The organism is Nocardia sp. NBC_01499 (assembly GCF_045040275.1).
In the GTDB taxonomy this organism is placed as follows: Bacteria; Actinomycetota; Actinomycetes; order Mycobacteriales; family Mycobacteriaceae; genus Nocardia.
Genome location: NZ_CP109426.1, coordinates 572,567 through 686,860, shown reverse-complemented (window position 1 = coordinate 686,860; position 114,294 = coordinate 572,567). Strand labels below are relative to the sequence as shown.

105 protein-coding genes, 1 pseudogene and 1 riboswitch (2 of these 107 only partly in view) are annotated in these 114,294 nt (G+C 66.5%); of the genes and pseudogenes, 52 read left to right on the top strand and 54 right to left on the bottom strand.

Features of this window, described 5'->3' with window-relative positions; all coding sequences use genetic code 11:
* The 8 genes from OG203_RS03160 to OG203_RS03125 form a co-directional block, all read left to right on the top strand.
* Positions 1-808, top strand: the 3' portion of a protein-coding gene (locus OG203_RS03160; RefSeq protein ID WP_405164134.1) for an aromatic ring-hydroxylating dioxygenase subunit alpha. 368 nt of this gene lie to the left of the window's left edge; 808 of the gene's 1,176 nt are visible here — the last part of the coding sequence; the start codon falls outside the window, past its left edge; it ends in the stop codon at positions 806-808.
* Positions 809-814: 6 nt separating this feature from the next.
* Positions 815-2,296 (top strand): aldehyde dehydrogenase family protein, encoded by a 1,482-nt coding sequence (locus OG203_RS03155; protein ID WP_405164133.1) that lies wholly within the window; start codon positions 815-817, stop codon positions 2,294-2,296.
* A 62-nt stretch (positions 2,297-2,358) separates the two neighbouring features.
* Positions 2,359-3,888 carry an APC family permease gene (locus OG203_RS03150; protein ID WP_405164132.1) on the top strand — a complete coding sequence of 510 codons (1,530 nt, stop codon included), beginning with the start codon at positions 2,359-2,361 and terminating at the stop codon, positions 3,886-3,888.
* Positions 3,881-5,437, top strand: a complete 1,557-nt coding sequence (locus tag OG203_RS03145; protein ID WP_405164131.1) for a GMC family oxidoreductase — start codon at positions 3,881-3,883, stop codon at positions 5,435-5,437. The genes OG203_RS03150 and OG203_RS03145 overlap by 8 nt, the downstream gene beginning before the upstream one ends.
* 7 nt (positions 5,438-5,444) lie before the next feature.
* Positions 5,445-7,304 (top strand): putative nucleotidyltransferase substrate binding domain-containing protein, encoded by a 1,860-nt coding sequence (locus OG203_RS03140; RefSeq protein WP_405164130.1) that lies wholly within the window; start codon positions 5,445-5,447, stop codon positions 7,302-7,304.
* Positions 7,305-7,316: 12 nt separating this feature from the next.
* Positions 7,317-8,102, top strand: coding sequence for an IclR family transcriptional regulator (locus OG203_RS03135; RefSeq protein ID WP_405164129.1), 786 nt, complete (start codon positions 7,317-7,319; stop codon positions 8,100-8,102).
* 202 nt (positions 8,103-8,304) lie between these two features.
* A riboswitch (glycine riboswitch) is annotated at positions 8,305-8,399 on the top strand.
* A gap of 39 nt (positions 8,400-8,438) precedes the next feature.
* The gene (gene glyA, locus OG203_RS03130) at positions 8,439-9,734 is read left to right on the top strand and encodes a serine hydroxymethyltransferase (RefSeq protein WP_405164128.1); all 1,296 of its coding nucleotides are present in this window, start codon (positions 8,439-8,441) and stop codon (positions 9,732-9,734) included.
* Positions 9,731-11,098 carry an L-serine ammonia-lyase gene (locus OG203_RS03125; RefSeq protein ID WP_405164127.1) on the top strand — a complete coding sequence of 456 codons (1,368 nt, stop codon included), beginning with the start codon at positions 9,731-9,733 and terminating at the stop codon, positions 11,096-11,098. Before glyA ends, OG203_RS03125 begins: the two co-directional genes overlap by 4 nt.
* Positions 11,099-11,205: 107 nt before the next feature.
* On the opposite strand, the gene OG203_RS03120 is transcribed toward OG203_RS03125, so the two are convergent.
* The 3 genes from OG203_RS03120 to OG203_RS03110 form a co-directional block, all read right to left on the bottom strand.
* Positions 11,206-12,255 (bottom strand): medium chain dehydrogenase/reductase family protein, encoded by a 1,050-nt coding sequence (locus OG203_RS03120; RefSeq protein ID WP_405164126.1) that lies wholly within the window; start codon positions 12,253-12,255, stop codon positions 11,206-11,208.
* Between the two features lie 79 nt (positions 12,256-12,334).
* On the bottom strand, positions 12,335-12,904 hold the full coding sequence (locus OG203_RS03115) for a TetR/AcrR family transcriptional regulator (protein ID WP_405164125.1): 570 nt from the start codon (positions 12,902-12,904) through the stop codon (positions 12,335-12,337).
* Positions 12,905-13,011: 107 nt separating this feature from the next.
* Positions 13,012-13,206, bottom strand: coding sequence for a hypothetical protein (locus OG203_RS03110; protein WP_405164124.1), 195 nt, complete (start codon positions 13,204-13,206; stop codon positions 13,012-13,014).
* 97 nt (positions 13,207-13,303) lie between these two features.
* Here OG203_RS03110 and OG203_RS03105 point away from each other — a divergent pair, with 97 nt between their 5' ends.
* From OG203_RS03105 to OG203_RS03095, 3 genes are all read left to right on the top strand, one after another.
* On the top strand, positions 13,304-14,038 hold the full coding sequence (locus OG203_RS03105) for a molybdopterin-dependent oxidoreductase (RefSeq protein WP_405164123.1): 735 nt from the start codon (positions 13,304-13,306) through the stop codon (positions 14,036-14,038).
* The gene (locus OG203_RS03100; protein ID WP_405164122.1) at positions 14,022-14,648 is read left to right on the top strand and encodes a cytochrome b/b6 domain-containing protein; all 627 of its coding nucleotides are present in this window, start codon (positions 14,022-14,024) and stop codon (positions 14,646-14,648) included. The genes OG203_RS03105 and OG203_RS03100 overlap by 17 nt, the downstream gene beginning before the upstream one ends.
* 335 nt (positions 14,649-14,983) lie before the next feature.
* On the top strand, positions 14,984-15,364 hold the full coding sequence (locus tag OG203_RS03095; RefSeq protein ID WP_405164121.1) for a DUF6636 domain-containing protein: 381 nt from the start codon (positions 14,984-14,986) through the stop codon (positions 15,362-15,364).
* Positions 15,365-15,375: 11 nt separating this feature from the next.
* Here the strand turns inward: OG203_RS03095 and OG203_RS03090 are convergent, their stop codons facing one another.
* Positions 15,376-16,362 carry a monodechloroaminopyrrolnitrin synthase PrnB family protein gene (locus OG203_RS03090; RefSeq protein ID WP_405164120.1) on the bottom strand — a complete coding sequence of 329 codons (987 nt, stop codon included), beginning with the start codon at positions 16,360-16,362 and terminating at the stop codon, positions 15,376-15,378.
* A gap of 611 nt (positions 16,363-16,973) precedes the next feature.
* Between OG203_RS03090 and OG203_RS03085 the strand changes: the two genes are divergently transcribed.
* Complete coding sequence (locus OG203_RS03085) at positions 16,974-18,431, top strand: cellulase family glycosylhydrolase (RefSeq protein WP_405167759.1); 1,458 nt, start codon at positions 16,974-16,976, stop codon at positions 18,429-18,431.
* Positions 18,432-18,441: 10 nt separating this feature from the next.
* On the opposite strand, the gene OG203_RS03080 is transcribed toward OG203_RS03085, so the two are convergent.
* The 9 genes from OG203_RS03080 to OG203_RS03040 are packed head-to-tail and all read right to left on the bottom strand — an operon-like array spanning position 18,442 to position 29,133.
* Positions 18,442-19,674, bottom strand: coding sequence for an MFS transporter (locus OG203_RS03080; RefSeq protein ID WP_405164119.1), 1,233 nt, complete (start codon positions 19,672-19,674; stop codon positions 18,442-18,444).
* Positions 19,675-19,682: 8 nt separating this feature from the next.
* Entirely contained in the window at positions 19,683-20,894 is a 1,212-nt protein-coding gene (locus OG203_RS03075; protein ID WP_405164118.1) for an ATP-grasp domain-containing protein, read from the bottom strand.
* Between the two features lie 26 nt (positions 20,895-20,920).
* Positions 20,921-21,874 carry a cupin-like domain-containing protein gene (locus OG203_RS03070; protein WP_405164117.1) on the bottom strand — a complete coding sequence of 318 codons (954 nt, stop codon included), beginning with the start codon at positions 21,872-21,874 and terminating at the stop codon, positions 20,921-20,923.
* Positions 21,868-22,587, bottom strand: a complete 720-nt coding sequence (locus OG203_RS03065) for an alpha/beta hydrolase (protein WP_405164116.1) — start codon at positions 22,585-22,587, stop codon at positions 21,868-21,870. Before OG203_RS03065 ends, OG203_RS03070 begins: the two co-directional genes overlap by 7 nt.
* A 10-nt stretch (positions 22,588-22,597) precedes the next feature.
* Positions 22,598-23,191 carry a GNAT family N-acetyltransferase gene (locus OG203_RS03060; RefSeq protein ID WP_405164115.1) on the bottom strand — a complete coding sequence of 198 codons (594 nt, stop codon included), beginning with the start codon at positions 23,189-23,191 and terminating at the stop codon, positions 22,598-22,600.
* A gap of 10 nt (positions 23,192-23,201) precedes the next feature.
* A complete protein-coding gene (locus OG203_RS03055; RefSeq protein ID WP_405164114.1) occupies positions 23,202-24,788 on the bottom strand; it encodes an AMP-binding protein in 1,587 nt (528 codons plus the stop codon).
* Positions 24,781-26,772, bottom strand: a complete 1,992-nt coding sequence (locus OG203_RS03050; RefSeq protein WP_405164113.1) for a class I tRNA ligase family protein — start codon at positions 26,770-26,772, stop codon at positions 24,781-24,783. Before OG203_RS03050 ends, OG203_RS03055 begins: the two co-directional genes overlap by 8 nt.
* Positions 26,762-27,817: an FAD-dependent oxidoreductase gene (locus tag OG203_RS03045; RefSeq protein WP_405164112.1), complete on the bottom strand. Its 1,056-nt coding sequence runs from the start codon at positions 27,815-27,817 to the stop codon at positions 26,762-26,764. Before OG203_RS03045 ends, OG203_RS03050 begins: the two co-directional genes overlap by 11 nt.
* Positions 27,814-29,133: a lysine N(6)-hydroxylase/L-ornithine N(5)-oxygenase family protein gene (locus OG203_RS03040; RefSeq protein WP_405164111.1), complete on the bottom strand. Its 1,320-nt coding sequence runs from the start codon at positions 29,131-29,133 to the stop codon at positions 27,814-27,816. Before OG203_RS03040 ends, OG203_RS03045 begins: the two co-directional genes overlap by 4 nt.
* A gap of 405 nt (positions 29,134-29,538) precedes the next feature.
* On the opposite strand from OG203_RS03040, the gene OG203_RS03035 reads away from it, so the two are divergent.
* Positions 29,539-30,765 (top strand): cytochrome P450, encoded by a 1,227-nt coding sequence (locus OG203_RS03035; RefSeq protein ID WP_405164110.1) that lies wholly within the window; start codon positions 29,539-29,541, stop codon positions 30,763-30,765.
* Positions 30,766-30,768: 3 nt separating this feature from the next.
* Here the strand turns inward: OG203_RS03035 and OG203_RS03030 are convergent, their stop codons facing one another.
* From OG203_RS03030 to OG203_RS03020, 3 genes are all read right to left on the bottom strand, one after another.
* Complete coding sequence (locus OG203_RS03030; protein WP_405164109.1) at positions 30,769-32,817, bottom strand: hypothetical protein; 2,049 nt, start codon at positions 32,815-32,817, stop codon at positions 30,769-30,771.
* Between the two features lie 253 nt (positions 32,818-33,070).
* Complete coding sequence (locus OG203_RS03025) at positions 33,071-33,382, bottom strand: hypothetical protein (RefSeq protein WP_405164108.1); 312 nt, start codon at positions 33,380-33,382, stop codon at positions 33,071-33,073.
* A gap of 253 nt (positions 33,383-33,635) precedes the next feature.
* A complete protein-coding gene (locus OG203_RS03020) occupies positions 33,636-34,055 on the bottom strand; it encodes a MerR family transcriptional regulator (RefSeq protein WP_405164107.1) in 420 nt (139 codons plus the stop codon).
* A 70-nt stretch (positions 34,056-34,125) separates the two neighbouring features.
* On the opposite strand from OG203_RS03020, the gene OG203_RS03015 reads away from it, so the two are divergent.
* Together OG203_RS03015 and OG203_RS03010 are read left to right on the top strand one after the other, a co-directional pair.
* The gene (locus tag OG203_RS03015; RefSeq protein WP_405164106.1) at positions 34,126-34,926 is read left to right on the top strand and encodes an amidase family protein; all 801 of its coding nucleotides are present in this window, start codon (positions 34,126-34,128) and stop codon (positions 34,924-34,926) included.
* On the top strand, positions 34,923-36,311 hold the full coding sequence (locus OG203_RS03010; RefSeq protein ID WP_405164105.1) for an MFS transporter: 1,389 nt from the start codon (positions 34,923-34,925) through the stop codon (positions 36,309-36,311). The genes OG203_RS03015 and OG203_RS03010 overlap by 4 nt, the downstream gene beginning before the upstream one ends.
* Positions 36,312-36,340: 29 nt before the next feature.
* Here OG203_RS03010 and OG203_RS03005 read toward each other — a convergent pair whose 3' ends face one another.
* Positions 36,341-36,790, bottom strand: a complete 450-nt coding sequence (locus OG203_RS03005; protein WP_405164104.1) for an ASCH domain-containing protein — start codon at positions 36,788-36,790, stop codon at positions 36,341-36,343.
* A 126-nt stretch (positions 36,791-36,916) separates the two neighbouring features.
* Here OG203_RS03005 and OG203_RS03000 point away from each other — a divergent pair, with 126 nt between their 5' ends.
* Positions 36,917-37,816 carry a LysR family transcriptional regulator gene (locus OG203_RS03000; RefSeq protein WP_405164103.1) on the top strand — a complete coding sequence of 300 codons (900 nt, stop codon included), beginning with the start codon at positions 36,917-36,919 and terminating at the stop codon, positions 37,814-37,816.
* On the opposite strand, the gene OG203_RS02995 is transcribed toward OG203_RS03000, so the two are convergent.
* The 4 genes from OG203_RS02995 to mgrA all read right to left on the bottom strand — a co-directional run bounded on the left by OG203_RS02995 (position 37,813) and on the right by mgrA (position 42,332).
* Complete coding sequence (locus tag OG203_RS02995; RefSeq protein ID WP_405164102.1) at positions 37,813-38,544, bottom strand: SDR family NAD(P)-dependent oxidoreductase; 732 nt, start codon at positions 38,542-38,544, stop codon at positions 37,813-37,815. The two genes, OG203_RS03000 and OG203_RS02995, sit on opposite strands and share 4 nt — an antisense overlap.
* 51 nt (positions 38,545-38,595) lie before the next feature.
* On the bottom strand, positions 38,596-39,381 hold the full coding sequence (locus OG203_RS02990) for an SDR family oxidoreductase (protein WP_405164101.1): 786 nt from the start codon (positions 39,379-39,381) through the stop codon (positions 38,596-38,598).
* Between the two features lie 185 nt (positions 39,382-39,566).
* Positions 39,567-41,114 carry a sugar porter family MFS transporter gene (locus tag OG203_RS02985; protein WP_405164100.1) on the bottom strand — a complete coding sequence of 516 codons (1,548 nt, stop codon included), beginning with the start codon at positions 41,112-41,114 and terminating at the stop codon, positions 39,567-39,569.
* A 174-nt stretch (positions 41,115-41,288) separates the two neighbouring features.
* Positions 41,289-42,332, bottom strand: coding sequence for an L-glyceraldehyde 3-phosphate reductase (gene mgrA / locus OG203_RS02980; RefSeq protein WP_405164099.1), 1,044 nt, complete (start codon positions 42,330-42,332; stop codon positions 41,289-41,291).
* Positions 42,333-42,660: 328 nt separating this feature from the next.
* Here mgrA and OG203_RS02975 point away from each other — a divergent pair, with 328 nt between their 5' ends.
* Entirely contained in the window at positions 42,661-43,620 is a 960-nt protein-coding gene (locus OG203_RS02975; RefSeq protein WP_405164098.1) for a M64 family metallopeptidase, read from the top strand.
* A 212-nt stretch (positions 43,621-43,832) separates the two neighbouring features.
* Positions 43,833-45,674, top strand: a complete 1,842-nt coding sequence (locus tag OG203_RS02970; RefSeq protein ID WP_405164097.1) for a Xaa-Pro dipeptidyl-peptidase — start codon at positions 43,833-43,835, stop codon at positions 45,672-45,674.
* 61 nt (positions 45,675-45,735) lie between these two features.
* Here the strand turns inward: OG203_RS02970 and OG203_RS02965 are convergent, their stop codons facing one another.
* The gene (locus OG203_RS02965; RefSeq protein ID WP_405164096.1) at positions 45,736-46,701 is read right to left on the bottom strand and encodes an alpha/beta hydrolase; all 966 of its coding nucleotides are present in this window, start codon (positions 46,699-46,701) and stop codon (positions 45,736-45,738) included.
* A 166-nt stretch (positions 46,702-46,867) separates the two neighbouring features.
* Positions 46,868-47,881, bottom strand: coding sequence for a GlxA family transcriptional regulator (locus OG203_RS02960; RefSeq protein WP_405164095.1), 1,014 nt, complete (start codon positions 47,879-47,881; stop codon positions 46,868-46,870).
* A gap of 78 nt (positions 47,882-47,959) precedes the next feature.
* On the opposite strand from OG203_RS02960, the gene OG203_RS02955 reads away from it, so the two are divergent.
* Entirely contained in the window at positions 47,960-48,574 is a 615-nt protein-coding gene (locus OG203_RS02955; RefSeq protein ID WP_405164094.1) for a TetR/AcrR family transcriptional regulator, read from the top strand.
* Between the two features lie 26 nt (positions 48,575-48,600).
* Here the strand turns inward: OG203_RS02955 and OG203_RS02950 are convergent, their stop codons facing one another.
* Positions 48,601-49,488 (bottom strand): helix-turn-helix domain-containing protein, encoded by an 888-nt coding sequence (locus OG203_RS02950; protein ID WP_405164093.1) that lies wholly within the window; start codon positions 49,486-49,488, stop codon positions 48,601-48,603.
* 552 nt (positions 49,489-50,040) lie between these two features.
* Between OG203_RS02950 and OG203_RS02945 the strand changes: the two genes are divergently transcribed.
* Positions 50,041-50,865, top strand: a complete 825-nt coding sequence (locus OG203_RS02945; protein WP_405164092.1) for a S1/P1 nuclease — start codon at positions 50,041-50,043, stop codon at positions 50,863-50,865.
* A gap of 49 nt (positions 50,866-50,914) precedes the next feature.
* On the opposite strand, the gene OG203_RS02940 is transcribed toward OG203_RS02945, so the two are convergent.
* Positions 50,915-51,652, bottom strand: a complete 738-nt coding sequence (locus OG203_RS02940; protein WP_405164091.1) for an SDR family oxidoreductase — start codon at positions 51,650-51,652, stop codon at positions 50,915-50,917.
* Between the two features lie 93 nt (positions 51,653-51,745).
* On the opposite strand from OG203_RS02940, the gene OG203_RS02935 reads away from it, so the two are divergent.
* Positions 51,746-52,291: a TetR/AcrR family transcriptional regulator gene (locus OG203_RS02935; protein ID WP_405164090.1), complete on the top strand. Its 546-nt coding sequence runs from the start codon at positions 51,746-51,748 to the stop codon at positions 52,289-52,291.
* 9 nt (positions 52,292-52,300) lie between these two features.
* Here the strand turns inward: OG203_RS02935 and OG203_RS02930 are convergent, their stop codons facing one another.
* From OG203_RS02930 to OG203_RS02920, 3 genes are all read right to left on the bottom strand, one after another.
* A complete protein-coding gene (locus tag OG203_RS02930; RefSeq protein WP_405164089.1) occupies positions 52,301-53,158 on the bottom strand; it encodes a hypothetical protein in 858 nt (285 codons plus the stop codon).
* A gap of 198 nt (positions 53,159-53,356) precedes the next feature.
* Complete coding sequence (locus tag OG203_RS02925) at positions 53,357-54,817, bottom strand: M1 family metallopeptidase (RefSeq protein ID WP_405164088.1); 1,461 nt, start codon at positions 54,815-54,817, stop codon at positions 53,357-53,359.
* Positions 54,818-55,099: 282 nt separating this feature from the next.
* A complete protein-coding gene (locus tag OG203_RS02920; RefSeq protein ID WP_405164087.1) occupies positions 55,100-55,636 on the bottom strand; it encodes a hypothetical protein in 537 nt (178 codons plus the stop codon).
* Between the two features lie 253 nt (positions 55,637-55,889).
* Here OG203_RS02920 and OG203_RS02915 point away from each other — a divergent pair, with 253 nt between their 5' ends.
* Positions 55,890-57,080, top strand: coding sequence for an aminotransferase class V-fold PLP-dependent enzyme (locus OG203_RS02915; RefSeq protein WP_405164086.1), 1,191 nt, complete (start codon positions 55,890-55,892; stop codon positions 57,078-57,080).
* Positions 57,081-57,114: 34 nt separating this feature from the next.
* Here OG203_RS02915 and OG203_RS02910 read toward each other — a convergent pair whose 3' ends face one another.
* On the bottom strand, positions 57,115-57,864 hold the full coding sequence (locus tag OG203_RS02910; protein WP_405167758.1) for a DUF1206 domain-containing protein: 750 nt from the start codon (positions 57,862-57,864) through the stop codon (positions 57,115-57,117).
* A gap of 557 nt (positions 57,865-58,421) precedes the next feature.
* On the opposite strand from OG203_RS02910, the gene OG203_RS02905 reads away from it, so the two are divergent.
* Positions 58,422-59,765 (top strand): dicarboxylate/amino acid:cation symporter, encoded by a 1,344-nt coding sequence (locus OG203_RS02905; protein ID WP_405164085.1) that lies wholly within the window; start codon positions 58,422-58,424, stop codon positions 59,763-59,765.
* A 78-nt stretch (positions 59,766-59,843) separates the two neighbouring features.
* Here the strand turns inward: OG203_RS02905 and OG203_RS02900 are convergent, their stop codons facing one another.
* Positions 59,844-61,070 carry a PucR family transcriptional regulator gene (locus OG203_RS02900; protein WP_405164084.1) on the bottom strand — a complete coding sequence of 409 codons (1,227 nt, stop codon included), beginning with the start codon at positions 61,068-61,070 and terminating at the stop codon, positions 59,844-59,846.
* Between the two features lie 183 nt (positions 61,071-61,253).
* On the opposite strand from OG203_RS02900, the gene OG203_RS02895 reads away from it, so the two are divergent.
* Together OG203_RS02895 and OG203_RS02890 are read left to right on the top strand one after the other, a co-directional pair.
* Positions 61,254-61,910, top strand: a complete 657-nt coding sequence (locus OG203_RS02895) for an SRPBCC family protein (protein WP_405164083.1) — start codon at positions 61,254-61,256, stop codon at positions 61,908-61,910.
* Positions 61,910-62,317 (top strand): ArsR/SmtB family transcription factor, encoded by a 408-nt coding sequence (locus OG203_RS02890; protein WP_405164082.1) that lies wholly within the window; start codon positions 61,910-61,912, stop codon positions 62,315-62,317. Before OG203_RS02895 ends, OG203_RS02890 begins: the two co-directional genes overlap by 1 nt.
* 70 nt (positions 62,318-62,387) lie before the next feature.
* Here OG203_RS02890 and OG203_RS02885 read toward each other — a convergent pair whose 3' ends face one another.
* A complete protein-coding gene (locus OG203_RS02885; protein WP_405164081.1) occupies positions 62,388-63,719 on the bottom strand; it encodes an FAD-binding oxidoreductase in 1,332 nt (443 codons plus the stop codon).
* 46 nt (positions 63,720-63,765) lie between these two features.
* Positions 63,766-64,218, bottom strand: a complete 453-nt coding sequence (locus OG203_RS02880) for a hypothetical protein (protein ID WP_405164080.1) — start codon at positions 64,216-64,218, stop codon at positions 63,766-63,768.
* 131 nt (positions 64,219-64,349) lie between these two features.
* Here OG203_RS02880 and OG203_RS02875 point away from each other — a divergent pair, with 131 nt between their 5' ends.
* Positions 64,350-65,288, top strand: a complete 939-nt coding sequence (locus OG203_RS02875; protein WP_405164079.1) for an endonuclease/exonuclease/phosphatase family protein — start codon at positions 64,350-64,352, stop codon at positions 65,286-65,288.
* Here OG203_RS02875 and OG203_RS02870 read toward each other — a convergent pair.
* Positions 65,285-66,253, bottom strand: a complete 969-nt coding sequence (locus OG203_RS02870; RefSeq protein WP_405164078.1) for an EamA family transporter — start codon at positions 66,251-66,253, stop codon at positions 65,285-65,287. The genes OG203_RS02875 and OG203_RS02870 overlap by 4 nt on opposite strands.
* 38 nt (positions 66,254-66,291) lie before the next feature.
* Here OG203_RS02870 and OG203_RS02865 point away from each other — a divergent pair, with 38 nt between their 5' ends.
* The 6 genes from OG203_RS02865 (at position 66,292) to OG203_RS02840 (ending at position 70,394) form a co-directional block, all read left to right on the top strand.
* Complete coding sequence (locus OG203_RS02865) at positions 66,292-66,852, top strand: CGNR zinc finger domain-containing protein (protein WP_405164077.1); 561 nt, start codon at positions 66,292-66,294, stop codon at positions 66,850-66,852.
* Positions 66,853-67,023: 171 nt separating this feature from the next.
* Positions 67,024-68,238: a diguanylate cyclase domain-containing protein gene (locus OG203_RS02860; protein WP_405164076.1), complete on the top strand. Its 1,215-nt coding sequence runs from the start codon at positions 67,024-67,026 to the stop codon at positions 68,236-68,238.
* Between the two features lie 17 nt (positions 68,239-68,255).
* Positions 68,256-68,402, top strand: a complete 147-nt coding sequence (locus OG203_RS02855; RefSeq protein WP_405164075.1) for a DUF1059 domain-containing protein — start codon at positions 68,256-68,258, stop codon at positions 68,400-68,402.
* 14 nt (positions 68,403-68,416) lie between these two features.
* Positions 68,417-68,980, top strand: a complete 564-nt coding sequence (locus OG203_RS02850) for a DUF664 domain-containing protein (protein ID WP_405164074.1) — start codon at positions 68,417-68,419, stop codon at positions 68,978-68,980.
* An 89-nt stretch (positions 68,981-69,069) separates the two neighbouring features.
* The gene (locus OG203_RS02845) at positions 69,070-69,360 is read left to right on the top strand and encodes an ArsR/SmtB family transcription factor (RefSeq protein WP_405164073.1); all 291 of its coding nucleotides are present in this window, start codon (positions 69,070-69,072) and stop codon (positions 69,358-69,360) included.
* A gap of 20 nt (positions 69,361-69,380) precedes the next feature.
* Positions 69,381-70,394, top strand: a complete 1,014-nt coding sequence (locus OG203_RS02840; protein ID WP_405164072.1) for an LLM class flavin-dependent oxidoreductase — start codon at positions 69,381-69,383, stop codon at positions 70,392-70,394.
* On the opposite strand, the gene OG203_RS02835 is transcribed toward OG203_RS02840, so the two are convergent.
* The 4 genes from OG203_RS02835 to OG203_RS02820 form a co-directional block, all read right to left on the bottom strand.
* Positions 70,391-71,152 (bottom strand): hypothetical protein, encoded by a 762-nt coding sequence (locus tag OG203_RS02835; protein WP_405164071.1) that lies wholly within the window; start codon positions 71,150-71,152, stop codon positions 70,391-70,393. The two genes, OG203_RS02840 and OG203_RS02835, sit on opposite strands and share 4 nt — an antisense overlap.
* A 590-nt stretch (positions 71,153-71,742) precedes the next feature.
* A complete protein-coding gene (locus tag OG203_RS02830; protein ID WP_405164070.1) occupies positions 71,743-72,552 on the bottom strand; it encodes a hypothetical protein in 810 nt (269 codons plus the stop codon).
* A gap of 284 nt (positions 72,553-72,836) precedes the next feature.
* Positions 72,837-73,586 (bottom strand): PP2C family protein-serine/threonine phosphatase, encoded by a 750-nt coding sequence (locus OG203_RS02825; RefSeq protein ID WP_405164069.1) that lies wholly within the window; start codon positions 73,584-73,586, stop codon positions 72,837-72,839.
* Between the two features lie 112 nt (positions 73,587-73,698).
* Complete coding sequence (locus OG203_RS02820; RefSeq protein ID WP_405164068.1) at positions 73,699-74,193, bottom strand: Lrp/AsnC family transcriptional regulator; 495 nt, start codon at positions 74,191-74,193, stop codon at positions 73,699-73,701.
* A 70-nt stretch (positions 74,194-74,263) separates the two neighbouring features.
* Here OG203_RS02820 and OG203_RS02815 point away from each other — a divergent pair, with 70 nt between their 5' ends.
* On the top strand, positions 74,264-75,427 hold the full coding sequence (locus OG203_RS02815) for a MalY/PatB family protein (protein ID WP_405164067.1): 1,164 nt from the start codon (positions 74,264-74,266) through the stop codon (positions 75,425-75,427).
* 1 nt (position 75,428) lies between these two features.
* Here OG203_RS02815 and OG203_RS02810 read toward each other — a convergent pair whose 3' ends face one another.
* Positions 75,429-76,895 carry an FAD-dependent monooxygenase gene (locus OG203_RS02810; RefSeq protein ID WP_405164066.1) on the bottom strand — a complete coding sequence of 489 codons (1,467 nt, stop codon included), beginning with the start codon at positions 76,893-76,895 and terminating at the stop codon, positions 75,429-75,431.
* 102 nt (positions 76,896-76,997) lie between these two features.
* On the opposite strand from OG203_RS02810, the gene OG203_RS02805 reads away from it, so the two are divergent.
* The 3 genes from OG203_RS02805 to OG203_RS02795 all read left to right on the top strand — a co-directional run bounded on the left by OG203_RS02805 (position 76,998) and on the right by OG203_RS02795 (position 79,715).
* Entirely contained in the window at positions 76,998-77,636 is a 639-nt protein-coding gene (locus OG203_RS02805; protein ID WP_405164065.1) for a LysE family translocator, read from the top strand.
* Positions 77,637-77,757: 121 nt separating this feature from the next.
* Entirely contained in the window at positions 77,758-79,158 is a 1,401-nt protein-coding gene (locus OG203_RS02800) for a M20/M25/M40 family metallo-hydrolase (RefSeq protein WP_405164064.1), read from the top strand.
* Between the two features lie 14 nt (positions 79,159-79,172).
* Entirely contained in the window at positions 79,173-79,715 is a 543-nt protein-coding gene (locus OG203_RS02795; RefSeq protein WP_405164063.1) for a YbhB/YbcL family Raf kinase inhibitor-like protein, read from the top strand.
* A gap of 61 nt (positions 79,716-79,776) precedes the next feature.
* Here OG203_RS02795 and OG203_RS02790 read toward each other — a convergent pair whose 3' ends face one another.
* The 3 genes from OG203_RS02790 to OG203_RS02780 all read right to left on the bottom strand — a co-directional run bounded on the left by OG203_RS02790 (position 79,777) and on the right by OG203_RS02780 (position 84,679).
* The gene (locus OG203_RS02790; RefSeq protein WP_405164062.1) at positions 79,777-81,609 is read right to left on the bottom strand and encodes an AMP-dependent synthetase/ligase; all 1,833 of its coding nucleotides are present in this window, start codon (positions 81,607-81,609) and stop codon (positions 79,777-79,779) included.
* Between the two features lie 247 nt (positions 81,610-81,856).
* Positions 81,857-82,822: a GTP cyclohydrolase II gene (locus OG203_RS02785; protein ID WP_405164061.1), complete on the bottom strand. Its 966-nt coding sequence runs from the start codon at positions 82,820-82,822 to the stop codon at positions 81,857-81,859.
* A 381-nt stretch (positions 82,823-83,203) separates the two neighbouring features.
* Entirely contained in the window at positions 83,204-84,679 is a 1,476-nt protein-coding gene (locus tag OG203_RS02780) for a carbohydrate kinase family protein (RefSeq protein WP_405164060.1), read from the bottom strand.
* Positions 84,680-85,347: 668 nt separating this feature from the next.
* Here OG203_RS02780 and OG203_RS02775 point away from each other — a divergent pair.
* Together OG203_RS02775 and OG203_RS02770 are read left to right on the top strand one after the other, a co-directional pair.
* Entirely contained in the window at positions 85,348-85,632 is a 285-nt protein-coding gene (locus OG203_RS02775; RefSeq protein WP_405164059.1) for a hypothetical protein, read from the top strand.
* Positions 85,629-85,967 (top strand): hypothetical protein, encoded by a 339-nt coding sequence (locus tag OG203_RS02770; protein WP_405164058.1) that lies wholly within the window; start codon positions 85,629-85,631, stop codon positions 85,965-85,967. The genes OG203_RS02775 and OG203_RS02770 overlap by 4 nt, the downstream gene beginning before the upstream one ends.
* Before the next feature lie 23 nt (positions 85,968-85,990).
* Here OG203_RS02770 and OG203_RS02765 read toward each other — a convergent pair whose 3' ends face one another.
* Positions 85,991-86,998: a PfkB family carbohydrate kinase gene (locus OG203_RS02765; RefSeq protein WP_405164057.1), complete on the bottom strand. Its 1,008-nt coding sequence runs from the start codon at positions 86,996-86,998 to the stop codon at positions 85,991-85,993.
* Between the two features lie 464 nt (positions 86,999-87,462).
* On the opposite strand from OG203_RS02765, the gene OG203_RS02760 reads away from it, so the two are divergent.
* Positions 87,463-87,915: a hypothetical protein gene (locus tag OG203_RS02760; RefSeq protein WP_405164056.1), complete on the top strand. Its 453-nt coding sequence runs from the start codon at positions 87,463-87,465 to the stop codon at positions 87,913-87,915.
* A gap of 69 nt (positions 87,916-87,984) precedes the next feature.
* Here the strand turns inward: OG203_RS02760 and OG203_RS02755 are convergent, their stop codons facing one another.
* From OG203_RS02755 to OG203_RS02745, 3 genes are read right to left on the bottom strand one after another with little or no spacing between them, the layout of a single operon-like run.
* Positions 87,985-89,061, bottom strand: a complete 1,077-nt coding sequence (locus OG203_RS02755) for a quinone-dependent dihydroorotate dehydrogenase (RefSeq protein WP_405164055.1) — start codon at positions 89,059-89,061, stop codon at positions 87,985-87,987.
* A gap of 4 nt (positions 89,062-89,065) precedes the next feature.
* The gene (locus tag OG203_RS02750) at positions 89,066-89,353 is read right to left on the bottom strand and encodes a DUF5703 family protein (protein WP_379281793.1); all 288 of its coding nucleotides are present in this window, start codon (positions 89,351-89,353) and stop codon (positions 89,066-89,068) included.
* On the bottom strand, positions 89,353-90,369 hold the full coding sequence (locus tag OG203_RS02745; protein ID WP_405164054.1) for a hypothetical protein: 1,017 nt from the start codon (positions 90,367-90,369) through the stop codon (positions 89,353-89,355). Before OG203_RS02745 ends, OG203_RS02750 begins: the two co-directional genes overlap by 1 nt.
* Positions 90,370-90,658: 289 nt before the next feature.
* Between OG203_RS02745 and OG203_RS02740 the strand changes: the two genes are divergently transcribed.
* The 5 genes from OG203_RS02740 to OG203_RS02720 all read left to right on the top strand — a co-directional run bounded on the left by OG203_RS02740 (position 90,659) and on the right by OG203_RS02720 (position 94,655).
* On the top strand, positions 90,659-91,015 hold the full coding sequence (locus OG203_RS02740; RefSeq protein ID WP_405164053.1) for a hypothetical protein: 357 nt from the start codon (positions 90,659-90,661) through the stop codon (positions 91,013-91,015).
* Entirely contained in the window at positions 91,016-91,555 is a 540-nt protein-coding gene (locus OG203_RS02735) for a hypothetical protein (protein WP_405164052.1), read from the top strand.
* Between the two features lie 50 nt (positions 91,556-91,605).
* Positions 91,606-93,699 carry an MMPL family transporter gene (locus OG203_RS02730; protein ID WP_405164051.1) on the top strand — a complete coding sequence of 698 codons (2,094 nt, stop codon included), beginning with the start codon at positions 91,606-91,608 and terminating at the stop codon, positions 93,697-93,699.
* Positions 93,700-93,710: 11 nt separating this feature from the next.
* The gene (locus tag OG203_RS02725; protein WP_405164050.1) at positions 93,711-94,097 is read left to right on the top strand and encodes a YrdB family protein; all 387 of its coding nucleotides are present in this window, start codon (positions 93,711-93,713) and stop codon (positions 94,095-94,097) included.
* A 330-nt stretch (positions 94,098-94,427) separates the two neighbouring features.
* Complete coding sequence (locus OG203_RS02720) at positions 94,428-94,655, top strand: hypothetical protein (RefSeq protein ID WP_405164049.1); 228 nt, start codon at positions 94,428-94,430, stop codon at positions 94,653-94,655.
* Positions 94,656-94,668: 13 nt separating this feature from the next.
* Here OG203_RS02720 and OG203_RS02715 read toward each other — a convergent pair whose 3' ends face one another.
* The 5 genes from OG203_RS02715 to OG203_RS02695 all read right to left on the bottom strand — a co-directional run bounded on the left by OG203_RS02715 (position 94,669) and on the right by OG203_RS02695 (position 99,543).
* On the bottom strand, positions 94,669-95,517 hold the full coding sequence (locus tag OG203_RS02715) for a heme ABC transporter ATP-binding protein (RefSeq protein ID WP_405164048.1): 849 nt from the start codon (positions 95,515-95,517) through the stop codon (positions 94,669-94,671).
* Entirely contained in the window at positions 95,514-95,768 is a 255-nt protein-coding gene (locus OG203_RS02710; protein WP_405164047.1) for a hypothetical protein, read from the bottom strand. The genes OG203_RS02715 and OG203_RS02710 overlap by 4 nt, the downstream gene beginning before the upstream one ends.
* A 473-nt stretch (positions 95,769-96,241) precedes the next feature.
* The gene (locus tag OG203_RS02705) at positions 96,242-97,348 is read right to left on the bottom strand and encodes a FecCD family ABC transporter permease (RefSeq protein ID WP_405164046.1); all 1,107 of its coding nucleotides are present in this window, start codon (positions 97,346-97,348) and stop codon (positions 96,242-96,244) included.
* Positions 97,345-98,415 (bottom strand): hemin ABC transporter substrate-binding protein, encoded by a 1,071-nt coding sequence (locus OG203_RS02700; RefSeq protein ID WP_405164045.1) that lies wholly within the window; start codon positions 98,413-98,415, stop codon positions 97,345-97,347. The genes OG203_RS02705 and OG203_RS02700 overlap by 4 nt, the downstream gene beginning before the upstream one ends.
* Positions 98,416-98,571: 156 nt before the next feature.
* Positions 98,572-99,543, bottom strand: coding sequence for an aldo/keto reductase (locus tag OG203_RS02695; RefSeq protein WP_405164044.1), 972 nt, complete (start codon positions 99,541-99,543; stop codon positions 98,572-98,574).
* A 298-nt stretch (positions 99,544-99,841) separates the two neighbouring features.
* Here OG203_RS02695 and OG203_RS02690 point away from each other — a divergent pair, with 298 nt between their 5' ends.
* The 4 genes from OG203_RS02690 to OG203_RS02675 all read left to right on the top strand — a co-directional run bounded on the left by OG203_RS02690 (position 99,842) and on the right by OG203_RS02675 (position 103,005).
* Positions 99,842-100,768: an undecaprenyl-diphosphate phosphatase gene (locus OG203_RS02690; protein WP_405167757.1), complete on the top strand. Its 927-nt coding sequence runs from the start codon at positions 99,842-99,844 to the stop codon at positions 100,766-100,768.
* Positions 100,769-100,781: 13 nt separating this feature from the next.
* On the top strand, positions 100,782-101,534 hold the full coding sequence (locus OG203_RS02685) for a histidine phosphatase family protein (RefSeq protein WP_405164043.1): 753 nt from the start codon (positions 100,782-100,784) through the stop codon (positions 101,532-101,534).
* Between the two features lie 79 nt (positions 101,535-101,613).
* The gene (locus tag OG203_RS02680; RefSeq protein ID WP_040735411.1) at positions 101,614-102,198 is read left to right on the top strand and encodes a DUF3090 domain-containing protein; all 585 of its coding nucleotides are present in this window, start codon (positions 101,614-101,616) and stop codon (positions 102,196-102,198) included.
* A 3-nt stretch (positions 102,199-102,201) separates the two neighbouring features.
* Positions 102,202-103,005 carry an SCO1664 family protein gene (locus OG203_RS02675; protein WP_405164042.1) on the top strand — a complete coding sequence of 268 codons (804 nt, stop codon included), beginning with the start codon at positions 102,202-102,204 and terminating at the stop codon, positions 103,003-103,005.
* Positions 103,006-103,090: 85 nt separating this feature from the next.
* Here the strand turns inward: OG203_RS02675 and OG203_RS02670 are convergent, their stop codons facing one another.
* Positions 103,091-103,471, bottom strand: a complete 381-nt coding sequence (locus OG203_RS02670) for a DoxX family protein (RefSeq protein ID WP_405164041.1) — start codon at positions 103,469-103,471, stop codon at positions 103,091-103,093.
* A gap of 1,224 nt (positions 103,472-104,695) precedes the next feature.
* Here OG203_RS02670 and mshC point away from each other — a divergent pair.
* Positions 104,696-105,934 carry a cysteine--1-D-myo-inosityl 2-amino-2-deoxy-alpha-D-glucopyranoside ligase gene (gene mshC, locus OG203_RS02665; RefSeq protein ID WP_405164040.1) on the top strand — a complete coding sequence of 413 codons (1,239 nt, stop codon included), beginning with the start codon at positions 104,696-104,698 and terminating at the stop codon, positions 105,932-105,934.
* A gap of 732 nt (positions 105,935-106,666) precedes the next feature.
* Here mshC and fadD11 read toward each other — a convergent pair.
* Positions 106,667-108,481 carry a fatty acid--CoA ligase FadD11 gene (gene fadD11, locus OG203_RS02660; protein ID WP_405164039.1) on the bottom strand — a complete coding sequence of 605 codons (1,815 nt, stop codon included), beginning with the start codon at positions 108,479-108,481 and terminating at the stop codon, positions 106,667-106,669.
* A 793-nt stretch (positions 108,482-109,274) separates the two neighbouring features.
* Entirely contained in the window at positions 109,275-110,060 is a 786-nt protein-coding gene (locus tag OG203_RS02655) for a GNAT family N-acetyltransferase (protein ID WP_405164038.1), read from the bottom strand.
* 20 nt (positions 110,061-110,080) lie between these two features.
* On the opposite strand from OG203_RS02655, the pseudogene OG203_RS02650 reads away from it, so the two are divergent.
* A pseudogene (locus tag OG203_RS02650) lies at positions 110,081-110,389 on the top strand (heavy-metal-associated domain-containing protein); the annotation flags it as partial.
* Between the two features lie 132 nt (positions 110,390-110,521).
* On the opposite strand, the gene OG203_RS02645 reads toward OG203_RS02650, so the two are convergent.
* Positions 110,522-111,496, bottom strand: a complete 975-nt coding sequence (locus OG203_RS02645) for a hypothetical protein (protein WP_405168215.1) — start codon at positions 111,494-111,496, stop codon at positions 110,522-110,524.
* A 39-nt stretch (positions 111,497-111,535) separates the two neighbouring features.
* Between OG203_RS02645 and OG203_RS02640 the strand changes: the two genes are divergently transcribed.
* Both OG203_RS02640 and OG203_RS02635 read left to right on the top strand, forming a co-directional pair.
* Positions 111,536-114,040, top strand: coding sequence for a copper-translocating P-type ATPase (locus OG203_RS02640; RefSeq protein ID WP_405167756.1), 2,505 nt, complete (start codon positions 111,536-111,538; stop codon positions 114,038-114,040).
* 10 nt (positions 114,041-114,050) lie between these two features.
* Positions 114,051-114,294, top strand: partial view of a TetR/AcrR family transcriptional regulator gene (locus tag OG203_RS02635; protein WP_405164037.1) — the start only. It continues 380 nt past the right edge of the window; the window shows 244 of its 624 coding nt (coding positions 1-244); it begins with the start codon at positions 114,051-114,053; its stop codon lies beyond the right edge, outside the window.

The following is a 114,294-nucleotide window of genomic DNA, read 5'->3' as shown; positions in this document are numbered from 1 at the left end:
ACTGATCGCCGCGCCGAATATGGCCGCGCTGAAGGACGCCACCGGCACCGCCATCGATCGAGTGGCCTACGGACTGGTCCCGGTCGCCCTGCGCGAATGGCTCGGCTACGCCTGGGTCTGCCTCGCCGACGAACCCCCGGTCTTCGAGCACGACGTGCTTGGCGCGGTCACCGAACGCCTCGGCGACCCGGCCGCGATCGACGCCTACGAGATCGACACCCTCGAAGTGGGCCGCCGAGTCGTTTACGACGTCGCCGCCAACTGGAAGCTCATTGTCGAGAACTTCATGGAGTGCTACCACTGCGCCACCATCCACCCCGAGCTCACCGAGGTGCTTCCCGAATTCGCGCAGGGACTAGCCGCTCAGGTGTTCGTTGGCCACGGCGCGGAATTCGGCGCCGATATCGCCGGATTCACCGTCGACGGTTCGCCGGGTTTCGATCGGCTGCCAGGGGTTACTCCGGAACAGGACCGTCGCTACTTCGCCATCACCATCCGGCCGACGGTTTTCGTCAATCTGGTCCCGGATCACATTATTTTCCACCGGATGTTCCCGATGTCCGCAGGCCGCACTATCGTCGAGTGTGATTGGTTGTACACCAAGGAAGTGGTCGCCGCGGGACGAGATGTGTCCCGTTCTGTCGAATTGTTCCACCGGGTGAACGAGCAGGATTTCGCGGCATGTGAGCGAACGCAACCGGCAATGTCGTCGCGCGCCTACCGTAAGGGCGGGGTGTTGGTGCCCGCCGAGCATCACATCGCGGAGTTCCACGAGTGGTTGTCCTGTCGTATCGGTGACGTGAGGTGACATGAGATGAATGGTGATCCGGATCTACTCATCGGCGGTCGATGGACGCATGCCGCGGATGGTGGGCTGCGGCAGATCATCGATCCGGCCAACGGCGCCGTCGCGGCGACGGTGGACGAGGCAACCCCGGACGACGCGCGCGACGCCGTCGCCGCGGCCCGCGCGAGCTTCGACGAGGGAAGCTGGGCCGCCACACCGGTCGCCGAACGGGCGGCGCTGCTGCTGCGGATCGCCGACCTGCTCGCCCGCGACAAGGATCGGCTGGCGCGGCTGGAGACCGCCGATACCGGAAAGACGTTGGTGGAGAGCGAGATCGACATCGACGACGTGATCTCGGTGTTCCGCTACTACGCGAGCGCGGTCGCGGTGCAGGCGGACCGGCTGATCGACGTGGGCGACCCGGCGGTGATCAGCCGGGTGGTCCATGAACCCATCGGGGTGTGCGTGCTCATCGCGCCGTGGAACTATCCGCTGCTGCAGATGTCGTGGAAGGTCGCGCCCGCGCTGGCCGCCGGCTGCACCATGGTGCTCAAGCCGAGCGAGGTCACCCCGCTGAGCACCATCGAATTCGCGCGACTCGCCGAGGAGGCGGGCGTACCCGCCGGGGTGTTGAACCTGGTCCAGGGCAGCGGTGCGGTGCTCGGCACGGCGCTGACCGACAACCCCGACGTCGACTTCATCTCGTTCACCGGCGGCCTTGCCACCGGCCGGACCATCAGCAAAGTCGCCGCCGAGCACGTCACCAAGGTCGCGGTGGAACTCGGCGGCAAGAACCCGCACATCGTATTCGCCGACGCCGACTGGGAAAGCGCCGTCGACCACGTGCTGACCGGCGTGTTCCTGCATTCCGGCCAGGTCTGCTCGGCGGGCACCCGGTTGATCGTCGAGGAGTCCATCGCCGAGGACTTCGTCGCGGAACTGGCCAGCCGCGCCGAGAAGATCCGGGTCGGCCCCGGCCTCGACCCGGCCACCGAGACCGGCCCGCTGGTCTCCGAGGAACATCGCGCAAAGGTGGAAGCCTATGTCGCGCTGGGCATTTCGGAGGGTGCGAAGCTGGTCACCGGCGGCGCCCGGCCGAACGACCCCGCGTTGCGGGACGGCAGCTATTACCTGCCAACGATTTTCGATCGGTGCGACCGCTCGATGCGCCTCGTGCAGGAGGAGACCTTCGGCCCGATCCTGACGGTGGAGCGATTCAGCACCGAGGCCGAGGCGATCCGGCTCGGCAACGACACCGAATACGGCCTCGCCGCGGGTGTGCGCACCTCGGACGCGGCGCGCGGCGAGCGGGTGGTGCGCGCGCTGCGACACGGCACGGTATGGCTCAACGACTTCGGCTATTACACCGCCGGTGCGGAATGGGGCGGGTTCAAGAAGTCCGGCAACGGACGCGAACTCGGCCCGACCGGGCTGGCCGAATATCAAGAAATCAAACACATTTGGCACAACACGGCACCTAAGCCGGCGGAGTGGTTCAAGGGCGTCTGATCGTAAGTAACACATATCGGCCGGACAGCCCGTACGGCCGCCCGCGGAAGGCACGGTAAGCAATGGTGGTCAAGGAACACGGTGTGTCCGATGACAGCGGAATGGAGGATTTCGGATATAAGGAATCCCTTGACCGCAGCATCGGCAAATTCGCCAGCTTCGCGGCCGGGGTCAGCTATATCTCGATCCTGACCGGCACGTTCCAGCTGTTCTATTTCGGTTTCGGCAGCGCGGGTCCCGCGTATCTGTGGTCGTGGCCGATCGTCTTCGTCGGACAGCTTGCCGTCGCACTGTGTTTCATGGAGCTCGCGGCGCGTTATCCCGTCGCCGGGTCGGTATACAACTGGTCCAAATCACTCGGCAGCAGAATCGTCGGATGGTCGTCGGGCTGGCTGATGCTGACCGCCTCGATCGTCACGCTGTCCGCCGTCGTGCTCGCGCTCCAGCTGAATCTGCCACGGCTGTGGAGTGGCTTCCAGATCATCGGCGACGGCAGCGGCGAATACGACTACGCCACCAACGCGGTGCTGCTCGGCACGATCATGATCATCTTCACTACCACGGTCAACGCGCTCGGCGTCCGGCTGATGGCGATGATCAATAGCGCCGGTGTCTTCATCGAGCTGATCGCGGCGGTGTTGATCGCGATCATCTTGGCGGCGAACGCGACTCGCGGTCCGCAGGTGTTCTTCTCCACCCACGGTTACGGTGCGGGCGAGTCCGGCGGCTATCTCGGGGCGTTCCTGGTGGCCTCGCTCGCCTCCGGCTATGTGATGTACGGGTTCGACACCGCGAGTTCGCTCGGTGAGGAGACGGTGGAGCCACGGCGCACCGCGCCCAAGGCCATCCTGCGCGCGGTGCTCGCCTCCTTCGTCATCGGCGGCGCGATTCTGGTCTTCGCGGTGATGGCGGCCCCCGATCTCGACGATCCGCAGATCGGTAGCTCGAGTGGCGGCCTGCAACACATTGTCGAAGAGGTGATGTGGGGTCCGCTCGGCACGATCTTCCTGTGCTGCATCGTGATTGCGGTGACGGTGTGCTCGCTCGCTGTGCACACGGCCGCCATCCGGCTGACCTTCGCGATGGCCCGCGACAACGCGCTGCCGTTCGGCGAGAAGCTCGCCCGGGTGCATCCCAAGACCCAGACGCCGGTTGTGCCTGCCATCCTGATCGGCGTCCTCGCCGCGCTCATCCTGGTGGTCAATATCGGCCAGCCGAAGATCTTCACGGTGCTGACCTCGATCGCGATCATCATGATCTACCTGGCCTACCTGATGGTGACCGGGCCGATGCTGAAGAAGCGGCTGCGGGGTCAGTGGCCGCCGAAAGAGCTTGCGGAAGGCGGCTATTTCACGATGGGCCGCTGGGGCATCGTCGTCAATATCATCGCCGTGGTGTGGGGCGTCGGTATGGCGCTGAACCTGGCCTGGCCGCGCCAATCCGTTTATGGCACACCCTGGTACAACACCTGGGGCGCGTTCGTCTACATCGGCCTCATCCTCGGTGCCGGGCTCGCCTGGTACGGGATCAAGGGCCGCAAACGAATCGGCACTCTTGCTTCTCACGCAGTGGAGGTGCGCAGCGATGTCTGACACGGTGTTCGACTATGTGATCGCGGGCGGCGGGACCGCGGGCTGTGTGCTCGCCGCGCGGCTCAGCGAGGATCCGGCGGTATCGGTGTGCCTGCTCGAGGCCGGCCCCTCCGATGTCGGCGACCGCGCCATCCTCGAACTCGCGCAGTGGATGCATCTGCTCGATTCCGGCTACGACTGGGACTATCCGGTGGAGCCGCAGGAACGCGGGAACAGCTTTCTGCGCCATGCCCGCGCGAAGGTCCTCGGCGGATGTTCCTCGCATAACTCCTGTATCGCGTTCTGGCCGCCCGCGGAGAACCTGGACGAGTGGGCCGCCCTAGGCGCGAAGGGCTGGGGCGCGGCCGACGTGCTGCCGTATGTGACCAGGCTGGAGAACAACGACGCACCCGGCGATCAGCACAGCCGCACCGGCCCGGTCCGGCTGCGCGACGTGCCGCCCGACGACCCGTGCGGCGTCGCGGTGCTCGCGGCGGCAGCGGCGGCCGGACTGCCGACGGTCCAGTTCAATCGGGGCGCCACCGTGCGCAACGGGGCTGGCTGGTTCCAGATCAACGCGGCCGAGGACGGCACGCGCATGTCGACATCGCACGCGTATCTGCACCCCGTGCTGGATTCGCGCCCGAATCTCGAGGTGCGCACCGACTGCTGGGTCAGCGAGATCCTCTTCGACGACGCGCGCGCCGCGACCGGTGTGCGGTATCTACGCCCCGACGGAATCGGCTACGACAGCGTCTCGGCGCGGCGCGGGGTCGTCGTCACCGCAGGTGCCATCGATACGCCGAAGTTGTTGATGCTCTCCGGTATCGGGCCCGCCGATCATCTGCGCGAGATCGGCATCCCGGTGCTGGTCGACTCGCCCGGCGTGGGCGCCAACCTGGACGATCACGTGGAAGGCCTGGTGTTCTGGGATGCCGCCCGGCCGATGGTCGAGACCTCGACACAGTGGTGGGAGATCGGTGTGTTCGCCACCACCGATGAGACGCTGCGCGTGCCGGACCTGATGATGCACTACGGCAGCGTGCCGTTCGACATGAACACCCTGCGCCGCGGCTACCCGACGACCGACAACGGCTTCTGCCTCACCCCCAATGTCACGCAGGGCCGCTCGCGCGGCACGATCCGGTTGCGCAGCCGCGACTTCCGGGACCGGCCGAAGGTCGACCCCCGGTACTTCACCGACCCGGACGGTCACGACGAACGCGTCATGCTCGCCGGAGTTCGGCTGGCCCGCACGATCGCGGCACAGGAGCCGCTGCGCGAGTGGGTCGCCGCCGAACTCGCCCCCGGACCGGACGCGACGACCGACGACGAGCTGCTGAGCTATATCCACGCCACCCACAACACGGTGTACCACCCGGCCGCCACCGCACGGATGGGCGCGGTCGACGATCCGATGGCGGTGCTCGACCCCGAGCTGCGGGTGAAGGGGGTGACGCGGCTGCGGGTGGTCGACGCGTCCGCGATGCCGAAATTGCCCGCGGTGAACCCGAACATTACTGTCATGGCCATGGCGGAGAAGTGCGCGGATCTCCTCAGGACCACGTGAGCCGGAGATGCCTGCGGAGGGCGAACTAACGGCGTTCCTCGGCGCGCACGCACCGTTCCAGTCGATGCCGGCCACCGATCTCGACCGGCTCGCCGCGGCCGCCTCGCTGCACGAATTCGCGGCTGGCGCGGTGATCCGCGACTACTCGGTACAGGTGCCCGACGATATCTGGATGCTGTGGACCGGTCGAGTCATCCTGCGGCGCAGCGGTTCCGACGCTGCTTCGGCGCTGGCGGACGACAGCCGCACGATCGATACCGTCGAGTCCGGCGGGATCTTCGGCTATGTGCCGCTGCTGACCGGCGGCAGCGCCGAATTCGTCGCGCTGGCAACCGAAACCAGCCTGCTGATCCAATTGCCTGGCGAGCTGGTCCGCGCGCAGTTCGCGCAACCGGACGGACTCGCGTTTCTGGCATCGTCGGCGTGGAAGACGGTGTCCGGCAACCGAACCCCGATGTCGGAGGTGCTCGGCAGTCGCCAGGCCGGTGAACTCGTCTCGGCGGCCGCGGTTTTCGTGACACCCGACACCAGCGTCCGAGACGCGGTCATCCTGATGACCGAGCGTCGCGTCTCCTCGGTGCTGATCCGGTTGCCCGACGGCGACTTCGGCATCTTCACCGATCAGGACCTGCGCACCAAGGTGGTGGCGGCCGGGCTGCCCGTCGACGTGCCGATCGCGCAGGCGATGAGCGCACCGGCCCGCCGGGTCAGCGCCGACCTGCCCGCCGAGACCGTGCTGATGGAGATGCTCGAGGCCGGGCTCCGGCACATGCCGGTGGTGTCACCGCGCGGCGAGGTGCTCGGCGTCCTCGAAGACGCGGAGCTGCTCGCGGCCTCGGCGCGGCAGAGTTTCATCCTGCGGCGCGCGATCGGCGCGGCCACGGATGCGACCCAGCTACAGCGGGCCGCCCGCGAAATCCCCAGTACCACAGTCGATCTGTTCCGCAACGGAACCAAGGCGACCGCGACGAGCGGCATTCTGTCCGTCGTCATCGACTCGGTGATCCGCAAGGCACTCGAACTCGCGCTCGCCGAATCCGACGACGCACCGAGCGTCGGGTTCGCCTGGCTGACGCTCGGCAGCATCGCTCGTCGCGAGGCGATGCCGTCCTCGGATGTGGACAGCGCGTTGTCCTGGGCCGACGAGTTGTCCACCGCCAGTGCGCGATTGCGTGCGATCGCCGAGCGCACGCACGCCATCCTCGACGCCTGCGGATTGCCCGCGGACAGCAATGGGGCGATCGCCGCGAAGCCGAAATTCGCTCGATCCCGGTCTGATTGGACGAAGGCGGCGATGCGATGGCTCGATGATCCGCTGCAGGATCGCGGGTTGGTGATGTCCTCGCTGCTCATCGACGGGCGGGTGGTGTGGGGTGACCCCGCGCTGCACGCGGTGCCCGCCGCGTTCGGCAGGATGCGCGCCGACTATCCGAATGCCTTGCGCCTGCAGTTGCTCGACGCGTTGTCGGGGCGGGTGCGGGCGCGGTCGCTGCGGGACGTGCTTTCCCGGCGCGGCGGCACCTTCGACCTGAAGAACCACGCGCTGGTGCCGATCGTCAACCTCGCGCGGTGGGGTGGGCTTGCGGCCGGGGTCACCGCCGCCTCGACACCGGTGCGGTTGGCGGCCGCCGCGTCGGCCGGTGTGATCGCCGACCGTGATGCCGCGGTGCTCACGGAGGTGTTCGTCATGCTGCAGCGGATGCGGATGGTGCATCAGGTCGAGCAGTTGTCCGCGGGCCATCGGCCCGGCGATATCGTGCTGATGTCGGAGTTGTCGCCATTGAATCGGAGTTTGCTGAACGACGCGTTGCGGGAGATCGCTGCGGTGCGGCGACGTGTCCGCGGTCTCGCGGTGCCGTCGGCCTAGAATGGCGGCGTCATGGCGAAACAGGATGGTGAGGACACGGGCCGGGCCGCTGCGGTGCAGTCGGTCGACCGCGCACTGCTCGTGCTGGAGATCATCGCCAAGCTCGGCCAGGCCGGTGTCACGGAGATCGCCGCCGAACTCGGTGTGCACAAATCTACCGTCTCCCGGCTGGTCGCCGTGCTGGAATCGCGCGGTTACGTCGAGCAGCTTTCCGAGCGCGGCAAATACCGGCTCGGCTTCTCCATTGTCCGGTTGGCCGGATCCACCAGTGCGCAGGTCGATCTCGTCGGGCAGAGCCAGGGCGCGTGCAACGCGTTGGCCGCCGAAACGGGGGAGACCACGAATATCGCTGTGCTGGACGGTAATCGGATCATCAATATCGTGGAGGCAGCGGGGACCGGTTCGATCGCGCTGCGGTCCTGGGTCGGGCAGAGCTGTCCGGCGCATGCCACGTCGAGTGGCAAGGTGCTGCTGTCCGGTCTGGAACCCGCCGCGATGCGCAAGCAGGTAGGCCCGAAGTTGGAGGCGTACACCGCGAATACCCTGACAAAGCTCGCCGACTTGGCTGCCCAGTTGGTGGCGGTCCGCGAGAACGGATGGGCAAGTGTGCGTGAGGAACTGGAGATCGGACTGAACGCCGTCGCCGCTCCCGTCCTCGACGGTAACGGGGCAATTGTTGCGGCACTGAGCGTTTCGGGGCCGTCCTATCGCCTCGGTCCCGATCGCTTCGCCCCGACGGCCGAACTGGCGATCGCGAGCGCCGCGGACATCAGTCGTCGGTTAGGCTACTTCGGCTGACGACTCCGGGTGCGGTTCGCCATTGACAACGCGCGCGGCCGCCGACAATACTGAGTCGCGTGTCGCGCAGGTGTTGCGCTATACGCAACAACTAATCAACTGAATACTGGCCGCACACGCAGCGGGAGATCTCCATCCAGGTGATGGAGAGCCGAAGGAGCAACACCTCCCGGGAATCTCTCAGGCCCAGTACCGCTGCGCATAAGGCAACTCTGAAAAGTAGTGCACCACGCACTCGCCGACGGGGCAAACGCGGCAACGCGTGAATCTCTCAGGCCATAGGACAGAGCGGGAGGAGCCACCCCCACGCGCGTACGCGTCGACGAAAGGCTCCCCATGGCTGACCCTGCCTCCGCTGTCCGCACCGAACTCGACGTCCCGCTGCGCGAATTCGACCCGGTCGTCGCCGCACTGGTCGACCAGGAGACCGACCGGCAACAGCGCGGACTGGAAATGATCGCCTCGGAGAACTACGCGCCGCTCGCGGTGATGCAGGCGCAGGGCACCGTGCTGACCAACAAGTACGCCGAGGGTTACCCCGGACGCCGCTACTACGGCGGCTGCGAGCACGTCGACGAGATCGAATCGCTGGCCATCGAGCGGCTGCGCGCGCTGTTCGGCGCCGAATACGTCAACGTGCAGCCGCACTCCGGCGCGCAGGCGAACGCGGCCGTGATGCACGCGCTACTGCGTCCCGGCGACGGCATCCTCGGACTGGCGCTCGACCACGGCGGCCACCTCACCCACGGCATGAAGGCCAACTTCTCTGGACGGCTGTATAACGTTGCGGCATACCATGTTCGGGCCGAGGATCAGCTCGTCGACATGGCGGAGGTTGAGCGGCTCGCGCACGAGCACCGGCCGAAGCTGATCGTCGCGGGCTGGTCGGCCTATCCGCGCCACCTCGACTTCGCCGAATTCCGGCGCATCGCCGACGAGGTCGGCGCGTACCTGATGGTCGATATGGCGCACTTCGCCGGTCTCGTCGCCGCCGGGCTGCATCCGTCGCCCGTACCGCACGCGCACGTCGTCACCTCGACCACGCACAAGACGCTTGGCGGGCCGCGTGGTGGATTCATCCTCGCCACAGCGGATTTGGGCAAGAAGCTGGATTCCGCGGTCTTCCCCGGGCAGCAGGGCGGACCGCTCGAGCATGTGATCGCCGCCAAGGCGGTCGCGTTCAAGATGGCGGCCGAACCGGCGTTCCGCGATCGGCAGGAGCGGACCCTCGCCGGTGCGCGCTTGCTCGCCGACCGGCTGCTGGCCGAGGACTGCCGGGCCGCTGGCATCGGCGTGGTCAGCGGCGGCACCGATGTACACCTGGTGCTCGTCGACCTGCGCGATGCGGAGCTGGACGGCAAACAAGCCGAGGATCTGTTGCAGACAGTGGGAATTACGGTGAACCGCAACGCCATTCCGTTCGACCCGCGCCCGCCGATGATCAGCTCCGGGCTGCGGATCGGCACGCCCGCGCTGGCCGCGCGCGGCTTCGACGACGCGGCATTCACCGAGGTCGCCGACATCATCGCGACGGCATTGTGCGGCGGCGCGCCCGTCGCGGCACTGACCGCGCGAGTGGACGCCTTGGCACAGCGATTCCCGCTGTACCTCGGGATGCGGAACCCCGCGTGACGATCAGCGTTTTCGACCTGTTCCGGGTCGGTATCGGGCCGTCGAGTTCGCACACCGTCGGTCCGATGCGTGCCGCGGCCGCGTTCGTCGAGCGGCTGAAGGACGCCGATGTGCTGCACGAGACGAGCGCGGTCCGGGTCCAGCTGTACGGATCGCTCGGTGCGACCGGGCGCGGCCACGGCAGCGTCGAGGCGATCGTCGCCGGGTTGTCCGGTGCGCAGCCGGAGAGTATCGATCCGGACACGATGAGCGCGACGGTGGCCACGGCACGCGCCACCGGTCGGCTGTACCTCGGCGGTGTGCAGTCGATCGTGTTCGCTGTCGACAGCGACGTGGAGCTGCTCGGGTTGACACGGTTGGCGTTCCACACCAACGGGATGCTGTTCAGCGCGTACGGCGATGGCGGGCGAGTGCTCCTCGAACGCCAATACTTCTCGGTGGGTGGCGGTTTCATTCTCGACGAGGACGAGATCGACGGGCGGGCTGTCGATGCGCCGGTTGCCGTCGCGCACCCGTTCCGCTCGGCGGATGAACTGCTTACGATCACCGCCGCCACCGGGAAGTCCATCAGTGCCGTGGTGCTCGCCAACGAATTGTCTTGGCGCAGTGCGGATCAGGTGCGGGCGGACCTGCTCGATATCTGGGCTGTCATGCGGGGCTGCGTCGAACGCGGGATGTCGACGGGTGGGGTGCTGCCGGGGTCCCTTCGGGTACGGCGGCGAGCGGCGAGCCTGGTCGAGCGACTGAACGCCGAGGCGGAGGAAAACGATCCGCTGCGTGCGATGGAGTGGGTCACGCTCTACGCGATGGCGGTCAACGAGGAGAACGCCGCGGGTGGCCGCGTCGTCACCGCACCGACCAATGGCGCCGCGGGCATCATTCCCGCTGTGCTGCACTACATTCAGCGATTCATCACCGCCGACGAGGACAGCGTCGTCGAATTCCTGCTGACCGCGGCGGCCATCGGCCAACTGATGAAAGAGAACGCCTCCATCTCCGGCGCCGAGGTCGGCTGCCAGGGCGAGGTCGGCTCCGCCTGCGCCATGGCCGCCGCCGGACTGGCCGCCGTACTCGGCGGCACGCCAGCGCAGATCGAGAACGCCGCGGAAATCGGCATGGAACACAACCTCGGCCTCACCTGCGACCCCATCGGCGGCCTCGTCCAGATCCCGTGCATCGAACGCAACGGCATCGCCGCCGTCAAGGCAATCACCGCCGCCCGCATGGCAATTCGCGGCGACGGCATCCACCACGTCTCGCTGGACCAGGTCATCCAAACCATGCGCGCCACCGGCGCCGACATGCTCGACAAGTACAAGGAAACCTCCCGAGGCGGCCTAGCCGTAGCAGTCGTCGAATGCTGACAGTCGCACCCTGACTCGGGATCCGCACTCGCTCTAGGGCCCCTAGAGCGAGTGCGGATCCCGAGTCTCGGTGCGGATCTTGGGCTAGTCGGCGATGGTGGGGGGATTCAGGGCTGGGTATCGGGCACGATGACGACTTTGCCGGTGACGGTGCCGGATTCGGCGAGTTCGAGGGCCTGTGCGGCTTGGCTCAGCGGGATTCGGGCGGCTACCTGGGCGCGCAGGGTGCCGTCGGCGAGCAAATCGAGGACCTTGCCGAGGTCTTCATTGAGGTGGTTGCGGAATCGGGTGAGGTTGCGCTTGCCCGCCCAGATGTTGTAGAAGTGCGCATTTCGCTTGTTGGGCAGCGTGTTCCACAGCATCAGCTGGGCGAACAGCTTCAACACTGGCAGTCGCGAGTTGCCCTCATCGTTCTTGGTCGAGGCGGTCCCGTAGGCAACCAGCGTGCCGTGCGGCGCGAGCAGCTCGAACGAATCGACGATGCCGGGCCCGCCGACGTGATCGAACACCGCGTCGACGCCCTCCGGTGCCAGCGCCCGAACCTGTTGGGCCACATCGCCGCGATAGTCCACCGGGGTGGCGCCGAGCGCCTCGACGACCGCCGCGTTGCGTGCCGAGGCGCTGCCGATCACCCGGATACCGGCGGCCCGCGCAAGCTGGACCAGGGTCGAGCCGACGCCACCGTTGGCGCCGTGCACGAGAATGGTCTGGCCCCGCTTGACCTTTGCCATCCGGTGCAGCATCTGCCACGCCGTGATCCCGTTCACCACAAAGGTTTCCGCCTCGGCGGGGTCGAGCGCCGACGGCACCGGGATAAGGTCCGCGGCGTCGAGAATGATGTGGCTGCTCCAGCCGCCGGTCTTGGTCAGCGCGGCGACGCGGCGGCCGATCAGCGCCTCGTCGACGCCCGAGCCGGTCGCGGTGACCGTCCCGACCAGGTCGTAGCCGGGCACGAAGGGGAACGGCGGCTGGTCGTAGTACTTCCCGCGCCGCATCTGCTGCTCGGCGAACGAGACGCCGGATGCTTCGACACGGACCATGGCCTGGCCCGGACCCGGGGCGGGCAGCGGCCGCCGGGTCACCTGCAGGCCCTGCGGCTCGACCAGTCCGGGCAGGATGATCTGGACTGCGGTGGTCGAATTCGTGGTGGTGTTCATCGTGTCTCCTGGTGTGTGACTGGTCAATCACTCTTTGGGTAAAAAAACATGCCCCGCGATCGGGGTGGTCTGGATGGATCTAGTGAGCCTTCGGGTGGCGCATGCCGCCGGTAAGTATTGCGGCCCAAGCACTGTCGTGCCCGTCGAGTTCGAGGGTGGTGATCAGGTGGCAGAGCTGGCCGTAGGCCATGAAGCGTTGGACGGCGCTGTCCTCGGCGCCGGATCGTGCCTTGGCGAAGTCCGTCACCCTGGCCAGGCCGCGGCGCACCGCGTCGGCGATCTCCGGAATGTCCGCGGCCGATTGTGCGTGCACCTGCAGCATCAGCAGGCTCTTGTCCGCGATCAGTTCCGCGTACGCACCGCCCATCGCGTACAGGATCTCGTCGGGGCCTGCGCCGTCGACGCGGGCCGCACCGGCCGAGAGGGCCCGTTCGACCAGCTCGTAGCAACGGTCGAGTGCCGCGACGAACAGGGCGATCTTGCCGGGGAAGAGTTTGAAGACGTAGGCCGGTGAGATCGCCGCCTTCGTGGCGACGTTGTTGATCGGCGTGCCGTGGTAGCCGGACCGCGCGAACTCGGCGATCGCGGCATCGACGACGGCATCGCGTCGAACCTCCGAGGTGGAGAGGGTAGCTCCGCGCTTTGTCATGTGAGTGACTGTACACTCACTCTCGATCGACCGTCAAGCACAAGTATGGAATTCCTGCCTGGCAGAACCGAATACGCTGGTAGCGCAAGGATGTTCGGGTTCGCTGACTAACGAGACGCGCGTCCTCGCCAGCCCCAGACGGCCAGGAGTACCCCGGCGATCAGGACGATCGGTCCGATGATCGACCAGGTGGCGGTGTTGCTCATCGGGCTGCCCGAGACCACGCCGAAGCCCTGCAGTGACCAGAGGAGTCCGGCGAGTCCGATGATGACGCCGAGCGCGACGAGAATGGGGCTGCGCATGAGGCTGCCTTTCGTTTTCACCGCGTGATGGCGGCTTCCGGTTCAACAGTAGCCGCCGGGTGCGCCTTGTTCGGGGGAGTCGGTGGATAGTAGAGGTGTGCCCGTCGACCAGAGTTCCGACCCGGACCGCCTCGGCGCGCCGGTTGGGCGGCGCGTGGTGATGGGGCTGCTCGTCGCCGGTGTCGCGGGCGTGCTCGGCGGCACCACGATCCAGAAGGGGCTGTCGGCGGTCCTCGGGCCGATCGGCAACCGCGATCCGACCGGGCTCGTCGGACTCATCCCGCTGGGCAACACCTTTCGCTTCTACTCCGTCACCACCAGCGTCCCGAAGCGCGACGCGAGCAACTATCGCCTTGACATCACCGGCCTGGTCGACGCGCCCCGCAGCCACTCACTCGGCGATTTACAGGCGATGCCACAGCAGGAGTTGGTGCGTGACTTCCAATGTGTGACCGGTTGGCGGGTGCCTCAGGTGCGCTGGCGTGGTGTCCGGCTGGCCGATCTGCTCGACGACGCCGGAGTGACCAGTGCCGCGAAGGCGGTGCGGTTCACCTCCTTCGACGGTGCCTATTCCGAGAGCCTCACTCTCGAACAGGCGCGGCGTGCCGATGTGCTCGTCGCGCTGGAGATGCTCGACGGCCCGGTCACCCACGATCATGGCGGCCCGGTTCGGATGTATGTGGCACCGATGTACGGCTACAAGAGTTGCAAGTGGCTCTCCGGAATCGAACTGACCAGCGAGGTCGTTTCCGGTTACTGGGAGCATCGGGGTTACTCGATCGACGGATGGGTCGGCAAGTCGAACGGGCGCAGTGATGACCCGACCAGCTGACCCGATCGAGCGCGACCTGCACCGGTTCAGCCGCACCGAGCGCTGGGTGCATTGGCTGACCGGTGTGCTCGTCGTCCTCTGCATTCTCACCGCCGCGATCCTCTACAACGGCTCGCTCGCGGTGCTGGTCGGCAACCGACACACCGTCGAAATCATCCACGTCTATTGCGGTTTCGCGCTTCCGGTGCCGATTGTGGTGGGACTGGTCTCGCGGGCCTACCGCGCGGATCTGTCGCGGCTCAACCGGTTCACCCGATCAGACTGGTTGTGGCTGCGATTCAAAGGCCGTCGACTGTCCGGCGAGGATGTCGGGAAGTTCAATGCCGGGCAGAAACTCAACGCGGCATTGAGCGCCGGATCGATCTTCGTGCTGCTCGGCACCGGCGTGATCATGTTCTTCCCGGACTTGACCCGTCTCGCGTGGCGCACCGGTGCGACATTGATGCACGACTGGTTCGCCCTGGCCTTCGGCATTCTGGTCGTCGGCCACCTCATGTACGCGCTGCGTGACCGAGAAGCCATGCGGGGCATGCTCACTGGGAAAGTGTCGAAGTCCTGGGCGGAGCAGGAGCATGTCCGATGGGCGGTGGAGCAGGACGCTGCCGAATAGCCGCCTCGGCAGCCCACCATAGGCCCGGTTATTGCTAGGCTCTCCCGGTGATATCGAGGGGAATTCTTCTGGGCACGCGTCGATCCGCGGCTGTCGTTGTCGGTTCGCTCGCGCTCGTGGTTGGTGTCGCGGCGGGATGTTCCAGTTCGGATGGGAAATCCGAGACCGCTTCCGCGAGTGCCGTACAACCGTCCGGGGCGGCGACCGGACCCGCCGAGCAGCCGGCGCAGCCGAGGCCCGCGCAACCGGGGTCCGCCCAACCGGAATCGGGGCAGTCACCACCAGCCGCCGCTCGACCGGCGACGCCGAGTTCGGCTGACCCTGCGGCGTATCGGATGACCGGACCCTCCGGCGATGGGTACTACTTCGCTTCGCCGAGTGGCTCTTTCGGGTGCGCGATCATCAAGGGCACCCCGGCCGGTGACATGGTGGCGGGCTGTCAAGGAGCACACGCGGCCGTCGCGCCTGGTGGCAAAGATTGCGGTACCAACCCCGGCGCGCTGCAGGTCGCCGATACGGTCGGCCCGGACGGCGCCGCTCAGAACTGCGCCAACCAGCCCTTCTTTGTCGCGCCAGGTGCCAAGGCACTGGCGTACGGAGCGAGCATCAGCGCCAAGGGTTACACCTGCCAGTCCGATGAGTCCGGCATGAGCTGTCGCAGCGACTCCTCGGGTCATGGCTTCAAGATCGCTCGAGAGGCCAACAGCGTCTTCTGACGCGGTCGGACTCAGGACCTCGTGCCGGTGCGGCGAGAGCGGGCGTGCTGTGCGCAGTCGCTGGTGAGCGTGAGGATGTGGTTGAGCAGGCCGGGGCTGACTCCCGCTGTCCCCGTGGCGTATCGGGAATGGTCGGTGTAGGCCCCGCCTGCCATCAGGTTGTGTTTGCTGCGAAAAGTGACCAGGGCGTTCATGATTCGGATGACGCCGTCCATGGCGTCGGCGACCCTGGTCGCGGGTGGGCCGGTGGGACGGTCGAATTCGCGCACCAGCCGGGTGACGAGAGATGGTGAGCCCTCGGTTCGTTCGAACAATCGCCGCCACTGCGGGAGTCCGTACCGGATCAGATCGTTGTGGAAATACGCCAGGTCGGCGTCGCCGTGGTCAGAAGTCCACACGAGGCGGTCGATCAAATAGAGCGGTACGTGCACGGGTGCGGGGCCGTAATACGGCCGGTCGGCTACGACCACGTCCGCCATGAACGGTCCTAGCCGCGCCGCATAGAACTCGACCGGGTCGACTTTGCGGTAGATATCGTTCATCACCTCCGGCAAGGTCTCCAACTGGTCGGCTACCGCGTGGCAGATTTCGCCGAATACCGTTTGACTCGGGTGGATTTCGGCTACCCCCGCGAGGGTTGGCGCAATGTCATCGATCAGCACGGTGCCGACTCGGACGGCGTCGATCACCACACTCTCCTGACGTTCGCCGAGGAACATCCGCTGACGTTTGCCCGGCGGATTCCAGACGCCGTAGTGCAGCACGGTATCCCTCGGGACCATACCCACCGAGAGACCCCACGCGAGCAATGCGTCCGTGGCCTCCGGCACGGCCTCTAGTGGTTCGACGCCGTGGCGCTGCAACGACGAGACGAACATCCCGACATCCCGCATCGCCGCCAGCCGATCGGGCGCGTGCAGCAGTTCCCTTTGACGAGAACGCCACACCAATTCCCGAAGGGACGTGGCGAGTTGCCGCACATCGGCGGCGGCATTCATCGCGGGCAAGCTCGCCAATAGCGCGTCAGCGGATAACGGGTCCCGATCCGCAACCTGGTCACATGACCATTCATCGAGGCGGATCGTATTCGCTCCGCTACTAACCGGATCAAGGTGCACCGGCAGGCGCGACCGCTTTTTCAAGGCTGGCATCTGGTCCTATCTTCATACTGCGAGTCAGCGAAACCCGCAGGTGTTACGCGTGCATGCCGTCACCCGAGTGCGGTCCGAAGCGATTGTGTAGCAAGGCAAACAAACATCCCATGAGTTGTCAATCATAAGTGGGGCAAACATCTGGTAAATCACATCGCGGATTCTGGAGATCGAACACTTCACTACCGCTATTCACGCTGTGTTCGTTCCGATTTAGGCCTGCGGACCACGCCGGTTTCACGGCGACTGGCCGCAGTATTCAACCGGGTCGAATTGGACCATTGACCAATTCGACTCGTCCTCGGGAATTCGCGCATTCGGCTGCACTTCCGCGACGCGTCCACAACTGGGGAATCCCCGGATCGGCGTAACTATGGCTGGTTGAACTGGACATGTGACCATTAAGGTTGTCGGCTACGCGAGCGGAGATGCCAATGCCACGAGTGACGAGAACGGTGATGGCGCTGGGGCGGCGGTGGGTGGTTGGGGCTGCCGTGGTTGCGGTGGGGTGGTCGGTGGTGGTTTCGCCGGCGGTGGTGGCGGCGCCGGGTGGGGTTGCGATCAGTCGGGTTCAGGCTGACGGTACTTATCTGGTTGATGCGCAGGGGCGGAAGGTGTTGTTGCATGGGGTCAATAACGTCGACAAGCAGGCGCCTTACGTCGAGCCCGGTGACGGGTTCACCGTTACCGATGCGGACGCGGATCTTCTTGCGCGGCATGGGTTCAACACTGTGCGCCTCGGGGTGAGTTTTGCTGGGTTGATGCCTACTCGTGGTGTTGTCGATACTGCCTATCTCGATCGTGTCGGCACGGTGATCGATACGCTTGCGGCGCGCGGGATCTACACGCTGCTCGACAATCACCAGGATGGGTTGTCGAAGATCTGGGGCGGCAACGGGTTTCCGGAGTGGTCGTTGCGGTCGCGGCCGGGTGTGTTGGAGCCCAATCCTGGGTTTCCGCTGTACTACCTGATGCCGAGCATGAACCGGGGCTGGGATGAGGTGTGGGACAACAGCAATGGGGTGCTCGACTATCTCGGACAGGCGTTGGCGGCGCTGGCCGCGAAGGTGAACGGGCGTGCCGGTGTGCTCGGTATCGAGCTGATGAACGAGCCGTGGCCCGGATCGGCGTTCACCACCTGCTTCCCGAACGGCTGTCCCGGCTTCGACACCAAATACCAAGCGGCCATGCAGAAATTGACCGACGCGGTGCGTGCGCGCGACTCCGGACTTCCGGTGTTCTGGGAGCCGAATGTGACGTGGAACGAGACCATGCCGTCGAACCTGGGCAGGAACCCGCCGATCACCTCGCCCGATATCGTCTTCGCGCCGCACGACTACTGCATCCCCAGTCAGCTGGCGATCTACCTCGGTCTACCCGAACAGTTGCGCGGGCTGTGCCCGGTCCAGCAGGACAAGACCTGGGGCAACGTCGACGCGTTCACCAAGCGAACCGGAATCCCCACGCTGGTAACAGAATTCGGCGACGGTGACGCCACGGTGCTGCGCAACACGCTCGTTCGCGCCGACGACCGATTCATCGGCTGGCAGTACTGGCATTACGCCTCCAGCTTCGGCCCCGGCGGCCCCAAACCAGACCCGTTCCTCGGCGACATCGGCCGCGACCTGGTGCGCACCTACCCACGTGCCACCGCGGGCACCCCGGGCCGCCTCGTCTTCGACTCCGCCACTGGCGATTTCGCCTACACCTACACGCCACATGCCCTGTCCGCCCCCACCGAGATCTACGTCTCCGACGTGCACTACCCCAACGGCTACGAGGTCCACGTCGATGGCGGCACCGTCACCTCGGCCCCCGGGGCGCGGGTGGTCACGGTGGAAGCGACTGGCGCCGCCTCGGTCACGGTGCATATCAACCGACCCGGATCGGCGGGCGCGCCCCGCGGTGGTCACTGATCAGGACCGCTCACTCGATATGCTGGCCCGCGGCGGTCCGCCGCAACCACTGGGTGATCGCGTAGAACGCGACGGCCAGAATTGCCGCGGCGAGCCAAAACTGTTGGCCGTGACCGTGATCGGCCAACCATCGATAGGCGGCAACGCCAGCACCGCCGCCGAGCGCCTCGCCCAACGCGGTGCTGATCGCGAAGATGCTGTAGCCGACGGCTCGGTTCTGCTGGCGGATCAGCCCGACGATCAGCACGTCCCCGCTCGGCATATAGATCATCTCCGCCGTGGTGAACAGGACGACGAACACGATCGCGCTGCTGATGCCGGGCAGCAGAAACGCGGACAGGAAAGCGAACACGAACACAACGTTGGCCAGCATGACGGCGTTGAGTTGCCTGCCCTTGGTCCACCGGCCGGTCAGGCGGGTGACGCCGAGCTGAAGCACGACCACCATCAGCGCGTTCACGGTGTACAGCGGGCCGAGGACGCCGGGGGCATTGAGCGTGTCGGTCACATAGAGCGCCAGCACATTGAACAACTGGCCGTACATGAACCAGTAGAAGGTGTTGATGGCGAAGAAGGCGCGCAGGCCCGGCTCGCGCAGGACAGCGAGGTACACGCCGATCGACCAGGCGCGGGTGGCCCGCTCGCCCATCGGTACCGCCGCACGATTCGCGAATGTCACCAGTCCCGCAAGACAATAGAGGGCGGCGACGGCAAGCAGCACGTCACCGTGATGTCCACGGTCGACAAAGAACAACGCCAGCGGCGCCGCGACGGCAGCGGCGATATTGATGCTGATGCTGACGAGGGCGAACAGCCTGGAGCGATTCTCGATCCGGTCCGAGGCCGCGGCCGCCAGCTGCTTGAGGGCCAAGGCGTTGATGGAGATACCGACACCCGCGAAACCCAGCGACAGCACGGTCATCGGCATGCCGGTGGCGAAGCGCAGGCTGACGAAGCCGGCACCGGCCATGACACAGCCGACCAGCACCGCCAAGGCGGTCGGCATCCGGTCAAGCCACGGAGCCAAGGGAATGTTGGCGATCTTGTTGGTCAGCGCGAAAACCATGACCAGCGTGGCGATTTGACCCGCGTTGAACGATGCCGCGCTGAGCGCGACGGCCAAGGTGGACAGCAGACCGTAGTAGCCGAGGTAGCTCAGCAGGTAATGCGTGACGATGAAGCGGGTTGCCCGGCCCGCATAGCGGGGATCGGCGGGTTCGGAGGTGGTGCTTGTGATGTGCACAGCGGCCCCTACTCCGAGGTGTTCGCGAGGGATTCCCAGTCGACCCGGACCAGATCGCGTGCCGCCTCCGCATTGCCGACCGCGTCTTCGACACTGTCCCCGGTGCTCAGCACGTATCCCTGTCGCGCGTACGACGAGGACAGCGGGCCGATCTCCTGGCCGGCCGCCAGATCGCAGTGCACCCTGACGACGCCGCGGGCGTGCTCGGCGTCGTGCAGATCCGAAACCTTCAGCACCCGAATGTTCTCGTAGCCGAAGAAACGAATCGCCGCGGCCGATGCGACCGGAATACGTTGCGGCGGCGGCACATCCGCCAAGGCCGCGATCGCCTCGGCCATCATATCGATGCCGCTGACCATCTCGCACAGCTCCCACACCTGGTCGCCGCCGACCCTGGTCTGCGACTCGATCAGCTTCGGCCCACTCGGGGTCAGCCGGATCTCGGTATGCGCGGGCCCGGTCCGCTGGCCGATGAGATCGAGGAATGTGGTGACCAGTTCAACGATTCGGGTGCGGTCGGCGTCGCTGAGCCGGGCAGGCGCCTGATGACCCAATTCCACGAAGCGCGGCAGCGGCGTCGTCACCTTCTCGGTGATCATCGCGATTTCGTGCACGCCGTCCAATGAAAGGGATTCGACGCTGAATTCGTGGCCGCGCAGAAACTCCTCCGCCAGCACCGGACCTGGCCGCGCGGCGCTGGACCAGGCCCACCGTTGCGCGAGCTCGGCCTCGGTCTCGACGATGAACACGCCCTCGCTGAGGCCGCCGTCGCACGGCTTCAGCACGATCGGCTCGCCGCCCAATTCGGCGAAGAAAGCACGGGCATCCTCGACCGTCGAACAGACCCGATGCCGCACCGGACTGAGCCCGTGTTCATTGAGCAATGCCCGCGTCTTCGTCTTATCCCTGGTCACCAGAACAGCTGCCAGGTTGTCGCCCGCGATGCCGAGGTCGATGGCACAGCGCGACGTGTTCTCCAGGCCGTACTCGGTGAAGGTGAAGATCGCGTCGAACGGGTCGATGCGGTGCCAGGCGCGGCTCAGTGCCAGCAGTTCCTCGAGGTTCTCGTAGTCGAGCACCGCATAGCGTTCGGCGCTGTTGTACTGACGCGCGTCGACCATCTCGGGAATCTGCACCATGGAGAAGCGCAGACCGAGCTTCTCCAGTTTGTCTACCGTGGAATTGCGGCCACCGATGGCCAGTACATGCTTCTGCCGCATGACGATCACCCCTCCCGGGCTCTACGCTACGGGCGCAAACGAGACAGGTCTAGATCCATCCGATTCGCCCAAGCCCGGCTGCGGGTGAGGAGCACCGGCACGAGTTCGGGGTGCGTCCTCGCGACTTCGTCGTAGTTCAATATCAGTGCCAACATCTCGTTCATGCGCTGACGGATGTGCATCGCGAGATTCTTCTCGTCCAGGCATTTGCGGCCGAGTCCGATCGAGTTGCTGAGCAATTCGATCCGGTGATACCAATTCGCGGGCAGATACAGCACATCGCCGGGCTTCAGATCGAAGTGATGCAGCCGAGTGTCCTCGGCAGCCACCAGCGCCGCGAAATCCGGTTCGCCGTCGGCATCGGCACCGAGCTTCGCCTCGGGGCCCATGACGTACCAGCGTTTGGTGCCGAAGATCTGCACGTGCATCACGTCGACCATGTACGAATCCTGGTGCAGCCGGGTGATGCCGCCGCGCTGGCCGACCCACAGCTGATGGTTCGTTGATGCCTTCTCGCCGTACAGGTTTCGGCGAAAGTCGTACTGTGCGATATCCAGTTCCGGCAGCTCGGCCGCCAGCTGCGGCGCATTGGTCTGGTAGTACCACTCCTGTAGGTGCAGCGGCTCGGCATCGCCTTCGTTCGCCTTCATCAGCTCGACGAATTCCGCGAAGGCGACTCGGCGCGACGGCGTGCCGCGCACGCTGTCCATGGTCACCTCGGCGTCACCGCACCGCGCCGCGAGATGCTCCGGCGACCAGGTCTGCACCGATGTCCAGTCCTGCGCGAATCCCGCGAGCACCACCGGACGCAATTGCTCGCGGTACTGCTGCTCGAACTCCGATTTCGACAGTCCACGACGGGTTTCCAGGGTCGGCGCGGACCGAACGGCCTCGGCGAGCGGACCGACTCGGAAGCCGTTTTCGACGCGATCGATACTTTCTTGATCGTGCCGTCTGAGCAGGTTGTTCTCGATCACCATGATGAATTCCCTTCGGCCTGATCGACGGAGATGACGCGCAGCATCGCGGTGAGCACATCGGTTTTCGCGGTTTCCTCGAAGGGCAGCCAGCGGTGCACGAAGTGGTCGCAGTCGAGCCAGATCACCTCGGCGGAACGAGCATTCGTCGCGTTGTCCAGGTATCCGTCCACGACATCGGCTGGCACCACCTGATCGGTCTTCCCGGCGACGATCAGCAGATCGCCGTCGAATTCCCGGAGGCCGGTGAAGGCGGGGTTGTCGGCATAGTTGCCCGGTCGCGCGCGGCCTTCGTCGAACAGCAGATCCTCGGCGCCGCGCGGGTAGGCGGCGGGGACGAACAGCACCAGACCGCGCGGCGATACTTTCGGGACGATGCTGCAGGCGAGGTGGGCGCCCATGCTGCTGCCGATGAGCAACGGCCGTTCGTCGGTGCTCAATTGGGCAACGGCGGCAAGGGATTCCGCAGTCCTGCGGCGCAGGCACGATTGCTCCATCACGCCGGTGCTGTCGCCGTTGCCGGAGTACTCGAAGGTCAACGAGCCGTGGCCGCGGTCAGCGAACTCGTCGAGAAAGTAGCGCACGGTGTGCCTGCTCGCGGTGGCGCCCAGGCCGTGCAGGTGCGCGATGCTCGGCGTGCGGCGGTTTTCGGCGAAGATCATCGTCGCGGCCAGGCGCTGGTCGTCGACGTCGAAGAACAGGTCTTCGGTGAACACGGTGCCCCCTTCAGTCGGCGATGGCGGCCAGGCGCTCTTGGCGCACGGCGGGCCACTCGTTGCGCAGGATGCTGTAGTAGATGACGTCGCGTCGCCGCCCGCCCGGCATGTAGTTGAAGCTGCGCAGCACCCCTTCTTCGTGCGCACCCAGCCGGATGAGCGCGGTTCTGGCGCCCGTATTCAGCACGTCGGTCTTGAATTCCACTCGCTCGCAACCGAGTTCGTCGAAGGCGTGGTCGAGCAGTGCCAGCTTGGCCGCCCGGTTGATGCCGGTCCGTCGCGCGGCGGCGCACAGCCACGACCAGCCGATCTCGAGTCGGCGCTCGGACTCGGCCAGGTTTCCGTAGGCCGAGCTGCCGACGATCGCACCGCTCGCGCGGTCGATGATGGCGAACACGGTGCGGGTGCCGTTCAGCGTGTCCGCGACGGCGGATTCGAGGAAGGCGTCCAGGTCGTCGGCCGTGCTGATCCGCGACACGAAGTACTGCCAGATCTCGGGTTCGAAGACGATCTTCTCGAAGGCCGCCCGATCGGTGAACCGCACTCGCCGCAATTCGACCCTGCTGTTCGCCAGTGTGAGGTCCTTCAGTTTTGCCCAGCTCATAATGCCTTCCCTACTCGTGTGTTCGGCTGGCGGTGATCAACGACGGTTCGGCCGAGCCCGCGTCGGCCTGCCGGTAGACCGCGGCAAGGTCGTCGGCGAAGCGCGCGTGAATCTCCTTGCGGCGCAACTTCAATTGCGTCGTCAGCAGGCCGTTGTCGATCGAGAAGCGTTCCGGTGCGAGGACCAGCGCGTGCACCTGTTCCTCGGTGGGGACTCCGGTGTTGCACTTCGCGACGAACTGGCGCAGGGCTTCGTGGTCCGGGTCGGGCGAGGCGGGCGAGACGATGACCGTCAGATAGCTCCGGTCTTTGCCGTACAGGGCGCATTCGTGGATTTCCGGATGTGCGCGCAACCGTTCCTCGACCGTCGACACGAAGACGCTGCGGCCGGTGGTCAGCGAGAAGACGTCGTCGATTCGGCCGCGCAGGTAGAGGAACCCGTCTTCGTCGAGATAGCCGACATCGCTTGTCTTCACCTCGCCGGTCGGCAGGAAGGTGTATTCGTTGACCCCCGGCGCCGCCCACGTGTAGCGGATATTGACCGGGTAGCGGCTGCCGATGATCAGCGCGCCGTTCTTGTCGAAGCGAACGGTCTTGCCCGGCAAGAGTTTTCCGACGCTGCCGAGGCGGACCGCGCCGGGATGGTTCTTCGAGACGATGCAGACCTCGGTCAAACCATAGCCCTCGTACAACGGCACGCCGCAGTCGTTGAAGAAGTCCAACACCGCTCGTCGCGCCGGAGCGGAACCCGTCCACAGGTAGCGGATTCGGCCGCCGAGCCGCTGCTGGATCAGGTCACGGCGCTTCTCGAGGTCCGAAGTCGGACCCGCGGCGTCGAGTCGCGCCTTGAGCTCCTCGTAGAACCCTGGCACGCCCATGACCACCGTCGGTGCCGCGAGCGCCGCGACGTCCAATGCCTCGTCGTAGCCCGCGAGGGTGATGTCGTGCCCGTGCACCAGCGCCGAATACACCCAATACCGTTGCTGGAGAAACCAAAGGCCCATGAATGTCAGCAGATTGTCGCCGTCGGTGTGTTCGAACATCTCTTGGACCGCGGCCATATCGCTGTTGATGCTCGCCACCGACGCCTCGAGCCCCTTGGGCGCGCCGGTGCTGCCGGAGGTGAACTTGATGGTGCAGATATCGGCCGGGTCGTATCCGTCGAACGGCGGCAGCGGCGCGACGGCCGAGTCGTCGGACCAGTCGGCTACCGCGGCCATGCTGTACACGCCACTGTCCGCTGCCGGCTTCTCGGCGAAGACCACCGCAAGGTTGAAGGTGCCGCCGACTACCGCGGGATCGAACCGGTCCGCTTCGAATCCGGCGGTGACCGCGCCGAGCTTGAGCACCGCCAAGTCGAGCAGCACCCACTCGATCCGATTACGCGACACGATCCCGACTCGGCTGCCCGGCCCGATCCCGAGTTCACGCAGCCGGTGGGCGACCCTGGTCGCCTTGACATCGAGGTCGGCCAGCGCGAGCGAACGCAGCTCACCGTCTACGGCGAAATGAATGTAATGCTCAGTGTCGCCGCATGATTGGCGGGCAATGGTGTTGATGACGTCGATGTGCTCGGGCAGCTGGTGGTGATCAGGCATCTGGCGCCTCCAATACTCCGTTGGCCGGGAAGAAGTCCACGGCGAGGTCGATCGGCGTGCCCGGCGTAACCAGTTCGACAGTCTGTGGCCAGGACGCCACGGGCGAGCCGAGCGCCGCCGCGAGCCGGGCCACGAATCGCGGCATGATCGGTGTCGCGCAGTGCGCGATGAGCTTGGCGGCGGCCAGTTCCAGGGCGACGGCGGTGCGCGCCTCGTCTTTCCAGAGATCGAGCTGCGCGACCGCGTGTTCGTGTGCGGCGAAGCGCACGACGTCGCGCACCATCGCGTCGAGTTCGGCGCTCGCCTGGTTCAACGAAAAGCCGTCCTGCCCAAGGTGTCCCGTGATCGACGCGCGATGAACCTCCAGCCTGCCGAGGAAGGCCGCATGCTCCGGTGTCCATATTCCGGCGTCCGGCGCGGCGCCGCTGTATCGATGCCGCACCCGTTCGCCGAGCTCGTGCAGCCAGTGCTGCCACGAGTCGATGAGGGTGTCGCGCAATGTCGAGTTGTATTCGGCGGGTTCGAAATTGGTGCGCCTGCCCTCGGGTCGCGTGCGGGCGAGATGGAACCGCATCGCGTCGACATTGTTGTCGCGCACCGCGTCCTTGCCCCAGATGGCGTGGTTGCGGCTGGTGGAGAACTTCTCGTTGCGCAGCAGATAGAACTCGTTGACGTGGTAGTCGATATCGGGCTCCCAGTCCGGGAAGGCCAGCTTGTACAGCACCGGGTAGAGCACGGAATGATAGAAGCTGTTGTCGTACCCGAAGAAGTGCACGATCTTCCAATCCCGCTCCGGTGCCTCGGCCCGCCAGGGTCGGCCGAGTCGCCCGCCCAAAGCTTCGATGCCGTGCAAGAAGCCGTAGGCCATCTCCGGCCAGACCCAGATGACTTGTCCGTCGGCGTCGGCTTCGGTCGGCGGCACGCCCCAGCTCGACGGGTGGGTGATCGGGAGGTCGAGTCGATCGTGGGAAAACACCCGGTGGGCGAGCTCGCGCAGCCTGGCGGGCACCCGGCCCAGATTGTGATGGGCCGCGACCTCCTTGCGGAACTCGTGCAGCGGCAACATGAATCGAGCGATCTCGGCGCGGCGCGGCGGCTGGCCGGTGTCACTGGTGCGTGAATCGACAAGGTCGACACAGAGATTGGGCTCGCCACACTGCTCACAGATATTGCCGGTGGTTGCGGCGCCGCAGCCGGGGCAGCCGCCGGTGACCCCGCCCTCGTACAGATACTCGGCGGTGGTCGGGTCGAAGAGTGCCTGTGCCGTTTGGATATTCGCGGCTTCGGACTCGATCACGGCGGAGAAGAAGCGCTGCAGCTTGGCCCGGTAGGTCGGATCGGCGTCGGTGGCGACGAACTGGTCGGGCACTACGTCGAGCAGTGCGAGCGTCGCGCTGATCTCGGCCGAGAAGTGGGCCGCGACCTCGGCGGGTTCGCGACCGTCGCGGGCCGCCCGATCGAGCACGTAGCTCTGATAGTCGTCACTGCCGGTGAGATGCCACGCGTCGGCACCGTTGAGGCGTTGGAATCGCACGAACACGTCGGCGCCGAGATACGGCCCGGACAGGTGACCCAGGTGCAGGTCGCCGTTGGGTGTTGGGGGAGTGGAGAAGACGAAGACGGGGCGTTCGTCGAACCTTCGCCGGTGCGCGAGGCTCGTCGCGACGGCCTCGGCGGGGTCGCGCCAGTACAGGTCGAAGAAGATCAGGTCGTCGTCGCCGGTGTTGGTGATGACATGGGTCTCGAACGGCGCGAATCTGGCGACCATGCCCGGTGTCGCCGGGATCGTCTTGCCGTCGACCGCGACTTCGCCACTGCCGCTGATGATGACGAACATCTCGATCTCATCGTGCTGATGTGGTTCGCTGCTCTGCCCGGGAGCCACCCTGCCCCAGCCCGCTCCGGGGCCGAAACCGGACACCGAACTCATGTCGATGCCGAAGGCGGTGGACAACTCGGCAGGATCGAAATGGCTAATGATCATCGACAGGTCCCTTGTCGCGGTCCGATAGGAGGAGGTTTACGGTTTCCGCCGCGATGGCTGGGGCCAGTCGATAGCCGGAACCGTTTGCCGCGCCTGCGAATACCAGTCGGGCGTTGTCGTCGAGCGACTGGATCAGTGGTTCGCGATGGTGGCTGTAGGCGTCGCAGAACACCCGGCCACCGGCGGCCGCTGCGGCCAGGTGCGGGGCGACGGCATCGAGGGCCGCGCGTCCCTCCTTCATGCAGGTGTCGGTCATGCCGCCGAGGAGGTGGTCCGGTTGCACGTTCCACTGTTGGCTGGTGAAGCTGAACAACCAGTGACCGCGGTGTGCCAGCGGCAGGAGGAAAGCGTCGATGTCCTGGAAGACGATCGCGCGATCACGGTGCGTTGGCGCCTTGTCGATATGCAAGGCCGCCACCAGCTTTACCCGTACATCCAGCTGTGCCGTCAACGCCTGCCAGGCGGGGGCATGCACCCAGGGGCCCGGTGCGAGGATAACGGTTGCAGCACAGAGCGATTCGCCGTTGCCCAGTCGTAGGAGGACGTCGTTGTCGCTCGGGTCGATCGCGGAAACCGCTGTCGCCTCGCGGAAGTGAACCTGTGCGCGCAGGTCGGCGGCGAGGGCAACTGCCAGCGCGCCGACGTCGGCGTACTGCCCGCCCTCGACATTCCATACGCCGGTCCCCTCCGGGACCGGTGCCAGGTCACCGGGCAGTGCCGATACACGAATTGCGTTGGCACAGCTCAGATAATTGCCCACTCCGGTGGTCGTCAGCACCGACATCTCGACCGGATAGATCGGTAACGCGGGATTGTCGTGCGCGAGCCGCTCATAGTAGTTCTGGCTGAGGGCGGTCATCTCGCGCACCCGGGCGGTCGCCCCGCGCGGGAAATGCAGTCCCGCGGAACGACGGCTGGCGCCGGACCCGACCAGGTCGCGGTCGAGCACGGTGATCGATATGCCCGGCGCGCGGGTGATCAGTTCGCGGGCGATGAGACACCCGATGATTCCCCCGCCGATGATGGCCACATCGGTTCGGGTCATCGTTGCACGACCTCGGCGACGTCCTCGGGTGCCAGCTTCGCCGACCATTCCAGGAATGAGGCGAGCTGCTCATCGCTGCGCACGCCACGCAGTCGGTCGACCACGCGTTGGCTGCGCCAGGCGATAAGGCTCAAATTGCGGTCCGGCAGGCCGCGTTGTTGTACGGCCGCATTGTGCAGGAAGATATTTCGATCGGCCGGACCGTCCCATTGCGCCGCGAATTGGTTGTCGATCTTCAATTCGTCGCCCTCGCGGTCGAGCCGGTGGGCGATCGGGTCGAGAAAGTCCATGGCGGCCGGGCGGAAACCGGTCGCCCAAATGATCACGTCGGCGTCTATCTGGCCGATGATGCCTGGATGGTTGCTATTCGACACGCGCAGGCTCCAATCGCCGCAGCTGCCGGGGACGACGTCGGTGACCTCGCGATGCGGATAGAGTGCGGTGAGGTCGGGTGCGCCATCGACGAATCGGTTGACATAGATGCGTTGATATATCTCGCGCAGCGTGGCACCGGATATTCCGTCACTGGTGAGAATGTGCCGCTCGTTGAATTGTTCGCGGGTGGCACGTTCCAGCGTGGAGAAATAGTCCGAGTGGCTCGGCATGTAGAAATCATTGGTGAATGGGGAGTCGTCGAGCGGGAAGTAGTTGCGGCGCCGCGTCACCCAGGACACGCGGCGTGGACGCTCGGTTTCGTGGCGGGAGATCAGGTCGAGCACCGCCTCGGCGCCGGATTGCCCGCCGCCGACGACGCAGACCCGCTTGCCGCCGAGGCGGTGTGCTCGTCGCACGATCTCGCTGACGTGGAATTGGCTCTCGCCAAGCATGTCCTCGGCGATCGTCGGCACCCACGGCCGGCTGCCGATGCCGATCGAGAGGTTGCCGGCGCGTATCGAGCGCTGATCGGTCCGTACGACGAAGGTGTCGTCGAAGTCGATGGAGAGCACCCGCTCGCCGTAGACGATGTTCTCGTTGCGGTCGCTCGCCCATTTCAGGTAGTTGCGGAACTCGCGGCGTGGCATCGTGTCGAACTGTGCGTTGATGTAATGGTAGATGCGGCCGTTCGAATGCAGATACGACAGGAACGAGAATTTGTTCGTCGGATCCGCGAGACTTACCAGATCCTTGAGCATGGAGACCTGGAGATTTGCATTAGGCAGCTGCTGTCCGTCATGCCAATCGAAGGAATCTCGCTTGTCCAAGAACAAATTAGAGATATCCGAGTTGCCGTACAGGAGTGACGCCAGGCTCAAATTAGCAGGACCTACGCCGATGCCGACGCAGTCGAAATAAGCGCGCGCGTCACTATTGCGCATGCTTGACCCCCGATGTGAATCGATATGCCAAATAATCCAACGGCCCCTTGCTTTTTGGGGCACTACCCTCACCGGCAGTCGAAACCCTACCATTGGGGGCATCGCGGCGGCAATGGAATTGATCGAGGGGAGTGCCCATAGTTCTCGGGGCTATATATGGAAGCGAGCGGTTGGTTTCGCGCCAGGTGCGGTTTTGTCCACCGTAATAATTCCAGACGGTCGTTTTGTCATGGGATATAGGCGCTGAATTCATGGCGCAGCTACTGGTCCTGCGCCGAGAGTTAATCCGCAGCGACGCAAGGGGTCTGAGCGGCCGATTCGGTACGGTGGTTGACGTGAGGCCTGCTACTGGCGGCTCACGGGAGGGCGCGATCGATCCCGGTCGCGAGAAGCACGGAGGGCAGCATGGCCGACATCGAGGCGCAGGATCGGATCGAGACGGTGGGCGAGGACTTCTTCGTCGATCCGCAGGCGTATTACCACCGATGGCGCGAGCGTGGTCCGGCGCTGCAGGTCAGATTCTCGAACGGCCTGCCGGTGTGGGTGGTCATCGGCTACGCGGAGGGACGGGCGGTGCTCGCCGATCCGCGTCTGCACAAGGGCATAGCCGGGATGCTCGAGATAATCCGTCGAAAGGATCCGTCAGCACAACAGGATTCGACCGGGCTCGCACTCGGCGGCCACATGCTCAACACCGACCCGCCGGACCACACCCGGCTGCGCAAGATGGTCAACAAGGCCTTCACCACCCGACGGGTGGCGGCGATGCGGTCGCGCATCGAAGAGATCGCCGCCGCATTGCTCGATCGGATGGCCGAGCAGGACGAGGTCGATCTGCTCGAGGCGTTCGCGGTACCGCTGCCGGTCACCGTGATCTGCGAACTGCTCGGCGTGCCCTTCGGCGATCGCGAGGAGTTCCAGCATTGGACGAAGGTGCTGGTCGGGGTGTCGAGCGACATGGAAGAACGCGCCCGCTGCTCGGACGAAATGGCCCAGTACCTGGCCGCATTGGTGCAGACCAAGCGGAACGATCCGGGCGACGATCTACTCTCCGGCCTGACGCAGACGCGCGAGGACGGCGACCAGCTCAGCGAGCAGGAACTGATCGCCATGGCGTTTCTGCTGCTGATCGCGGGCCACGAGACCACGGTGAACCTCATCGCGAACGGCACGTATGCGTTGTTGCGCAACGAATCCCAGTTCCAGGCGCTGCGCGAGGACCCGTCGGGGGTGCCCGCCGCGGTGGAGGAGTTCCTCCGATTCGAGGGCCCGGTCGACTGGGCCACCATGCGCTACACCGCGGAGCCCGTGCGGGTCGGCGACGCCGAAATCCCCGCGGGGGAGTTCGTTTACGTCTCCCTCGCCGCCGCGAACCGTGACCCTGCCCGCTATCACGATCCAGACAACCTCGACCTCACCGGCGATGCCGCCGGACACCTCGGCTTCGGCCACGGCATCCACTTCTGCGTCGGCGCGCCGCTGGCCCGGCTGGAAGCCGAGATCGCGTTTTCCGCACTCCTGCAACGATTCCCGAACATGACGCTGGCGCCGCAGGCAGCTCCATTGCAGTGGCAGCCCAGTCTGCTCATTCGCGGCCTCGCTACGTTACCGGTGCTGCTGCACCGGAAATGACGGTCACGACGGGGGAGTGATGGCCAGGTACACGCTGCTCCACAGTTGTGCCGCATTGGATTCGGTGACGTCGGCCTCGTTGGCGCCGAAGGGTGCGGTCTGATAGCGGCCGTCCGCGAATCGCCAACTCCAGAGCTCGGAGCTCGCCATCGGCGCGGCGGCGTTGATCGCCTGCCACAGGGTGTGCTGCGCGGTGGAGAGGTGGTCTCTGACGGGTTGCGGCAGATCGGTGCGTTCTAGTTGGCGGGCAAGGCCGCTGGCGAGCGCGGCCTGCACCCAGGACCAGACCACGGTGCCGTGATAGTCGTGGTTGGTGAACTGCGCCTGCAGGCCGGGGTCGGCGAAGACCGGATCGGCGACCACCAGTCCCGCTCCGGTCATCAGCCCCAGCGGGAACGGGCGGAACAGCGTGCTCACCTGTTGGTCGAGGACCTCGGGCGAGGGTGAGCCGTACAGGAGGTCGAAAGTGTCGTCGGAGTGCATGATCGGTATCGGTGAGCCGTTGATGTCCAGTGCGACAGCGGGAAACGTGACCGGACGCTGATCGAGGGCGGTCAGCGCGTCCTGTGCTGGAACACCGATCTTGGTGGCGTAGGAATCGATGGCGGCCCTTGCCTGTTCGGCGTCGCGGGTCACCGTGAACATGCGCGGTGCTTCGGCGCGCCATGTCTTCGCCGCGGCGGCGGCAACGGACAACTCGATCCGGTCGTCGGGGTTCAGGAACGGATCGAGTACCCCGTTGTCGAGCAGTCGGGCCGTCGCTTCGAGGGCGGCCGGAGCCAGGATGGCGTTGACGTCATAGGGATAGCGGCCGCCGCCGAGCCCGATTCCGCTGTCCCGCCATTGTCCGGCGGAGTGTCCCTCTTGCAAGGCGATCAGGTTGCCGTAGCGAGGATCGTGCGCGAAGGGCGCCGTGGTCGACGCGACGAGCCGCAGGTTGCGGACCAATGCCTGGCCGATGGTCGAGTTGTCCAGTGGCGCATGCAGATAGGCGGACGCGCGTTCGGCGCCGGCGGGATCGTCGAGTAGGTGGGCGGCGACAACGGGCGCTAGGAGGTAGTTCTCATCGACCATGCTGTAGTCGAATATCGGTGCGTCGCTGAGTGTTCCGTTCTGTCGCTGGTGTGTGAGGATCGCGTATTCCGAGACAGCCTCCTCATGGGCGACCTGCCCTTGCGGGCCGAGTCGGGCCAGCACGGAGCGAATGCCCGCTTCGATCGCGTCGGGGGCAAGGACCGGTTTCAGCAGCATCATCGAGATCAGGGTGTCGCGGCCGAAATAGGTGTTGAAACGCCATGATCCGGCAAGGAACTTCTCCCGGTAGCTGAGGAAGGTGAGTGTGTTCTTCGCGCTGTCGAGCTTCTGCTCGTGGCCGTTCAGTAGCGCGGTCCCGGACAGTGGCGTCAGCGGGGTGTCGCCGGTGGCCGCGGTGACGCGAACCTTGATCCGGCCGTCTGACCCGGCGGTAATCGTTCCCCCCGATGACACCGCGCCGTCGAGGACGTCGATGCCGAGGTGGTAGCCGGGCGCGCCATCCAGGCGGTCCCGCGCCCACGTTACCGTGCTTCCCGAAGTCGTAGGGGAGACCACCAGCTCGGCGGGCACGATCGCGTACTGGTCGTAGTCGCGCAGGACACGGACGTTGGACAGCACGGCCTGCTTCGGCACCAGCGACGGTGCGGTGATGGAGGCTTCGAACTCGATCCCGTTCAAGGATCGCCCCTGAGAATCCTTGGCCGACTGTACTTTCGGTGGTGAGTCGAGCGACCAATCCGCAGGGGCGGCCAGCGGTCCGAACCACACCCCGGTGCCGCTGTTCCCGGCAGGGAACGCCACAACGACGCGCGGATTTCGCCCCGAGCGCAGCAGCAGATGCGCGGCGGTCTTGTCGTCTCGAATGAGGTAGTTGTGATTCAGGCCCTCTGTCACCTCGAACCGGAAGGACGTGTCACTCGGATGAGTCGCGCATCCGGTGACGAGGAGCAGCACCAGCGCGACGCTCAGCGCGGCGAGTTCGAGCAAAGGCCGAGCCCGGCGTTTCACGGTCCGCATTGCCTCGCCATGCCGCATGACTGAGCCTTCCGCCCGTGCTCCGGGGGATCCGGAAACACTCTTCCGAACGCGCCGAGCCCGCACAACACTCGGCAGGGACCGGTCCAATGTATCGCCGATCGCCCCTGCTCATGGTGGAGTAGCGGGTATGACGTCGGATCCGTGCCTGGCTCGACGGGCCGTCGTCATGAGTGATTGCCAAGTGTCCGTGCGTATTACGGGCTGATCACGCGGGGCCGCCGCGGCTGTCGGATCAGCGTGTGCTGACGGCCACCGGAAGTCGCGCCGCCATTCGCTTGGCCAACAGGATCACCACGTGCGCGCGCAGCATGCCGATCGTGCCGGCGCAGTTATCCGCTCGCGCCATGGCCGCGTAGTTGTCCACGTTTTCCGGATCGCTGAGCAACTCGTCGAGTTCCATTCCGGCCCTGGCCTGTTCGAGGGTGAGCGCTCGGTCGGGCAGCCAGCTCAGTCGCCACGCCGTGCGTCCTCGGTCGGCGATGCGGGACGCGCATTCCGGGCTGGTATCACTGGTGATCGACCACTCGGTGAAGTAGAGCGCCATTGGAAACTCCTCTAGGCGACATCGTCGAATTCGCAGTGCTGAATCAGGTTTCGGCACGCGCTGTCGACAGCAGGGAAGCGCGAGGCGAGGCAGCCTTATTCGGTCTATCTCGTCGGCATCGACGGGTTGTCGATACGATACCCAACGTAGAACTTGGCGACGGAATTCACGACCCGTGCGCCGCATTCTAAAAACGAGTTCAGATGGAATTAACTGGCATATCACAGCGGATCACGGTCCGATTACGTCCCGATTACTCGTCGGACGGGCTGGTCAGCTGCGCGGGGTCAGGGAGGGTGACTGACGATCGGTAGTTGGGGCAGCGCTCGAGGTCGCCGTCGTGTGTGCAGGTGAGGAGCCAGTCGAGGTAGCGGCGGGCCGTTTCGAGTTCGCGCATGCGGTCGTCGATGGCCGCCACGTGTGCGGTGACGGACGCGCGCCAGTCTGTGGTGGTCGATCGGGCGGTGAGCAGGGTGACGATGTCGTCGAGGCTCATCAGGCCGGTGCGCTGCCACTGTTTGATCAGCGCGATTCGATAGAGCTGTTCCTGGTCGTAGCAGCGGCGGCCGCCGCGGCGGTGGGCGGTGAGCAAGCCGCGGCGCTCCCAGTAGTGCAGCGTGGACAGGGGGATGTCGAAGTGGTCGACGACGGTGGCGATCGGTGTCAGCCGCATTCCTCTAGTTGACCTCAACCCGGGTTGAACAGGCAAGGTAAGCCTTAGCTTCAATTCAGGAGGTCGAGACGTGTCAGCCGAGCCGTATTCCATCGCCGCAGCCGCCCGCGCTTTACGCGCGGGGGAGACGGCCAGCGTCGCGCTGATCGAGTCCGCGATCGCGCGGGCCGATCGGTACGACGGCGAGTTGGGTGTCTATCTCGCCCGGTTCGACGAAGCCGCCAGGCGGCAGGCTCGGCGCGCCGACGAGGAGCGCGCGAGTGGAATCGATCATGGTGTGTTGCACGGTATTCCGGTCGCGGTGAAGGACACCATCGCGGTCGTCGACGGGGACACCACCGCGCAGTGTGCCGCGCTGTTGACGGTTATCGCGGGTCCGTATCCCAGCGATCCGGATAGTGTCGCCGCCCCTTCGATCGGCGAGTTCCAGGCCGACCTGACCGGACTGCGCATCGGAGTGGTGCGCGAAGCGCACTTCCCGGCAGGCTCCGATCCCGCACTAGGCGATGTATTCGACTGTGCGATAGGTGTTCTCGTGGCCTGCGGTGCTGATGTCGACGAGGTCGTCCTACCGTACTGGCAAACGATTACGGCGACGATGGTGAGCGCGACCAGCGAGGGGCTCGCCTACCACAACTGCCCGGGCCTACCGGGCGGTGGTAGCGGCATGAGTGAACCGTTGGGCACCATCCGTACCCTGCTCGGTGCTGCCGGATTGCCCGCGAGCGCGGCCGAAATGGCCGGTCTGGCAACAACTTACCCGGCGTTTCGCGCCTCGATCGACGCACTCTATGCCGTGCCCGCCGCGCGCTACGTCGATCGCGCGACGCGGTTCCACGCGGCGGCGCGACTCGCGGGGTGGGACCGATGAGCGTGTACACGACGGCGGTGACCAGGGCGCGTGGCCGCATCGGGCGGTGGGAGCCGCGGCGACTGGTGCTGGTCTTGGCCTGCGTCGGATCGTTCTCGGTCGTCCTGGACGCCACCATCGTTTCGGTCACCCTGCCCGACCTGCGCGCCGACCTCGGGTTCTCGCCCGCCGCGCTGCCGTGGGCGGTCAACGCCTACACCCTCGCCTTCGCGGGGTGCCTGCTTTTCGGCGGACGCTGCGCGGACGTGTTCGGTCGACGCCGGATCATGCTCATCGGAATGGGGTTGTTCACCGTGGCCAGGGTGGCCGTCGGACTCGCCGAGTCACCGGCGTTCCTGTTGATCGCGCGGGCGGCGCAGGGTGTCGGCGGCGCACTGCTGATGCCGGTGACATTGTCCATGCTGACAACCACTTTCGTGGAACCATCGACCCGCGCCCGCGCGCTGGCGATGTGGAGCGCGGTGGGTGCCGCGGGGGCCGCGAGTGGACCGGTGATCGGTGGGCTGCTCACCCAGCTGGTCGGGTGGCGCTTGGTGTTCTTCGTACTCGCACCGCTGGGCGTTGCAGGCATGGTCGGCGCGTTTCTCGTACTGCCACCGCGACTTTCGGGAACGTCTCGCGCGCGCCTGGACATAGTAGGCGCGTTGCTGGTCACCACGGGCATAACCGGTGTGGTGCTGGCGATCATGCGCTCGGCGGCCGTTGGCTGGGCCGACGGCATGGTCCTCGGTGCGCTACTCGGCGGGTTCGCGCTGATCGGAATCTTCGGTGTCCACCAAACCTATTGGGCGGCGGATCCGATACTTCCACTCGATATCTTCCGGATACGCTCGGTGAGTAGCGCGAACGCGGTGATGTTTCTGGTCGGCGCGGGTTTCCTCGCCAGCCCGGTACTGCTGTCGCTGTATTTGCAAGACGTGCACGGTTATTCGCCGATGCTGGCCGGTGTCGGGTACCTGCCGGTCGGCGTGGCGATGATCGCCGGATCACGATCAGCAGGGTGGCTGACCGTCCGACTTGGCGTCCGCACCGCCACCATGCTGTGCTGCGCGATCAGCACAACCGGCCTGACCTGGACCGCCGCCTGCATCGCCCTCGACGCGTCATACTTCTGGACAGTCCTGATATCCGGTGCGATCCTCGGATACGGCACGGCCGCCGCTTTCACGCCGATCACCGTAGCCGCCACCGACGGAGTATCCGCCGAACGCAGCGGCCTGGCCGCCGGTGTCCTCAACACCGTCCGCCAAACCAGCGGTGCGGTAGGCCTAGCGGCACTGAGCGCGGTCTCTCTGGCCGCTGGCTACGCGGCAAGCTTCACCGCGTGCGCCGTCTGTCTCGCCGCCGCCAGCCTCGTCGCGATGGTCACCATGCCTCGGCGATGAGGGCCAAAGCAGCACGGCGGCACTGGAATTCAAGCAATGCTTGGCGCAAGTAGGCGGAAACGTTGGAGTACAACGATGGTCTCGTCGTCCACGGTAAACGTGTCGTCGTCCAGCGCCCGCCGCATTTCCGCACTGTGCCAGTACTTCTCGTGGACCGCTCGCCACTCGGCGAGGGTGGTGAGCCCCTCGCCCTCGTCGATGGCGTGCGCGAGGTCGACCTGCGCGAGTCGGACCACTCGAACGTCCGTCACCTCGATCACCGCGACCCGACGATCCGCCGAGTCCACCACCGCCGCACGCGAACCGACCTCGGGCAGTGGGTCGCCGCAGTGCTCGTAGTCGGCGAGTACTCCGGTCGTGGCGGTTTTCGAACCGTCGAGTATCGCGGCGACGAGCTGATCGCGCAGCGGGCCAGGGAATGCGAATTCGGCCTTCGGTAGCGCGTCGGGATCGATGGCCGCGGTGGGGTCGGTCGTCATGCGGCAACCCTATGGCGGGACGTCGGTGATAGCTATGGAGTAAATGCGCCGTCCTCGGTGTTGTAGCGCTTGTTGTTACGGCCATCGCTGCGGGTGCAGCGCGGTCTACCGCAGGAAAGGGATCTGATGAGCCTTCGGCAGTATGAGTACGCGTTGGCCGTTGCGGAGCATGGCTCGGTGACGGCGGCGGCGGAGTTGCTGCGCGTTGCTCAGCCGTCGATGTCGCAGCAGATCCGGGGCCTGGAGCGGGAACTCGGGGTGAAACTGTTCGACCGCACGCCGACCGGACTGGTGCCCACCGCGGTCGGCCACGCGTTCCTGCGCGAGGCGGAGGTCGCGGTGAGCGCGTCGCGGCGGGCGCGGGCGACGGCGCGGGCCGGTGCCGACGAGCTGGTCGGCGAGTTGGTGGTCGCGGCACAGATGGGCTTCGGCACGCGGCAGCTGCCCGGCGCGCTCGGCGCACTGCGTCGCCGCTTCCCTCGGCTGGAGGTCACCGTCTTCGAGGAGCCGAGTTCCGCCGAGCTGGACCGGCTGTGCCGTCGGGGCGTGCTCGACCTCGCGCTGATGGCGGAGTGCGAGGGGACCCCCGACGACGCCCACCACCTCGGCTACGAGGAGTTCGTGGTGGTGCTCGGCGCCGGACATCGGCTGCTCGCCGCGGACCGGGTCGAGCTGCGCGAACTGGCCGGCGAGCCGTGGGTGCGGTTCGATCGCGACAGCGCGCTCGATCGTGTGCTGCGAAATGTGCTGCGGGACAACGAGTTGACCCCGGTCACGGCCGCCCGCGTATCCCAGACGGCGACGGCGGCGCGCTGGGCCGCTCAGGGGCTCGGGGTGACGCTGGTCCCGGCCTCCGCGGTGCCGCACGGTTACGAGCACCTCGTTCGCCCGGTGTCCCCGGCCGTGCCCCAGCCCGTCATCGCCGTGCTCCGGCAGGGCGCGGGCCCGGCGGAGACGGCCCTGCTCGAACTCCTGCGTCAGGAGATCTGGTCCGGGTCCGTCCCCTCGAGCCTGCTCGCCCACTAGACGACGGCACCGCCCGCGTCGACGTGGATCGTGGTGCCGGTGATGTAGCTGGCGCGCGGAGAAGCGAGGAAGTAGATCGCCTCGGCGATCTCGGATCCCTTGGCCGTCCGCTTGATCGCCAAACCCTCGGTCATGCCTTCGTTGCCGTCCGGACCCCATTCGGCAAGCACACCTTCGGTGCGGGTCGGACCGGGCGCGACGCCGTTGACCCGCACGCCACCCTCGGCGAACTCCACCGCCCACGTGCGGGTCAATGCGTCGAGCGCGGCTTTGGACGCGCTGTAGACCGAGGTGCTGGGGAAGCCCTTGAACGCCGCGAGCGAGCTGACATTGACGATGGCGCCCTCGCCCCGCTCGAGCATGTGCGGCACGAGCGCGGCGACCAGGAAGTAGGCACCGCGCACGTTGGTGTCGAAGATCCGTTCGTAGTCCCGCAGGCCCTGATCGACGGTGAGCGCGGTGGGGAAGGTGCCAGCGTTGTTGACGAGGATGTCCACCGGACCGCTCTGGCGGCTCAGTTCGGTGACCGAGTCCAAGTCGGCCAGATCGGCCGGGATGAATCGGACCGTGCCGTCCTCCTGTGCGGCGTCCTCAGCGCTCTTGCCGCGCTGGACGTCGCGGCCGGTGATGATGACTTCGGCACCCGCGCGGGCCAGCAATCGAGCGGCTGCCAGCCCGATGCCGGAGGTGCCGCCGGTGACCAGTGCGGTCTTGCCCTGTAGTTCCATGACGTGTGGCCTTTCGTAATGCCGTGTGGGAGTTCAGGAATGCCGTTGGCGTCAGTTCATGGGGTATTCGCCGCCGTCGAGGATGAGATTGCGCCCGGTCAGCCAGCTCGCTCGGTCGGACAGGAGGAACAGCACCGCGTTGGCGATGTCGTCGGGCTCGCCGTCGCGGCCGAGCGGCGCGGTGGAGTCGGGCTCGCTCGACGCGTCCTGGCTTGGCGTTGCGACCGTGCGCGCCCACAGCTCCCGTGTTTCCTCGCCGCCCGGGGTCGCGGTCTTGCCGGGGGACACGCTGTTGACCCGGATGCCGAAGGGGGCCAGCTCAACGGCCATTCCCCGGCTGTAGTTCTCCAGCGCCGCCTTCGCCGCCTGGTAGTGCAGGAACGGTCCGATCGGGGTGAGGACCGCGGCCGAGGAGATGTGCACGATCTGCCCCGAACGCCGTTCCCGCATCCCGGGTACCAGCAGCGCGTCCAGCCGAACGGACGCAAGGAAATTCAGGTCGAGCGCGTCCTGCCACTCCTCGTCCGGAATGGCCGAGGCGTCCTTGTGCGGTCGCGCCCCACCCACGTTGTGCACCAGGAGGTCCACTCCGCCGAGCACGTCCTGCGCGGCCGCGGCGAGCGACTCCGCGCCGGCGCGTGTCCGTACGTCGGCCGTCACGAACGCGGCGCCCTCCGGCACCGTGCTCGTCGCCGACCTCGCGGTCGTGAGCACCTCGGCGCCCGCGTCGAGGAGCTGGCGAACGATGGCCGCGCCGATGCCGCGCGAACCACCCGTGACCAGAGCCCGCTTTCCCGCGAATTCTCCCTTATTCGAGCCGTTTTCGAGCGTGGTCATCCCACCGGTCCTTTCGGTTGCGTATTCGTCCCTCGACGGCAGAAACAGTGATCTCGTCGAGCTGTTTCACCGTATGTCCGGAAAGGGGACAGCGGCAAAGACGAAAAAGCAGCAGGCGCTATAGGGGATTCCTATGCCACCCCGGTCTTTTCACCGGCGCGGGGCGGTGACCTGGGAGAACCGGCCTAAGGGGCGGTGTTCGCGGAGACGTCTACGCGGCTGCTGATGTTGCCGCGCAAGGGCATGAATGTGCCGTCGCGTAGGGATTGTTCGATGTCTTCGAGTGAATGTCCCTTTGTTTCAGGGACAAAGAAGTATACGAAGGCAAGCGACAGCAGGTTGAACATGGCGTACATGACGAACGCGGGGCCGAGGCCGAGGGTGTCGATGGTGGTGAGGGCGGTCAGGGTGAGGACGAGGTTCGAACCCCACAGGGCGACCGCGTGCAGGCTTGTCGCGCGGTCGCGGATGCTCAGGGGGTAGAGCTCGGAGCCGAGTAGCCAACCGACCGCCTGTAGTCCGGCGGCGTTGCATGCCATGTAAGCCAGCATCAGGGCCAGGGTGAGGAAACGGTTGGGGTGGTCGGTGAGGACGAAGAGGAGGCCGAAGCCGAACAGGAACAGGGTCGCGCCGGGGATCAGCAGGAGCATCAATCGTCGGCGGCCGACCTTGTCGACCAGGCGCTCGCCCACCGCGGTGAAGATCAGGTAGACAGCGGCGATGCCGAGTCCCGACCAGACGACCAGTCCGGTGCTGAAACCCGCCGCGCTGCCGAGGATGGTGTGCGAGTAGTAGATCATCATCTCCAGCCCGGACAGCTGGGTGAACGCCGCGATACCGAGTCCGGCGACCAGTGCGGGACGGGCCCACCGCTGGGTCAGGTTCGTCCAGCCGCCGCGCGAGGCTTTCTGTTCCTGCTGCGAGATCGCCCAGATCTTCAGTGTTTCCTCGACGGCGGCGGTCCGGTTCGGCCGCATCCAGCGCAGCACCACGCGGGCTTTGCCGACGGTCCCGTTGTCGATGAGCCACCGTGGCGTCTCCGGCAGCTGCAGCATCGCCGCCGCAAGCACGAGCGCGGGCACCACCGCGATGCCGATCATCCACCGCCAGTCGTCGCTCGCCTCGACGGTGCTGTTACTGGCCGCGAACACACTGACCAGGTTGGCGAGGAAGATGCCGATGCCGATCGCGATATTGAAGAACGTCACCATCGCGCCCCGGCGGTGCGGCGGCGCGAGTTCCGCGATATAGGTTGGCACGATCTGCGAACATGCGCCGACCGCAAGACCGAGGAAGAGCCGGCAGGCGGTCATCATCCAGGCGTCCACCGCCAGCGCGCAGGCCACGACACCCACCGCGAAAACGCAGGCGATGATAAGAATCGTCTTGCGCCGCCCCAGCGACTTCGACAGCGAACCGCCGACCAGCGCGCCGATCACCGCACCGGCGAGGATCGCCGCGGTCAGGATCTCCTGCCGGGTGTGGTCGATACCCCACTGCGCCGACATCTTGGGTAGCGCGCCGGAGATGATCCCGGTGTCATAGCCGTAGAGCATGCCGCCGAGCGCGGCGAACAACGCCACGATCACGACATTGCGATCGGCGCTCTGGTTCTCGTCCGCCGTCGGCTTCTCCGGCGCGGAAACGACCATCTCGTAGCCGTCGAGGTTGCGACGGCGCAGCCGAGGAATGAAACTCCTCCGTCTGCTTATCGTCGAATTCTCGCTGGGCATCCGACCAGTGGATAGCGCCGGAACTGATAGCGCAAACTCATCGGTCTTGTTTGTGAACAGAATTACTTTCTGGTTTAGCCGGTTGCGTAGTTTTTCGGGTTTACGAGGTTTTCCGAATCCCCGGTCCGCTGAGTGGAACAGACGTGGTAACCCGACGATCTGCGTCGCGACCGGTCAGAGCGTGCCTTGCCGCGCCGACCGCCACAGATCGACTTCGCCGTCGTCGTCGAGCAGGGCGTCGATGTCGGCGAGCTCGCCCGCGCTGAGCTCGAGATTTCCCAGCGCCGCGACGTTCTGCTCCAGCTGGTCGGTGGTGGACGCGCCGACCACCAGCGAGGTGACGCGGTCGTCGCGCAACGCCCAGGCCAGGGCCAGCTGCGCCAGGGTCTGTCCGCGCTTGTCGGCGATCGCGTTGAGCTTGCGCAGTCGATCGATCATGCCGGGGGTGAGCAGTTCGTTCTGGAACGACTTGTCTTGGGCGGCACGCGATTCCGGCGGAACACCGTCGAGGTACTTCGAGGTGAGCAGGCCCTGCGCGAGCGCGGTGAACCCGATGACACCGAATCCTTCCTCGGCGGCGGCGTCGAGCAACCCCTCGGTCTCGATCCAGCGGTTGAGCATCGAGTAGGACGGTTGGTGGATGAGCAGCGGCGTACCGAGATCGCGCAGCAGCCTCGCCATCGTGAGGGAATCCTCAGCGGTATACGAGGAAATCCCGATGTACAACGCTTTCCCTTGGCGGACAGCGGTATTCAGCGCCGCCGCGGTCTCCTCCAGCGGAGTCGTCGGGTCGAATCGGTGCGAGTAGAAGATGTCGACATAGTCCAGCCCGAGCCGGGTCAGCGACTGATCGAGGGAGGCGAGTACGTACTTGCGCGACCCGCCACCCTGCCCGTATGGCCCGGGCCACATGTCCCAACCCGCTTTGGTGGAGACGACGAGTTCGTCGCGATACGACGCGAGCTCCTCGCGCAGAATGCGCCCGGCATTGATCTCGGCCGATCCGTACGGCGGCCCGTAGTTGTTGGCCAGGTCGAAATGGCTGATGCCGAGATCGAAAGCGCGCAGGGCGATTTCGCGCTGCACCTGGTAGGGGCGATCGTCGCCGAAGTTATGCCAGAAGCCGAGCGAGAGCAGCGGAAGATCGAGACCGGATCGACCGGAGCGGCGATAGCGCATCGCACCGTCGTACCTGGTTGGTTCGGGAACATACGTCATGCAAACCTCCTCGTCACCTGTGCCGACTGTTCATAATGCCTCAGCGGTGTTCGGCCTCGATCCTCGCCCACCGTCACCGCGCACCAGCATGCCTGACCCGCCGAGCTGGTTGCTGACAGCACCCCCAAGTGGTTCGGCAATGAATTCGGCGAACCGATCGATGGCCTGATGCCGTTCGTTACGGCGGCGACCCGGTAATCCGTTCCCCAGTTTGGTCCTCAGTCGAGATGGTCGACCAAATGTGGTTCCTTGGTTAGGAATTCGATAGGCCGACGTGCGGCACGCGCCGTCCGTTGTCGAATTCGCGGACCCCTCTAGGAGCCTCGCCATGCCCTTGTTACGACGCATGTTCGCAATCATGCTCGGCGCGTTCATCATTGCCGGAATGTCGGTTGCTGTTGGATCGGCGAGCCCGACCGAGGAGCGGGAGGTGTTCTCGCCGGACGGCACCATCAGCCGCGTTATCACACCCGTTCCCGACGCGTCCCCGGCACCGCGATCGGCCGTGCAGGCCGATGTCGTGCCGATCCAGCAAACCGGACCGTCGAGCCAGCGGTTCGATCTCGTGTTCGTCGGTGACGGATACACCGCCGGTGAGCTCGGCACGTACAAGCAGCACGCGATCAACCGGTGGAACGAGATCACCCAGGTCGAACCGTTCAAGACGTACAAGAACTCCTTCAACGTCTGGGCGGTCAACGTGGTCTCGCAGGAGTCCGGAGTGGACAACGATCCGCGCGGCACCTACCGAAACACCGCCCTGGACATGACCTTCTGGTGCGGCGGCACCGAACGCCTGCTGTGCGTCAACGAGACGAAGGCGTTGCAGTACGCCCGGCTGGCGCCCGAGGCCGATCAGGTGATCGCGCTGGCCAACACCACGAAATACGGTGGCGCGGGCGGCGGAGTCGCGACGTCGTCGGGCGGCAACGCGCAGGCCGGGCAGATCGTGGTGCACGAGCTCGGGCACTCGGTGGGCGGCCTGGCCGACGAGTACGACTACCCGAACGATCGCTACACCGGACGTGAGCCGCGCGAAGCCAACGCGTCGACCTACACCAGCGCGCAGATGCAGCAGAACCGGTCCAAGTGGTACCAGTACCTGGGCAAACAGTCTCCGGACGGCGGCGTGGTCGGCACCTATGAGGGCGCCGTCTACTACAAGCGCGGCGTATACCGGCCGACGGAGAACTCCTTGATGCGGGTGCTCGGGCGGCCGTTCAACCTGATCGGGTTGGACGCGATGAAGACCGCGATCGAGCGTAAGGCCCCGCCGAGTCAGCCCTGATCCCGCTCCGGCTGCCCGGCTCGCTGCTGGGCAGCCGAGGCAATTCCCCTGAGCCAGCAGGTATTTCGAGTCTCGCACGGGAGTGCCTCGTGATGAGCGGTGACAAGGAGAAGGCTATGGCATCAAGACGTCATATGGCATCCAGACGGCAACAGCACAGACGTGATCGGCGAGGGCCGCGAACCCGCGTGGTCCGGGCCGCGGTCAGCTGGATGGCGTTGGCCCTCAGGCGGTTACCGCAACTGGCCATGCTGGTCGTGGCCGCCGCGCTGCTGCTGTCCGGCGCGCCCGCGCTGGCGGCATCGCAGTCCGGGCCGAGCTTCTCCGGCGGCGAGGCACAGCCGGTGTTCAACACGGCCGCTCCTGTCCGCCAAGACCTTTGGGTGCGTGCCCCGGTGGACAGCGACGCGGACGGCAAAGACGACGAGGTGCACGTCCAGGTCGTCCGCCCGGCCGGGGCCACCGGCAAGCTGCCGGTCGTGTACCAGGCGAGCCCGTACTTCTCCGGCGGCAACGACGTCACCAACCACAACGTCGACGTCGAGCTGTACGTGCCGGACGGCGCCGACGCGCGGCTGGCACCGGCCCCGGGTGAACTGCGCGCGCGGGTGGCCGAGGATCTCCGGGTCGCCGGTATCACCCTCGACAAGGGCCAAATCACGTGGCAGTACGAGGATTACTTCCTCGCCCGCGGCTTCGCGGTGATGTACGGCGAGTCGCTCGGCACCGGCACCTCCACCGGCTGCCCGACCTCGGGCGGGCGCAACGAGACCATCGGCGCGCGGGCCCCGATCGACTGGCTCAACGGCCGCGCGAAAGCCCGTGACGCGCAAGGCAAGAACGTCGTGGCCACCTGGGCCAGCGGCAAGGTCGGCATGATGGGCGTGTCCTACAACGGCACGCTGCCCAATGCCGTCGCGTCCACCGGCGTGCCCGGACTCGAGGCCATCGTGCCCATCGCGGCCATCAGCAATTGGTACGACTACTACCGGGCGGGCGGCGCGGTGGTCGCGCCGGGCACCTACCAGGGTGAGGATCTCGACGTGCTGGCCAAGTACGTCTACACCAGGGCCGACAAGAAGATCTGCGCGCCGGTGATCGACAAGGTCGAGCAGGACCAGGATCGCGTGGACGGCAACTACACCGCCTTCTGGAACGAGCGGAACTACGTCAACGACGTGAGCAAGGTGCACGCCGCGGTGCTGGCCGTGCACGGTCTCAACGACTTCAACGTCAAGACCAAGAATGTCGCCCAGTGGTATGCGGCGCTGAAGAAAGCCGGTGTGCCGCACAAGATCTGGCTGCACCAGTTCGGCCACACCGATCCGATCGGCCTGCGCAAGGACGAGTGGCTGCGCACGGTGAACCGGTGGTTCAGCAAGTACCTGCTCGGCCAGAACAACGGTATCGACAAGGAGCCGAAGGCCACTATTCAGCGCGAGGACAAGTCCTGGGTGGACGAGGCGGACTGGCCCGCCCCCGGCACCTCTGGCGCGACCGCGGTGTTCCAGCCGGGCGGCCGTGATGTCGGTGGGCTCGCGCCGACCGGGCCTGGCCGGGTCACCGAGTCCCTCGATGACGACGCGACCAAGCTGGCCGCCGACCTCGTCGCCGCGCCCAGCTCACCGAACCGGCTCGCCTACTTCTCCAAGCCGACCGCGACCTCGTTGCGGATCAGTGGCGCGGTGGACGTCGCGTTCAAGGTGGCTTTCCAGCGTCCGGCCGCGAATGTGACTGCGCTGCTGGTTGATCGGTCTCCCGACGGCAGCTCCAGGATCGTCACCAGGGGCTGGGTCGACCCGCAGAACCGCGACTCGCTCAGCAAGACCAGCCCGATCATTCCGGGTAAGGAGTACGCGGTGAACCTGTGCATGATGCCGCATGATTACGTGCTGGCGCGCGGACACAAACTGGGCGTGGTGGTGTTGTCCAGCGACAACGAATTCACCTTGCGTCCCAAGCCAGGACCCGGCTTCGGCGTGAACCTCGCCGAAACCAAGGTCTCGTTCCCCGTCGTCGGCGGCCAAGCCGCCCTCAACGCGGCGATCGGCTGACCCACCAGAATCCGGTCACGCCCGAAACCCTTGGGCGTGACCGGATTTCGTGGCGTTCGGGTCACTCGGGGTGCAAGGCGGACCGCAACACCGCAACGGCCTGGGCGACAGCGGCTTTCGCGGGTGGGGTGTCGTGCATCGAATTGACCATGACGAAGTCGTGGATGATGCCACCGTAGCGCGTCTGGATCACGGGAACGCCCGCGGCACGCAGCTTGGCCGCGAATGCCTCACCCTCGTCACGCAATACGTCGTTCTCGGCGGTGATGACCAGCGCGGGCGGCAGGCCCGACAGCTGCTCGGTGCTCGCGCGCAGCGGCGACGCGGTGATCTGCGCGCGGTCTTCCTCGCTGGTGGTGTACTGATCCCAGAACCACCGCATCCCGTCGCGAGCCAGGAAGTACCCCTCGGCGAACCGCGCGTAGGACTCGGTGTCGAAGTTGGCGTCGGTCACCGGATAGAACAGCACCTGCTGCGCGAACGAGACGTCGCCGCGCTCCTTGGCCATCAGCGTGAGCGCGATCGCCATGTTGCCGCCGACCGAATCGCCCGCGACCGCGAGACGCGACGGATCGAGGGCCTTCTCGGCGCCCTGGGCGGTGACCCACTGGGCGACGCGGTAGGACTGCTCGTTGGCCACCGGGTAGTGCACGTCGGGCGAGCGGTCGTACTCGGGGAACACCACCGCCGCGTGCGCGCCGACGGCGAGGTCACGGACCAGGCGGTCATGGGTGTGCGCATCGCCGAAAACCCAACCGGCACCGTGGGTGTAGACGATCACGGGCAGCGTCTCGGTGACGCCCTGCGGCCGGACGATCCTGGCGCGCACCGAGCCGGTCGGCCCACCCTCGACGGTGATCCACTCCTCATCGATCGCCGGCTTGTAGATCGGCGAGTCCTGCACCGAATCCACCGCCTTGCGACCCTCCTCCGGGGCCAACTGATAGAGGAACGGAGGCGCCGAGGTCGCGTCGACGAACTCTTGCGCCGCGGGCTCCAGCGAGATTCCGTGCGGGTTTCCGGTCATCGTCGTTCCTTTCGATAGGGGCGTAGAGATGGTGCGGTACAGCTATTTTCGCGAGATCAGGCCAGCTCGGCGAGCGCTTCGGTGATAACGGCGGCGTTGTGCCGCACCCAGTTTCCGATGCGCGACCCACCCGGCGCCCCTCCACACGGGCCGCGAAAGCCCCCGATCAGGACACGGCGGCCGCGATCGGTTCGAACGCGGCGATCGACCCGGTTGAGCGAAAACGCTGCTGATACTTGCGCGGTGAGATGCCGAGCCTGGCCACGAACGCGCGGCGCAACGCCTCGCTGCTGCCGTATCCGGCCGCCATCGCGGCCTCGGTGACGCTGTGCCCCGCGTGCAGCAGATCCCTGGCGACGCCGAAGCGGATGAACGCGACGTACTCGGCGGGGGAGCGTTCCAGCTCGGCGCGGAACAGCCGCGTCAGGTGCCGGACGCTGACCATCGCATGCGCGGCCAATGTCTGGACCGTGTGCGGGAACGACGGGTCCGCGCAGATCAGGTCGACCACCTTGCGCACGAGCGGGCTGCGCGGCGCCGGCCCGCTCAGCGACGCCGAGAACTGTGATTGTCCGCCCGCGCGCTGCATGTACACCACGAGTAGCTGTGCGACCCGGCGCGCCGCGTCGGCGCCGTAATCCTCCTCGACGAGTGCCAGCGCCAGATCGACACCGGCCGCGACACCCGCCGAGCTGTACAGGTTTCCGTCGCGCACAAAGATCGCGTCCGGGTCGACAACGACCGCAGGGTACCGCCGCGCGAGATCCGCCGCGAACTTCCAGTGCGTGGTCGCGCGCCTGCCGTCGAAGAGGCCGAGCTCGGCGAGCACGAAGGCGCCGCTGCAGATCGAGGCCAGCCTGCGCGTGTTCCAGGACAGGTGCCGGACCGCGGCGATCAGCTCGGGGGTCACGAATTTCGCGGGCGGCAGCTCGCTGCCCGGGATCACCACGGTGTCGAAGCGGCCCGCGTCGGCGGCCGCGGCGCCCACCTCGATGCGCGCGCCGATCGAGGTCTGCACGTCGTGGCCGTCGGCCGAGACCAGAACCACCTCGTAGCCGGGCACGGTCTGGTTCGCCTCCACGAAAACCTCTGCCGGGCCGACGAAGTCGAGCATCTTGACGCCGTCGAAGACCAGAATGCCGACCCGTCGGCGGGGCGGCTCTGTGGAGTTAGGGGCCATGTCAACCATTGTTGTGGAGGCATGGCTCCATAACAAGCGGTGTGGGCGATCTCGCATGTCGATTGGTACGGTGAGCCCATGGGACGGCCACGACAGTTCGACGAGTCGGGCCTGCTCGACGCCGCCACCGAGTTGTTCTGGTCGCACGGTTTCGACGACACCTCCGTCGAGGACATCTCGCGCGCGACCGGCGTCGGCAACGGCAGCGTCTACGCCGCGTACGGAAACAAGCAGGGGTTGTTCCTCGCGGCGTTCGAACGGTACTGCGAGCGTCGCGCGCGGTTCGTGCGCGAGGTCGTCGTCGCCGCGCCTGGCTCGGCGCGTGTCGCGGTGCGTGCGCTCCTGCAGGTGATCATCGATGACTGTGCCGCGCAACCGGATCGGCGCGGCTGCCTGATGCTCAACAGCATCGCGCAACTGAGTGGGCGGATCCCCGAGGTCGTCACCGTCAGTACCAGGACGACCGAGGCCATGGAACAGGGTGTTGCCGAACGGCTTTACCCCGCTGCGCGTCTCGGCCTCGGCACGATCGATGACGCTGCGGTGTCGGCGCACAGCGCGAACATTGTGGTGGTGGCCCAGGGTCTGATCCAGTTGAGCCGCTTAGGGATTGCGCGAACGCGGTTGGGTGAAATCGCCGACATCTCCAGCCAGGCGCTGCCGTCGGCGTGGGCCGATCACGTCGTCTGCTGACCGCGTCCAGTCCTTCCCGTCGCCGGTTACAGCTCCTTGGCGACGTCCGCCAGCAGTTGACGCGACCGTTCCGGCGTCAGGGCTTGCACGGCGACCTTGTCCATCACTTCGCGGTAGAGCTGCAGATCCTCTTTGCGATCCAGATAAAGGGCACTGGTGAGCTGTTCGATATAGACGATGTCGGGCAGCTCGGGCTCGGCGAAACGGAGCATGGTGAACGAGCTGCCCGCCGCGGCGTGACCGCCGGCTTCGTAGGGCAGCACCTGGATCGTGACTCCTTGCTTCATCGACATGTCCACCAGATGCTCGATCTGTTCACGCAGGACTTGCTTGCCGCCGATCGGCCGATGCAGCACCGCCTCGTCCAGCACCGCCCATAACCTGGGCCCGTCCTGTATGTCGAGGATCTCCTGGCGCTTGCCACGCAGCTCTACCCGCCGCGCCGCCTCGGCGTTCTGATGGCCGACTTCGATGACCGCGTGGGTGTAGTCCTCGGTTTGCAGCAACCCGGGAACCAGCTGCCCTTCGAACGTTCTGATCGTCTGCGCGGCGCCCTCGAGCCCGAGATAGGTCTCGAACCAGGACGGCAACAGATCGTTGTAGCGGTGCCACCAGCCGGGTTGGTTGGCCTTGCGGGCCAACTCGAGGAACATCTCGCGCTGATCGGGTTCGGTGACGCCGTAGAGGGTCAGCAAATCAAGGATGTCGCGGTCCTTGTAGCCGGTGCGGCCGAGTTCGAGCCGACTGATCTTGGCGTGCGAACCTCGGATGTACTCGCCCGCCTCGATGGGCGTGATGCCTTTCATTTCGCGCAGCTTGCGCAACTGACCACCGACCGCGATGCGCAACGCCGTCGGGCCGCGCTCCGCGACCCGCGAGTCGATACCCCTGATCCGGACCGGTTCCGCGACCATGACCTCTACTCCGCTTCTCGAAGACCTCCGGCGGTATCGCGCCCGTCCCTGTGACGGACCGCACCGCGCCTACCATGATGGTATCGCTGGAATCTTCCAGAACAACCTAACTTGCACCTGAACGTGCAGATGAAACTGCCCGCTGGGTGCGCAGGGTGGTCGGCGGCCGCCGCGGTGTCCTCGAATCCGATAGTACGGCCCGGCTGAAACACGCGGCGTACGAACGGGATTCGGCCGATGGGTCGGCAAACTGGCCCGTTGGGGCCGGATCGGACTGGACGAACGCTTTTCCCCCGAATATCCCAAGGGGTCGACGCGTGTCATCCGTGGGGGAGTGGTAGCGGTGTCCGGCTCGGCCGCAAGGGATTCGTCCCATGAACCGCACGAAGATTTAGCCCGGTGTTTGTTTGGCATAAGCCACTTGTCGCTGATACTTGAATCAGCAAGCGGGGAAACATAACTCGGTCCATGGCGCGCACCGCGCGGATTCCGAACACCATCTGGGCGGCGTGCCGTGGGCTGCACGAAGCTACTCGGAAGGGATTGTTCTTCATGCGAGGTAGAGCTGCGTTAGTCGGCGTGTGCGCATTCGCCGCAATGATGCTGTCGGTGCCACCGGCCGCCAACGCCTGGGGTGTGCAGGGGCACGACACCACCGGCGCCATCGCCGATATGCGGCTGAGCGGACCGGCCCGCGGTGAGGTCGCCCGGCTGCTGGCGGGTGAGCCGGACCCGACCCTCGCCGGTGTGGCCAATTGGGCTGACCAGATCCGCAACAGCGATCCCGATCTCGGGAAGATCTCGGCGCCGTGGCACTACGTCAATATCGCCGACAACGGTTGCGTCTACGACCCGGCGGTGAACGGCAACGACGGCCAGAACGTCATCGAGGCCCTGCGCAGGCAGACCGCGATACTCGCCGACAAGTCGGGGTCGGTGGCCGACCGGCGCCAGGCGTTGAAGTTCATCGTCCATTTCGTCGGCGACATCAACCAGCCGATGCACGCCGGATACGCCCGCGATCGGGGCGGGAACGAGGTCAAGGTCCAGTACCTCGGCCGCAACACCAACCTGCACTCGGTGTGGGACAGCAAAATGCTCGACACCCGCCACGCGAGCGACGCCGACGAGGTGCAGCGGCTGCTCGCCCTGCCCGCGCCCAATTTGCCGCCGGCACAACCGGATACCGACCCCGTTCGATGGGCGGAAGACAGCTGCCGGATCGTCCTGAGCCCTGGCGTCTACCCGGCCTCGTCCACCATCGGCGACGATTACACCCGCCAATTCCTGCCGGTTGCCGAAAGCCAGCTCCGCCTCGCCGGTGAGCAGCTCGGACAGCTGCTCAACGCGGTGCTCGACGTGCCGACCGGGTCCTGAGCGGCCGCTGACGGCGGAGGCGCTGAGCCGCACCGACATTCGGTGCGGCTCAGTTCTGCACGGTGGGGCGAATCGTGATGTCGCCGATCTCGACATCGTCGGGCTGTTCGATCGCGAAGGCGATGGCGCGCGCTACGGCCGCCGGTGCGATGCCGAACTCGTCCATGGTCCGGCGGGTTTGCTCGCGAACTCGCGCGTCCTCGATGGAGTCGGTGAGTTCGGTGCGGACAAAACCGGGGGAGACCGAGGTTGTCCGCAGCACGCCGTCGGTCGATTCCTGGCGCAGTCCTTCCAGCAGGGTCCGCACGGCGTTCTTGGTTCCGGCGTAAACGGCCTGGGTGGGCACGATTTTCAGACCCGCGGTCGAGATCGTGGTCACCAGGTGGCCCCGGCCCTGTCGGCGGAAGATCGGCAGCGCCGCGGCGACGCCGTAGAGCACGCCGCGCAGGTTGACGTCGATCATCGCCGACCAGCCGTCGACATCGAGATCGGACATCGGCCCGGTCTTGGCGATGCCGGCGTTGCTGACCAGCACATCCAGTTGCCCGAACTCATCGACGGCCGTGCCGACGAGGCGTTCGAGGTCCGCCCTGCGGGTGACGTCGGTCGCGCAGGTAATCGCGCGTCCACCTGCTTCGCGGATGCTGGCGGCGAGCAGGTCGAGACGTTCGGTGCGGCGCGCACCGAGCACCACCGCCGCGCCGCGCTCGGCGAGCAGACGCGCGGTGGCTTCGCCGATCCCGCTGCTCGCGCCGGTGATGGCCACGACCTTGTTGAGGGTTGACATAGAGATCCTTCGGCTAATGTGGACATGTGTCCGCTTGCCGTTTCAGCGTAACGGACATGTGTCCGTTTATCCACCCCGCACGCAGAGGATCAGATGAGCCAACCCCGCCAACGGGCCGACGCGACCGAGAATCGCGCCAGGATCGTCGACGCCGCCCGCGCGTTGCTCACGAACTCCGACGAGTTGCGGCTCAACGCGGTCGCCGCACGTGCCGGGGTCGGGCAGGGCACGCTCTACCGCCACTTTCCGACCAGGGAAGACCTGCTCGCCGAGGTGTATCGCCAAGACGTCGATGTGCTCGTCGCGGCGGCGCCGGCCCTGCTTGCCGAGCATCCGCCCGTCACCGCGCTTGCCCGCTGGTTCGACAAGCTGGCCGACTACGCGCAGGTGAAGCGCGATGTCTTCGCCGCGGTCGAAGTGGCGGTGTGGCAAGAGCTTTCGGCGCACAGCCTGGGCCCGATCGGTGACGCGCTGACGTTGCTGCTCGATGCGGGCAAGGCCGACAAGACAATTCGGCCCGATGTCGACGCCCGCGACGTCATCATCCTCGTCGGCTATCTGGCTCGCCTCGACCAGGCCGAATGGGATGCCCGCGCACGGCATCTGCTCGACATCGTGCTCGACGGATTGCGCGGTTGACGGCGCGGCTCAGAATGTGTCGGTGAGCACCGGACCGGAGTACAGGAGTGTGTCGTTGCCGTCGTAGACCCGGGCGGTGAAGTGATCCAACGTCTCGTAATTCTTGCCGCGGAGATCGCTGTCGAACACCATCGGCCACTCGTCGTCGGGTGCCTCGTAGGCGCGGCGCAGCTGGTTGAGCCTGCGTTCGCTCGGCAGGTCGATGGTGACCGCGAAGGTGTGCGCCACGACGTCGGCCGGGAAGACCGTGCCGTTCTCGCTGATCACCTCCAGCCGCGCGGCGCCGGGGGCGAGCACGCCGCACAGCCCTGTCTCGATCACGGTATTGACCGCGAAGGGGTGCGCGGTGAAGTCGCTGCTGAGGCCGCCGCCGACGAAGGAGTCGAGGTGTCCTTCTTGGAAGATGAGCATGGCGCCGCTGCCGGAATCGTGATAGGCGAGCAGGACCGAGTGCTCGACCGCCGTGTGCGCCCCGATCCGCGCGCCGGGATGCCATCCGGCATGGGAAATCGACTGCACCGGTAGGCCGTTCACCTCCGCGGCCTGGTATGCCTCGGCGAACGCTCTGACCTGTACCGTCCAGTCGTCCCGGTGTTCCTCGGTCCACCGCTGGTCGCGGGCGGCCCGAAATGCCTCGGTGAAGGTGTGCAGTTCCGCCACCATCCGCACGTCCTGGCTGGCCTCGGCGACCAGATCGGCCTCGCCGAGGCCAGCCTCGAGCTCCTTCATCACCTGCACCAGTTCCGCCTGCGCGGCACTGCGTTTGGCCTCGGTGGACTGGTATGCCTCGGCCAGGGCGTGCAGCCGCGACATGATCTCGCTGAACTGTTCTTTCGCTTCGACCTGTACTTCGTCTGATGTGGTCACAACGCTTCGGTCTTCCTTCACCACTCGACAACCGACCTAGCCAGCCTGGCACGCGATTCGCCGGACACCGTCCCGGCGACGTAATCGCGCCGTCAGTGAATCGTCACCGCGACCATGGCGGGCAGCGGAATTGGTGGCAATGCCGCTGCGCCGGACCCGTGTGATGCACGGGCCCGGCGCGGAATTGCGGTCTTGCTATTACTGCTTGTGTGTCACGACCGCGTAGAGGTCGTCCCACGCCTTCGGCTTGGCCGGGGGCGGGGTGGCCATGCGGGGAGATGCCTTGCCCGCGCCGTCGAACTTCGCGTCGGTCGGCTTGTAGGCTGGCTTGCCCTTATCGGTCAGCCAGGTCTTGAACAACGCGTTGGTGCTGCGGCCGGTCGCGGCGTTCGCCATGTCGATGAAGTCCGATACCTTGGCATTGCCGTACTGGTGTTTGGTCAGCCAATCCCGGAGCAGTCCGAAGAAAGCGTCGTCATTGTTGAGTGCGCTGCGGAATGCCTGGATCGCCAAGGCGCCACGGGTGTACAGCTCGGCGGGCAGGACGTCGGCCGGTCCAGGATCGGTCAGCACGACATCCCAATTGATCTTGGTCGAGGTCGCGTAGGCGTAGTCGGCGATGTCCGCCGCGCTGCCGGTGTCGTTCTTCTCCGACCACAGGTATTCCAGGTAGCTGGCAAAGCCTTCGTTCAGCCAGCCGTCCTTCCAGGTGGCGACGGAGGTCGAGTCACCGAACCACTGGTGCGCGTTCTCGTGCACCACGACCGAATCGTTCTTGCCGCGCTTGAAGAATCCATCGGTGTAGGTGGGCTTGGTCTGTGTCTCCAATGCGAAACCACCCATGCGCGCGTCCACGATGCCGCCGGTGGATTCGTACGGGTAGGGCGTGAGCGTGCTGGCGAGCCAGTCCACGATCTCCGGTGTCCGCTCGATGCTGGATTTGGCGTTGGCGCGCACGGTCGGGTCGAGATCCGAGGCGTAGGCGGTCAGGTTCGGCCTGGCCGGGGTTCCCGCGTTCTGGCCGCCGCGCTCGTATTTGCCGATCGCGAGGAAGGTGGCGTACGTCATCTGGGGCGACTTGCTGAGCCAGTTGTGCCGCTTCCAGCCCGGAACCGTTTGGGTGACACTGGTTTCGATGCCGTTGGACAGGACGTCTCTGTCCTCCGGTGCGAGCACGGACACCGCGTAGGTCGCTTTGTCCGTCGGGTGGTCGTTGCTCGGGTACCACCACTCGGCCGAGAAGGGTTCGTTGGAAATGATCGCGCCGCCGGCGTTCTCGATCCAGTTGCGCGCGCCCGCCGCGTTCTGCACTCGTGACGGGATGTCGTTGTAGGCGACAACGGTGGTGAATTCGGCCCCGGTCTGCAGGTTCACCGGCACCGTTACCGCCAGTTTGTCCTTACCGAGCGTGTATTTGGCGGGCTTGTTCTCGACGAGCACCGACTGCGTTTGCAGAAGGAAGTCGAAGCCGATAGCGGTTCCGGCCTTGAGATTCTGCTTTGCTTTCGCGGTGATTGTTGTTGTGCCGGAAAGCCGTCCGGAAGAGGGGTCGAACTTGAGATCTATGCTGTAATTCGAGACATCGTATGCTGCGCTGCCGATATTCGGAAAGTTGGGATCGCCGATCCCGGTCAACGTCGCGGCGGAAGCCGTGCCCATATTCGCGGCCAATGCCGCGACAACCAGCAGTGGAACAGCTCGAGCCGAGGCAGAGTGCACTAGGTGAAAACGTCTCATAATAAACGAACTCCAATGTGTAGGTCCGCGTCCTCGGCCGGGACATTGCGATACTCAGAGAATCACATCGGAGTTGTCATCTCCACTGGAGATCAACTGGGGATTTTCGATCATGATGAGCCGAAGTTCTGTACACCGGAAATAGGTTGACGAATGCGAAAAAGAAGGCCAGGTCTGCTGTTTCAGACCTGGCCTTCCGCGAAATCAGGCGAACGTTACCTGCGCGGTGACCGCGAGGGTCGACAGGCCGGAGGTGCGGCAGCCCGCGTTGGGCTGTGCGCTCTTCGGCGACACCGTGATCGCGTCACCGTTCAACTGGCCGTCGGTCACGTTGGCGCTGAACGCCAATCCGGTGATCGGGTCGGGGCTGATCCGCCAGGCGAACGAGCTGTTGCCGCCGGACACCCAGGCGAGCGTGCCGTTCCCCTTCGCGGTAACGAGCAAACCACACGGGTTGAAGCCGCCGGCGGTGGCAGTCGCCGCGCCGGTAGCCTTCAATTTGCCCGCGGCCAGCGCCGCGTGCTGGCCGTTGCTCGAGGTGCAGTCGCTGAGGTCGCCGCTGATCGAGACGTTCGCGCCGCCACCGGCCCGCAACGGCGGATCGAGGGTGAGGTTGAAGGTTGCCGAGCAACTCAGGTCGCCATCGGCGGCCTGCGCCGGGGCCGCCGGAAGAACGGCAAGTGCCGCGGCGAGCGGTGCCGCCGCAGCCATCATGGTCAGGATTCGGATACGTCGTGCCATCTTCGTACCTCCTACTACTGTGCTGTTCACACGCTGCTTCAGGGGACGAGCAAGCCCGGCGGTGGAATGTTTCTCCCCGAGGGCGACATCACGATACGATCTCGCTCGCCGCCACCGTGAAAACCACTGCCCCCCAACGCGTGACGTGCGACAACGCCCAACTGGGGAGCGGTCCACTTCGTCGGCGCTGGCTCTACCTCTCGCACCGCGCATCCGGCCATGCTCGAAGGTCGGACCCGACTGATTGGTGCAGATGAACCGAACGCCTGCCGACCCCGCCCCGCCGCCACGCGTGAGCATGCGCGAGACCGTCCCCTACATCGATGATTTCGTGCATGTGAACTCCGCCGCGGGGTCGCTGGCCGACCAGTCGGTCTACCGGGCGATCGCCGCGCACCTGGAGCTCGAAGCGCGCTGCGGCAATACCGAAGCGCGCCTTGCGATCACGCCGCAATTGCACACCCTCTACGCGGGCTTGGCGCAACTGACCACCGTGCCAGCGGACCGGATCTCCCTTGCCGACAGCCATACTTCCGCCTGGCAGAAGGCATTTCAGGCCGTGCCGCTCGGCGAGGGCGACCGCATCCTGGTCGGCGAGACCGAATGGGGCGGTAACCTCTCGGCGATCTGGTGGCGCTGCCGAGCCGTCGGCGCGGTCGTCGACATCATCGCCGCCGACTCGACCGGGGCGATCGATCCCGCCGCACTGTCGGCCATGCTCGATGAGCGGGTGCGGATGGTCTGTGTCACGTTGGCGCCGGCGGTCAATGGGCTCGTGAATCCGATCGGCGCCATCGTCGACGCGCTCTGCGCGCATCCGGCCTGGTTGTTCGTCGACGCGTCGCAGGCATTCGCGAATGTGGTGACCGATCTATCGGAGCCGCGTATCGATGTGGCCACCGTCAGCGCGCGGAAGTATCTCAGGGCGCCGCGGGGAACCGGTTTCGCGACATACAGTCGGCGCTTCCTCGACCAGATCGTCCCGATCGGCATCGATCAAATGTCCGGGCCTTGGCACGGCGACCACCCCGTCCCGCTCTCCGACGCCCGCAAGTTCGAGTTCATGGAGACCTCATTCGCGATGCGGATGGGCATGAAAGCGGCGGTCGAAGTGGCCCTCAGCCGAGATCTCGCACAGGACATGGCGCGCATCGCCGAGCTGGCCGACCACGCCCGATCCGCGTTGTCCGAACTGCCCGAGGTGACCGTGCACGACACATACGACGACCTGTCCGGCATCGTCACCTTCACCCATTCGCGCATCGCGCCCACCCGGATCCAGTCGGAACTTCAGCGCAAGAAGATCAACGTCGCCGCACCTCAGGAACCCTACGGGCCGTTATGGATTCGTGCGGGGCATCCGCCTACGACCCGGATCTCGCCACACGCGTTCAACACTCACGCGGAGATCGACATGGCCGTTGCGGCGATTGCCGCGAGCTGAGGTGGCCCGCCACCGGGCGGGCCACCTCGCTTGATCAGACCGGGACGCCGCCGTAGGTCCTGCGGTGCTTGGCCTCGAGGAAGGACAGCACCCCGAAGGCCATCAAGCCGATGGATATCAGGATGAGAAGCCAAGGGCCGAAAGGCTTTCCGACGAAGTCACGCAGCACCGCATCGATACCCTTGGCCTCGGCGGGGTCGTAGTTCAGGCCCGCGAACACAGCCGCGAGCCCGATACTGATGACGATCGCGCCGCGGGCGACGTAGCCGATCCGGCCGAGCCAGATCACGGCCTCGCGCGCGCCGTGGGTCATCCAGCCCATCCGAAGATGATCGACGAACTCGAGGCTGAGACCGAGAAACGTCTGCCAGATCCCGAAGGCGATGATGGCAACACCGATCACCAGCACGACCACCTGCCCGCCGTCCCAGCTCAAGATGCGCGCGGTCAGGTCGCGCGCGATGGCATCGCTCGGCTTCGGCGTCCGGCCGTGTACGACGTAGCGGAAGGTGCCCAAAAACGCCAGGGCATAGACGATTCCGGAGATCACGGCGTAGAGCCGGTGCCCGCCCGAGACCGTCCGCCGCGCGCTGACCACCTGCGTCACGCGCCAGACGACCAAGGCGGCGAAGCCGAACACCAGGACCCACAGCAGCAGATATCCCAGTGGTTTGGTGGCGATGGCCGCCAGCGCGCCGCCGCCGTCCGGTTCGTGCTCGGCCGTGCCGATCGCCAGCATGAACCCGATGATGCCGATGGTGATGTAGGCGATACCGCGTGCGATGAACCCGAATCGCGCGGCCGTTTCCAGCCCGCTCGAACTCGCCGACCTGCGTCGGCCATAGTTGCTCGCGCGTCGGCCCCAACCGGACCGTCCACGGCCGCCACGCGCCGTGCCGACCCGATCGCGTCGTCGATATCTGCTCGGACTTCGGAAAATGCTCATAGTTCCTCATCTCTTCACGCCCGTAATGCCCACTTCGCCGCGATTGACACGCGCGCGAAGTTTCCGTTGCGCGACGAGATGCGCTGCGCGGTGCGCGGAGTCGAGATCGGGCTGTGCGTTGCAGTGGAAGCAACTGGCGGCGCTCCGCACCCGACTGGGGAACGCATCACCGCGCGAACAGGGCTGATCGGAACGGGTTGTGACACACGACATACCGCGATCGGCCGATCGGAGGGGAAATTGATCGGACGAATCGCTTACCGTTTAGGGCGTTATGAACCTTTTCGCGACAGTCGTGCACCTGGTCGGCAGGCTGCATGTGGATCTCGGCCGGTTGGCCGCGCAGTTGTGTTGCTGACGCGCGCTCAGCTCACCAGATCCTCTGATTGTCTTGGATGGTTCCCTTGTCTTCACCTAGTTCGCGCAGCCGTACCCTGAACCCGGCGCGCTGGCCGTTCGGTGTCCAGATCCTGCTCGGTTTGGTGGTCGGTATCGCCGCTGGCTTCATCGCCCGCGCCGCCGACGCCGCCTGGCTCACCAGCACATTGACCCAGGTCGGCAGCATCTTCGTGCAGCTGCTGAAGCTCGCGGTGCCGCCGCTGGTGTTCACCGCGGTGCTGGTGAGTGTTGCCGGACTGCGGCACGTCACCAATGCCGCGAGGCTGGCCGGGCGCACGCTGCTGTGGTTCCTCGGTACCGCGTTGATCGCCGTCGCGGTCGGCATCGTGCTCGGCCTCGTCACCAATCCCGGTCGCGGCGTTGACCTTACGTTGGTCGGTGCGAAGGCGCCTGACTCGAAGGGCGGCTGGACCGACTTCCTCACCGGCATCATCCCGACGAACGTGGTCGGCGCCTTCACCAACGGCAATGTGTTGCAGCTGGTGTTCCTCGGCGCGGTGCTCGGCGTCGCCGCGCTCAAACTCGGTGAGCGCGCCAAACCCTTTGTCACCCTGGCCGAGTCGGTGCTCGAACTGGTGCAGAAGGCACTCTGGTGGGTGATCCGGCTCGCGCCGATCGGCACCGCCGGGCTCATCGGTAAGGCGATCGCCAGCTACGGCTGGGATCTGGTGCGGCCGTTGGCGACCTTCACGGTTGCGGTCTACGCGGGCTGCCTCATTGTGCTCGTCGTCGTTTACCCGATCCTGCTGCGCACCGTCGGCGGCGTGAACCCGATCCGCTTCTACGCGAAGGCTTGGCCCGCGGTCGAATTGGCGTTCGTGTCGCGTTCGTCGATCGGCACGATGCCGTTGACGCAGCGGATGGTCACCGAACGGCTCGGTGTGCCAAGCGAATACGCGTCGTTCGCCGTTCCGTTCGGTGCGACAACGAAGATGGACGGTTGCGCGGCGGTGTATCCGGCGCTGGCGGCCATCTTCGTCGCGCAGATCACCGGAACGCACCTCGGCATCCGCGACTACCTGTTGATCGCGTTCGTCTCCGTGGTCGGCTCCGCGGCGACCGCCGGCCTCACCGGCGCGATCGTCATGCTGACGCTGACCCTGTCCACGCTCGGCCTGCCGCTGGCCGGGGCCGGGTTGCTGCTTGCCATCGATCCGATCCTGGACATGATCCGCACCGCGACCAATGTCGCTGGGCAGATGGTGGTTCCGGTGCTGGTGGCGAAACGGGAAGGCATTCTCGACCAGGAGATCTTCGATCAACCGTCCGCGCCGCTGACCGCGGCCGAGCCGGAACCGGAGCTGGAACCGGAATCGGAGCCGGTACCCGCGGCCGCATGACCTCGCCGTAGTGCGGCGCGTATTCGGCGCCGCACTACCCGGCGGGGTATCGCTGAGAAGTGCTGCCGCTCAACCTGTTCAGCGATCGGTGGGGTGGTAGGAGCGGGCGATCAGTGCTGAGCGGAGATACCACAGGCCGGAGGGTTGGGTTGGGTCGAAGCCGGTGAGCTGGCCGATGCGCTTGAGGCGGTAGTCGACGGTGTTGGTGTGCACGTGCAAGGCGCGGGCGGTGCGTTGGCGGTTGAGGTTGTTGCCGATGTGCAGTTGCAGGGTTTCCAGTAGTTCGGCGTGCTCATCGAGGGGAGTGAGTACGGCGCCGAGGTATTCGCGGCCGGGCCCAGGCCGGGTGAGCTGGTATTCGAGGGCGAGTTCGTCGAAGCGGTAGACGCCGGTGACGCAGTGCAGACGGTGCACCATGTCGAGCAGTTCGTGGGCTTGATCGACGGCGCCGGGGATCTGTTCCGGGGTGGCTGCCACGAGGGTGGCGGTGATGCCGACCTGCGCGGCGTTCGAGAGTCCCTCGATGAGTGCGTCGAGTTTCTCGTCGGTGTGCTGTTCCGCGGGAAGCAGGATGGTTCCGCCGTCGATGCTGAGTAGTGACAGGGCGTTGCCGCCGCATCGCGCGGCCAGCTCGGCCTGGGTGCGGCGCAGCTTGCGGCGCGCGACGACCTGGGTGTCGAGGGCCGGATTGTGTTCGTCGCGGTGGCGCGGAATCGACACTGCCAGAACAGCATAGGACTCGGCGATGGCTATCCCGCACTCGCGCGCCATGGTCGATGTCGGACGCCCGCCGAGCAGGGCCGAGGTGAGCGTGTGGACCGCGGTGTGGTGCTCGCTGACCGCGGCGCGCAATTCGCGGAAGTAGGCGCGGGAGATGGCCGAGGTCAGCGTGTGCAGTATTTCGATGTTCATCTTGGAGGCGTCGACGAAGCTGTCGAAGTCCTTGACGGTCAGGTTCGAGACGACGAGGTCCATGCCCATCTTGAAGCCCGCGTGAATGGCATTGTGGATCGCGTCGATGGGCACGCCCTCGCGGGCCCAGCCGGCGGCGGCCTCCTCGAGCTGTTCGACCTTCGCCGGAATGTTCTGCCCGTCCAGCATGCTGGCGGCGAGCTCGAGGCAGACGCGGGTGATGGTGGTGACGTCGCCGTAGATCGCTTCGCCTGGCAAGGTTGCGCACGGCACCACGTTCTCGACGAAGTGGCCGACCATTTGCCGGGACAGGGCCCTTACGTCGCGCAACGGCGTTGACATCGGTTGCCCGGAGATCGTCAGATTCGGCCGGATCGGACTGTCGACAGCCATGACAACTCCTTTGTCAGCATTAGCTATGTAGCAGGTTCACACTAACTGCGGCGTTCCGGTTCGCGGCCTTTACCAGCCAACTTGTGAAAAGAGGATGGTGCGGCCCGCCGGTAGCTGTGACCGATCACAGCGGAGTAGGCCGATCTCAGCTAGTATAAGTACACACTTATAGAAGGAGAGGTTATGCCACTGCTCACCGACCCCGCCGCTATCGCCGGGCTCGTGGCCCGCGAGGTCCGCACCGGATCCAGGGACGGCGCGCCGACTCGGATCGTCATCGCCCGCCGCACCTATGCCACCGATCAAGCCGACCTCTGGGACGCGCTGACCAATGCCGAGCGGATACCGCGGTGGTTCCTGCCGGTCAGCGGCGATCTGAAAGTCGGCGGACGTTATCAGACCGAGGGCAACGCCGGTGGTGTCGTGCAGGAGTGCGCGGCGCCGCGGCGGTTCGCCGTCACGTGGGAGATGGGTCCGCAGGTCTCGTGGCTGGCGATCAACCTCACCGCGAGTGATGACGGCACCCAGCTGGAATTGGTGCACGAGGCGCCCGTCGTTCCGGAATTCTGGGACCAATACGGTCCTGGCGCGGTCGGTGTCGGCTGGGATCTCGGCCTGATGGCACTGGGACTGCACCTGTCCAGCGGCGCGGCGGTGGATCCGGCCGAGGGGCTGGCTTTCCCGACCACTCCCGAGGGGACGGTGTTCGTCGAGACGGCGGCGCAAGGCTGGGCGGACGCGGCCATCGGTGACGGCGACGACCCGGCCGCCGCGAACGCCGCCGCGCAGCGAACGGTCACCTTCTACACGGTCGAACCCGAGGACAGCTCGCAGTCCTGATGACAGCTTCCCCGGAAAAGATCTTCGAAGCGCTCGGCGATCCGGTCCGCCGCTACATCCTCGAGTTGGTGGCGTCCGGCGAGCAGCCCGCGGGCACGGTGGTCGCCACCGTGCAACAGCACACGCGGATCTCGCAACCCGGTGTCTCGCAACACCTCAAGGTGCTTCGCGACGCCGGGCTGGTGAGCGCACGCGCGGTCGGCACCCGTCGCCTCTACGCCCTCGACCCCGAGGGTGTCGCGGCGGCCCAGGTCTGGCTGACCGGCCTGGCCGACCCCCTCGCGCAGTTCGCCCAGCCGCTCGATGCCCTCGCCACCGAGGTCGCCCGCGGTCGGCGTACTCGCCGAGCGGATGCGCCGAGCCCCTCCGCCGAGGAGTCTTCGGGAAGGGACGCTCGCCACGCTTGAGCGGCGGCATCAGCTCGAATCCGGCTCGCGCACAAGGTATCCGGCGAGCCGGTCACGGTGCGAACCGGGCTCAGCGGCCGGGCATGGGGAGCGGAGTGGCGGTGAAGACGCCATCGGGGTCGATCCGAGCCTTGATCGCAAGCAGCCTCCCGGCCCCCGCCCCGTACGCGTCGCGGACCTGGTCGAAGTCGTTGGGGCCGAGCAGGTTCGGGTACCCCCCTGGCATGGCGTCGTCGGCGAGCGCGGCGTGCACCCGGTCCGCCCACGCGGCGTCGGAGGGGCCACCGGCCTCCCACATACCGGAAATCTCGACCAGCCGGTGCGGTCGTCGCTCGCCGAACGCCGCCTCGGTGCCGGGGACCCGCGTCGCCGCGCCGTGGAAGTGGTGAATCGCCAGCGCCGACAAGGGAGACGTCCGGGAGGCGCCGGCTTCGACCAAGCGGCGGACCACCCGCGGGGTGAAGGACGCGACGTTGCGCGTGCGGAAGTGCGCGTTCCGTCCCGGCGGGAACGACTCCGCCGCCGCGGCGATCATCGCGTGCCAGGAGGTCGGCCCGAGCTGCGAGGAGATCGGGTCACCCAGGGTGGTTACCGCGGCGGTGGCCTCGGGGCCCCGCTCGGCGGCTCCGCTCCAGGTCGGCATGAGCGTCACGGACGGCGCTCCGTCGGGTCCATTCATGATGAACGTCTGCACGGTGAGTTCGTCGGGGGCCGAGGTGAGCAGCGGGTCGAGGCGGGTCAGTACCGATTCCGCCTGCGACCACGGATAGACCACCAACCCGCTGTACACCGGATCGATGCGGTGCAGCCGCACGACCGCGGCGGTGACGACCCCGAAGTTGCCGCCTCCGCCGCGCAGGGCCCAGAGCAGGTCGGGCTCGTGCTCCGCGTCGACGGTGCGCACGGACCCGTCGGCGGTGACGAGTTCGGCGGCGAGGAGATTGTCGCAGGCCAGCCCGAACCGCCCCGCCAGCGGGCCGTAGCCACCGCCAAGGCTCAGTCCGAGCACGTGCACGAGACCGACCGTGCCGGTCACCGGCGTCAGGCCGTGCGACTCGGTCTCCTTTGCCAGCGCGTCCGCACGGACACCGCCGCCGATCCGGGCGGTCCGCGCCTCGACGTCGACCTCGATCGTTGTCATCTCCGAGATATCGATGACCAGGCCTCGGTCGCGGACGGCCCGGCCGAGCCAGTCGTTGCCCCCGCTGAACACCGACAGCGGCAGCCCGAGCGCGGTAGCGGTCCGTACGGCTGCCTGGACGTCGGCGGTGGTCCGGCACCGGGCCACGTAAGCCGCCCGGTGCGACACGGCCGCGTTCCACATCGGAACGACCGCCTCCACGTCCAGCCGTGCGGGATCCAGACCGTTGGCGCGGGCCACATCCTCGTATGTGACGGTCATAGGTTCCGCCTTCCTCGGCGCCGTTGTCGTAGTTTCTGTCGGATAGTCACTCGAGCGTCAGTGCGTTGCTGTCTGGTTGCTCTCTGTGCGCAGCGCGGCGTGGCGAGCACGGCCGCCCCATCTGTCCGGCGGGCGCGGCATGGACAACTACCGTGGCCAGAGCCGAGGTGGCGGTCCTGAGGCCGAATCTGACAATGGCGATGTTGATCATGATATCGAGGGGTAGCTCTGTGCGACGTTCGCCTCGGCCAGCCAAGTGCTGGCTGCTTCGAGAATGGCCGCTTGCTGTTCTCTGAAGCGAGTCGGGTAGGTGCCGCCGGTCACCGGGACCATTGGCGCGGGCCACGGCCTGGTCGTGGGTGGTCGGCGGCGAGAAGTGATTGCCGAGAACGGTTTTCGCCCCTCGAGTGAGCCGTCCGGCGTAGCCGCCGTCGGCCCAGATCAGGCAGATGGTGGAGAACTCTCGCTCGCGTCGCTGCCAGGAGGCGGTGCGCGCCATCGCGGTCCTGGATGGCCGGGCCGACAGGGTGGCCGTATCGGCGGCCGGTTTCGGACCGTCCGGTACGTGCATCGGCTGGTTTGTGTTTGGCTGTTGGTGTGTGGTCGAAGGTGGTTCGGAACGGTGTCAACGTGTTCGCGTGGGTTGCCACGGTGGTGGGGGCCGTTGGGGTTGGGTTGCACTTCAGTCGGGTGTCGTGGCGGATGGTGGTCTTGGCGGCGTCGGGTGCGCAGTATCTGATGGTTGGTGCGGTTGTCGGGGCGGTGGCGTTTGTTGTGCTGCGGCGGTGGCTTGGTGTGGCGGTGGCGGTCGTTGTTGTCGCTGCGGCGATGTGGACGCAGGCTCCGCTGTATGTCGGTCACTCGGGTGACGATGGTGGGCCCGCGGTGATCGTGATGCAGGCGAATCTTCTGTTCGACGGCACTGATCCAGCGGCATTGGTCGAGCAGGTGCGGGCGCGGAACATCGCGGTGCTCACCGTCAATGAACTGACGCGCGGGGCGGTCGTTGAGCTGGGCAGGGCGGGGCTCGACACGCTATTGCCGTATCGGTATCTGTCTCCCGGGCAGACTGCGAGCGGGACCGGAATCTGGAGCAGCTACCCGCTGTCGGAAACCGTCGAGTACGACGGTTTCGTGCTGAACCAGCTCTCGGCGACGGCGAGTATTCCGGGTGCCGGATCGGTCTCGATCTATGCCTTTCATCCGGTGCCGCCGGTGTATGGCACCCAGGTCTGGGCTGACGAATTGTCGCGGCTGCGTGCGATTCTCGAGCGGTCGCCCGCGAATCGGCCCGTGATCGTCGGCGGCGACTTCAACGCGACCTACGACCATGCGCAGTATCGCGCGATGCTGTCCGGGCGGTTCGGCGATGCCGCCGAACAGGCGGGCGCCGGATACCTGGTCACGTACCCGACCGACAAGCCCTATCCGCCCCTGGTCGGTATCGACCACGTCCTTGTCGCCGGGGGTCGCGCGGTCGACGTCGAGACGGTACGGATGCCGGGCTCGGACCACCGCGCGCTGGTAGCGCGGCTTCGTCTGGACCGTGAGCGACAGTCGAACCCCTAACGCTCAGTGGCGAATTCGTCCGCGGGAGCTTCGGTGGCGTCGACCTCACCGCGACGGACGACTATCACGCCGCCGAGAATCAGTGCGCCGCCGAGCAATTGGATCAGGCGGGGTGCCTCGCCGAGCAATGCCCAGGCGAAGATCAGGGCGGCCAGGACTTCGAAGAGGGCGACGAAGGAGGCCAGGCGGGAGCCGAGAAGGCGGGTGGCGGCGATGCCGGAGACGTAGGCGAGGGCGGCGGTAACCGTGCCGAGGGCCAGGACCGGGGTCAACCACGCGGTGGTGAAGTGCTGAAAGTCGACCGGGTTCGTCGTCGCGTGCAGGGGGACGATGCCGATCGCACCCGCCGCCAGCAGGGCGAGTCCGCCGATGAGGAGTCCGCCCGCGGCCAGGACGGTACCCGGTAGTGTGCCGTCGCCGTGCGCGGAAAGGACGAAATAGCCTGCTGCGCCGACCATCGCGGCGAGGGCCCACGCGATGCCGACCCCACTGGTGGTGAGGCCGGAGCGTAGGTCGATGACCAGGAACAGTCCGGTGATGCCGAGCGCGGCACCGGCGACCGTCGCGGTACCTGGGCGCTGGCTATGCCGCAGCCATAGCCAGCCGACCACGGCGATCGGAGCGGTGTATTCGATGAGCAGCGCCGCCCCGACCTCCATGTGCGCGACGGCGTTGAAATACGCGAGCTGGGTGCCCGCGACGGCGACCAGCCCATACGCGGTGATGAGGAATCCGTTGCGGCGCAACAGCTGCCAATCCCCGCGCAGCTGCCGCGCCGCGATCGGCACGAGCACGGCGGCGGCCACCAGCACCCGGATCGCGACGACCGAGGCGGCGCTCCAGCCCGCGTTCATCAGGCCGCGAGCCAGTGCACCGGACAGTCCGAACGACGATGCGGACACCACCGCGAGGATCAGTCCGGACCTGAGCCGTTGAACGGCGGTGTCATGAGTCATCGTGGCCATGGGCAATGACGCTATGGGCGGGGATGTAATATGTCAACATGAATTTTGCTCATGACACCGAGGAGTCGTTGGTGGCCGCGGTGGAGCTGGTGAATTCGGCGGAGGAGCCGGATACGCTGATCGAAATCGACCAGCTGGCAGCGTTTTTCGACAAGAACGACTACACGGGCGTGTTCAGCGGCGACGCCGCCGAGCTCGCGGCGGTTCGTGCCCTGCGCGCGCCGCTACGCCGGATGCTCACCAGCGATCGCGATACGGCAACGCGGCTGGTGAACGAGACACTGGCGACCCATCGGGCGGTGCCGCAACTCGTCCGGCACGGCGATGTCGACTATCACATCCACGCGGTGCCGCCGGAGGCGCCGTTTCCGGTCCGGATCGCCGTCGAGACGGCGATGGCGCTGATCGATCTGATCCGCGCCGATGAGCTGAGCCGACTGTCCATCTGCGCGGACATCGGGTGCGAGGGGATCGTGCTCGACCTGTCGCGCAATCGATCTCGCCGCTATTGCAGTACCGCGTGCGGAAACCGAAATGCCGTCGCGGCCTACCGCGCGCGGAAGATAATGATCACGCGAGCAGAGGGAATGGACCGTTAGGATAGCTTTATCCTATAGAAATGGGTAGTGTGCTGATCTCACATTGCACGATCCGTATGCCCGCCTTAATGTCGATTAGCACGCCAAGCTGGATGACCAGGGGCGACCACGGGCGAAAACCCGGGTCCGTTGTCGACCGAAGGCGGTAATGGATTGACCGACGACCGATCGATGTTTCGAACATGGTGGCGCGATCCCGTCGATTACCGTGCCCTGGTCGAGACGTTCGAATCGCACGGTGCGCTCGGTCGATTCAAGTTCATGCTCGGCGCCGGTGGGCTGGTCATGCTGCTGATCGCGGTCCTCGCCTCGGTGGCGCAGGGTGACGTGGCTGGCTGGGTCGGTGACGTGCAAGGCGGCGTCGAGGCCACTGTCGCCGGACTGTGGACGCTGCGCTGGTGGTTTTTGCCGTGGCCCCGCGAAATCGAATCCCTTGTCTGGATAGTGCTTTTCGATATCGACACCACCGCCAACGATTTGCTGGTGCACGATCGCGTCGTCGGAGTTTTAGGCGTTGTGCTGCTGACCGCGATGGGTGCGTACGTGACCGTATTCCATAGTCCGCGGATTCTGGCATTGCATGTCGGATGGACGTTGTTGACGAGCGTGGTGCTGGCGTTCCTGATGTTTCGCGGCGAACTGGCCGACGCCACGCGAGCGGGCGGGGGACACCAGCGCGAAGATCTTGCCCTCGGTCTCGCCGTTGTCCTTGTCATGCTCGTCGTGGTCGGCGTCATGCTGCCCTTCGTGCAGTTCTGCCACTGGCTGCTGCGCGCGGACGCCCTGTCGGACCCGCTCACCGGGTTGTTGAACCGGCGCGGCCTCGACTCCTACCTGTCCTCGCACATCGTGCACTGCCGTCGCGAGTCGGCCTACGTCGCGACGCTGGACATGGATCGATTCAAAGCCGTCAACGACACGTTCGGTCACCCGTTCGGCGATGAGGTGCTGATGCGCACGGCACAGCGATTGCGCGAGGCGGCCGATTCCGATGCCCTCATCGCGCGCACCGGCGGCGAGGAGTTCGTGATCGTCGGCTGCTTGTACGAAGACGCGGCCACCGTCGGCGAACGGCTGCGCAAGGCGATCGAGACCATGCCCGGGCTGCCCCTGGCGATCACCGCGAGCGTCGGCATCGCGGTCCTCGATGGGTCGAGCACCGCTGACCCCAACAATGTGGCCACCTACCGCCGCCTGCTGCGGCGCTCCGATTCGGCGATGTACCGGGCGAAGCGGCGGGGTGGCAACGCCGTCGCGGTCGCCGGACAGGACGAGCCGCTCCCCGGCCGACCGCGGCGCAAACCCTCGGGCGTCCCCGAGATCCACCCCGCGGTGGCCACTGACGAGATCGGCCTGCCCAGTGGTTCGCTGCGCCCGCCGACCTGAGTTCGAAGGAACAGCTGATGAAGCGAAACCTGAACTGCCCCTGCGGCGAACGCATCGTCGGAGCCGACGAGGACGACCTGGTCCGCAAGACGCAGGCCCACCTCGCCGAGAACCACCCGGGCCACGAGTACTCGCGCGACGAAATCTTGTTCATCGCCTACTGATCTACGGTTGTTCCATGGGCTCCAGCGACACGCCATGGGAACCGCCTATCGCCGGTACCGAGGTCGAGCATCTTGTCGGCGCGCTCGAGCGGCTGCGCACGACCTTTCGGTGGAAGGCCGACGACCTAGACTCGGCGGGCTTGCGGGTCCGCGTCGGCGCCTCCTCGCTGACGCTCGGCGGACTGCTCAAACATCTTGCGCGGGCCGAAGAACAGATGTTCAGCACCAAACTCATCGGTGCGCCGGTCGGCCCGCCTTGGGACACGGTCGACTGGGGCGCCGACCCCGACTGGGATTTCACCTCGGCCGCCGATGACCCTCCCGAAGTGCTCTACGCACTCTGGGACGACACCATCGCACGGTCGAGGGCGAAGCTCGCCGCGGCATTGGCAGACGGCGGGCTCGACCAACTCGTCCATCTCTCGTGGCCGGATGGCCGTCGGCTCAGCCTGCGCCGACTGGTGTGCGACCTGATCGAGGAGTACGGCCGACACACCGGCCACGCCGATCTCCTGCGTGAAGCCGTGGACGGGCGCGTCGGTGAGGACCCGCCGGCCGGATGGCGCGCCCGAAGCTAGGCCCGGGGTCGAGTGAGCAGGGTCATGGTGCCGGTCGGTCCGGGGCGGCGTAAGTTCGTTAATTAGCGAAATGCCGAAGGGTGGTGGATGTGCTCGACGAGTGCAAGGCGCTGGCCAACGAGACTCGGTTGCGGGTGCTGGAGTGGCTCAAAGACCCCGATGCGCACTTCCCTGGGCGAGGTGACACGGCCGACGTGGGCGTGTGCGCCGGTCTCATCCAGCAGAAGGCGGGAACGTCGGCCTCGACCATGTCGGCGCACCTGGCGGTCCTGCAGCGCGCCGGATTCCTCAGCGCCACCCGGCGCGGGCAGTGGATCTACTACCGCCGCGACGACGCCCGCATCCGTGCCTTCACCGAACAACTGCACCGCGTTCTTTGACCTACGAAAGGCAACGTCCTATGTCGACTGCCCTGTCCATCCTCGACCTGGCGACGATCGCGCCCGGCCAGTCCGCGCGCGACAGTTTCGCCAACAGCGTCGCACTGGCGCAGGCCGCTGAACGCACCGGCTACCGGCGCGTCTGGTACGCCGAGCATCACAACATGGGCTCGATCGCGTCGAGCGCGACGAGCGTTCTCATCGGACACATCGCCGAACACACCGACACAATTCGGCTCGGCTCCGGCGGCATCATGCTGCCCAACCACTCGCCGCTGGTGATCGCGGAACAGTTCGGCACCCTGGAGACGCTGTTTCCCGGCCGGATCGACCTCGGGCTCGGCCGGGCGCCGGGCAGTGACCAGAAGACCATGTTCGCGCTGCGCCGCAACCCGGCGTCGGCGGACTCCTTCCCGCAGGACGTGCTGGAACTGCAGGGCTATCTGAGCGGCCGGTCACGGGTGTCCGGCGTGCAAGCGGTGCCGAGGGCGGAAGGGGTTGTGCCGCTGTACATTCTGGGTTCGTCGCTGTTCGGCGCGCAGCTCGCCGCGCAGCTCGGCCTGCCGTACGCCTTCGCGTCGCACTTCGCGCCGGACGCGTTGCACCAGGCGGTTAACGTCTACCGCGAGAGTTTCCGGCCGTCGGAGCAGTTGGCCGAGCCGTACGTGATGGCCGGGGTGAACGTGTTCGCCGCCGAGAACACCGAGGAAGCGGTGGAGCAGAAGACGATTGCCTACCGCACTCGGACGCGAATGTTCATCAAGCGCGGTGCCGCCGACGCCAGCTACACCGACGCGGAGATCGATGCGTTCCTCGCCTCGCCGAACGGCCGTCAGCTCGCCTCGATGACCACGTACACCGCCGTCGGCACGCCCGCCGAAGTCGTTGCGTACCTGGACGATTTCGCCGCGTCCATCGGTGCCGACGAGCTGATCCTTGCCCACTCGGCCACCCAGATCGATGATCGGGTGCGCTCGGTCGAGCTTACCGGCAGCGCCATGGCCGCGGCGGCGCACGAACCGGCAGTGGGCTAGTCTTTCCGGTCCACGGGCAACGGTCGCTTCCGATACGCTTCGGGTGAGCCTTGGTAAGCGATGATCACGAGCATCACCAGCAGTGTGACGACCTCGAGGGTGTCCCAACCGACAACATCGGCGCCCGCCGCGGCCTCGTCGGTATCGGTAGGCGTCGCCGCGACGGGGAATCGGCCTGGCGCAGTAGATGATTCGGAACCAGCCTGGGATTCGGGGTCGGATCCGGCGACCGGCGCGGCCACCAGCAGGACGGGTGGTGGCGGAGTCGGTACCGCCGGCGGGATCAACAGGGGAAAAGTGGGCACCGGCGGGGTCGGGGCGGTGGAGAGCGCGAGCAGGCACGTCAGCACCGCACTACCGGTGACCGCACTGCCGACGGCGGCACTGCCCAGCGCCGACCCGCTCGAGCCGAAACCGGGTGGGATAACGGCAGATCCAGCCGAGCCGACCACTGCCCACCAGGGTGGTGCCAGCATGCCCGGCCCGATCAAGCCGGAGCCCGCGGCCGAGCCGAGGAACAACAGCGCGCCTCCGGTCACCGCGCTGCCCGCGCACGCGGTCATGACGCTGCCGCTGTCGAGCCCGAGCGCGGCCGGTCCGACGGCGGCTTCCTTTGCCGACGTTGGGTTCTCGTCTATCTCGGCATCGGGATCGATGGCGCGGGTGGTATCGAGAGTTCCGCTCGCGGCGGGCGGCGTCGGCGGCTCTAGTGAGAGCAGGCCGCCTTCGGACGCGCTGCCGGTCGCGATGTCCGACACGGCCGCGCTGCCGGAGGCGACATCTGCCGAGTCTGCGCTTCCTGTTGAGACATCTTGGGGCGCTGCGCTTCCGGTCGAGACGCCCGATGGTGGCGTGTTTTCGGTTGGTACGTCCGGCGGGGGCGAGTCTGCGGCCGGTGCGTCCGGCTTGGTGGCCTTTCCGAATGGGATGCCTGCCGTGGCGGCGTCTCCCGTCGGGGCCTGGGGTGCGGCGGTGCCATCGGTCGGAACCGGTGGCGGGGCCGCGCCTTCGGTCGAAACCTGTGGCTTCGCTGCGCCTTCGGCCGGAACTTGTGGCGGGGCCGTACCGTCGCCCGGAACTTGTGGCGGCGCTGACTTTTCGGCCGGTGCGTCTGGCGTAGCCGCTTTCCCGAATGGAATGCCTACCGCATCACCGGACGGGACCTCTTGCGGCGCTGCGTTTTCCGTCGCGACATCGGCGGTGGGCGATGGGTTCGGGATCGCCTCGTCGGCGGCAGCCGGACCCCCGAACAGCACAGCCGCCGGAACGCAGGCGCTCAGCACGACCAAGCTCCTTGCGCCCCTGGTCATTCGCGGCGCGGCACCGCCGGACTTCCGCTGCGGCAGCCTCATTCGTCGCTAGTGAGCCGGCCGCCGGTGCTGTGCTGGTTGCTTTGCCGGTCGCTCTGATCGTACTGCGATTTGGCGTAGCCGAACGCGTCGGTCGGAATGCCGAGCACCCCGGAGAACGGCCGCTCCAGGTCGTGGATGGCCAGCAGCGAGGAGCCGATCACGATGCCGAGCAGCGCGGTCATCGCGACGCTGCGCCGGGTGACCTGCATACCGGTCAGTACCGGGTTGAGCAACACCAGTACCGCACCGAAACATAATGCGATGTACAGGAATTGGGGGACCGATCGGGCCGCGTCGATGGCGCGATCATGGCGCGCCTGGGTCACCCGGTCGATACCGGCCAGCGCGCGGGCTCGGGCCTCGACGACCGCGGGATCCATGGACCGCACCGCTATCACGGCGTCGCGCAGTGCGTCCAGGGACTGCCCGGTGGATTCGTTGAGTCGGCTCTCGCGCTCCATCACCGGCCACTCGTCTTTGAGCACCGCGTCGGTGTAGGTGCGCACCTTGTTCTGGATGCGCTGCCGGTCCGGTCCCGGCATCTCGTGGATGGCCAGGTAGGTATCCACCAGGCCCTTCGACTCGGTGATCGTGTGGTTGTACGCGTTCTGGTTCTGGTTCCAGCAGGCAACGAAGAGGAAGGCGAGTACCGCGGTGAACATGGTCTTGGCCAGGTCGAGCGCGAGGTGACTTGACGATTCGTCACTGTTCTGCCGCCACGATCTCGGGCGAACCCGGTCCCCGATGACCAATACCCCCACCGCGATCACCGCGGCACAGATCCCGACGAGCAATTCCTGAGGCATCGCGCTCCACTTTCCCGGGCAAAGTCGGTACAACTGATTTCCGAGTGCATGGTTGAGCGTCCGAGGCAACCCCGGCATTGGCATATTAGAACAGCAACCGTCGAAGATTAGCCCTGGTAGACCGCCGAAAGTTGGCGACGTTACCGAACCGTGATCATCTGTGATTAAGCAGAGCGAATTTGCAGCAAATGACAGTTGGTCGTCGCTCTATTTCGAGGAACCGGCCCGGGATCAGGCTCGCGTGCCGCGGTGGCCGACGCGCTGTGGCCGATATTCCACACGGGTCAGGGGAGTGGGCGGCAGTCGGCGACGAGGGCGGTGGTGTTGTCCGTTCCGCCGGCGCGCAGGGCGCTGTCCACCAGCGTGTCGGCGGCGTTCGCGGGTGATTTCTGGTTCGCGAGTATCGCTTTGATCGTGGCCATGTCGAGGCGTTTGTGCACGCCGTCGGTGCTCAGCAGCAGCCTGCCGGTGCTCGAGCCGGTGGTGGCGGTGCCGATGTCGGCGGGGCGCACCGTGCGGGCCGATGTGGTGACGATGTGGTCGAGGCGCGGTGCCGAGCCATATCCGCGAGACCGCCAGAATTCGGCGACGGTGTGGTCGATGGTGATCTGGTGCAGGACGCGTCCGTTCCAGCGGTAGGCGCGGCAGTCGCCGACCCAGGCGATATCGCAGGGTCCGTCGGGCTGGCCAGGGGAGGGCAACACGGCTACGACGAGAACGCTATCGGCCTCCGGTTGCGGGAGCTGGCGGAGCAATTCGCTTTGGGCGGCAAGGATTCCGGCGTGCGCTCCGCTGTGTGCCCCGACGCGCGCGGCGACCTCGGCCGCGGTGCGCGCCGCCCGGACGGCGGCCAGGTGGTCGCCGACGCCATCGGCGACGACGAAGGCGGTTCGCCCGGCGGCCGGATCGGCCGCGACAGCCGCGGCGTCGGCATTGAGGGAGCGAGAACCGCGTCTGCTCAACGACTCCCACGCGGTGCCGGTGAGCCGCACCACCTCGGGATCGGGGCCATCGGTGACAGGTGCCGAGCACATGTCCTGACCTCCTTTGGCTGGACCCTGGTGCGTGCCGAACTGCACCCTTCTAGTAAACAGCTCAAACCCGTGGCGTCGGCAACAGTTAGCCGTGCAGTTCCTGTGAACGCCATTACGGTTTGGTCTCTTGGCCCGATAGCGATAACGGTACGGCGAGTTGGGCTTTGACCCGTTCGTAGGTCGGCAGTGTCTCGTAGCGCTGCACGGACTTGTCTCTGACGAAGAGGTCGTTGGAGATCCGGCGGTAGGCGGCGAGGTCTTCGGTGATCATCACCACCACGTAATCCCATTGGCCGACAACGGAATAGCACTGCTGCACCGCTGGCTCGGCGAGTACGCGCGCGCAGAAGGCGGCGTAGTGGTCGGCATCGTCGCGGGTCAGCTCGACGAGCACCACGGTGGTCAACCCCATCCCCACGGCGCGCGGATCGATCACGGCTACTTCTGCGGTGATCACCCCGCCGGTGCGCAGGCGGGTGAGTCGGCGCTGAACCGCGCTGGGGGATAGTCCGACTCGCTCGCCGAGCTTGTGCAGGGGCCGGGTCGCATCGACCTGCACGAGCTCGAGCAGCCGGTGGTCGATGTCGTCTAACGGAAGAACGCTCACGCAAGATTCTTGCGTGTGACCGGGAAAATTGTCAATCGCCTCCGGTGGCTTTCCTTCTAGGGTTCAGTCCATGAACGATCTTGTCGATATCGATGTGCTTCGGCAGCGGGTGGGCATCAAGTGGGCGCAGGCCGGGGCGGATGTGCTGCCGGGGTGGATCGCGGACATGGACTTTCCGGTGCCGGATCAGGTGCGTGCGGTGCTGCGGCATGGCGCGGATGGCGATCTCGGATATCCGGCGTGGGATGACCGGCCGGACCGGAATCCGTTGCAGCAGGCCTTCGCTGATCGCATGCGCGACCGCTATGACTTCACCGTCGACCCGGGCGCTGTGTATGTCTTCACCGAGCTGATTCAAGTGCTGCAGATCGTGCTGCAACTGATGACCCGCCCGGGTGACGCGATCGCCGTGCACACGCCCACGTACCCGCCGTTTCTGAAGACGCTGGAGGTGATGGGGCGGCGACTTGTTCCCATTCCGATGATCGCGGGGGAGCACGGCTGGACCTTCGATATCGAGCAGATGGCCGAGGACGTTCGCCGGAACGGCTGCCGCGCTGTGATTCTCGTGAATCCGAACAACCCGACGGGGCACGTGTTCGATCGCGACGAGCTATCGGCCATCGCGGAGATCGCCTGCCGCAACGACCTCTTCGTGATCTCCGACGAGATCCACTCCGAGCTCACCCATGAGCCGTATCGGCACATCCCGCTCGCCTCGCTCGGTCCGGAAATCGCGAGGCGCACAGTCACTCTCAATTCCGCGAGCAAGACGTTCAATCTGGCTGGCCTGCGCTGCTGCGTCGCCCATGTCGGTGACAGCCGGGTTCGTGCGGCGTTGGATGCGCAACCGCCGCAGCTGTACGGCCAGGTGAGCGCGCTGAGCGTGCTCGCGACCCACACCGCGTGGCAGGAAGGTGCCGAGTGGTTGGCGCGGACTCGGCAGACGCTGATCGGCAATCGTGACCTGGTCGCCGACGCGCTGCCGCCGGAAATCCGATTCCTGCGTCCCGCGGCGAGTTATCTGGCTTGGCTCGATTGTCGCGGGCTCGAGCTTGACCAGGATCCGGCGGCGTTCTTCCTCGAGCACGCCAAAGTGCGGCTGCTGTCCGGGCCTGATTTCGGGCCAGGCGGTGCGGGATTCGCGCGGTTGAACTTCGCGACCTTCCGGCCGGTGCTCGAGGAGATGCTGAGCCGGGTGGGCAACGCGGCACAGCAGCACCTCAACCGCTGAGTCAGTCGGGCGAGCCGAACCAGTATTGCAGTGCCGCCGAGAGGGATTCGGCATCATCGGTCGATGCGCAGACGTATCCGTCCGGGCGGACCAGCACCGCTGGCGCGTCCAGTGCGCCGTGATCGACGGTGACGGAACGGATTCGAGGTTTCCACGCGTCCGCGATCGAGGCGAACCGATGGTCGGGGCTGCTGTCCAGCAGCAGCCCCGACCCGTCGCGTGCGTGGTCGGCGAGCCGGGCGCCGTCGGTGAGAGCCAGATCGGGCATCCGATGGCCGCGTCCCGGTCCGAGGTCGTATCGCACGCCGATTCCGGAAATGTCCTCGGCCACCTGACGATTCGCGTCGGGAACCTGCAGCAGCCGGGTGATCATCTCCCGCACCGCGAGCGCGTCCGGATGTGGCGCGGTCAGCACGGTCTGCACCTGGGTGTTGGTCAGCACCGCGGCCGCCACCGGATGCCGCTCGGCGTGGTAGGTGTCGAGTAGGTGCGGCGGCGCCCAGCCGTTGATGTCGGCGGCCAGTTTCCAGCCGAGGTTGAACGCGTCCTGCAGGCCGAGGCTCATGCCCTGCCCGCCGAGCGGGGCGTGGATGTGTGCGGCGTCTCCGGCGAGAAACACTCGGCCCGTTCGGTATTCGGTCGCTTGCCGGGCGGAGTCGGTGAATCGGGACCCGGATCGCAGCTCGCCGAGTTCGATCTCGGTTCCGTAGGAGCGGGCCAGCGCGCGCTGGACCTCCTCGGCGGTGATCACGGCGTCCTTGTCGATGCCGAGTTGGTCCGTACCGCCGAACGCGAACCGATAGACCTCGTCGCGCAGCGGCAGCAGGAACGCGAAATCGGCGTTCTCGGTGTCGAATTCGGGCAACGTCCAGGACTCGGCGAGTCCGGCCGGTTTGCGCCGCAGCGTGATGTCGCAGACCACGGCGGGCGAATGGCCGTCACGGCCGGGAAACGCGACACCGGTCAGCTTGCGCACGGTGCTGCGCCCACCGTCGGTGCCGACCAGATAGCACGCGGTGATCTGCTGCTCGCCGTCCGGGGTACGCACGGTCACGGTGACCTGCTCGTCGCAGGGCGCCAGACCGGCGTCGATGCGGACCAGTTCGTGGCCGCGACGCGGCGTGATGCCGAAGCGCTCGAGATTGGCTTCCAATGTGCGTTCCACGTCGGACTGCACGATGGCGATCTGATAGCAGAATCGACTGTCCAGCTCACCGTAATTCAAGGGGATTCCGGCGAAGTGGCCCCATTTCGGGTTGGCGAGGACGTACTCGTCCATCAGCCCGAGCCACCCGCGCCAGTCCAGGATCTCCGCCGACCGCGGCTGCAAATTGAGGGCTTTGGACTGCCCACTGCGAGTCGGGTCACGCTCCACCACGATGGTGCGTACCCCGGCCAAACCAAGTTCATTCGCCAATAACAGACCAGTCGGTCCGCCTCCGGCAATCAACACATCGGTATCAGGCACCCCTCGACTCTGCCAACCAATCGCCCATCGCGCCACCAGGTTTCGCTCGAGTGAGACCAGACGATGTGGTGGAACCCGCTCTGCGGCAGCTAGATTGGGTGGATGAGTGGATGGGCAGCCCTGGTGTCGTTCGCCGTCGTCGCGGGACTGTTGACCGTGGTTCCAGGGGTGGATACCGCTCTCGTGCTGCGTTCGGCGCTTGTCCACGGCACCCGCACCGCGTTCGCGACCGCATTGGGCGTCGGCAGTGGACTGCTGGTGTGGGGTATCGCGGCGACATGCGGGTTGTCGGTGTTGCTGACTACGTCGCAGTGGGCATACACGGTGGTGCGCATTGTCGGTGCGGTCTACCTGATCTGGCTCGGCATCACCGGCTTGGTCGCACTGTGGCGTTCCGGCACCGGGGACGGCCACGCCGCGCCTGACGCCGTAGCGGGTGGCAGCGTGCTGCGCGCATGGCTGCGCGGTGCGACATCGAACTTGCTCAACCCCAAGGTCGGTGTCTTCTACATCGCGATGCTGCCGCAGTTCATCCCGCCGCAGGCGCCGCATCTGCTGATGGGCACGGCGCTGACGCTCGTCCATTTCGTTGAAGGAATCCTGTGGTGCACGGCGCTCATCTGTGGCGTCCGATTCGGCAGAGCGTGGCTCGATCGCCCGTCGGTCAAACGAGGTATGGAAGGCATCACCGGATCGGTCCTGGTCGCGCTCGGACTGAAGCTCGCGTTCGACACGCCCTGAGTGGTTATGCCGTTGGGGCGGCGCGGTGTTGCGATCAGCGTGATGCTGAACCCCGCGGTCGACGTGATCGGCACCGTACGCTGTGCCGCCACGGCGGCGTGGGAACCGCGCGGTGGGCGGGATGGGAGAGCGGGGGCGGACAGGTGGTAGGAAAGGGTACGTGTCCACAACTGTCGAAGGATCAGTCCCCAACAGCAGCTCGCGCGCGGTCGACGAGGTGGTGGACCTGGTCAGTGCGCTGATCCGGTTCGATACCTCCAACACCGGCGAGCTGGCCACCACCAAGGGGGAGCGCGAGTGCGCGGAATGGGTGGCCGATCAACTGCACCAGGCCGGATATACGACGGAGTATGTGGAGTCGGGCGCGCCGGGGCGCGGGAATGTGTTCGCGCGGCTGAAGGGCGCCGATGCCAGCCGGGGCGCGCTGATGATGCACGGCCACCTGGATGTGGTGCCCGCCGAGGCGGCGGACTGGAGTGTGCACCCGTTCTCGGGTGCGGTGCGCGACGGTTACGTGTGGGGTCGCGGCGCCATCGATATGAAGGACATGGTCGGGATGATGCTTGCCATCGCCCGCCAGTTCAAACTCGACGGGACCGTGCCGCCGCGCGATATCGTGTTCGCCTTCCTTGCCGACGAGGAGAACGGCGGCAAGTGGGGCTCGCAGTGGCTGGTGGACAACCGGCCGGACCTGTTCGAGGGAATCACCGAGGCGGTGGGCGAGGTCGGCGGCTTCTCGCTGACCGTGCCGCGCCAGGACGGCACCGAACGCAGGCTGTATCTGGTGGAGACGGCCGAGAAGGGGCTCGGCTGGATGCGGCTGCGCGCCAAGGCCCGTGCGGGTCACGGCTCGTTCCTGCACGAGGACAATGCGGTCACCATTCTGGCCGCCGCGGTCGCTCGGCTCGGCAAACACACCTTCCCCGTGGTGATGTCGGATTCGGTGACCGAGTTCCTTGCCGCCGTCGCCGAGGAGACCGGGCTGGAGTTCGATCCGGCCAGTCCCGATATCGAGGGCCAGCTGGCCAAGCTCGGCACCATCTCGCGGATTATCGGTGCGACGCTTCGTGATACGGCTAATCCGACCATGCTGCAGGCCGGATACAAGGCCAATGTGATCCCGCAGACCGCGGAGGCCGTGGTCGACTGCCGGGTGGTGCCCGGTCGGCAGGCGGCGTTCGAGCGTGAGGTGGACGAGCTGATCGGCCCCGACGTCGAACGTGAGTGGATCACCAAACTCGACTCGTACGAAACAACATTCGACGGCGACCTGGTCGATGCGATGAACAACGCGATTCTCGCCAACGACCCGCAGGGTCGCACTGTGCCCTACATGCTTTCGGGCGGCACCGACGCGAAGGCGTTCGCCCGCTTGGGTATTCGCTGCTTCGGCTTCGCGCCGCTGCAGCTGCCGCCGGAACTGGACTTCACGGCGCTGTTCCACGGTGTCGACGAACGAGTTCCGGTGGAGGCGCTCGAATTCGGCACCAGGGTGCTGGAACACTTCCTGCTGAACAGCTGACGAAAGGACAATCCGTGCCCGATTACTCCTACAATCCCTACGACGCGCTCCCGCAGTTGCCGTCGTTCACGCTGACCTCCGACGATGTCACCGACGGCCAGCCGCTTGGCAACGATCAGGTCAGCGGTGTGTTCGGCGCGGGCGGCAAGGACATCTCGCCGCAGCTGTCCTGGTCCGGATTCCCGCCGCAGACAAAGAGTTTCGTGGTGAGCGTGTACGACCCGGACGCGCCGACGGCCGCGGGGTTCTGGCACTGGGCGGTGGCCGACATTCCGGTCGGCGTCACCTCGCTGCCCAGCGGCGCTGGCAGCGGCGAGGAAGGCGGGGCGCTGCCGAGCGGCGCGATCAGTCTGCGCAATGACGGCGGGTTCCCCGGATTCGTCGGCGCCGGACCGCCGGCCGGACACGGCTACCACCGCTACTTCATCGTGGTGCACGCGGTGGACGTGGAGAGCCTCGGCCTCGACGGCTCCGCGACGCCTGCCTACCTCGGCTTCAACCTGTTCTCGCACGCCATCGCGCGCGCGACGATCGTGGGCACGTACGAGCAGAAGTAGTCGCTGACCCGACGGTGGCCCTGGGCGTAATCACCCAGGGCCACCGTCGTTTTCGAGCGAACTACTTGACGTTGATCACCTTGTCGGACGGATCCTTGGCGTAGAGCGCCTCGATCTCGGCCGCGTACTTGGCCGCGATCGGGCTGCGCTTGAGCGACATCTTCGGGGTCAGCTCGTCGCCGCCCGGTTCCCAGGCGGTGCCGACGATGGTGAAGCGCTTGATCTGTTCCACCCGCGACAGCTTGACGTTGCCGGCCCGCACCGCGGCGAGCACCTCGTCCACGATCTCCTTGCGGGTCGCCAGCGTCGCCAGATCGGCGTCGGTGGCACCGAATTCCTTGGCGCGCAAGGCCGCAACGTCGGGGTCGAGCACGATCAGCGCGGCGATGTACGGCTTGGCGTCGCCCAAGGCGACAGCCTGACCGACCAGCGAGGAGACCGCCTTGACCGCGTTCTCGATATTGCTCGGCGCGATGTTCTTGCCTGCCTCGTTGATGATCAATTCCTTCTTGCGGTCGACGATGCGCAGGTAGCCGTCGGCGTCGAGGGTGCCGACGTCGCCGGTGTGCAGCCAGCCGTCGTCATCGATCGCCTCGGCCGTCTTCTCCGGCATATTGCGGTAGCCGAGGGTCACCAGCGCCCCGCGGACCAGGACCTCACCGTCGGCGTCCAGCCGAAGTTCCATGCCGTCGACCGGGCGACCGACCGAGCCGGGACGCGGCTTGGCCAGCTCGGTGAAGGTGCCGACGCCGCTGGTCTCGGACATGCCCCACACCTCGGTCACGGTGAAGCCGAGGCCGAGGAAGTACTCGAGGGTCTCCGGTGGGATCGGCGCGGCGCCGGAGGCGGCCACCTTCAACTCGTCAAGGCCCATGGCGTGGCGCAGCTTCGACAGCACAAGCGCTTCGGCCAGTTTGTGCTGCACGGCCAGGATCGGGCTGCGGCCCTTGCCGGCGAGATCGGCTCGGGCAGCGGCCATTCCGGTCTCGATGGCCCAGTTGGCGAGCGCCTTCTTGACTCCGCTCGGTTCGGCGGCGAGCTTGCCCTCGACGCCCGCCTTGATCTTCTGCCACACCCGAGGCACCCCGAAGAAGGTGGTCGGGCGGGCGTCGGGCAGTGCGGCGGCGATCTCGCGCGGATCGGGCACGGTGGTGATCTGGATGCCGGTGACCAGGTTGATGGCGTGGCCGGAGATGCGGTCGGCGACGTGCGCGGCGGGCAGATAGGACACCGACCGGTCGTCGAGGCCGACCTGCAGCGGGCCGCTGTGCAGTCCGATGATCTGGGCGAGCACATTGCGGTGGGTGATCTCGACGCCCTTGGACGGGCCGGTGGTGCCCGAGGTGTAGATCAGGGTGGCCAGGTCGTCGGCCTCGACCGCGCGCCAGGCCGCGTCGAAATCGAAGTCGGCGGCCGGGTTCGCCTCGACCTCGTCGAGGGTGATGGTGCCGGTGGCTTGGCCGTCGACCATGATGATGTGCGCGAGGTCGATGCCGGCGCCGGTGACCTTGTCGAGGAAAACCTGTTCTGTCACAACGACTTTGTTCGCCGCGTTGGTGAACAGGTGGGTGATCTGCTCGGACGAGCTGGTGTTGTAGATGGAGAACGGGGTCGCGCCGAGGTGCAGCGCGGCGGTGTCGACCAGGTTGAACTCGGGCCGGTTGGTGAGCATGATGCCGACGGTGTCGCCGCGCCCGACACCAAGTTCGGCCAGTCCTGCCGCGATCGCGCGCACCCGCTCGCCGTACTGCCGCCAGGTGATCTGCTGGGTGCCGCCGACCGTACGCAACGCGACCTGCTCGGGCCGCAACGTCAGGGTCTCCTGGAACGCCTCCGGAACGGTGTAGACCGTTTTGCCCGATTCGTGCGCATAGCCGATGTCTGTTGTCGTCATATCCCTGTTCCCGATATCCATGCCATGAACCGCGCCTCGCGGCGTCCGCACGCGGGCGGTTCGAGACCCGATCCTGACACAATGCAGCAACGCCTCTGTCAGTTTCTCACGAGTCAGCGCGCCAGGAGTGGCGCGGCTCACTTATGGTAGCCAGGTGTCCCGGCTGGTGACCGCCGTTTAGGCGCAACTACCGGCCGTTCCACCACTGGCGCACTGGTGCGCATCGGTGGTCACGGTTCCTCCGGAGTCAGGCCACTCGGGGTGGTGGCGGTTGATCGGTGAAGGCGGCTGCTTGGTCCGCGACTGCCCACCTGCGCTTGATCTCCCAGAGCAGTGTGCGGACGCCGCGCATGCCGGAAAGGGTGGGCGGGAAGCTTAATGTGCTGTTGGGGTCGTCCCACACTTCGACGACATCGAAGTCTGTCTCGCGCACCATTCGCGCCGCGGGTCGGATCGGCACGGGCTGCTCGGTGCGGAAGCGAACGCTGCGGCGGGTGCGGACCTTTGGCTTGTTGAATCTCGGCGCCCGTATGGCGTATCCGCCCATCGGCGCGCTTTGTGACGTCCAGTCCAGCGACGCTTTCGTCGGTTCCGGTGCCACCCGCGCGGTGAGAGCGGCCGGAATCCAGTGATTGCGTTTGATTCGCTTGGACTCCATGTATTTCCGTACTCGCTCATTGCACGGCGGAACGAGCAACGGCTCGACGGATATGTCGAGGCCGACGTATTTGAGGCCACTGACTTTGTCGGGGTTGTTCGTCAGCACGCGTAGTGACTCGAGGTTCAGCTGCAGCAGGCTGGTGATGGCGAGCAGATAGTCCCTACCGTCGGGCGCCAGGCCGAGCGACTTGTACGAGTCGAATGTGTCGGCGCCGGTGCGCTCTTGCACGTTATAGCCGCGCGCCTTGTTCACCAGGCCCGCGCCCCGACCCTCTTGCTCCATGTAGATCAGCACGCCCGCGCCTGCCTCCTGGATCATGTCCATGGTTTTGTCGATTTCGGCGCCGCAATCGCAATCGTCGGAACGCAGCACCTCGCCGTAGAAGCAGCGGGAATGGATCCGTACCAGGCAGCCCTCCTTGATGTCACCGAAGACGAGAACGTGGCCGTACTCTTGGCCGCCCGGCAATTCCGCCACCTGGACCTTGAGCGTGCCGCCCTTTCGGTTCAGCCAATGGACGGTGTCGTTGGGGGAGTGTGGATCTGTGGTCAAGTCGGCCTCCAAGTTTCCTCTTGTTCGAGTTCTCGGATGGCCGTGCAGCCGGGGGAGAAGGTGCGATTGAGGCACGGTCGTCCGCCGCGGTGGCACGGTCTATGTTCCGAATCGATTACACCCCAATTCGCGGCGGCGTGGCCGACTCTCGCGGTCGAAATGGCGGGTGTGGAAGTGACCGACCCGTCTCGAGGCCAGGCCGTGGATGCCATTTCGGTTGGCCCGTAACACTTCTGGCAAACCGGATAAAGTTACCGAGCGGCAAGCCATTGGCGGTGAAAGTGGGATACATCACAATGTCGCACGCGATCAGCGAACATTGATGTCCATCAGTCGATCGGTGTGATCGATTGGCGCCGTTTGTATTTCACCGTGTGTCAATCAGCTTCCGTCGAGCAACTCGGCCCGCTGGTGTTCGGCGGTGAATCGGATGATCCGATCGATGTCGCTGATGAGCTCCTCGTCGCGCATCGTGGTAAACCCGGAGCGGGCCGCAACCATTGCCGCTGCGGCCCAGATGAAATCCTGTTCGGTCGGCGGGCCGGACCGGGTGACGAGGCGGTAGGCGAGAGCCGCGGAGAAGACCGCGCGTACTCCAGGGGCGTCTTCGAGCCCGACGGACGAGCGGGGGATGTGCGCGCTCACCGCGTCGGAGTGCACGCTGGCCTGGAAATCCTCGATGACACAGATGGAATGGGAACCGAGCAACCGGAGCCGGGAGATGGTGTCGCCACCGCTGCGGCCGCTGTCTTGTGCGACCCGTTCGAGTTCGCCTGGGGAACCGACGAGATGGTCGATCATGCCGAGGAAGCGGTGCAGGTGCCTCGGTGCCTCGTCGGAAGGCGCCGGATGCAGCAGCACAAGGGGCCGATCCGGTAGCACCCGAAGGGATTCCAGCACCTGTTCGACGATGTCGCCGGGTTGCTCGAAGGTCAGCAGCACCGCGCTGGAGGCGGCAAAGGCGGCCAGGGCGGCCGGGGTGCGCAGGTGGTCCTCGGTGAGCCGGATCGACACGTTCTTGTTCACGAAACACCGCACGCCGTCGTCGGTCATCACCACGACGACAACGGGGGTCGGCGTGTTCGGCACGATCTGCACGAGTTCGGTGTCGACGTTCTCGGCTCTGAGGTGGTCAAGGATCAATCGGCCATTGTCGTCGTCGCCGATCGCCGCGAGCAATCGGACGTCCAGGCCGAGCCGGGCGGCCGCGACCGCGCGATAGAGGGCTTTGCCGCCCGGCTGCAGATCGCGCTCCGAGCGGGTCGATCTGCGGTTCTCCGGTATCCGGTCGGCGTGCAGCACCTCATCGATGACCGCGTCGCCGACAATGGTGACGACAGGACCTGTTGCGCGCGGACTGGTTTCGCGCTCCGGCGGTGCGTCGGCGTCGAGGACCGCTCCGGCCGCGATCGCCCGTGCGAGCGCCGTGAAAGCATTGCGTTCCGGGGTGTCCCGCAGCGAGCGGACGGTCGGCGTCGGCGGCACCGCTGTCGCCCCGACCGCCACGTGCAGTGCGTGCCAATGCTCGACGAGGTAGCTGCGGCGTAGGCCGAGGTTGGTGTCGTACAGCTGCTCGAGATCAAGCGCCGATTCCCCGTCGAGCAGGCGCAGCGCCAACTCCGCGTCGACGATGATCCGGTCGGTGGGGGGCAGCTGTCGTGCCAATTCCCGCACCACCGCCAGCAGCGCCTCGGGCGGTTTACTGCCTAGCTGGTCGACGCGGTGCTCGACCAAAGGTAATTCGAGGAGTGTGTCGGCGACCTCGTTGGTCCGCAAGCGTTCGAGGGTCAGTCCTTCGCCTTTGGACAGTCGCTGGAACGCGCTCCGCACGGCGACGATAGTCGACTGGACGGCCATCGCGGGCCTCCTCCGTCTCGGTCCTCACTTGCCGCCCGCGGGCTAACCGCTGGTGCACCAACGGTACGTACATCTGCAAGTACCGTCAATTGCCGGTTGTCGCCAGCAAATGCCCATTCCTCCTGGCGGGGGTGTGATTTCACCCGGCGACGCAGTGTCATATCTTGGGCCGCACCAGGTTTCGTCCGAAGAATGCCCGTTTCGGAACAGTTGGTCGGCCAATAACATGTCAATCGCCCCATACTCGATGTCAATTGACGTCTGGTATCGGCAACTGCCACACTGACATTGGCGATCGGTCGCCACACCAGCTGACTGGGAGGTCCCTGGTGATGAAAGTGATTCTGCTGATACGGCACACCCGGCGGCGCGGCGAGCGCAAGCCCGGCGAGGGCGCGACCGAGCTGGATTCGAACCCCGTCACCGGCTAGGCGGACCATCGCGCGTTCGCCTGCGCTCGGCCCGAAACATCTTCTGTCGTAGTCCGTTTCGCTGCGCGGCTGGTCTACACCTTGCCGCGACGTTGTATTCGGCGACGGCATCTCCCTCCGTGGAGACAGCGTTCAGATCCGTCGGCAACGGCCCGCAGCGCTGGCCGAGGAACTCGGAATCACCGTGCCGCACGTGCTGACCGTGCCGCACCAGCGGATGCTCGACAGGAGACATTCGTGACCATCTACGTCACGCACTGGTCGATGACCAGCGACACGACCGACGAGTCGGCCTACCGGCTCGCCGATAAATGGGCCACCTCATGGCGGCTGAGTTGGCAGCATGATCGGCTGCTGACTCGCGAACAAGCCTTGGCGGGTATGGATCTCGCCGAGATCTTCAGTTCCGAGGAGTACCAGCACGACGCGGCGGTCCGCGTGCGCGCCGTCGTCGCCGCAGGGCTGCTCGGTATCCCCGTGGAACAGGTAATACTGGCACTGGCCCTGCGGAGGCAGGCATGATCATCGAGACCGCGAACTGGATCGGCAGCACCGTCACACCGGAGTCGGCGTATCTCGCTGTGGCGGAAAAGAACTCATGGCACTTGAGTTGGTTGCCCGGTCGAGCGTTGACGCCGGACCAGGCGCGTGCGGGGATGGAGTTGGACGAGATCCTCAGCGATCCGAGTGTGGTGCACGACCGGATCGCGCAGGCGCGGGTCGACGCGTACGCCGACCATCTCGGCATCCTGCGCGAGCACGCGGTGATCTTACTGGCGAAGCAAATGGTGGCGCGGCTGCATCGCGATCAGGGTGTGCCGCACGTTCATTCGGGAAGGTCGCGGGGTGATCGGTGAGATCGCTTGGCGGACAGGCGTGATCAGGGCTCGTCCGATGCGCGCCGGACAGTGCGGTCGATGTCGCGGACCAGGGGCATGGGATCGGGAACGGCGCCGAGCGGTTGCGTAGCCGTCATCGCGGCAGTCGCCCAGGCGTAGTCCGACGCCTCGGCGGCGCGGCGGCCCGTTGAAACGAGTCGGTATATCAGGGCTGCGGTGAAAGCGGCCAAGGCGCCGGGCGCGTGTTCGAATGTCTCAGGGGAGGACGAGATTACGGTGTTGACCGTATCGGACCACACTGTGCACTCGACGGGCTCTAATGCGCACACTGAGCCGACGCCGAGCCCGCGCAACCGCCGAGCGGTATCGGCGATAGAGGTGGCAGCCACGTCGGTCGGCAGCGCGGCGAGCTCTTCGCTGATGCCGACGAGATAGTCGATGGCGCCGAGGTATTCGTCAAGGTGGTGCGACGGAGCGAGTTTCGGGGATGGCCGGACGATGAGCAGTGGTGGTGAGTCCAGTCCGCGGACCTCGGCCAGTACCTGCTCGAGCACAGCGCTCGACTGCTCGAAGGTCATGACAATCGCGTCGGCGGAGGCGATCGCGGCGTGGATTGCCGAGCTGCGTATGTCTTGGGCGCTCAGCCGGGCCCGGTCGTCTCTGAGTCCGATGAGTGCATGCGCACCTCCGTTGGCCAGCATCACTGCGGTGATCGGGCCCGATGCACCGGGAACGATCTTTACCAGCTCGGTTTCGACGTTTTCGCCATGCAGGTAGCCCAGCAGATGGCTGCTCGTATCGTCATCGCCGATCGCGGTGATCAATCGGACTCGCAGCCCGAGCCGCGCTACGGCTACCGCGCAGTCGAGGCCCTTGCCTCCGGGATGCGCCTCGAAGCTTCCTGGAGTGGAGGCACCGGCCACCGGTAGATCGTCGACGCGATAGACATGGTTGACCACCGCGTCGCCGACGACGGTGACGACACCCGAAGTCTGTGGTGCGGCAGCCAGCTCGAGCAGCGGTGCGAGATCGATCTCCGTGCTGCGCAAGCGGTCCAGACGGAGACCCGAAGACTTACCCAGCCGGGCCAAGTTACTTCGTACGGCAACCATTCCGGAATCAGGTGGAGGCATCGCTGAGACCCACTCTCCATAGTCTTGAAGCCGGTCGTCATCCGTGCTGTTCACGATAGGAGGTTTAGCGAGCCGACGGATCGTCAACTATCGATGGACAAAGGTATTTGCCTAGTGAGAACGGCAAGTGCCACACTGGAATTGGCGATTCGATCGCCCCGCCAGGTACACGGGAGGGCCTGGTGATGAGCGTGATTCTGCGAACAACAGCACCTTCGGCCGAGGCTCGACGCACCCCGAAAGCGGTCGCCGGGTCCCGGCGCGGTCCCTTCTACCTCCAGGAATGGGGCCGTTCGGCGCGGCGCGCGCCGAGTAACGGGGAACCACCGTGCAGCACCCCAGTCTTCGACTGCACACCGGATGCACGACAGGAGGACGTCGTGACCATTGACGTGACGGCCTGGTCGATGACCAGTGACCGGACCCCCGAATCCGCTCATCGGGTCACGGATTCGACCATCGAGGTGTGGCGGCTGAGTTGGCTGCCGGACCGGGAGCTGACTCGCGGCCAAGCGCGAGCCGGGATGGAGTTCGATGAACTGCTCGGCGACCCGGGGGCCGTAGACGATCCGACGGCGCTGGCCAGGATGGACAGCTACGCCGGCGAACTCGGCATCGCCACGACCGACGCGGTGCTACGGATCGCCCGGCGGATGGCGGCGCGGTTGGCTCCGCCCGCCGAGCCGGAATCCGCGGCACCGGCTGAATTCGGGGCGGCGTGGGTCGAATCCGGGGCGGCACCTGCCGAATCCGGCGCGGCACCGGCCGAGCGGACCGACCGGCCGCTCCAGCCGCACGGCCGTGCCATCGATCCGCCGTACGTGCTCGGATAGGCGTCCATGCTCGAGTACCTCGATCGCGCCGACCGGCAGTAACTCGTCGGTCGGTGACGGGTGCCGCGATCAGGCGTTGGCGGCGTGCTCGGCGCCGATGGCGTCGGCGACGTTCTGATACCCGTTGGCGCGCAGGCGTTGTGCGAGGCCGCGATGGATCTTGCGGGTCCAGAAGGGGCCGCCGTAGATGAAGCCGGTGTAGCCCTGCAGCAGGGTCGCGCCCGCGCGGATGCGTTCCCAGGCCTGGTCGGCGGATTCGATACCGCCGACGGAGATGAGCACGAGGCGGTCGCCGACGCGGCGGTAGAGGCGGCGCAGCACGTCGAGGGACCGGTCGGCGACGGGGGCGCCGGACAGGCCGCCCGCGCCCATGGCCGCGACTTCGGCTGCGGGCGTGCGCAAACCGTCGCGGCGGATGGTGGTGTTGGTGGCGACGATGCCGGCCAGGCCGAGTTCGACGGCGAGGTCGGCGACGGCGTCGATATCCTCGTCGGACAGGTCGGGGGCGATCTTCACCAAGACCGGCACCTGAACGCTGTCCAGCACGGCCTGCAACAGCGGGCGCAGCGATTCCACCGCCTGCAGGTCGCGCAGGCCGGGGGTGTTGGGGGAGCTGACATTGACGACGACGAAGTCGGCGAGCGGGCCGAGCAGCGCCGCGCTGATCGCGTAATCGCCTGCGGCATCGGCGGGTTCGACGATCTTGGTCTTACCGATGTTCGCGCCGATCGGCACATCACCACGACGCCCGCGCAGGTGTTCCGCGGCGGCAGCGGCACCGAAGTTGTTGAAGCCCATGCGGTTGATGAGGGCGTGGTCGGCGGGCAGCCGGAACAGTCGCGGCGCCGGGTTGCCCGGCTGAGCCTGGGCGGTGACGGTGCCGATCTCGGCGAAGCCGAAACCCAGTGGCGCCCAGGCGTCGACGCCGTCGGCGTTCTTGTCGAATCCGGCGGCCAGGCCGACCGGCGCCGGGAAGTCGATGCCGAACGCGGTGTTGCGCAGGATGGGATCGTCGGTGACGAGGGTTTTGGACATGACCCAGCGGGTTGGCGCGAAACGAGCGGCCAAGCGCATGGTGGCGAAGGCTAAGTGGTGGATGCGTTCCGGCGGGACCAGAAACATCAGGCGTAATAACAGGGCGTACATCAGCTCACATTCCCGGTTCGGGCTGGGGTAGTGCGGTTTTTCGGCGGCGAAGCAGCACCCGGCGGCTGCCGTCGGTATAGGCCCGCACGCGGGACAGTTCCCAGCCGCCGAACTCGGCCTGGATGGCCAGCCGCATCGACGCGGTCACCCTGGTCACCTCGGGTGGCAGTCGCAGCGGCACGTATTCGTAGTCGTCACTGGTGGTTTCCCAACCAGCGGGCAGTGCGTTGCGCCGCGCTCGCTGCTCGCGTGGTGATGCGGGTTCGTCGTCTGCGCGCGTTGCCGGAGTCATCATTGGCCTCTCTTCCGATCGTCCGCGCGGATCCGCTGCAGGCCGTCGCCGACGGCGGATCCCACGAACATGTCCCCGGTGCGCTGATCGATGGTTACCGAGTTCGGCTGCCGCACCGTCGGGTAGCGGCCCACCTCTGTCGGTATACCCGTCGACAGATCGAATCCGACGACTTCGTTGCTCTGCGTGCACGTCACCCACACGGTGTCGGACCGCTGATCGTAGGCAAGCGCGTAAGGCGAAGAGTTTACCGGGAATCGCTGACGCAGGACGAGAGGTCCGGCGCTGAAGACCAAGAGTTCGCCGCCCGCGCTGTCGGTGACGATGATCCGGCCGAACCGGTCGGCGATCATGTTGGTCGCGCCGTCGCCCGCGCGCAGGGCCAGGCCGAGGTCGTCTTTGCCGAGTTCGATCTCGGTGACGGAGGTCTGGCGGCGGTCGAGTACGGACACGTGACCCTCGGTGAGGGCGAGCGCGTCGGCGGAGGCGAGGCCGGTGACGGTCTTGACGACCTTGCCTTCGGGGGACAGCGTGCGGACCTTGCCGTCGGCGGTGCCGACGAGCAGGGTGCCGTCGTCGCGGCGCTGCACCGATCTGGCATCGCCGTCGATGGCGACATCGCTGACGTTCCTAGCGGCGATATCGACGCGGTAGATCCGATTGGGCGCGGGGATCAGCAGTTCACCCGGCTTGCCCTGAGCCAGGCTCGCGCCGTGCGCGGGCAGCGACAGGGTGCGGACGTCGGGGTCGAGGGCGCCGTTGGGGCCGGTGCGGGTCAGGGTGGCCGGGTCGATGAGGAAGACGGTGGTGTTCGTCTCGCTGGTGTCGAGTGCGGCGATCTGGCCGGTGCCTGCCTCGGTGAGCAAGGCGCGCAGGGGGCTGGCCAGTGCCACGACATCGCCTGCTGGACGCGCGGTGCCGGTGGGTGAGGGCGCGGCGGTGGCCGGATCCCTGGTCGCCAGGTTGTCAGTGTCCGGGCTGGTGCCGCATCCGGCAAGCAGGATCAGTGCCGCCACGCCGACGAGGGCGGTGGGGACTCGCCGGCTACGGCGTGTCGGTGCGGCCGAGCGCACACCGCTGCGGAGCGTAATCACGGAGGGGCCCGCGAATGCCGCCAATCGAACCCAGCCGCGAGGGCGCATCCACCGAACTCCTTCTACCGACTGCTACCGACGATTCACCACAACTCCATCATCTGACCATGATGGCGCAACATCACGGCGTACCGGGGTGGCGGCTGGGGGAGAATGTCGGTGATGCGGGTTACGGTTGAGCTGAAACAGTGTCCAAATCAGGGAGATCCGGTTGAAAGCCGACCATCCGTCGGGATTTGCCATCGATGACATAACCGTTGGTCCGTTCGCTCACGGGTTCGGAACCACCGGCGATGGCAGGCCGTATGCGTTTCGCACGGTCCGAGCGACCTTGACGCTGGAGATCTACCGGGCCGACCTCGCCAGCGAAGTGCCTGGTCCGGAGGATGTCGTCGCCGTCGCGGAGGTCAGGGTCACCGATATCGACCTCGATGACGAACGCAGCGTTGTCGCGCTGGTGCGCGACATGATCCCCGACGCCGAGCCCGTCGATGCGGTCCCCGACCGTGAAGTAACGACCGTGCGGGCACTGCTGGGACGCATCAGTTCCGTCATTGATGGTATGTAGATGGTGATGCCATACACATTTCTCGCCCGCACCGCGCTGACCGCGACCGGCCTCCTGTTGGTGGCCGTGACCGCGGCATGTAGCACCGGATCGGACGAGGCGGCCGTCGACGCCGCTCGTTCGTCGGCCAACGCGTCACTGTCCGCGTCGATCACCACGTCCTCGATCGCCGCGCATCCGCCGCTGCCATCGGCCGCGCAGCTGGACTCGCAGATCAAACGGGCGCTGGATCCGGCACTGCCCGACAGCGAACGCACCGACCTGATCGAGGACGGCGACGCGTTCCGGACCGCGATCCCCGATATGTACAAGGCGCTGCAGGACAATCCGCGTGCCGTCTACGGGGTCACCGATCCGGTGTTCGACAATCACGACGGCACGTTGACCGCGACGATGCGCCTGGACAAGGACGGTAGCGGGACCGCGGTGCGTACGACGGTGGTGCATTTCGTGCTGCTCGATGGCAAGTGGAAGATCTCGCGGACCGACCTGTGCGGGATTCTGCGTTCCGCCGACTACCGCACACCGGCCTGCGGCTAGCTGTGTCGGATTCGCGCGGACGCGGCCCGCGTGTGTCGCGGGACGATTCGATGCTGCATTCGGGGTTGCTCCGCTGGGGCAGGTTCGTTTATCGCCATCGTTTTGTGGTGCTCGGCGTGTTCTTGCTCGCGGTGCTCGCGTCGGGTGGCTACGGCCGTGATCTCGCGGGTCGGTTGACGCAGGAGGGGTGGTTCGACGAGTCGAGCGAGTCGGTGGCGGCGTCCAAGATCGCGGACGCGACGTTCGGGCGCGATACCGACAGCGACCTGATCCTGCTGTACACCGCGCCCGCGGGCACCACTGTCGACGATCCGGCGGTGCGGTCGGCGGTGACGGGCGCGTTGAACGGGCTGCTCGCGCGTTTTCCGGACAACATCCTGAAGATCGACAGTTACTGGGACAGTCCGTTCGCGGGGAACGCCACCGATGCCTCGCACATGCACGCGTTCGCCAGCGTCGGGCTGCGCGGCGAGGGGACGGCGACCGTCGAGAACTACTCCGCGATCAAGGATCATCTGGGTGCCGGGAGGGCCGGCGGCGGGCCGGGCGGCACCACGGTGCAGCTGGCCGGGTTGCAGCCGGTGCTGGCGGGGCTGAATACCGGTATGCAGAACGACATTCACCGGGCGGAGATCATCGCGCTGCCGTTGGTGGCGATTCTGCTGTACTTCGTGTTCGGCGGGGTGGTCGGCGCGCTGCTTCCGGTGTTGATCGGTGGCATGACGATCATGGGGACCGCGGGCATTATGCGCGGGCTCACCGGGTTCATCGATGTGAACGTATTCGCCAGCACCGTCATGACTTTGGTGAGTCTCGGGTTGGCTATCGACTACGGATTGTTCACCGTCACCAGGTTCCGGGAGGAGCTCGCCGCGGGCCGCAGCGTGGAGGAGGCCACCGCGCGCACCGTCGCGACGGCGGGGCGGACGGTGCTGTTCTCGGCGGCGATCATCGCGGTGAGTCTCGGTGCGCTGTTCATCTTTCCGAACGGGGTGCTGCGGTCGGTGCCGTACGGCGGGATCAGTTCGGTGCTGCTTGCCGCGTTGCTCTCGGTGACCGCGTTGCCCGCGGCGTTGAGTATCGCGGGACGGCGGATCGACTTCCTGGGCTGGAAACGGTTCTCCCGCAGCAAGACCGAGGCGCAGATCGATGCCGGGTTCTTCTCGCGGCTTGCGCAGGTGGCCATGCGGCGACCGTTGGCGGTGGCGGTGCCGATCGTGCTCGCGCTGCTCGCGTTGAGTATTCCGTTTCGCCACATCGAGTTCGGTGGGATCAGCGAGAAGTATCTCGGCACCGACAACCCGGCCAGGGTGGCGCAGGAGCGGTTCGATGAGTTGTTCCCCAGTTTTCGTACCGAACCGTTGAAACTTGTGGTGCGTGGTGCTGATCCGCAGCAGCTCAGTGATATTCGGTTCGAGGCGAGTCAAAGCCCTGGGCTCACCGGACGATTCGAGCCGTCGGTGCCGACCAAGGACGGCATCAATGTGCTGCAGGCCGGGTTGGCGGACAAGCAGGATTCCGATCGGGTGATCAAGGCGTTGCGGGCGATTCCGGAACCGTCCGGCGTCGACATCATGGTGGCCGGGGTGCCCGCGCTGGAACGCGACAGTATCAACGGGCTGTTGCGCGGGCTGCCGGTGCTGGTGGCGATTCTCGCGGCGGCGGCGCTCACGCTGATGTATGCGGCGTTCCGATCGATTGTGTTGGCGGTCAAGGCTGTTGCGATGAGTGCGTTGAGTTTGGTGTCGACGTTGGGGGTGCTCACCTGGGTGTTCGTCGAGGGGCACGGTGCGGGGTTCTTCCACTTCACGCCGGGCCCATTGATGTTCGCGGTGCTCGCGCTGATCGTCACCGTGGTGTTCGGGTTGTCCACCGACTATGAGGTGTTCCTGTTGTCGCGGGTGGCCGAGGCGCGGGCGAATGGGGCGGAACCGCGTGAGGCGATCCGTTACGGCATTGCCCACACCGGCGGCGTAATCACCTCTGCCGCAGCCATTCTGATCGTCGTCACCGGAGCCTTCGGCTTCTCCGACCTGGTTCTGATGAAGTACATCGCCTACGGAATGATCGCCGCCCTGCTCCTCGACGCGACCGTCATCCGAATGCTGCTGACCCCGGCGGTGTTGAAGATGATCTGGCGCTGAGGAGTTCAACCATGCATGTGCTCAAAGGTGCCAACCTGTTCGTTACGTTCCTGCTCGAGCTGGGAGTGATTGCGGCAGCGGCAGTTTGGGGCTTCACGTTGCCCGCCGGTGTCCTCGTGCGCGTAGTGGCCGGACTCGCCGCCCCCACCCTCTTCATCCTCATGTGGGCCTTGTTCGGCGCAGGCTCGACCCCGCGCTTCCCCCTCCGCGGCGGTTGGCGACTCGCCCTCGAACTCATCTGGTTCGGCGGCGGAGCCCTCGCCTTGGCCACCGCGACAACACCCCTCACCGGCCTGATCTTCTTCGCCCTCTGGGCAATCAACGCCCTGCTCCGAGTCCGCCTACAGGGCAGCCTGCTCCTCGACGACGACCCGCCGGACGCGCCACAAACCCTCTGATCCGGCCAGAGCGTCGAGTGGCGCATGGCCGCTAGAGGTGTCCACTATGTGCACTCACCGTCGGCCGAGCGGAACATGGTGGAGGCGTTTGTCGAGCGGGCCTTGTGTCATGTCGGTGGCCGAGTGCCGCTCGTCGGGCGATGCCTTCGGTACTGACTGCAGCCTTCGCGACTCACGCGTGCTGTCACCAGAACTCGCACGCGCCGATCCGGCGCCGCCGAAGTGCGATCGATAGTTCATCGTGCGGCAGGCTGAGACCCGCGCGGCAGATACTCCGGCGCGAGATCAGCGGCGGGTGTGCAGGCCGAATGGTGCTGCGGCGGTACTCGAATGGTCGCCAACATAGTTGGTGAACCGCGTGCCGAGCGGGACATGGTGGCGGCAAATGTCGAGTGGGCGCTGCGTCATGTCCCGTTCGGCGCGGCAGATGGGCTGTTCGTCTCGTGGGCGGCATTGTGGAGCTGCTGGCAGCGTGTCGCCTGTGTGGGCGGACCTGCCATCGTCGGCCGCGGACGAATCAGTGTGCCGCGCACGGGAATTCTGGCTGCGGCGGGGTAGAAGGTGCGTGGGGTCAGCGGCGGACGGGGAGGACTAGTTGGGCGCCGGTGAGGGGGTGGTTGAGGACCTCGACGGGGTGTTGGTAGACGCGGGTGAGGAGGTCGGTGGTGAGGACCTGGCGGGGTGGGCCGTCGGCGGCGATGCGGCCGGATTCGAGGACGGCGACGCGGTCGGCGTAGGCGGCGGCGATGCCGAGGTCGTGCAGGACGACCACGACGGCCGCGCCCGCTTGCGCGCGGGTGGTGGCCAGGTGCAGGACGGCTTCCTGGTGGCCGAGGTCGAGGGCGGCGGTCGGTTCGTCGAGGAGCAGGGTGCCGGTGTCCTGGGCGAGCACGCGGGCCAGGGCGACGCGGGCGCGTTCGCCGCCGGATAGGGTCGGAAAGGACCGGGCGGCAAGGTGTTCCACGTCGGCGGCGGACATGGCGGCGGCGATGCGCTCGTCGTCGAGTTCGCGGCGTTCGGTGCGCAGCCACGGTGCCCGGCCCATCGCCACGACCTCGCGGGCCGTGAACGGGAAACCCACGGTGTGGGTCTGCGGGAGCACCGCCCGGCGACGCGCCATATCCAGCGGCGACCAGTGCGTCAGCGCCTGCCCGTCGAGCTCGACCGCCCCCTCGCTCGGCGTCAACTCACCGGCCAGCGCGGCAAGCAACGTCGACTTCCCCGCCCCATTGGGCCCCACCAACGCGACGACCTCACCCGCGACCACATCGAAGTCCACCCCATCGAGCACCCGCCGCTGCGCGGTCTTCGCCCCGCGCCGATCCACGCTCACCCCCCGCGCCCGCAACGTAACCGCCCCCTTCTCCACTGCCCCGGGCAACTCATGCGTCCGAGCGAACACCTGCCGAACCCCGCTCACGCCCCACCCCACTCGAACTCGCCACTCCCACAGCGCATGCAGCCGCTGACCTGCCCACCGCCACCGGTCTCGAACAGCGGGATCTCGTGCGCGGTCGCGTTACCGCCGATGATCGTCAGCTTCGACAGCGAGACAACGGTCAACACGTCACGGCCGCGGTGCCCATCGAAACTCGTTGAGCCACAAGCCTGATCGACCCCCGTCGCGCGCCGCACGAACCGAGCCGCAGACCGACTGTCCGCGATAGACATTGACCCGACGCTCCTGAAGTCTCCGTGCGCCCTAGGGCATCTGGTGCGGCCATGAGCTGAGCCAACCCCCGGCGCCTTCCGAGTCTCATCCGCCACCCTCGCGCGCGCTGACTGAGCCGCGCTCACGGACCTTTCGTGCACCGCACTGCTACGCGCAGAGTTGAAACTCCGTGAGCCCAACGCCTTGTCGGCCGCCGCCGGACGTGCCGAGTGCGCTTGCCGAGCCGCTGGCTGGTCGCTCCCGACCGACGTTGACGTGGCGCTCACAGAGTTCCCGCGCGTCGCCCGGCTTCTAGCTCTGCGGGGACTCGGCTCCCAAGCCTCGTCCGCCAACCCCGTACGCGTCCGGCGTGTCGGTCGAGTCGCAGACCCGCAGTCCGCAATACGCAGTGCCGCAGCGCCCACGGAGCCTCCGTGCGCTCCAGGGCATCTCGCCACTGTGCCGAAACTGGTTGAACCCCAACGTCGGTGAATCATGCCCACCCTCCGGCGCGGGCTCGGGTGCGGCGAAGCAACCAGAAGAAGAAGGGGCCGCCGATGAGTGAGGTGAGCATGCCGAGGGGGAGGTCGGCGTTGTGGACGAGGGAGCGGGCGCCTACGTCGGCGATGAGTAGGACGACGGCGCCGAGGATGGCGCTCAACGGAATGAGGACGCGGTGGGCGGGGCCGACGAGCATGCGGACCAGGTGCGGGACGATGAGGCCGACGAACAGGACGATGCCGGTGAACGCGACGCCCGCGGTGGCAAGGATGGCGACAACCAGAATGACGTTGCGGCGCAAGCGTTCCACGTCGACGCCGAGGTTGCGGGCGGCGGATTCACCGAGGGCGAGCAGGTCGAGTCGCGGGGCGATGATGATGGCGGCGGTGACGCCGACGGCGGTGAGTATCGCGACGACGGTGACCGAATCCCAGGTCGCACCGTTGAGTGAACCCAACTGCCAGAACACGAGCTGATCGCGCGCCGCGGGGTTGGCGACGAACAGCAGGTACGCGATCAACCCGCCCGCGAAGGCGTTGATCGCGACACCGGTGAGCACCAGGGTAACCACCTCGGTGCGCCCGTTCGATCGGGCGAGTAGATATACGAGCGCGGTGGTGGCCAGCCCCGCGGCGAACGCGGCCGCGGCCACCGACCAGGCGGCGACGAACGCCCCGCCGACCACGATGACGGTGCCCGCACCGACCGCCGCTCCTGCGGAAACCCCGATAACACCTGGTTCGGCAAGGGGATTCGCGAAAACGCCCTGCAGCAACCCGCCCGCCGTCGCGAGCGCCGCACCGACCAGCATGGCAAGCAGCACCCGAGGGAACCGCACCTGCCACAGCGTGACCTCACCGGCGGGATGCGCGGGCATCGGCCCCCAGTCCAGCCCGATCCGGTGCAGCACACTGCCCGCCACCTCGGCGGGCGTGGTCGGCACCTGTCCGATCGCGGCCGAAGCCAGTGCGAGCGCGATCAATCCGATGATCGCGACCGCGAACACCAGTGTGGTGCGCGACCGTCCGCGCGACTTCGGTGCGGGCGGCGGGTCCGAGGCGACCGGCGGTTCGGTCTTGGCGACGGTCGATTCGGTCATGCGGGCCGAGTGCCGTAGACGGCCTCGCTCAGCGCGGTGATTACCCGGCCGGTGTTGGGCCCGAAGCTCAGCACCACGGCGTCGGACATGTCGACGACGCGCTTGTTACGTCCGGCGGGCGTTTGCGCGATTCCGGGGACCTTCTGCAAACCGTCAACTCCGCCAACGGATTTCAACCCGTCCGACATCACGATCAGCAAGTCGGGCGCGGCGGCGATCATCGCCTCGCTGGTGATCGAGACGAACGGTTCGGGCAGCGCGGCGCCCGCGTCCTTGCCGCCGAGCGCGGCGATGAGCGAGTCAGCGCCGGAACCGGGACCGGCGAGGAAGGTAATGGCGGTACTGCGCAGATAAAGGAAGGCCATGGTGAGTTGCGGGTCCGGCTTGGGCACCGCGGCGGTGGCGGCGGCGATCTCGTCGTGGGTCCGCTTGCCGAGCGCCTTGCCCTGATCGGGCACGCCGAGCGCGGCGGCGACGGCCTCGATCTGCGGGACAACGCCTTCCATAGTGCGCTGCGGGTCGAAGAAGACGACATTGACGCCGGCCGCGCGCAACTGCTCACGCAGCGGCGGCGTGACCGTGACGGAGTCGGTGAGGAACACCGAAGGACGTTGCGCCAGTAGACCTTCCACGTTCAGCGCGCCATTGCCGCCCGCTACGTTCGGCACGTCACGGACGGCGGGGAAGGCGGCCGTGGTGCTGCGGCCGATCAGTTTGGGCCCCATGCCGAGTGCGTACACGATCTGCGCGAGGGTGCCGTAGCGGTCGACGGCGACAATGCGGCTGCTGTCGGTGACGGTGACATCGGTGCCGTCGAACGAGCGCACCGTCGCCGGGAGAGTAGGCGTCGGCTCGGGCCCGATCGGCACCGGATCGAGGTCGGCCAGCGTCGCGGTGGACGGCCCACGCTGCCCGGAACTCGTCGCGGCGCTGTCGGTTCCGCACGCTGCCGACGCCGCGACCAGGGTCAGCGCGAGCACCGCGAGCACACAGCGCGACCATCCAGATCGGACACCGGCGATCCGCCGCGTGTGGACGGACGGGTCGCCGGACGTCGCATGCCTCATGTAGGTAAGCCTAAGACGTGCCGCGCAGAGGCGGTCATCGGGTCGGTGCCGATCGCGCGCCGGGTTGCGCTGCTCCCCGCGAATGCGCTTGCCTCCGACAATGCGTGAGCAGTGGAAGATGCGCCAGCTCCGGGGGGATGAGTGGGTCGAAATCCCTCACTCCGTACGAGCACTGACATCGTCCAACGCGGCCGCGATAGCCCGCGGCAGTTCAAGGGTCTCCGCCGCGAGCACCCCGGTGAGCTGCCCGATATCCCGGGCACCGACGATCATGCTCGCGACACCGGGCCGATCCCGAATCCAGGCCAGCGCGACGGCCAACGGTGACGTACCCAACCCGTCGGCCGCGGTGACCAGCGCATCGACCACCCTGGTCGCGCGTTCGTCGAGACTGCTGCGGATATCGGCCGCGGTGGCCTCGTCCGCGCCCCGCGAGTCCGCGGGAACCCCGTCGCGATACTTGCCGGTGAGAATGCCACCGGCGAGCGGCGCCGAGGCGATCACACCGACACCGTGATGCAGCGCGGCGGGCACGAAATCGGTCTCCGCGTCGCGAGCCAGCAGCGAGTACGGCGTCTGCGCGGCACTGATCGGCACGACGGCGGCGAGACTCGCCAGCTGCCAGGCGCCGAATCCGCGCACACCCGCATAGCGAACCTTCCCGGACTGGACTACGTGTTCAAGGGTGGCCGCGACCTCGTCGAGCGGAGTCCGCGGATCCCACACCGCGACATTCCAGATGTCGAGATGGTCGGTGCCGAACTCCAGCAGCGTCCGATCGAGCTGACGCAGCAGCGCACGACGCGAGGTATCGATGGTGGTCTGTGTCGTCGCGTCCGGCACGGCCGGTCCCGCGGGAGCCGGCGTGACCCTCGGCGCGATACCCGCGCAACCGCTGAGCACCAGATCGTCGCGGGAGACGAGATCGCCGAGCAGTTCGGCGAGGATTCGTTGCGCGCCACCACCGGCGTAGGCGGGTGAGGTGTCGACGAGCGTGCCGCCCGCCTCGATGAACGCCACCAACTGCACGGACGCCTCGTCAGCATCCGTATGCGAACCCCAGGTATGGGTCGCAAGCCCTATCCGGGACACCCGTAGGCCGCTGCGGCCGACCGTCCGCTGTTCCATCACCGTGTCCGCGCAATCGTCACGGCGCCAAGCCTAGAGCGTGCGCGGGCGTCCGGGCGCCTACCCGCACAGTGGCTCGCGCGTCGCGGACGAACGCCGCGGGAGGCCGGGTTACTCCGCGATCGCGGTGCGAACATGCCCCTATGGCCTCGACACTGTACTGTCGCTGCGGGATTGCGCCGGTGCTCACTCGCGCGCGACCCATCTGTTGACCAATTGCTCAGTCGGAACGGTTCTTTCGAGCAAGAACACATGGAGGCGGCATGCAATACCAGGAGACCGTGTGACGGGCGAATCGATGACCTGGATACAGGCGCTCGTACTCGGCCTGGTGCAGGGCCTCACCGAATTCCTGCCGATCTCGTCGTCGGCGCATCTGCGGATCGTGTCCGGGGTGTTCTTCGGCGACGACGCGGGCGCCTCGTTCACCGCCGTCACCCAGCTCGGCACCGAGGCCGCCGTCCTGGTGTATTTCGCCAAGGACATCTGGCGGATCCTGCAGGCCTGGTTCAGCACCGTGCTGAGCAAGGTGTCGTCGCGGGAGACGGTGCCGATCACCGATCAGGTGACGACGCGGCTGCCCGTGGTGACCATGGGTCAGGCCGACCGCTACTTCGACGAGGAGCGGCAGCGCGAGCTGGACTACCGGGTCGGCTGGTATGTGATCATCGCCACCATCCCGATCGGCGTGCTCGGTTTTCTGCTCAAGGACGTGATCCGCACCGCGGCTCGCAATCTGTGGCTGATCTCGTTCATGCTCATCGCGTTCGCGCTGGTCATCGCGGCGGCCGAGTACTACGGACGCAAGCTGCGCCCGCTCGAACAGCTGACGACGCGGGACGGGTTGGTGATGGGTTTTGCCCAGTGCCTCGCGTTGATTCCCGGTGTGTCGCGTTCGGGTGCCACCTCGTCGGCGGGGCTGTTCCTCGGGCTGACTCGTGAAGCGTCCGTGCGGTTTTCGTTCCTGCTCGCGATTCCGGCGGTCACCGCGTCGGGGCTGTTCAGCATCCCGGACGCGTTCAAACCCGCCGGTGAGGGGCTCAACGCCAGCGGGGCGCAGTTGATCGTGGCGACGTTGCTCGCGTTCGTCGTCGGGTACGCGTCGGTGGCGTGGCTGCTCAAGTTCGTTGCTAAGCATTCGCTGGACTGGTTCGTTGGCTACCGCATTGTGCTCGGTCTGACCGTTATGGGACTCCTCGCGACGGGTGTCGTGTCGGCGACATGATTAGGCTGACTACATGACGGTGATTCTGCTCCGGCACGGAGTCTCGACCTCGAACACCGCCCACACGCTGGCCGGCCGTAGTACCGGTGTCGAGCTGACCGAGCACGGCAACGATCAAGCCAAGGCGGTCGCCGAACGGCTCGCCGGGCTGCCGATCGAACGCATCGTGCACTCTCCGCTATTGCGCTGTCAGCGAACGGTGGCGCCGCTCGCGGAGAAATTAGGGCTGGAACCGGTCTTCGACGACCGGCTGATCGAGGTCGATTACGGCGAATGGACCGGGCGACCGATCGGCGAACTGCTGAAGGAACCGCTGTGGAAAGTGGTGCAGCGGCACGCCTCCGGCGCGGTTTTCCCGGGCGGTGAGGGGCTGGCGCAGGTGCAGACCCGCGCGGTCGCCGCGCTGCGCGAGCACGATCGGGCGCTGGCCGAGGAACACGGGCATGACGTGCTGTGGGTGGCCTGCACCCACGGTGACGTCATCAAATCCGTGCTCGCCGACGCGTTGGGCATCCATTTGGACGGATTCCAGCGGATCGTGGTCGAGCCCGCGTCGATCAGCGTTGTCAGATACACGCCGACCGCGCCCTATGTGTGGCGGCTCAACGACACCGGCACGGACCTGTCCGCGTTGTCGAATCAGCAACGGCCCGTTCCCGATTCCGGCTCGACTAAACAAGACGCCGCGATCGATACCTCCGGTCCCGTTCCCGGCGGCGAGCTAGGTAGTGCCGGGAGTGGGGATAATGGGAATGCGGAGCGCTGAGATTCCTTGTACACGGATAGTGGGCGTTGTATTCCAGCGCCGTGGGTAGTCGATCAGGGTCACGTATCAGGAGGTGCATGTGTCACGCGCAATCCATGTATTTCGCACCCCCGATCGTTTCGTCGCCGGGACCGTCGGTGAGCCGGGCGATCGATCGTTCTATCTGCAGGCCATCGAGGAACCGCGGGTTGTCAGCGTGTTGCTGGAGAAGCAGCAGGTGAAGGTGCTCGCCGACCGAATGGGTCTGCTGTTGGACGAGGTGGCTCGCCGGTTCGGCGCCGAGGTGCCGCCGCAGGCGGAGGACATCGGCGATACCGCACCGCTGGTGACGCCGGTGGACGCGGAATTCCGGGTCGGCACCATGGGCCTCGGCTGGGATGCCGACGCGAACGCCGTGGTTGTCGAGTTGCTGGCGATCACCGAGACCGAGGTCGACGAGTCGGTCGTGCTCGACGACACCGAGGAGGGTCCGGACGCGGTCCGCGTGTTCCTCACCCCGATCCAGGCGCGTGAGTTCGCGCTGCGCTCGACCAGGGTGATCGCGGCGGGTCGTCCGCCGTGCCCGCTGTGCGGGGAGCCGCTGTCCTCGCGTGGGCACATGTGCGTGCGCACCAACGGGTACAAGCGTGGCGATATCTTCGGCGCGGCCGAACTAGAGGAGTGATCGGTGACGCGGCCCGGGGATGGGTTCCACAGCGGCGAGCTGACAGTGATCGGGCGGATCAGCACCGCCAGCAATGTGACCCTGGTCTGCGACATCCTCGATGACGCCCAACCGCCGCTGCGGGTGGTCTACAAGCCGGTGCGCGGTGAGCGTCCGCTGTGGGACTTTCCCGACGGCACCCTCGCCGGGCGGGAGGTGGCGTCGTATCAGATCTCGGCCGCGGTGGGCTGGGGTGTGATTCCGGAGACGATCCTGCGCGACGGGCCGTACGGGGTCGGCATGGTGCAGCGTTGGGTCGAGGGCGTGGACAACCACACCGACGAGGGCGACCGGCTCGACCTGGTCGACCTGTGCCCGCCCGGCGCGGTGCCCGACGGGTTCCGCGAGATCCTGCGCGCGCAAGACGCGGCGGGCAACGAGGTGTCGCTCATCCACGCCGACGACCCGCGGCTGCAGCGGATGGCCGTGCTCGATGTGCTGCTCAACAATGCCGACCGCAAAGGTGGGCACGCGTTGGAGGGGATGGACGGGCAGGTGTACGGGGTGGACCACGGCATCTGCTTGCACACCGAACACAAGTTGCGGACCGTGCTGTGGGGATGGGCCGGCCAGCCGCTCAGTGACGCGCTCGTCGCCGATATCACCGCGTTCGCCAAGGAGCTACCCGGCGCCGTCGCCGACCAACTCGCCGAACACATCACCGACGCCGAGATCGAAGCGCTCGTCGACCGGACGCAGGAATTGGTCGATGATCCGGTGATGCCGACACCGAGGACGTCCCGGCCGATTCCGTGGCCCGCGTTCTGAAAGTGGTTGTGGGTGAGACGCATTGCATATCGGCAGTGCGTGCGAAGCCGCACGCACTGCCGGTTTGTCTCCCTCGGTTCCAGGGTCAGCTGAAGGACTGAGGTCCGAAACGACCCCAGGCCACGAACACGGCCACGGCAAGGTACGCCAGATTCAGCACCACGAACTTGAATCCGCCATCGCGGAAATGGATGATCATCGCGCCGACCATCAGCAACACCCAGCAGGCGGCAGTCACCGGCACCAGCACCGGCGCGATATCGAGCACAGCGGGCAGAATCAGACCGACAGCGGCCAGAAGTTCAAGAACCCCAAGGGTTTTGATGAACCCAGCCCCCGCATGCGCGGTCCACTCCCCACCAGGGGCCTCGCCCAGCTTCTGCTTAGGCACAAACGTCTTACTGATACCGCCAACAAGAGCGACCACAGCCAGCACTCCGGCCGCGATCCACAAACTGACGTTCACGAGCTTCTCCTTCAAGTCATCGGCAACTCAGCCGCAGCCGAGCTACCCGAATTCACCGTCGCCCCGCCCGGGCAGACATTCATCTCAACTGTTCGATGGGCTAATCGGCCGCCCGACGGGCTAACTGGTCGGACATAAGATGCCGCCACCCCACTCCGTGTGACACCACCTCCACGTGACCTACGCCATACCCCGCACCCGCACGCCCGTCGATTCCCCGCACCCGAAATCGAATGCGGTTCGCCCACCTGGCCCAGCCGCTCACCTGGCCGAGCCGCTCACCTCGCCCAGCGGCGTGCCTCGCGCAGTCGCCGGCTGCGCCGAGCGGGCGACTGTGCTCAGCACCCGCCGTCCGCAGTCACGGCGCCCAGCGGCCCGTTGCGTGCAGCCGCCCGGCTTGTCACGGCGTTCAGTCACCTGCTGCGCGTAGCCGCAGCCTCGCGCGGTCGCTGTGCGGAACTGCCTCGCCTCCCGTGGTCGCTCGTTGCGCGGAGCCGCCTGCCACGCAGAGTCGCCGTTGCCGAAGCCGTCCGCCGTCATGGCGCCCAGCTGCCTGCCTCATGGAGCTGCGCCTTGCGCTCAGTCGCCGTTGCCCGAAGCAATCCGCCGCCACGGCGCCAACCGCCTCGCGCCCAACTGCCGTCGCGCCCCGCCGCCCGCCTCGTAGAAGCTGCCGTTGCGTGGAGCTGTCCGCCGTCATGGCGCCCAGCCGCCCGTCGTGCTCAGCTGCCGGTCGGCCCAAGCCGCTCGCCTCGTGGAGCCTCCCATTGAGCCTCGCCGCGGTTGCGCGGAACGGTCCGCCGTCACATGCTCAGCCGCCCGCTGCGCACTGCAGATCTGCCGCCCCACGGCATCAGTGGCGCCGAATACCGTTGCGGGACTATCTCAATGGCGAGTTCGGCGCCGGTCGCACCGGAGTCGGCAGTGGGTGCATGTCCGCGTGGTGTGCTGATCATGGGTGATGGCACCATCGATCGGCTCGGGATTTCTCGTTGCTCTTGCGCGGCCGGGGCGATACCGTCGGCGGTTAGTTCGGTGGCGCGCGGTGCCGCCGGGACGTGCGTGGCGGCGGGTCCGCCGACAGCTGATTCTGCGAGAGCGAAAATCTTGACATCCCATGATTTGCTGAAAAACGCAGGTCGGGAGTGGCAGGTCAGCGGCGTGTGGCGGACGATGGGACGGGGCGGGCGGCAAGGATCTCGACCACACCTTTACCCTCGAATCATGCAGTCCTGGTCCGATACAGCCCTACCCACCATCCCCGGAGCAGGGCCACCGTTGCGGTTGTACGACACCGCCGACCGTCAGGTGCGGCCGGTGACACCCGGTGCCACCGCCACCATGTACGTCTGCGGGATCACCCCTTACGACGCCACCCACCTCGGTCACGCCGCCACCTACCTGACCTTCGATCTGGTCAACCGAGTGTTGCGCGACGCGGGCCACGAGGTGCACTACGTGCAAAACGTAACCGACGTCGATGACCCGCTGTTCGAGCGAGCCGAGCGCGACGGCCTGGATTGGCGCGAACTCGGCACCCGTGAGATCAATCTGTTCCGCGAGGACATGTCCGCGCTGCGCATCGTGCCCCCGCGCGAGTACATCGGCGCCATCGAATCCGTCGACGAGGTCATCGAATTCGTGCAGAAGCTGCTCGCTTCGGGTGCGGCATACATCGTCGACGACGCCGAGTTCCCCGACGTGTACTTCCGCGCCGACGCCACCGAGCAGTTCGGCTACGAATCCGGCTACGACCGCGCCACCATGGAGCGACTGTTCGCCGAACGCGGCGGCGACCCCGACCGTCCAGGCAAGCGCGACACCATCGACGCGCTGCTGTGGCGTGCCGAACGTCCCGGCGAGCCGTCCTGGCCCGCCCCGTTCGGTGCCGGTCGCCCCGGCTGGCACATCGAGTGTTCGGCGATCGCGCTCAACCGCATCGGCCCCGAGTTCGACATCCAGGGCGGCGGCAGCGACCTCATCTACCCGCACCACGAATACTCCGCCGCACACGCGGAGTCGCTCATCGCGGGCCGCCGCTTCGCCCGCCACTACGTGCACGCCGGTTTGATCGGCCTCGACGGCGAGAAGATGTCGAAGTCGAAGGGCAACCTCGTCCTGGTCTCCACGTTGCGCCGCAGCGGCGTCGACCCGGCCGCTATCCGCTTGGGCCTGCTGTCCGGCCACTACCGCCAGGACCGCATGTGGACCGACGCGGTCCTCGAGCAGGCCAAAACCCGCCTCGACCTGTGGCGCCGCGCAACCGCCCTACCCGCCGGCCCCGCCTCCGCCGACACCATCGCCCGCCTCCGCCGACACCTGTCCGACGACCTCGACACCCCCAAAGCCCTAGACGCCCTGGACAATTGGGCCCGCCAAGCTCTGGACTACGGCGGTCCCGACACCGAGGCCCCCGCTTCGATCGCCGCCGCTGTCGACGCCCTCCTCGGCATCAGCCTGTAGCTCCTTCGGGCATCTGATTGTCGCTTCGCATACCCCACAGAACGCCAGGGATGTGCGAGGAGACAGGTAAGTGTGCGAGGAATGGTGACGCGGTGCGCCGGCGGCCGACAGCATTGGACGACCATGTGACACTGCCGCTCGCTGGATACGTCCGCTGCGGGACCGGGTACGGCACAGCGTGTGGCGGGTGATGTGCCGCACCGAATCGTGCGTCAGGCCGCCTCGCTGGCGTCGAAGACCGGCGCGTCGAACCTGGATGGCGCATCTGGTCGGACGTGACGAACGCCGAGTGGGCCACAACGAACTAACCCGCATCCCCACCTCCCACCGTCCCGAACTCCGCTCCCTCCACGACCCCACCGACTACATCCGCCTAGACCGCCTGACCTTCCCGCGGTAATCGACGAACTCCCCACCCCACCAACACCTCCCAGCGCAGCGCGCACCGCCAACCGGCGTCGCCTGCATGCGCCGAACGGGACCCAGCCCACCCCAGCCGACGCACTTCCTCTTCACCGAGCGGGACATAGTGGCGCGAAAGTGCGAGTAGGCCCGCCACCATGTCCCGTTCGGTGGGAAGTTCGGGTGCGTTGGTCGTCGAGCGGGACATAGTGGCGCGAAAGTGCGAGTAGGCCCGCCATGGTGTCCCGCTCGGCGGGAGACTCTGGGAGCTGGCTGCCGAGGGGCATGGTGGCGCTCAGACGCGAGCTGGCCCTCGGGCGCCCCGTTCTGCTAGGCGATGGTTTCGGCGGGGGTGGTGGGTTCGTGGACTCCGGGGGCTAGGTCGGGGGAGTACAGGCGGTCGATGTCGGGGGCGTATTTGGTGGCGATGGGTTTGCGGCGGAGTTTCATGGTGAGGGTGATTTCGTCGCCGCCGGGTTCCCAGAAGGCGGGGAGGATGGTGAAGCGTTTGATCTGTTCTATCCGGGACAGTTTGGTGTTGCCTGCCGCTACGCCGCGGGCGATTTCGGCGATCACACGAGGGTGGGCGGCCAGGGCGGCGGCGGAGGCATCGGCTAAACCATGTTGTGCGGCATAGGGTTCGGCGGTTTCGGCGTCGATGACGATGAGCGCGGTGTTGAAGGGGCGCCGGTCGCCGATGGCGGCGATGGAGCCGATCAGCGGGGTCGCGGCCTTGATGGCGTTCTCGATGTTGGCCGGGGACATATTCTTTCCGGCGGAGTTGATGATGAGTTCCTTCTTGCGGTCGACGACGCGCAGGTATCCGTCGGCGTCCTGGGTGAGGATGTCGCCGGTGCGCAGCCAGCCGTCGGCGTCGAGCGCTTCGGCGGTCTTGGCCGGTTCGGCGCGGTAGGCGCGCATGATCGAGGGCCCGCGGATGAGGAATTCGCCGTCGTCGGCGATGGTGGCTTCGAGGCCGGGCAGCAGTCTGCCGACCGTGCCGAGCCTGGCTTCCTCGGGAGAGCTGACGGTGGCGATACAGGTCACCTCGGACATGCCCCACACTTCGGAGATGGGGATGCCGAGGCCGAAGAAGAAACCGAGCGTCTCCGGCGGAATCGGGGCGGCCCCCGACATCGCCCACTTCACTTGGTCCAGACCGAGTTTCGCGCGCAGCTTGGACAGTACGGCGTCGTCGGCCCTTGCCCATTCAGCGGCGAGCGCGTCATCGACCGGTTCGCCGTTGAGCTCCGCGGTGGCCTTGCGCGCGGCGACGCCGAGCGCCCATTGCAGGCCGGCGCGGAAGGCGTCGTCGGGCTCGTTGGCGACCGCGAATTCCAGTGCGGCCTTGAACTTTTCCCACACGCGCGGGACGGCGCCCCAGATAGTCGGCCTGGCGTCCAGTAGCGCGGCGAGCAGCTGGTTGCGATCGGGCACGACGGTGATCTGGGTGCCGAACACCTCTTGCAGATACAGCGCGGTGAATCGGTCGGCCATGTGCGCGGTCGGCAGATACGAGGTCTGCCGATCGCCGAATTCGACTGGTAGCACTGAGCAGAAAGCGTGTGCGTCGAACAGCAGGTTGGCGTGGGTGAGTTCGACGCCCTTCGGGTTGCCGGTGGTTCCGGAGGTGTAACACAGCGTTACCACGTCGTCGGGCTGTACCGCGCGCCAGCTTGCCTCGAAGTCGAAATCGCTGCGCCCCAACGACTTCAGTTCCGCGACACTGATCGTCGCGTCCGGTGCGCCGTCCAGGCATACGATGGTCTCGATCGGCACCCCGCACGACCGGATCCGGTCCACATACTGCGCCTCGCAGATCACCACCCGATTGCCCGCGTTGTCGAACACATAGTTCAACTGCTCCGGGACCAACGTGTTGTACACGGAAAACGAAGTGGCCCCGGCATGCTGCGCGCCCACTTCGAGCGGATAGAACTCGACCCGATTGGCCATCATCAACGCGACCGTGTCCCCGCGCCCGACGCCGAGCGCACTCAACCCCGCCGCGATCTCCCGCACCTGCGCGGCATACTCTCGCCAGGTCAAACTCTGCTTGCCGCCGATCGACCGGACCGCAACCGCGTCGGGATCGATGGATGCAACCCGCTGAAACGCGGCACAGGAAGTATTAGGTTCGGTCATCGCACAACCCCGTTCAATACAGCTGTCTATCTTTCTGAGACGGTAAATGCCGTGAACCGACACGTGGACGTTTCTGTCGATTTCCGCGCGTCGTACGCAAGCACCGCCAACGACAACCATCGGCTCGCCGAACGGCACACCACGGCGTGCCCACTCGCACTTTCACACCACCATGTCCCACTCGGCGGTCAGGTCGCGCGAGCCTCGCGCCGAAGGGGACATGACGGCGCGCTCACTCGCACTTTCGCGCCACCATGTCCCGCTCGGCGATCAGGTCGCGCTGTCGGCGGCACCCGAAAGATTCGAGTGCCGTCGACACGCGCGAGCCTCTCGCCGAATGGGACATCGCGGTGGGTCCACTCGCATACTGACATGTCCCTGTAGGCGAGGGCTCGGTGGCCAAGCTGGTGCGCTTCGGGACATCACGGCGTGCTCACTCGCACTCTTGCGCCGCATGTCCCACTCGGCGGCGAAGTCCGCTCGGGCCTCGCGCCGAATGGGATATCGCGGCCGGTCTACTCGGGTTCTGGTACGTCCGTGCCCGATCGATGAGGGCTCGGTGGTTAAGCTCGTGCGCTAAGGGACATCACGGCTTGCCCGCTCGCGTTTTGGCATGGCCATTCCTGACCGGTGAGGGGGCCCAGTGGTCAGGCCGATGCGCTGGGGCCGCCAGCGGTGAATCCGTCAGCCTCCCAGCACTTCCCGCGCGTCAAGTTAGCTTGGTCGCGACGTGTAAGTCGATGTCGGCGTCGAATCCGTTCCAGCCGTGGGCATTTCGAGCGCGGGTATTCGGTCAGGGTTGGGTCCAGACGTAGGGCGTGGTGGTGCCGACGGCGTGGAAACCTAGGTGGCGGAGGATGGGGGCGCTGTCGTCCGAGGCGTCTACCTGGAGGTATCGGATGCCTCGGGCGCTGGCGATTTCGGTGCGGGCGGCGACCAGTGCTCGGTAGATTCCCTTGCCGCGCCAGGCGGGGAGGGTGGAGCCGCCCCATAGGCCCGCGAACTCGGTGCCCGTATTGACGACCATCCACGCCGCCGAGACCACTTCGCCGTCGGCTTCCGCGACAAGGACGGTGGTGTCGTCGGGGGCGGCGGTGACGCGCCCGATCAGGTCGTCGCCGAGCCAGCTCATATCCTTGCCCCACACGGTCGATTCCATGGCGGCGATGCGGTGCAGGTCAGGTGCCGCGGCTACCTCGCGAAGGTGGACTCCGTCCGGCGGGGTGGCTTCGGCGGGCAGTTCGGAAACCGTGGCGATGAGAATGGTCTCCTGATCCTCGGGAACGAATCCCGCGGCCAGCAGACGGTCTGGGAGGTTCTCGGGGAGGTCGTGGCCGTGGGCGGACCACTCGACCGCCTCGCCCCTGGCCGCGAAGTAGTCGCGCTGGCGCTCGATCAGCCGATCCAGTTCGGCGCCACGGACTTCCACGTCGCGCGGGCCGCTGACGAACCCGCGAAACTTTCCGACGACGCGGATCACCGGACCGTCCTGTTCCCAGATGACGCCGCTGGGGAGGTTGCGCGGTGCCCCGCGCATCTGCTCGTCGTAGGCCGCGAGCAAGCTGGTGATGTCTGCCACGAATTAGACAGTACGAGCCCATGGCAACTGGTTTTCGCGCTTCGGCGTCGGCGATTTACGTTAGACACCTACCCCGTAGGGGTATATGGTCGATCTTGCCGACGGCACGCCTCGACTCGATCCATCGAGCCGAGCTTTCCGACCGAGGAGTGACGCACGTGAACCACGACCCGCAGCACCGTGACCCACAACGCCGCACCGTCGTCCTCGACGTGCGCGGCGTCCGCTGGGCCAGCCAAGCCAACGTCGTCACCGCCGTACTCCGCCGCAGGCCCGGCGTCCTCGACGTCGCCGCCAACCCAACCGCCCAAACCGCCACCATCGCCTACGACCCCACCATCACCTCGGTCGCCGAACTCGCCGGTTGGGTCCGCGACTGCGGATACCAATGCGCCGGCCGCTCAGTCCCAACCCACATCTGCGATCCACTGCTCGAGCCGCGCACCGACGGCTATACGTCCTCAGGGATCGCCGCGACATCCACCCCTGCCCACCGCGCCTCCGACACCGCTTCGACCCACGTTCGCCCGGCTGCTGGTGGCGCAACCACGCATCAGATGTCCGACGCTGCTGTCGTAGCGCCGGGCGGTGCGGCTGCGCCGGGCAGTCCGCCGACCCGCGCCGAAGGCACCGCACGGGCAGCTGTCACCCATGGCGGATCTGGTGCGCCGATCGGACACGGCGATCACGATGCGTACGTCGATCACGATGCGCATGTCGAGCATGTCGAGCATGTCGAGCATGTCGAGCATGTCGAGCATGTCGAGCATGTCGAGCATGTCGAGCATGTCGAGCATGTCGAGCATGTCGAGCATGTCGAGCATGTCGAGCATGTCGAGCATGTCGAGCGGGCCGAGCAGGTCGCGCAGGTCGCGCATGTCGAGTATGCGGATAACGGTGAGCGTGACTCTCATGCCCGGCGCGATGATCTCGATGCGCACGGGGATCACGCTGCGAATGCGGGACATGCTGATGCGACTAGGTCCGACGGGCAAGACGCGCACGCCGACCACGATGTGCGTGCTGCCGCGCCCATCCACGACGCGGATGTTGATCACACCGGGCATGGCGATCGCACCGGGCATGGTGGACACGCCGATCACGCCAGGCACGACATGCATGCGCACCACGATGTGCGTGCTGCTGCGGCCATCCACGACGCGGATGTTGATCACACCGGGCATGGCGATCGCACCGGGCATGGTGAACAGGCCGATCACGCCAGGCACGACATGCATGCGCACCACGATGTGCGTGCTGCTGCGGCCACCCAGGATGCGGATGCCGATCACACGGGGCATGGCGACCGCGCCGATCACGCGGTGCATGGCGGGCATGCGGGGCATAACGACCGCGCCGATCACGCTGGCCATGGTGGGCATGCGGGGCATGGCGTCCGTGCCGATCACGCCGATCACGCCGATCACGCGGGGCATGCGGGGCATGCGGGGCATGGCGGGATGTCCATGGCGGACATGGCTGCTGATATGCGGAATCGGTTTGTGGTTGCGGCGGTGTTCGCGGTGTTGGTGATGTTGTGGTCGCCGATGGCTAGTGACATGTTCGGGGTGCATCTGCCGGTGCCGTTCGGGATGCGGCAGGACATTTGGGCGCTGGTGTTGAGTTTGCCGGTGATCTTCTATTCGTCGGCGATCTTCTTTACCGGCGCGGTGGCGGCGTTGCGTGCGCGCACGTTGGACATGATGGTGTTGGTCGCGGTGGGGATCGGGGCGGGCTGGCTGTATTCGCTGGCGATCACGCTGACCGGCGGTGGCGAGGTGTTCTATGAGGCCTCGACGATGTTGGCAACCTTTGTGCTGCTTGGTCATTGGTTCGAGATGCGGGCTCGGGGCGGGGCCAACGACGCGATCCGCGCGCTGCTGGATTTGGCGCCACCCAAAGCGGAGGTGATCCGCGACGGCACGCCGGTCGAGGTGCCGACCGCCGAGGTGGTGGTCGGTGACCTGTTGCTGGTGCGCCCCGGCGCGAAGATCGCCGTCGACGGCGTCGTGGAGGAAGGCGACAGCGAGGTCGACGAGTCGATGGTGACCGGCGAGAGCATGCCGGTGCACAAGGAGCCGGGCTCGACGGTCATCGGCGCGTCGCTGAACACCAACGGCACCTTACGAGTTCGCGCGACCAAGGTCGGGGCGGATACCGCGCTGGCGCAGATCGTGGAACTGGTTCAGCAGGCACAGAATTCGAAGGCGCCTGGCCAGAAGTTGGCAGACCGCGCGGCTTTCTGGCTGGTGCTGGTCGCTCTGATCGGCGGCGCCTTGACCTTCGCGGTGTGGTTGCTGGTCGGTGCGTCCTTCGCCAAGGCGATGCTGTTCGCGATCACCGTCGTGGTGATCACCTGCCCCGACGCCCTCGGCCTCGCCACCCCGACCGCCATCATGGTCGGCACCGGCCTCGGCGCGAAACGCGGTGTGCTGTTCAAGAATGCGCTGGCACTGGAGGCCGCGGCCCGCATCCAAACGGTTGTAATGGACAAGACCGGCACCCTGACCAAGGGTGCACCGGAAGTCACGGATGTGGTTACAGCAGAAGGGTATTCAGCCGACGATGTGCTGCGCCTGGTCGCCGCGGTAGAACGCGAGTCCGAACACCCGCTGGCCGCCGCAATCGTCCGTTACGCCGAAAACCTGGGTGTCGCTACGCGAGTCGAAGGCGTATCCGACCCCACCCTCGGCCGCTCGGCCCATGCCAGGTTCGACGGCAGTCGCGCGGTCGACGGCAGCGGCTCCGAAATCGCTGGCCGCGCAAGAGGAGTAGCGGACACGACGGCGCCCAACCCAAGCCACACAGGCGTTCCTGGCCGTCGCGTCGCCGACGGTGAGCGTGCCGAAACACTGGGTGCCGCAACGCGGGTCGGGGGCGTATCCGACCTCACCCTCGGCCGCGCGGTCCCCGCCATGACCGACAACGGTATCGACGGCAGCGGCTCCGAAACCACCGGCCGTGCAATAGGGTCGGCTGGCGCGCCGCAACCCGGCCAGACCGACGTTCCCGGTCATCGTGTCGCCGATGGCAACCATGCCGAAACCCTCAGTGGCACAGCTGGATTCGCTGCCCAGGCGTCCGAGAAAGAATCTATCGCTGAGGCCGACGGACGCCGACGCGGCGCGAGTGTGTCGACCGACGAGCTCGGTCACGGTACGCACGCTGAAACCGTCGGCAGTCCGAGGTTGTCCGCCGAGAAGTTCGAGAACGTCCCCGGCCATGGCGCGATCGCCGAGGTCGACGGCCACCGCGTCGTCGTCGGCAACCGCCGCCTGTTCGAGCGTGCGCACATCGATATCGGATCGCTTGCTGCGCAACGTGATCGGCTAACCGACTCCGGCCACACCGCCGTCCTCGCCGCGATCGACGGCACTGCCGTCGCGGTGATCGCCCTCGCCGACGCACCGCGCGAGACCTCCGCCGCGGCGGTCGCCGAGCTGCACGATCTCGGTATCGAGGTGGTGATGTTGACCGGCGACAATCGCGCGACCGCCGAACGCATCGCCGCCGATCTCGGTATCGACACCGTAATCGCGGAGGTCCTGCCTGGCGACAAGGCCGCGAAAATCGCCGAGCTGCAGCGTGCGGGCCGCAAGGTCGCGATGGTCGGCGACGGTGTCAACGATGCCCCCGCGTTGGCGGGCGCCGATCTCGGCATCGCGATCGGCGCGGGTACCGACGTCGCCATCGAGACCGCCGACCTCGTCCTGATGCGCTCCGACCCACTCGACGTCCCCACCGCCCTGCGCATCGGCCGTGGCACCCTGCGCAAGATGCACCAGAACCTGGCCTGGGCCGTCGGCTACAACACCATCGCCCTGCCCATCGCCGCGGGCGTGTTCGTCCCGGCCTTCGGTTTCACCCTGCGTCCCGAGATCGCCGCCATGTCGATGTCCGGTTCGAGCATCATCGTCGCCCTGAACGCGGTGTCGCTCAAACGCCTCCGCCTGCCCGGTCGATCCTCGGCGGACGACTAAGGTGAACACGGTGAGTCAGCCTGTAAAACGCCCCCGCCAGCCGCGGATGCAGCTGGAGGTGCGCCGCGAGCAGGTGCTCGACGCCGCCCTACGGCTGGTTACCCGCCACGGCTACGCGGCGATCACCATGGAGGCGATCTCCCGCGAGGCCGAACTGGCCAAACCCCGTGTCTACGCGGCGTATCCAGGCGTGGAACCGCTGCTGCTCGCACTCTTCGACCGCGAAGGGCAGCGTGCGCTCGCCACCCTGGCCG

Coding starts and splice junctions, on each gene's coding strand:
- OG203_RS02730 (WP_405164051.1), top strand. CDS start 91,606: ATGCTGCATTCGGGGTTGCTCCGCTGGGGCAGGTTCGTTTATCGCCAT.
- OG203_RS03085 (WP_405167759.1), top strand. CDS start 16,974: ATGGCGCTGGGGCGGCGGTGGGTGGTTGGGGCTGCCGTGGTTGCGGTG.
- OG203_RS02905 (WP_405164085.1), top strand. CDS start 58,422: ATGGTTCCCTTGTCTTCACCTAGTTCGCGCAGCCGTACCCTGAACCCG.
- OG203_RS02965 (WP_405164096.1), bottom strand. CDS start 46,701: ATGACCGGAAACCCGCACGGAATCTCGCTGGAGCCCGCGGCGCAAGAG.
- OG203_RS03055 (WP_405164114.1), bottom strand. CDS start 24,788: ATGCCTGATCACCACCAGCTGCCCGAGCACATCGACGTCATCAACACC.
- OG203_RS02695 (WP_405164044.1), bottom strand. CDS start 99,543: ATGGAACAGCGGACGGTCGGCCGCAGCGGCCTACGGGTGTCCCGGATA.
- OG203_RS02645 (WP_405168215.1), bottom strand. CDS start 111,496: ATGCCCCGCGTGATCGGCGTGATCGGCGTGATCGGCACGGACGCCATG.
- OG203_RS03100 (WP_405164122.1), top strand. CDS start 14,022: ATGACCCGACCAGCTGACCCGATCGAGCGCGACCTGCACCGGTTCAGC.
- OG203_RS02890 (WP_405164082.1), top strand. CDS start 61,910: ATGACAGCTTCCCCGGAAAAGATCTTCGAAGCGCTCGGCGATCCGGTC.
- OG203_RS03005 (WP_405164104.1), bottom strand. CDS start 36,790: ATGACGACCGACCCCACCGCGGCCATCGATCCCGACGCGCTACCGAAG.
- OG203_RS03035 (WP_405164110.1), top strand. CDS start 29,539: ATGGCCGACATCGAGGCGCAGGATCGGATCGAGACGGTGGGCGAGGAC.
- glyA (WP_405164128.1), top strand. CDS start 8,439: ATGGCTGACCCTGCCTCCGCTGTCCGCACCGAACTCGACGTCCCGCTG.
- OG203_RS03135 (WP_405164129.1), top strand. CDS start 7,317: ATGGCGAAACAGGATGGTGAGGACACGGGCCGGGCCGCTGCGGTGCAG.
- OG203_RS02880 (WP_405164080.1), bottom strand. CDS start 64,218: ATGGCGCGCACCGCCTCCTGGCAGCGACGCGAGCGAGAGTTCTCCACC.
- OG203_RS03000 (WP_405164103.1), top strand. CDS start 36,917: ATGAGCCTTCGGCAGTATGAGTACGCGTTGGCCGTTGCGGAGCATGGC.
- OG203_RS03145 (WP_405164131.1), top strand. CDS start 3,881: ATGTCTGACACGGTGTTCGACTATGTGATCGCGGGCGGCGGGACCGCG.
- OG203_RS02735 (WP_405164052.1), top strand. CDS start 91,016: ATGGTGATGCCATACACATTTCTCGCCCGCACCGCGCTGACCGCGACC.
- OG203_RS03020 (WP_405164107.1), bottom strand. CDS start 34,055: ATGCGGCTGACACCGATCGCCACCGTCGTCGACCACTTCGACATCCCC.
- OG203_RS02870 (WP_405164078.1), bottom strand. CDS start 66,253: ATGGCCACGATGACTCATGACACCGCCGTTCAACGGCTCAGGTCCGGA.
- OG203_RS02840 (WP_405164072.1), top strand. CDS start 69,381: ATGTCGACTGCCCTGTCCATCCTCGACCTGGCGACGATCGCGCCCGGC.
- OG203_RS02995 (WP_405164102.1), bottom strand. CDS start 38,544: ATGGAACTACAGGGCAAGACCGCACTGGTCACCGGCGGCACCTCCGGC.
- OG203_RS02955 (WP_405164094.1), top strand. CDS start 47,960: ATGGGACGGCCACGACAGTTCGACGAGTCGGGCCTGCTCGACGCCGCC.
- OG203_RS02990 (WP_405164101.1), bottom strand. CDS start 39,381: ATGACCACGCTCGAAAACGGCTCGAATAAGGGAGAATTCGCGGGAAAG.
- OG203_RS03045 (WP_405164112.1), bottom strand. CDS start 27,817: ATGACCCGAACCGATGTGGCCATCATCGGCGGGGGAATCATCGGGTGT.
- OG203_RS03010 (WP_405164105.1), top strand. CDS start 34,923: ATGAGCGTGTACACGACGGCGGTGACCAGGGCGCGTGGCCGCATCGGG.
- OG203_RS02925 (WP_405164088.1), bottom strand. CDS start 54,817: ATGGGCACGGCTTCCGCCGCGACGTTGACCGGGATCGGCGATCCCAAC.
- OG203_RS03025 (WP_405164108.1), bottom strand. CDS start 33,382: ATGGCGCTCTACTTCACCGAGTGGTCGATCACCAGTGATACCAGCCCG.
- OG203_RS03075 (WP_405164118.1), bottom strand. CDS start 20,894: ATGCGGCAGAAGCATGTACTGGCCATCGGTGGCCGCAATTCCACGGTA.
- OG203_RS02920 (WP_405164087.1), bottom strand. CDS start 55,636: ATGGCACGACGTATCCGAATCCTGACCATGATGGCTGCGGCGGCACCG.
- OG203_RS03095 (WP_405164121.1), top strand. CDS start 14,984: ATGACCGGACCCTCCGGCGATGGGTACTACTTCGCTTCGCCGAGTGGC.
- OG203_RS02825 (WP_405164069.1), bottom strand. CDS start 73,586: ATGTGCTCGGCACCTGTCACCGATGGCCCCGATCCCGAGGTGGTGCGG.
- OG203_RS03030 (WP_405164109.1), bottom strand. CDS start 32,817: ATGCGGACCGTGAAACGCCGGGCTCGGCCTTTGCTCGAACTCGCCGCG.
- OG203_RS02855 (WP_405164075.1), top strand. CDS start 68,256: ATGAAGCGAAACCTGAACTGCCCCTGCGGCGAACGCATCGTCGGAGCC.
- OG203_RS02640 (WP_405167756.1), top strand. CDS start 111,536: ATGGCTGCTGATATGCGGAATCGGTTTGTGGTTGCGGCGGTGTTCGCG.
- OG203_RS03050 (WP_405164113.1), bottom strand. CDS start 26,772: ATGATCATTAGCCATTTCGATCCTGCCGAGTTGTCCACCGCCTTCGGC.
- OG203_RS02950 (WP_405164093.1), bottom strand. CDS start 49,488: ATGGTCGCGGAACCGGTCCGGATCAGGGGTATCGACTCGCGGGTCGCG.
- OG203_RS02915 (WP_405164086.1), top strand. CDS start 55,890: ATGAACCGAACGCCTGCCGACCCCGCCCCGCCGCCACGCGTGAGCATG.
- OG203_RS02700 (WP_405164045.1), bottom strand. CDS start 98,415: ATGAGGCATGCGACGTCCGGCGACCCGTCCGTCCACACGCGGCGGATC.
- OG203_RS02985 (WP_405164100.1), bottom strand. CDS start 41,114: ATGCCCAGCGAGAATTCGACGATAAGCAGACGGAGGAGTTTCATTCCT.
- OG203_RS03120 (WP_405164126.1), bottom strand. CDS start 12,255: ATGAACACCACCACGAATTCGACCACCGCAGTCCAGATCATCCTGCCC.
- OG203_RS03110 (WP_405164124.1), bottom strand. CDS start 13,206: ATGCGCAGCCCCATTCTCGTCGCGCTCGGCGTCATCATCGGACTCGCC.
- mshC (WP_405164040.1), top strand. CDS start 104,696: ATGCAGTCCTGGTCCGATACAGCCCTACCCACCATCCCCGGAGCAGGG.
- OG203_RS03140 (WP_405164130.1), top strand. CDS start 5,445: ATGCCTGCGGAGGGCGAACTAACGGCGTTCCTCGGCGCGCACGCACCG.
- OG203_RS02685 (WP_405164043.1), top strand. CDS start 100,782: ATGACGGTGATTCTGCTCCGGCACGGAGTCTCGACCTCGAACACCGCC.
- OG203_RS02900 (WP_405164084.1), bottom strand. CDS start 61,070: ATGGCTGTCGACAGTCCGATCCGGCCGAATCTGACGATCTCCGGGCAA.
- OG203_RS02755 (WP_405164055.1), bottom strand. CDS start 89,061: ATGTACGCCCTGTTATTACGCCTGATGTTTCTGGTCCCGCCGGAACGC.
- OG203_RS02830 (WP_405164070.1), bottom strand. CDS start 72,552: ATGCCTCAGGAATTGCTCGTCGGGATCTGTGCCGCGGTGATCGCGGTG.
- OG203_RS02800 (WP_405164064.1), top strand. CDS start 77,758: ATGGGAGAGCGGGGGCGGACAGGTGGTAGGAAAGGGTACGTGTCCACA.
- OG203_RS03060 (WP_405164115.1), bottom strand. CDS start 23,191: ATGAGCTGGGCAAAACTGAAGGACCTCACACTGGCGAACAGCAGGGTC.
- OG203_RS02940 (WP_405164091.1), bottom strand. CDS start 51,652: ATGTCAACCCTCAACAAGGTCGTGGCCATCACCGGCGCGAGCAGCGGG.
- OG203_RS02960 (WP_405164095.1), bottom strand. CDS start 47,881: ATGGCCCCTAACTCCACAGAGCCGCCCCGCCGACGGGTCGGCATTCTG.
- OG203_RS03155 (WP_405164133.1), top strand. CDS start 815: ATGAATGGTGATCCGGATCTACTCATCGGCGGTCGATGGACGCATGCC.
- OG203_RS02975 (WP_405164098.1), top strand. CDS start 42,661: ATGCCCTTGTTACGACGCATGTTCGCAATCATGCTCGGCGCGTTCATC.
- OG203_RS02720 (WP_405164049.1), top strand. CDS start 94,428: ATGGTCGCCAACATAGTTGGTGAACCGCGTGCCGAGCGGGACATGGTG.
- OG203_RS02865 (WP_405164077.1), top strand. CDS start 66,292: ATGAATTTTGCTCATGACACCGAGGAGTCGTTGGTGGCCGCGGTGGAG.
- OG203_RS02850 (WP_405164074.1), top strand. CDS start 68,417: ATGGGCTCCAGCGACACGCCATGGGAACCGCCTATCGCCGGTACCGAG.
- OG203_RS02885 (WP_405164081.1), bottom strand. CDS start 63,719: ATGACCGTCACATACGAGGATGTGGCCCGCGCCAACGGTCTGGATCCC.
- OG203_RS03070 (WP_405164117.1), bottom strand. CDS start 21,874: ATGGTGATCGAGAACAACCTGCTCAGACGGCACGATCAAGAAAGTATC.
- OG203_RS02790 (WP_405164062.1), bottom strand. CDS start 81,609: ATGACGACAACAGACATCGGCTATGCGCACGAATCGGGCAAAACGGTC.
- OG203_RS02770 (WP_405164058.1), top strand. CDS start 85,629: ATGATCATCGAGACCGCGAACTGGATCGGCAGCACCGTCACACCGGAG.
- OG203_RS03090 (WP_405164120.1), bottom strand. CDS start 16,362: ATGAATGCCGCCGCCGATGTGCGGCAACTCGCCACGTCCCTTCGGGAA.
- OG203_RS02690 (WP_405167757.1), top strand. CDS start 99,842: ATGACCTGGATACAGGCGCTCGTACTCGGCCTGGTGCAGGGCCTCACC.
- OG203_RS02895 (WP_405164083.1), top strand. CDS start 61,254: ATGCCACTGCTCACCGACCCCGCCGCTATCGCCGGGCTCGTGGCCCGC.
- OG203_RS02780 (WP_405164060.1), bottom strand. CDS start 84,679: ATGGCCGTCCAGTCGACTATCGTCGCCGTGCGGAGCGCGTTCCAGCGA.
- mgrA (WP_405164099.1), bottom strand. CDS start 42,332: ATGACGTATGTTCCCGAACCAACCAGGTACGACGGTGCGATGCGCTAT.
- OG203_RS02725 (WP_405164050.1), top strand. CDS start 93,711: ATGCATGTGCTCAAAGGTGCCAACCTGTTCGTTACGTTCCTGCTCGAG.
- OG203_RS02815 (WP_405164067.1), top strand. CDS start 74,264: ATGAACGATCTTGTCGATATCGATGTGCTTCGGCAGCGGGTGGGCATC.
- fadD11 (WP_405164039.1), bottom strand. CDS start 108,481: ATGACCGAACCTAATACTTCCTGTGCCGCGTTTCAGCGGGTTGCATCC.
- OG203_RS03115 (WP_405164125.1), bottom strand. CDS start 12,904: ATGACAAAGCGCGGAGCTACCCTCTCCACCTCGGAGGTTCGACGCGAT.
- OG203_RS02970 (WP_405164097.1), top strand. CDS start 43,833: ATGGCGTTGGCCCTCAGGCGGTTACCGCAACTGGCCATGCTGGTCGTG.
- OG203_RS02860 (WP_405164076.1), top strand. CDS start 67,024: ATGTTTCGAACATGGTGGCGCGATCCCGTCGATTACCGTGCCCTGGTC.
- OG203_RS03150 (WP_405164132.1), top strand. CDS start 2,359: ATGGTGGTCAAGGAACACGGTGTGTCCGATGACAGCGGAATGGAGGAT.
- OG203_RS02805 (WP_405164065.1), top strand. CDS start 76,998: ATGAGTGGATGGGCAGCCCTGGTGTCGTTCGCCGTCGTCGCGGGACTG.
- OG203_RS02710 (WP_405164047.1), bottom strand. CDS start 95,768: ATGTCTATCGCGGACAGTCGGTCTGCGGCTCGGTTCGTGCGGCGCGCG.
- OG203_RS03040 (WP_405164111.1), bottom strand. CDS start 29,133: ATGCGCAATAGTGACGCGCGCGCTTATTTCGACTGCGTCGGCATCGGC.
- OG203_RS02935 (WP_405164090.1), top strand. CDS start 51,746: ATGAGCCAACCCCGCCAACGGGCCGACGCGACCGAGAATCGCGCCAGG.
- OG203_RS02945 (WP_405164092.1), top strand. CDS start 50,041: ATGCGAGGTAGAGCTGCGTTAGTCGGCGTGTGCGCATTCGCCGCAATG.
- OG203_RS02750 (WP_379281793.1), bottom strand. CDS start 89,353: ATGACTCCGGCAACGCGCGCAGACGACGAACCCGCATCACCACGCGAG.
- OG203_RS02705 (WP_405164046.1), bottom strand. CDS start 97,348: ATGACCGAATCGACCGTCGCCAAGACCGAACCGCCGGTCGCCTCGGAC.